Origin of the sequence: Acinetobacter sp. ANC 4910, assembly GCF_004331035.1 — a bacterium.
Lineage (GTDB): Bacteria > Pseudomonadota > Gammaproteobacteria > Pseudomonadales > Moraxellaceae > Acinetobacter.
In genome coordinates this window covers 1-115,343 of sequence record NZ_SJNT01000001.1, presented here as the reverse complement: position 1 = coordinate 115,343, position 115,343 = coordinate 1, and the positions used below count along the sequence as shown (strand labels likewise).

The 115,343-nt window shown below is 40.0% G+C and carries 101 protein-coding genes, 6 tRNA genes, 1 other RNA gene, 3 pseudogenes and 1 riboswitch (1 of these 112 running past the window's edge); of the genes and pseudogenes, 68 read left to right on the top strand and 43 right to left on the bottom strand.

Translation table 11 applies throughout. From position 1 onward, the window contains the following. Positions 1-1,697: the 5' portion of an RNA polymerase sigma factor RpoD gene (gene rpoD / locus E0H82_RS00555; RefSeq protein ID WP_131262515.1), read on the bottom strand. The gene continues 193 nt to the left of window position 1, outside the view; 1,697 of the gene's 1,890 nt are visible here — the first part of the coding sequence; the start codon lies at positions 1,695-1,697; the stop codon falls past the left edge of the window. Positions 1,698-2,125: 428 nt separating this feature from the next. Between rpoD and E0H82_RS00550 the strand changes: the two genes are divergently transcribed. Together E0H82_RS00550 and E0H82_RS00545 are read left to right on the top strand one after the other, a co-directional pair. Continuing rightward, positions 2,126-2,335 carry a PA3496 family putative envelope integrity protein gene (locus E0H82_RS00550; protein WP_016165788.1) on the top strand — a complete coding sequence of 70 codons (210 nt, stop codon included), beginning with the start codon at positions 2,126-2,128 and terminating at the stop codon, positions 2,333-2,335. Positions 2,336-2,403: 68 nt separating this feature from the next. Next, positions 2,404-2,928, top strand: coding sequence for a YecA family protein (locus E0H82_RS00545; protein WP_116759871.1), 525 nt, complete (start codon positions 2,404-2,406; stop codon positions 2,926-2,928). 154 nt (positions 2,929-3,082) lie between these two features. On the opposite strand, the gene E0H82_RS00540 is transcribed toward E0H82_RS00545, so the two are convergent. From E0H82_RS00540 to E0H82_RS00530, 3 genes are all read right to left on the bottom strand, one after another. Beyond that, positions 3,083-3,502, bottom strand: a complete 420-nt coding sequence (locus tag E0H82_RS00540) for an ABZJ_00895 family protein (protein WP_131262514.1) — start codon at positions 3,500-3,502, stop codon at positions 3,083-3,085. 23 nt (positions 3,503-3,525) lie between these two features. Then, on the bottom strand, positions 3,526-4,149 hold the full coding sequence (locus E0H82_RS00535) for a DedA family protein (RefSeq protein WP_131262513.1): 624 nt from the start codon (positions 4,147-4,149) through the stop codon (positions 3,526-3,528). Positions 4,150-4,287: 138 nt separating this feature from the next. Continuing rightward, positions 4,288-5,220, bottom strand: coding sequence for a rhodanese-related sulfurtransferase (locus E0H82_RS00530; RefSeq protein ID WP_131262512.1), 933 nt, complete (start codon positions 5,218-5,220; stop codon positions 4,288-4,290). A 204-nt stretch (positions 5,221-5,424) separates the two neighbouring features. Here E0H82_RS00530 and E0H82_RS00525 point away from each other — a divergent pair, with 204 nt between their 5' ends. Together E0H82_RS00525 and E0H82_RS00520 are read left to right on the top strand one after the other, a co-directional pair. After that, a complete protein-coding gene (locus E0H82_RS00525; RefSeq protein ID WP_131262511.1) occupies positions 5,425-5,910 on the top strand; it encodes a DUF1289 domain-containing protein in 486 nt (161 codons plus the stop codon). Positions 5,911-5,954: 44 nt separating this feature from the next. Next, entirely contained in the window at positions 5,955-6,566 is a 612-nt protein-coding gene (locus E0H82_RS00520) for a LysE family translocator (protein ID WP_131262510.1), read from the top strand. 56 nt (positions 6,567-6,622) lie between these two features. On the opposite strand, the gene ribB is transcribed toward E0H82_RS00520, so the two are convergent. The 12 genes from ribB to E0H82_RS00460 all read right to left on the bottom strand — a co-directional run bounded on the left by ribB (position 6,623) and on the right by E0H82_RS00460 (position 13,835). Then, positions 6,623-7,282, bottom strand: a complete 660-nt coding sequence (ribB, locus tag E0H82_RS00515; protein WP_131262509.1) for a 3,4-dihydroxy-2-butanone-4-phosphate synthase — start codon at positions 7,280-7,282, stop codon at positions 6,623-6,625. Positions 7,283-7,387: 105 nt separating this feature from the next. Further along, positions 7,388-7,539, bottom strand: a riboswitch (FMN riboswitch). A 201-nt stretch (positions 7,540-7,740) separates the two neighbouring features. Continuing rightward, the gene (gene panD / locus E0H82_RS00510) at positions 7,741-8,121 is read right to left on the bottom strand and encodes an aspartate 1-decarboxylase (RefSeq protein WP_016165796.1); all 381 of its coding nucleotides are present in this window, start codon (positions 8,119-8,121) and stop codon (positions 7,741-7,743) included. A 144-nt stretch (positions 8,122-8,265) separates the two neighbouring features. After that, entirely contained in the window at positions 8,266-8,847 is a 582-nt protein-coding gene (gene pth, locus E0H82_RS00505) for an aminoacyl-tRNA hydrolase (protein ID WP_131262508.1), read from the bottom strand. Positions 8,848-8,866: 19 nt separating this feature from the next. After that, positions 8,867-9,163 carry a 50S ribosomal protein L25 gene (gene rplY, locus E0H82_RS00500; protein ID WP_131262507.1) on the bottom strand — a complete coding sequence of 99 codons (297 nt, stop codon included), beginning with the start codon at positions 9,161-9,163 and terminating at the stop codon, positions 8,867-8,869. A 103-nt stretch (positions 9,164-9,266) separates the two neighbouring features. Continuing rightward, the gene (locus tag E0H82_RS00495) at positions 9,267-10,220 is read right to left on the bottom strand and encodes a ribose-phosphate pyrophosphokinase (RefSeq protein ID WP_116759853.1); all 954 of its coding nucleotides are present in this window, start codon (positions 10,218-10,220) and stop codon (positions 9,267-9,269) included. A 36-nt stretch (positions 10,221-10,256) separates the two neighbouring features. After that, a tRNA-Gln gene (locus E0H82_RS00490) sits at positions 10,257-10,331 on the bottom strand. Between the two features lie 92 nt (positions 10,332-10,423). Then, positions 10,424-10,498 (bottom strand) — tRNA-Gln (locus tag E0H82_RS00485). 18 nt (positions 10,499-10,516) lie between these two features. After that, positions 10,517-10,591: transfer RNA gene (locus tag E0H82_RS00480), tRNA-Gln, on the bottom strand. A 24-nt stretch (positions 10,592-10,615) separates the two neighbouring features. Next, a tRNA-Gln gene (locus E0H82_RS00475) sits at positions 10,616-10,690 on the bottom strand. Then, a complete protein-coding gene (ispE, locus tag E0H82_RS00470) occupies positions 10,689-11,519 on the bottom strand; it encodes a 4-(cytidine 5'-diphospho)-2-C-methyl-D-erythritol kinase (protein ID WP_131262506.1) in 831 nt (276 codons plus the stop codon). The genes E0H82_RS00475 and ispE overlap by 2 nt, the downstream gene beginning before the upstream one ends. Before the next feature lie 12 nt (positions 11,520-11,531). Further along, positions 11,532-12,113 (bottom strand): lipoprotein insertase outer membrane protein LolB, encoded by a 582-nt coding sequence (gene lolB, locus E0H82_RS00465; RefSeq protein ID WP_131262505.1) that lies wholly within the window; start codon positions 12,111-12,113, stop codon positions 11,532-11,534. Between the two features lie 9 nt (positions 12,114-12,122). Further along, complete coding sequence (locus tag E0H82_RS00460; protein ID WP_213073946.1) at positions 12,123-13,835, bottom strand: tetratricopeptide repeat protein; 1,713 nt, start codon at positions 13,833-13,835, stop codon at positions 12,123-12,125. A 79-nt stretch (positions 13,836-13,914) separates the two neighbouring features. On the opposite strand from E0H82_RS00460, the gene hemA reads away from it, so the two are divergent. Further along, complete coding sequence (gene hemA / locus E0H82_RS00455; protein ID WP_131262503.1) at positions 13,915-15,198, top strand: glutamyl-tRNA reductase; 1,284 nt, start codon at positions 13,915-13,917, stop codon at positions 15,196-15,198. Between the two features lie 16 nt (positions 15,199-15,214). Here the strand turns inward: hemA and E0H82_RS00450 are convergent, their stop codons facing one another. Continuing rightward, a complete protein-coding gene (locus E0H82_RS00450; protein ID WP_131262502.1) occupies positions 15,215-17,095 on the bottom strand; it encodes a DNA primase in 1,881 nt (626 codons plus the stop codon). A gap of 185 nt (positions 17,096-17,280) precedes the next feature. Beyond that, the gene (locus E0H82_RS00445) at positions 17,281-18,270 is read right to left on the bottom strand and encodes an outer membrane protein assembly factor BamD (RefSeq protein WP_131262501.1); all 990 of its coding nucleotides are present in this window, start codon (positions 18,268-18,270) and stop codon (positions 17,281-17,283) included. A gap of 71 nt (positions 18,271-18,341) precedes the next feature. On the opposite strand from E0H82_RS00445, the gene rluD reads away from it, so the two are divergent. From rluD to E0H82_RS00430, 3 genes are all read left to right on the top strand, one after another. Further along, on the top strand, positions 18,342-19,394 hold the full coding sequence (gene rluD, locus E0H82_RS00440) for a 23S rRNA pseudouridine(1911/1915/1917) synthase RluD (protein WP_116759839.1): 1,053 nt from the start codon (positions 18,342-18,344) through the stop codon (positions 19,392-19,394). Positions 19,395-19,480: 86 nt separating this feature from the next. Continuing rightward, the gene (gene pgeF / locus E0H82_RS00435; protein ID WP_131262500.1) at positions 19,481-20,221 is read left to right on the top strand and encodes a peptidoglycan editing factor PgeF; all 741 of its coding nucleotides are present in this window, start codon (positions 19,481-19,483) and stop codon (positions 20,219-20,221) included. A 107-nt stretch (positions 20,222-20,328) separates the two neighbouring features. Then, positions 20,329-20,895 carry a flavodoxin family protein gene (locus E0H82_RS00430; protein WP_131262499.1) on the top strand — a complete coding sequence of 189 codons (567 nt, stop codon included), beginning with the start codon at positions 20,329-20,331 and terminating at the stop codon, positions 20,893-20,895. Between the two features lie 42 nt (positions 20,896-20,937). Here the strand turns inward: E0H82_RS00430 and smpB are convergent, their stop codons facing one another. After that, positions 20,938-21,414 carry an SsrA-binding protein SmpB gene (smpB, locus tag E0H82_RS00425; protein ID WP_116759833.1) on the bottom strand — a complete coding sequence of 159 codons (477 nt, stop codon included), beginning with the start codon at positions 21,412-21,414 and terminating at the stop codon, positions 20,938-20,940. A 251-nt stretch (positions 21,415-21,665) separates the two neighbouring features. Between smpB and coaD the strand changes: the two genes are divergently transcribed. The 5 genes from coaD to E0H82_RS00400 all read left to right on the top strand — a co-directional run bounded on the left by coaD (position 21,666) and on the right by E0H82_RS00400 (position 23,520). Then, entirely contained in the window at positions 21,666-22,157 is a 492-nt protein-coding gene (gene coaD / locus E0H82_RS00420) for a pantetheine-phosphate adenylyltransferase (protein ID WP_016165810.1), read from the top strand. A 1-nt stretch (position 22,158) separates the two neighbouring features. After that, positions 22,159-22,422: a YfhL family 4Fe-4S dicluster ferredoxin gene (locus E0H82_RS00415; protein WP_131262726.1), complete on the top strand. Its 264-nt coding sequence runs from the start codon at positions 22,159-22,161 to the stop codon at positions 22,420-22,422. A 26-nt stretch (positions 22,423-22,448) separates the two neighbouring features. Next, an RNA gene (rnpB, locus tag E0H82_RS00410) (RNase P RNA component class A) lies at positions 22,449-22,826 on the top strand. Between the two features lie 73 nt (positions 22,827-22,899). After that, positions 22,900-22,976: transfer RNA gene (locus E0H82_RS00405), tRNA-Met, on the top strand. A 467-nt stretch (positions 22,977-23,443) separates the two neighbouring features. Continuing rightward, positions 23,444-23,520, top strand: a tRNA-Met gene (locus E0H82_RS00400). 118 nt (positions 23,521-23,638) lie between these two features. Here E0H82_RS00400 and E0H82_RS00395 read toward each other — a convergent pair. Next, positions 23,639-25,264 carry an NAD+ synthase gene (locus E0H82_RS00395; protein ID WP_131262498.1) on the bottom strand — a complete coding sequence of 542 codons (1,626 nt, stop codon included), beginning with the start codon at positions 25,262-25,264 and terminating at the stop codon, positions 23,639-23,641. Between the two features lie 239 nt (positions 25,265-25,503). On the opposite strand from E0H82_RS00395, the gene E0H82_RS00390 reads away from it, so the two are divergent. The 4 genes from E0H82_RS00390 to E0H82_RS00375 all read left to right on the top strand — a co-directional run bounded on the left by E0H82_RS00390 (position 25,504) and on the right by E0H82_RS00375 (position 29,619). After that, positions 25,504-25,989: a type IV secretion protein Rhs gene (locus E0H82_RS00390; protein WP_131262497.1), complete on the top strand. Its 486-nt coding sequence runs from the start codon at positions 25,504-25,506 to the stop codon at positions 25,987-25,989. 195 nt (positions 25,990-26,184) lie between these two features. Continuing rightward, on the top strand, positions 26,185-27,141 hold the full coding sequence (locus E0H82_RS00385; protein WP_131262496.1) for a metal-dependent hydrolase: 957 nt from the start codon (positions 26,185-26,187) through the stop codon (positions 27,139-27,141). Positions 27,142-27,158: 17 nt separating this feature from the next. Beyond that, positions 27,159-28,004: an SDR family NAD(P)-dependent oxidoreductase gene (locus E0H82_RS00380; RefSeq protein WP_131262495.1), complete on the top strand. Its 846-nt coding sequence runs from the start codon at positions 27,159-27,161 to the stop codon at positions 28,002-28,004. A gap of 16 nt (positions 28,005-28,020) precedes the next feature. Then, a complete protein-coding gene (locus tag E0H82_RS00375; RefSeq protein ID WP_131262494.1) occupies positions 28,021-29,619 on the top strand; it encodes a flavin-containing monooxygenase in 1,599 nt (532 codons plus the stop codon). Positions 29,620-29,691: 72 nt separating this feature from the next. Here the strand turns inward: E0H82_RS00375 and gltA are convergent, their stop codons facing one another. Beyond that, positions 29,692-30,969, bottom strand: a complete 1,278-nt coding sequence (gltA, locus tag E0H82_RS00370; protein ID WP_131262493.1) for a citrate synthase — start codon at positions 30,967-30,969, stop codon at positions 29,692-29,694. Between the two features lie 992 nt (positions 30,970-31,961). On the opposite strand from gltA, the gene sdhC reads away from it, so the two are divergent. From sdhC to E0H82_RS00305, 13 genes are all read left to right on the top strand, one after another. Beyond that, a complete protein-coding gene (gene sdhC, locus E0H82_RS00365) occupies positions 31,962-32,360 on the top strand; it encodes a succinate dehydrogenase, cytochrome b556 subunit (protein WP_131262492.1) in 399 nt (132 codons plus the stop codon). Next, positions 32,360-32,725: a succinate dehydrogenase, hydrophobic membrane anchor protein gene (gene sdhD, locus E0H82_RS00360; protein WP_004695554.1), complete on the top strand. Its 366-nt coding sequence runs from the start codon at positions 32,360-32,362 to the stop codon at positions 32,723-32,725. Before sdhC ends, sdhD begins: the two co-directional genes overlap by 1 nt. 12 nt (positions 32,726-32,737) lie before the next feature. Further along, complete coding sequence (locus tag E0H82_RS00355) at positions 32,738-34,636, top strand: FAD-binding protein (protein WP_131262491.1); 1,899 nt, start codon at positions 32,738-32,740, stop codon at positions 34,634-34,636. 14 nt (positions 34,637-34,650) lie between these two features. Then, the gene (locus E0H82_RS00350) at positions 34,651-35,361 is read left to right on the top strand and encodes a succinate dehydrogenase iron-sulfur subunit (protein ID WP_116759813.1); all 711 of its coding nucleotides are present in this window, start codon (positions 34,651-34,653) and stop codon (positions 35,359-35,361) included. A gap of 749 nt (positions 35,362-36,110) precedes the next feature. After that, the gene (locus E0H82_RS00345; RefSeq protein WP_131262490.1) at positions 36,111-38,951 is read left to right on the top strand and encodes a 2-oxoglutarate dehydrogenase E1 component; all 2,841 of its coding nucleotides are present in this window, start codon (positions 36,111-36,113) and stop codon (positions 38,949-38,951) included. Continuing rightward, positions 38,951-40,165, top strand: a complete 1,215-nt coding sequence (gene odhB / locus E0H82_RS00340; protein WP_131262489.1) for a 2-oxoglutarate dehydrogenase complex dihydrolipoyllysine-residue succinyltransferase — start codon at positions 38,951-38,953, stop codon at positions 40,163-40,165. The genes E0H82_RS00345 and odhB overlap by 1 nt, the downstream gene beginning before the upstream one ends. A gap of 60 nt (positions 40,166-40,225) precedes the next feature. Continuing rightward, on the top strand, positions 40,226-41,659 hold the full coding sequence (lpdA, locus tag E0H82_RS00335) for a dihydrolipoyl dehydrogenase (RefSeq protein ID WP_131262488.1): 1,434 nt from the start codon (positions 40,226-40,228) through the stop codon (positions 41,657-41,659). A 174-nt stretch (positions 41,660-41,833) separates the two neighbouring features. Continuing rightward, positions 41,834-43,000, top strand: coding sequence for an ADP-forming succinate--CoA ligase subunit beta (gene sucC, locus E0H82_RS00330; protein ID WP_131262487.1), 1,167 nt, complete (start codon positions 41,834-41,836; stop codon positions 42,998-43,000). Between the two features lie 11 nt (positions 43,001-43,011). Further along, on the top strand, positions 43,012-43,902 hold the full coding sequence (gene sucD / locus E0H82_RS00325) for a succinate--CoA ligase subunit alpha (RefSeq protein WP_131262486.1): 891 nt from the start codon (positions 43,012-43,014) through the stop codon (positions 43,900-43,902). 132 nt (positions 43,903-44,034) lie between these two features. Then, positions 44,035-44,718 carry a response regulator transcription factor gene (locus E0H82_RS00320; protein WP_131262485.1) on the top strand — a complete coding sequence of 228 codons (684 nt, stop codon included), beginning with the start codon at positions 44,035-44,037 and terminating at the stop codon, positions 44,716-44,718. A gap of 121 nt (positions 44,719-44,839) precedes the next feature. Next, positions 44,840-47,140 (top strand): primary-amine oxidase, encoded by a 2,301-nt coding sequence (tynA, locus tag E0H82_RS00315; RefSeq protein WP_131262484.1) that lies wholly within the window; start codon positions 44,840-44,842, stop codon positions 47,138-47,140. Positions 47,141-47,210: 70 nt separating this feature from the next. Then, complete coding sequence (locus E0H82_RS00310) at positions 47,211-47,966, top strand: TorF family putative porin (protein WP_131262483.1); 756 nt, start codon at positions 47,211-47,213, stop codon at positions 47,964-47,966. A 254-nt stretch (positions 47,967-48,220) separates the two neighbouring features. Then, positions 48,221-48,583 (top strand): hypothetical protein, encoded by a 363-nt coding sequence (locus E0H82_RS00305; RefSeq protein WP_228258604.1) that lies wholly within the window; start codon positions 48,221-48,223, stop codon positions 48,581-48,583. Positions 48,584-48,600: 17 nt separating this feature from the next. Here E0H82_RS00305 and E0H82_RS00300 read toward each other — a convergent pair whose 3' ends face one another. The 4 genes from E0H82_RS00300 to trpS form a co-directional block, all read right to left on the bottom strand. Continuing rightward, positions 48,601-49,434: a VOC family protein gene (locus E0H82_RS00300; RefSeq protein WP_131262482.1), complete on the bottom strand. Its 834-nt coding sequence runs from the start codon at positions 49,432-49,434 to the stop codon at positions 48,601-48,603. A gap of 118 nt (positions 49,435-49,552) precedes the next feature. After that, positions 49,553-51,262, bottom strand: a complete 1,710-nt coding sequence (locus E0H82_RS00295; RefSeq protein ID WP_131262481.1) for a flotillin family protein — start codon at positions 51,260-51,262, stop codon at positions 49,553-49,555. Positions 51,263-51,286: 24 nt separating this feature from the next. Beyond that, positions 51,287-51,928, bottom strand: a complete 642-nt coding sequence (locus tag E0H82_RS00290; RefSeq protein ID WP_131262480.1) for a YqiJ family protein — start codon at positions 51,926-51,928, stop codon at positions 51,287-51,289. A 381-nt stretch (positions 51,929-52,309) separates the two neighbouring features. Further along, on the bottom strand, positions 52,310-53,323 hold the full coding sequence (gene trpS / locus E0H82_RS00285; protein WP_131262479.1) for a tryptophan--tRNA ligase: 1,014 nt from the start codon (positions 53,321-53,323) through the stop codon (positions 52,310-52,312). Between the two features lie 197 nt (positions 53,324-53,520). On the opposite strand from trpS, the gene E0H82_RS00280 reads away from it, so the two are divergent. From E0H82_RS00280 to E0H82_RS00225, 12 genes are all read left to right on the top strand, one after another. Beyond that, positions 53,521-54,447 carry a DUF808 domain-containing protein gene (locus tag E0H82_RS00280; protein WP_131262478.1) on the top strand — a complete coding sequence of 309 codons (927 nt, stop codon included), beginning with the start codon at positions 53,521-53,523 and terminating at the stop codon, positions 54,445-54,447. Between the two features lie 39 nt (positions 54,448-54,486). Then, complete coding sequence (locus tag E0H82_RS00275) at positions 54,487-55,398, top strand: neutral zinc metallopeptidase (RefSeq protein WP_131262477.1); 912 nt, start codon at positions 54,487-54,489, stop codon at positions 55,396-55,398. Between the two features lie 781 nt (positions 55,399-56,179). Then, positions 56,180-57,535 carry a DcaP family trimeric outer membrane transporter gene (locus E0H82_RS00270; RefSeq protein ID WP_131262476.1) on the top strand — a complete coding sequence of 452 codons (1,356 nt, stop codon included), beginning with the start codon at positions 56,180-56,182 and terminating at the stop codon, positions 57,533-57,535. Between the two features lie 304 nt (positions 57,536-57,839). Continuing rightward, positions 57,840-58,688, top strand: a complete 849-nt coding sequence (locus E0H82_RS00265; protein ID WP_131262475.1) for a DcaP family trimeric outer membrane transporter — start codon at positions 57,840-57,842, stop codon at positions 58,686-58,688. Between the two features lie 168 nt (positions 58,689-58,856). Next, positions 58,857-60,098 carry a sodium/glutamate symporter gene (gltS, locus tag E0H82_RS00260; protein ID WP_131262474.1) on the top strand — a complete coding sequence of 414 codons (1,242 nt, stop codon included), beginning with the start codon at positions 58,857-58,859 and terminating at the stop codon, positions 60,096-60,098. Between the two features lie 79 nt (positions 60,099-60,177). Further along, positions 60,178-61,656: an alanine/glycine:cation symporter family protein gene (locus E0H82_RS00255; protein WP_131262473.1), complete on the top strand. Its 1,479-nt coding sequence runs from the start codon at positions 60,178-60,180 to the stop codon at positions 61,654-61,656. A 302-nt stretch (positions 61,657-61,958) separates the two neighbouring features. Next, positions 61,959-62,879 carry a patatin-like phospholipase family protein gene (locus E0H82_RS00250; protein WP_131262724.1) on the top strand — a complete coding sequence of 307 codons (921 nt, stop codon included), beginning with the start codon at positions 61,959-61,961 and terminating at the stop codon, positions 62,877-62,879. Between the two features lie 464 nt (positions 62,880-63,343). Then, entirely contained in the window at positions 63,344-63,868 is a 525-nt protein-coding gene (locus tag E0H82_RS00245; protein ID WP_116759774.1) for an acyl-CoA thioesterase, read from the top strand. A 164-nt stretch (positions 63,869-64,032) separates the two neighbouring features. Next, positions 64,033-64,611 carry a TetR/AcrR family transcriptional regulator gene (locus E0H82_RS00240; RefSeq protein ID WP_131262472.1) on the top strand — a complete coding sequence of 193 codons (579 nt, stop codon included), beginning with the start codon at positions 64,033-64,035 and terminating at the stop codon, positions 64,609-64,611. 1 nt (position 64,612) lies between these two features. After that, positions 64,613-65,818 carry an MFS transporter gene (locus tag E0H82_RS00235; protein WP_131262471.1) on the top strand — a complete coding sequence of 402 codons (1,206 nt, stop codon included), beginning with the start codon at positions 64,613-64,615 and terminating at the stop codon, positions 65,816-65,818. Then, positions 65,818-66,711 carry a LysR substrate-binding domain-containing protein gene (locus E0H82_RS00230; protein ID WP_131262470.1) on the top strand — a complete coding sequence of 298 codons (894 nt, stop codon included), beginning with the start codon at positions 65,818-65,820 and terminating at the stop codon, positions 66,709-66,711. The genes E0H82_RS00235 and E0H82_RS00230 overlap by 1 nt, the downstream gene beginning before the upstream one ends. 115 nt (positions 66,712-66,826) lie before the next feature. Then, positions 66,827-67,441 (top strand): glutathione S-transferase family protein, encoded by a 615-nt coding sequence (locus E0H82_RS00225; RefSeq protein ID WP_131262723.1) that lies wholly within the window; start codon positions 66,827-66,829, stop codon positions 67,439-67,441. A gap of 75 nt (positions 67,442-67,516) precedes the next feature. Here the strand turns inward: E0H82_RS00225 and E0H82_RS00220 are convergent, their stop codons facing one another. Next, a complete protein-coding gene (locus tag E0H82_RS00220; RefSeq protein WP_131262469.1) occupies positions 67,517-69,142 on the bottom strand; it encodes a bifunctional 3-(3-hydroxy-phenyl)propionate/3-hydroxycinnamic acid hydroxylase in 1,626 nt (541 codons plus the stop codon). 328 nt (positions 69,143-69,470) lie between these two features. After that, the gene (locus E0H82_RS00215; protein WP_131262468.1) at positions 69,471-69,680 is read right to left on the bottom strand and encodes a hypothetical protein; all 210 of its coding nucleotides are present in this window, start codon (positions 69,678-69,680) and stop codon (positions 69,471-69,473) included. A 645-nt stretch (positions 69,681-70,325) separates the two neighbouring features. On the opposite strand from E0H82_RS00215, the gene E0H82_RS00210 reads away from it, so the two are divergent. The 3 genes from E0H82_RS00210 to E0H82_RS00200 all read left to right on the top strand — a co-directional run bounded on the left by E0H82_RS00210 (position 70,326) and on the right by E0H82_RS00200 (position 71,481). Next, the gene (locus tag E0H82_RS00210) at positions 70,326-70,619 is read left to right on the top strand and encodes a hypothetical protein (RefSeq protein ID WP_131262467.1); all 294 of its coding nucleotides are present in this window, start codon (positions 70,326-70,328) and stop codon (positions 70,617-70,619) included. 269 nt (positions 70,620-70,888) lie between these two features. Further along, positions 70,889-71,098 (top strand): hypothetical protein, encoded by a 210-nt coding sequence (locus tag E0H82_RS00205; protein ID WP_131262466.1) that lies wholly within the window; start codon positions 70,889-70,891, stop codon positions 71,096-71,098. A 194-nt stretch (positions 71,099-71,292) separates the two neighbouring features. Then, positions 71,293-71,481: a hypothetical protein gene (locus E0H82_RS00200; protein ID WP_131262465.1), complete on the top strand. Its 189-nt coding sequence runs from the start codon at positions 71,293-71,295 to the stop codon at positions 71,479-71,481. A gap of 88 nt (positions 71,482-71,569) precedes the next feature. Here the strand turns inward: E0H82_RS00200 and rsmD are convergent, their stop codons facing one another. Then, positions 71,570-72,124: a 16S rRNA (guanine(966)-N(2))-methyltransferase RsmD gene (gene rsmD / locus E0H82_RS00195; RefSeq protein WP_131262464.1), complete on the bottom strand. Its 555-nt coding sequence runs from the start codon at positions 72,122-72,124 to the stop codon at positions 71,570-71,572. Then, a complete protein-coding gene (gene mrdA / locus E0H82_RS00190; RefSeq protein ID WP_131262463.1) occupies positions 72,124-74,169 on the bottom strand; it encodes a penicillin-binding protein 2 in 2,046 nt (681 codons plus the stop codon). The genes rsmD and mrdA overlap by 1 nt, the downstream gene beginning before the upstream one ends. Before the next feature lie 251 nt (positions 74,170-74,420). On the opposite strand from mrdA, the gene E0H82_RS00185 reads away from it, so the two are divergent. The 4 genes from E0H82_RS00185 (at position 74,421) to E0H82_RS00170 (ending at position 77,334) form a co-directional block, all read left to right on the top strand. Beyond that, positions 74,421-74,945 carry a hypothetical protein gene (locus E0H82_RS00185; protein ID WP_131262462.1) on the top strand — a complete coding sequence of 175 codons (525 nt, stop codon included), beginning with the start codon at positions 74,421-74,423 and terminating at the stop codon, positions 74,943-74,945. Positions 74,946-75,004: 59 nt separating this feature from the next. Then, entirely contained in the window at positions 75,005-76,321 is a 1,317-nt protein-coding gene (locus E0H82_RS00180) for a hypothetical protein (RefSeq protein ID WP_116759752.1), read from the top strand. 85 nt (positions 76,322-76,406) lie between these two features. After that, positions 76,407-77,066, top strand: a complete 660-nt coding sequence (adk, locus tag E0H82_RS00175; RefSeq protein ID WP_131262461.1) for an adenylate kinase — start codon at positions 76,407-76,409, stop codon at positions 77,064-77,066. Positions 77,067-77,151: 85 nt separating this feature from the next. After that, the gene (locus tag E0H82_RS00170; RefSeq protein WP_131262460.1) at positions 77,152-77,334 is read left to right on the top strand and encodes a hypothetical protein; all 183 of its coding nucleotides are present in this window, start codon (positions 77,152-77,154) and stop codon (positions 77,332-77,334) included. 51 nt (positions 77,335-77,385) lie between these two features. Here the strand turns inward: E0H82_RS00170 and nth are convergent, their stop codons facing one another. After that, a complete protein-coding gene (gene nth / locus E0H82_RS00165; protein ID WP_131262459.1) occupies positions 77,386-78,084 on the bottom strand; it encodes an endonuclease III in 699 nt (232 codons plus the stop codon). A gap of 2 nt (positions 78,085-78,086) precedes the next feature. Next, entirely contained in the window at positions 78,087-78,878 is a 792-nt protein-coding gene (locus E0H82_RS00160; protein WP_131262458.1) for an RnfABCDGE type electron transport complex subunit B, read from the bottom strand. Positions 78,879-79,218: 340 nt separating this feature from the next. Between E0H82_RS00160 and gdhA the strand changes: the two genes are divergently transcribed. Continuing rightward, positions 79,219-80,562: an NADP-specific glutamate dehydrogenase gene (gene gdhA / locus E0H82_RS00155; protein ID WP_131262722.1), complete on the top strand. Its 1,344-nt coding sequence runs from the start codon at positions 79,219-79,221 to the stop codon at positions 80,560-80,562. A gap of 66 nt (positions 80,563-80,628) precedes the next feature. On the opposite strand, the gene E0H82_RS00150 is transcribed toward gdhA, so the two are convergent. From E0H82_RS00150 to rlmH, 3 genes are all read right to left on the bottom strand, one after another. Continuing rightward, complete coding sequence (locus E0H82_RS00150) at positions 80,629-81,399, bottom strand: META and DUF4377 domain-containing protein (protein WP_131262457.1); 771 nt, start codon at positions 81,397-81,399, stop codon at positions 80,629-80,631. Positions 81,400-81,515: 116 nt separating this feature from the next. After that, complete coding sequence (locus E0H82_RS00145) at positions 81,516-82,292, bottom strand: DODA-type extradiol aromatic ring-opening family dioxygenase (RefSeq protein ID WP_131262456.1); 777 nt, start codon at positions 82,290-82,292, stop codon at positions 81,516-81,518. 114 nt (positions 82,293-82,406) lie between these two features. Continuing rightward, on the bottom strand, positions 82,407-82,889 hold the full coding sequence (gene rlmH / locus E0H82_RS00140) for a 23S rRNA (pseudouridine(1915)-N(3))-methyltransferase RlmH (protein WP_026441300.1): 483 nt from the start codon (positions 82,887-82,889) through the stop codon (positions 82,407-82,409). Between the two features lie 153 nt (positions 82,890-83,042). Between rlmH and E0H82_RS00135 the strand changes: the two genes are divergently transcribed. Beyond that, on the top strand, positions 83,043-83,981 hold the full coding sequence (locus tag E0H82_RS00135) for a M28 family peptidase (protein ID WP_131262455.1): 939 nt from the start codon (positions 83,043-83,045) through the stop codon (positions 83,979-83,981). A gap of 282 nt (positions 83,982-84,263) precedes the next feature. Here E0H82_RS00135 and E0H82_RS00130 read toward each other — a convergent pair whose 3' ends face one another. The 4 genes from E0H82_RS00130 to E0H82_RS00115 all read right to left on the bottom strand — a co-directional run bounded on the left by E0H82_RS00130 (position 84,264) and on the right by E0H82_RS00115 (position 88,411). Next, complete coding sequence (locus E0H82_RS00130) at positions 84,264-84,644, bottom strand: VOC family protein (RefSeq protein WP_131262454.1); 381 nt, start codon at positions 84,642-84,644, stop codon at positions 84,264-84,266. 131 nt (positions 84,645-84,775) lie between these two features. Further along, a complete protein-coding gene (gene lon / locus E0H82_RS00125) occupies positions 84,776-87,205 on the bottom strand; it encodes an endopeptidase La (protein WP_131262453.1) in 2,430 nt (809 codons plus the stop codon). Positions 87,206-87,353: 148 nt separating this feature from the next. Then, entirely contained in the window at positions 87,354-87,944 is a 591-nt protein-coding gene (locus tag E0H82_RS00120) for a 5-formyltetrahydrofolate cyclo-ligase (protein ID WP_116759734.1), read from the bottom strand. A gap of 71 nt (positions 87,945-88,015) precedes the next feature. Then, positions 88,016-88,411 (bottom strand): MerR family transcriptional regulator, encoded by a 396-nt coding sequence (locus E0H82_RS00115; protein ID WP_131262452.1) that lies wholly within the window; start codon positions 88,409-88,411, stop codon positions 88,016-88,018. Between the two features lie 82 nt (positions 88,412-88,493). Here E0H82_RS00115 and E0H82_RS00110 point away from each other — a divergent pair, with 82 nt between their 5' ends. The 6 genes and pseudogenes from E0H82_RS00110 to E0H82_RS00085 form a co-directional block, all read left to right on the top strand. Then, the gene (locus E0H82_RS00110; protein WP_131262451.1) at positions 88,494-91,454 is read left to right on the top strand and encodes a heavy metal translocating P-type ATPase; all 2,961 of its coding nucleotides are present in this window, start codon (positions 88,494-88,496) and stop codon (positions 91,452-91,454) included. A 419-nt stretch (positions 91,455-91,873) separates the two neighbouring features. After that, positions 91,874-92,557 carry a GntR family transcriptional regulator gene (locus E0H82_RS00105; RefSeq protein WP_131262450.1) on the top strand — a complete coding sequence of 228 codons (684 nt, stop codon included), beginning with the start codon at positions 91,874-91,876 and terminating at the stop codon, positions 92,555-92,557. A 23-nt stretch (positions 92,558-92,580) separates the two neighbouring features. After that, positions 92,581-93,465: a methylisocitrate lyase gene (gene prpB / locus E0H82_RS00100; protein WP_131262449.1), complete on the top strand. Its 885-nt coding sequence runs from the start codon at positions 92,581-92,583 to the stop codon at positions 93,463-93,465. 96 nt (positions 93,466-93,561) lie between these two features. Further along, on the top strand, positions 93,562-94,713 hold the full coding sequence (gene prpC, locus E0H82_RS00095) for a 2-methylcitrate synthase (protein WP_131262448.1): 1,152 nt from the start codon (positions 93,562-93,564) through the stop codon (positions 94,711-94,713). Beyond that, positions 94,713-97,337, top strand: coding sequence for a Fe/S-dependent 2-methylisocitrate dehydratase AcnD (gene acnD / locus E0H82_RS00090; protein WP_131262447.1), 2,625 nt, complete (start codon positions 94,713-94,715; stop codon positions 97,335-97,337). The genes prpC and acnD overlap by 1 nt, the downstream gene beginning before the upstream one ends. A gap of 64 nt (positions 97,338-97,401) precedes the next feature. Further along, positions 97,402-97,512 (top strand): annotated as a pseudogene (locus E0H82_RS00085) (IS5/IS1182 family transposase); the annotation flags it as partial. Positions 97,513-97,526: 14 nt separating this feature from the next. On the opposite strand, the gene E0H82_RS00080 reads toward E0H82_RS00085, so the two are convergent. The 3 genes from E0H82_RS00080 to E0H82_RS00070 are packed head-to-tail and all read right to left on the bottom strand — an operon-like array spanning position 97,527 to position 105,260. Further along, complete coding sequence (locus tag E0H82_RS00080; RefSeq protein WP_131262446.1) at positions 97,527-98,594, bottom strand: hypothetical protein; 1,068 nt, start codon at positions 98,592-98,594, stop codon at positions 97,527-97,529. Between the two features lie 15 nt (positions 98,595-98,609). After that, a complete protein-coding gene (locus E0H82_RS16765) occupies positions 98,610-104,171 on the bottom strand; it encodes a DUF6765 family protein (protein WP_131262445.1) in 5,562 nt (1,853 codons plus the stop codon). Positions 104,172-104,195: 24 nt separating this feature from the next. Then, positions 104,196-105,260, bottom strand: coding sequence for a TadE/TadG family type IV pilus assembly protein (locus tag E0H82_RS00070; protein WP_131262444.1), 1,065 nt, complete (start codon positions 105,258-105,260; stop codon positions 104,196-104,198). Between the two features lie 151 nt (positions 105,261-105,411). Between E0H82_RS00070 and E0H82_RS00065 the strand changes: the two genes are divergently transcribed. The 11 genes from E0H82_RS00065 to E0H82_RS00015 all read left to right on the top strand — a co-directional run bounded on the left by E0H82_RS00065 (position 105,412) and on the right by E0H82_RS00015 (position 114,697). Continuing rightward, a complete protein-coding gene (locus E0H82_RS00065; RefSeq protein ID WP_131262443.1) occupies positions 105,412-105,675 on the top strand; it encodes a hypothetical protein in 264 nt (87 codons plus the stop codon). Positions 105,676-105,860: 185 nt separating this feature from the next. Beyond that, entirely contained in the window at positions 105,861-107,225 is a 1,365-nt protein-coding gene (locus tag E0H82_RS00060) for a Tad domain-containing protein (RefSeq protein WP_131262442.1), read from the top strand. Positions 107,226-107,227: 2 nt separating this feature from the next. Then, positions 107,228-107,959: a TadE/TadG family type IV pilus assembly protein gene (locus E0H82_RS00055; RefSeq protein ID WP_131262441.1), complete on the top strand. Its 732-nt coding sequence runs from the start codon at positions 107,228-107,230 to the stop codon at positions 107,957-107,959. 95 nt (positions 107,960-108,054) lie between these two features. After that, positions 108,055-108,594 (top strand): hypothetical protein, encoded by a 540-nt coding sequence (locus tag E0H82_RS00050; RefSeq protein ID WP_228258602.1) that lies wholly within the window; start codon positions 108,055-108,057, stop codon positions 108,592-108,594. After that, entirely contained in the window at positions 108,584-108,772 is a 189-nt protein-coding gene (locus E0H82_RS00045) for a hypothetical protein (RefSeq protein ID WP_131262439.1), read from the top strand. Before E0H82_RS00050 ends, E0H82_RS00045 begins: the two co-directional genes overlap by 11 nt. After that, entirely contained in the window at positions 108,772-109,608 is an 837-nt protein-coding gene (gene cpaB, locus E0H82_RS00040) for a Flp pilus assembly protein CpaB (RefSeq protein ID WP_131262438.1), read from the top strand. The genes E0H82_RS00045 and cpaB overlap by 1 nt, the downstream gene beginning before the upstream one ends. After that, complete coding sequence (locus tag E0H82_RS00035) at positions 109,601-110,950, top strand: type II and III secretion system protein family protein (RefSeq protein ID WP_131262437.1); 1,350 nt, start codon at positions 109,601-109,603, stop codon at positions 110,948-110,950. Before cpaB ends, E0H82_RS00035 begins: the two co-directional genes overlap by 8 nt. Beyond that, the gene (locus E0H82_RS00030; protein WP_131262436.1) at positions 110,928-112,637 is read left to right on the top strand and encodes an ATPase, T2SS/T4P/T4SS family; all 1,710 of its coding nucleotides are present in this window, start codon (positions 110,928-110,930) and stop codon (positions 112,635-112,637) included. Before E0H82_RS00035 ends, E0H82_RS00030 begins: the two co-directional genes overlap by 23 nt. Continuing rightward, complete coding sequence (locus tag E0H82_RS00025) at positions 112,638-113,474, top strand: type II secretion system F family protein (RefSeq protein WP_131262435.1); 837 nt, start codon at positions 112,638-112,640, stop codon at positions 113,472-113,474. A 1-nt stretch (position 113,475) separates the two neighbouring features. Then, positions 113,476-114,351 (top strand): type II secretion system F family protein, encoded by an 876-nt coding sequence (locus tag E0H82_RS00020; protein ID WP_131262434.1) that lies wholly within the window; start codon positions 113,476-113,478, stop codon positions 114,349-114,351. Beyond that, positions 114,338-114,697, top strand: coding sequence for a DUF192 domain-containing protein (locus tag E0H82_RS00015; protein WP_131262433.1), 360 nt, complete (start codon positions 114,338-114,340; stop codon positions 114,695-114,697). Before E0H82_RS00020 ends, E0H82_RS00015 begins: the two co-directional genes overlap by 14 nt. A gap of 139 nt (positions 114,698-114,836) precedes the next feature. Here the strand turns inward: E0H82_RS00015 and E0H82_RS16615 are convergent. Next, positions 114,837-115,040, bottom strand: a pseudogene (locus tag E0H82_RS16615) (IS982 family transposase); the annotation flags it as partial. Between the two features lie 171 nt (positions 115,041-115,211). Further along, positions 115,212-115,343: pseudogene (locus tag E0H82_RS00005) on the bottom strand (IS5/IS1182 family transposase); the annotation flags it as partial.

Below are 115,343 nucleotides of genomic sequence, written 5' to 3'. Positions count from 1 at the left end.
AAGTTTTCAAGCACTTCACGTGTTGCTTCTTTTAAGCCTTCAGACGTTGCAGCATCAACAGGTGAAGTGATGTTGCTGTCTTCAATGAAGTCACCCAAATGCGAATCTTCATCATCACCAATTGGCGTTTCCATAGAAATCGGCTCTTTGGCAATTTTGAGGACTTTACGTACTTTAACTTCGTCCATTTCCAGACGTTCGCCTAATTCTTCAGGTGTAGGTTCACGACCCATTTCTTGAAGAAGTTGACGGGATACACGGTTGATCTTGTTAATAGTTTCAATCATGTGTACTGGAATACGAATGGTACGTGCTTGGTCCGCAATTGAACGAGTAATCGCCTGACGAATCCACCATGTCGCATAAGTTGAGAACTTGTAACCACGACGGTATTCAAACTTGTCGACTGCTTTCATCAAGCCGATGTTACCTTCTTGAATCAAGTCCAAGAATTGTAAGCCACGGTTGGTATATTTTTTCGCAATCGAAATCACCAAACGAAGGTTGGCTTCAACCATTTCCTTTTTCGCACGACGCGCTTTTGCTTCACCCACAGCCATACGTTTAGAAATGTCTTTAATGTCTTTGACATTCAAGTCCAATTCTTTTTCGATGTCGGCAATTTTTTGTTGGAAAGCAAGCACATCAGGACGCACTTTTTCTAAATGCGCTTTATGCTCAGCTGGCGCTTTGGCAATTTGTTCATCTAACCAAGCAAAGTTTGATTCTTGACCTGGGAAAGAGGTACGGAATTGAGTACGATCCATACGGCCACGACGAACTGCGTAGCGCATTACTTCGCGTTCAGACGTACGAATTTGGTCGTGAGTGCCACGAATCATTTCTGAAATGATATCAAATAGACGCGGAGTAAATTTGAACATCATAAACACAGTTGCAAGGGCTTCAAGCGCAGCTTTAGCCTCATCGCTATTACGACCATGTTTAGCAATTACGGTTTTGGTTTGTTCCCACGCATTTGAAAGTTCTGAAAAACGTACTTTCGCAACTTCAGGGTCTGGGCCAGAATCACCTTCAGAATCATCATCACTTTCAGACTCTTCATCTTCATCTTCATCATCAAGTTTGACATCTTTGGTTGACTTGCTTGAAGAGTCTGCAATTTCTTCAATTTCTTCAGCTTCTTCTTCCAAGACTTCTGGAATCTCTTCATCAGTTTCAGGGTCTAAATAGCCTGATAAAATATCTGCAAGACGACGTTCGCCTTCTAGAAAATCATTATATTCTTGTAAAACGACTTCAACTGCATTTGGCCAGTAGGCAATAGAATGCAGAACATCACGAATACCTTCTTCGATACGTTTCGCAATGCTAATTTCACCCTCACGGGTTAAAAGCTCAACAGTACCCATTTCACGCATGTACATACGTACAGGATCGGTGGTGCGACCAGGTTCGTTTTCTACAGAGGCAAGAACGGCAGCAGCTTCTTCTTCTGCAACCTCATCGGCAGCTTCTGCATTGTCTTCGAACATTGTATCGTCAGATTCGGGTGCACGTTCGTGTACAGGAATACCAACGTCTTGAAGCATCTGAATAATGTCTTCAATCTGTTCGCTTTCAGTAATCGAGTCTGGGAGATGATCGTTAACCTCAGCATAAGTTAAGTAACCTTGCTCTTTGCCTCGGCTAATCAGAGCCGCTACTTGCGAAGTAGGGGAAGTCATATCGCTCATCTTTGCTTACTCTTGGTTGAATCTGTGACTGTAACAAACCGTGCTGGATAGCGCAGTTTACTTCATAAACTTATCTGTAAATTGCAATGTATCTCATCAGGAATAATCAGCAAATAAGCCGCCTGATAAAATATTTAATGTAAATTTAAGGATAAAGATGGGGGTGAATTTGTTATTTTCAAGTTCATCCCTTGCGTTCGTCAGTTCAAAATCCAAAATTTGGAATCAAAAAACATCTTGGATTTGATATTAAAAATATCACAAAACTAAAAGACGCAGGGTGGATTATATCATGCCACAAAAATTAGTTAAAAATAAAGGCCAAAATTCAAATAAAATGCATTAAATTTAAATAAAACTTGACAAGATTTCGGAAGAACGATAAATAGCGCCTAGACCCATTATATTTTTATTCTGAGGTAGTTTGAGTGTCTTCAACAGATTTTGAATTAGATGATAACTACGGTGATGATGACGTCAATTTTGACGAAGCATCAGGCAAGATTAGCGCAAAAGAGTCGCTGGAAAAACGTCGATTAATTGATGACTTACTCGCACAACGCCGTTTAGAGCGCGAGTTAAAAGATTTTGATTACGATATAGACGATGACGACGATTTCGATGATGAGGATGATTAAAACTCACGATGAGAATCGTGTGTTGAAAATGTTATGATACGTCTTACAATTTTAAGCTTGGATATAAAATGAGTGCTTTAGATTTAGACCTATTGAGTGAATATCTAGATGGTGACCAAAATGAGCATGGTCTAGATTTCGCAGCGACTCATGGTTTTTTATGTGCAATTGCGGTTGGTCCGCAATTTGATCGCTGGTTAGATGAGCTTTTTGAAAGTAATCAGAAAAAAGTTCCTGCTGAGATTATTGCACAAGTCAAATCTTGGCTAGACAGTATTCGTCAGAATTTGGCGAATGAAGAAGGAATTGAATTTCCTTTTGAAATTGAAGAAGCTGATGTGGAATCAAGTTTGGGTGACTGGAGTGTTGGCTTTGTCGATGCGATGTTCCTAAATGAAGAAGCATGGTTTGCGCCAGAATACGAAGAACAATTGGTTGATTTAACTTTACCAATCATGGTGTTCAGTGGCATTGATGATGAAGATCCACAAATGGAATCTTTCCGTCGCAATGGTCAATTAATGGATGAATTGGCGGAAGAAATTCCAGACAATTTAAATGAAATTTATTTAATGTACCACACGCCAGCGTGATGTTGCATCTTGCGCTGCTACAATCGCGGCTCATGTATCACACACCAAACTAACCCTATAGTATTAAAAGAAAAGCACCGTCAGGTGCTTTTTTTTGTGTTAACTATGTACTGGAAGTCATCTCATTCATTTTGAGCTTAACGTGACGAGAGTGTTACATTAGGTGCTGTTTTCTTGCGATAAAGCTTGTATACCAACCATAGGCAAAATGAAAAATGACAGCATGAACTGCTATTAAGCACAGCATAATGAGTGCTGAAAGACCGAGGCCAGCCTCATCCGCAGCTTTTAAAATTTGCTCTGCATTGGGGTTCATCAGTACCAAGAAGAACACAAAGAAACTCGCGATGATAATGGCAATGGCACTACAGCCCCAAACCAATTGAATTTTTTCATCACTGCTAGGTAGGCGTTGTTCTTTTTTGACAAAATGACTTGCGCTTAGTAAAGCGGAAGCAATCAAAGCAGGAATGAGAGTAATTCCGCCTAACTGTAAACCAAAAATCAGAATAGCCACAAGAATCACTAAAGCGATACTGTAAATTGCAGCAAAATGTTTTAAATAATGCTTCATGTAAATCCTTAAATTAAATCAATTTAGTCTTTAAAATGTTGTTTTTTTCTCTGATATCGTCGATAGAAAATCCATAAAATAATGAGCAGGGCAATACCAAGCATCACATAGCCTACTTGGCTAAAAATTTGATGCATGAGTGCTTGATTTTCACCGAAATAGAAGCCTACGCAGGCTAAGAAACTGGTCCAAATAATGGTACCTAAGCTGCTGTAGAACATGAATTTCCAAAATGGCATACGGCTCATGCCCGCAGGAATACTAATCAGAGAACGGACAGCAGGAACCATACGACCAAAAAAGACGATACGGTGCCCATAATGTTCAAACCAGTCTAGGGCAGTTTTAACATCGCTTGATTTAACAAAGAAATATTTGCCATATCGGTCAACGAAGCGAAAGATAGTTGCATGATTAAATTTATAACCAATCCAATATAGAACTGCTGCGGCAACTAGAGAGCCGATGCAACCTGCAATAATCACTCCTATGAGCAGTAGGTCACCGCATGAGGCGGAATAACCTGCGGAAGGCATGATAATTTCGGAAGGCACAGGGGGGAAAATATTATCGAGGAACATTAAGAGGGCAATCCCGAGATAGCCCAATTTCTCCATAACGAAGATAATCCATTCTGTCAGGTTCATATACGTTTATGAAAGTGAAGACAATTTATCCTAGTAGGATTTGAAACAGCGGTAAAGCTTTGTTTTGTATTTGTTTGCATTGATCTAAGTGTTAAAAAGCCTCCAAGAGAGGAGGCTTTTTAAAATATCGAGAAATAATTAAAGACGTTTACGTTTTGCCGCCGCAATTTGAGATTGGCGCATACGGAAACCATCTTTTTGCTTATCCGTGGTTTTATCTACGCAATATTTACAAGACACGCCATGTTCATAACTTGGCTCTTCCACTTCAGTTGGAAGTAATGGCCAACCACATGCATGACATTTAATATTTTGACCTTCTTCAACACCGTGAGTTACCGCTGTACGACCGTCAAATACGAAACATTCGCCTTCCCACATGCTTTCTTCAGCTGGGGTTTCTTCTAAATATTTTAAAATACCGCCTTTCAGGTGATACACCTCTTCAAAGCCTTCTTGTAAAAGCAAAGAAGTCGACTTTTCACAACGAATACCACCTGTACAGAACATCGCAATTTTCTTGTCTTTATGCTGTTCAAGATTTTTCTTTACGTATTCTGGGAATTCACGGAAAGTTTCAGTTTGTGGATCGATTGCGCCTTTGAAAGTACCCGCTTTATATTCGTAATCATTACGCGTATCAATCAGAATCACGTCATCACGTGCAATTAGATCATTCCATTCTTTAGGGTCTAAGTAGTGACCGACCAAATCACGTGGTTTAACCTCTACACCCAGAGTGACAATCTCTTTTTTTAATTTGATTTTCATTTTACGGAATGGCTTTTCAGAGCTGGTTGACTCTTTATATTCCATTGCGTTAAAGCCTTCATTTAATAGAAATTGACGTATAGCATCAATGGCTACACGGTCACCCGCAACTGTACCGTTAATTCCTTCATCTGCAACAATTAGAGTACCACATAGGTTGATAGAGTTTACCAAGTCTAAAAGACGCTGTTGTAAATCAGCAGAATCTTGAACTTCTTTGAATTGATAAAGTGCGGCAACAACCCAATCAGCGGTCGCTTGCTGTTCTACAGGTGCAAGCTGTTCTACAGTAGCGTTCATGGAGTACTCCAAATATAAACGATAGGACAAAATTTAAGGCGCATATTTTAGCGCGAATTACTGTAATAAGCGAGAAAACCCGTCAAGAATTATGGTTTTTAAATTAGGTGATAAACTGTATGATGCTTAAGCAACTTTAATTGAAAATTGATTGAATTAAATTTTGTTTTCTAGTAGTTATCTATATGATTGTAGGAGTTTATTTTGAGTAATGGTCGTCGAATCGCTTCACTCACGCCATGTGCAGGGCGTTGTTCTACGGTCTTTGGTGATGCAGTTTGTCGAGGATGTCGTCGTTTTAATCATGAAGTCATTCAGTGGAATACTTATTCAACAGTGCAGCAAAATGCAGTTTGGATTCGTTTAGATGCTCAATTAGATCAGATTCTAGTTCCCATGCTCCCCTTTGCAGATTTACGACATGTCGAAGGTTTTGTCTTGTCCAAGCGAGTACGGTTACGACCAGAAGCCTCTAAAGGACGTAAGTTGTATCACGCCCTGAAAATTTGTGAAAAAAACAAAAATTTTACTCAAGAAAGTGGTTTGGGCATTACTCAACTGCAAGTGAAAGGTTTGTGGCAGGAGTTTGAGCGTCGCGTGTTGGCATTGGCGACTGCAAGTTATGATCTGGCATTTTTACGTGCTGATGGAATTAGTCATAGCTTATTACGTGATGATGAAGAAGATTAAAACGCGCGCTTTATTTTAATTTTTATAAAAGAAAGTAATGACTTGTGAATTATATTGAATACTTTTTATATTGTTTTGCTGTTGTGATTATGATCGCTACACCTGGGCCCGTTATGCTATTGGTGGCAAGTGCGGGTTTAAAAGGGGGCTATCGTCGTGCCTTGCAAACCATTTTTGGTACGAATCTGGCGTCTTTAATGTTAATTGCTGCATCCATTGCAATTCTCAAAGGTTTCTTAACCATTAGCGAGCAATGGTTTAATGTCATTAAGATTTTGGGCTGTCTGTATATTGTTTATTTGGGTATACAAATTTTAAGAGAAGTGTGGCAGGGTGATGTAGGTACTGGAAATACCTCAGGCACAGTTGCTAATGGTGGATTTAAGCAAGGTTTCCTTGTCGCCATTTCAAATCCTAAAGATATTATTTTCTTTGCGTCTTTCTTCCCACAATTTGTACAGATTACGCCAAATTTAAATTTGAGTTTAAGTATCCTGACCGTAAGTTGGATTGCACTCGATTTTGCAACACTATCATTTGTATATTTAATGTTTAATCGTTTTTCACGTTCCAAGATGTATCAGCATCTATTGGCTTGTTGTGGTGTGATTTTAATTGCTGTCGCACTTTATGGTATTTATGCCACATTGTTTTAAATGTGATTCTTGATCAGATTTAAAAAGTCCCAGAATGAAGACTGGGACTGTGTCATTTATACGTGATGAGCTAAGCGATATTGCACCAGTTCTTCAATGGTAATGACCGTAAGCTGATGCATTTCTGCATAAGCCAAAACTTGAATACCAGAAGCCATGCTGCCATCTGGATTAGTCAATTCGCATAAAACCCCAGAAGGTTTCAGTCCCGCCAAGCGCGCAAGGTCAATTGTGCCTTCGGTATGCCCGCGACGAGTGAGGACACCGCCATCACGCGCACGTAATGGGAATACATGACCAGGACGGTTCAAGTCACTGGCTACTGCACCAGTACGTGTTGCTGCTTGAATAGTGGTTACACGGTCTTGCGCTGAAACCCCAGTTGTTACCCCTTGAGCAGCTTCAATAGTCACGGTAAAGGCAGTTTTAAATTGGCTTGAATTGTCACTGACCATAGGGGGTAAGTCTAAATGATCTGCGAGCTCGTTGGTGAGGCATAAACAAACAATGCCAGAACCGTCACGAATCATACGAGCCATGGTTTCGACCGTTAATGTTTCTGCTGAAATGATTAAATCAGCTTCATTTTCACGATCAAAATCATCCATTACCAAAACAGGTTTACCTTGGCGAATGTCAGCTAATGCTTGTTGAATACGCTGTTCTGCTGGGGGAAGTGCTGAAAAAAAGAGTTCTGGTTGAATTAAACTAGACATTGAAACGCTCGCGTAAGTTGAAGATACGGTTGAACATTTCAGGACTTTGAAAAATTGGCGTAGCAATAAATGATCGCAGGCTTGCACCTGAGACTTTATTAGTCACGTCGTCTTCTTTCATCCGGACTATACCGTCGGCTTTGGCTTTGAACCAAATCTGCATGTAGTTTTAAGGCTACACGCTCGTGGGCTTGTTCTTAGTATTAGAGACTAGAACTTACCACCGGTGGGGAATTGCACCCCGCCCTGAAGCGATGTGCTGCTAGTATAAACTTTTTTACAGAAAATGTGATATTTCATCTAACTTTAGCATCATCATTATTTCTGACAATGATTGCAATAAATTTGCTAAGCATATTGAGAAGGGAAGTGGCAAATGCAAAGAACGAGAATTGTACGTAGACTTTTAGATATGTTCGGAATAAAAAAGCTCGCGATTTGCGAGCTTCTTATTTATCTTATGCCACTTGAACTGGAATACAGTTTGCGGTGTGATTGACTGTATTGTCTGGGTTGGCATAGACCAAGCGAGGTTTATGTGCATTGGCTTCTGCTTCGGTAAATGCACCAAAAGTTGCAATGATCACAAGATCACCAACATCTGCTTGGTGGGCAGCACCGCCGTTCACAGAAATAATGCCAGAATTGTCTTCACCGCGAATCGCATAAGTTGCGAAACGTTTACCGTTGGTCACGTTCCAAACATGGATTTCTTCGTATTCGCGAATACCAGCTAAATCCATTAACACACCATCAATTGCACATGAACCTTCATAATGAAGTTCAGCATGGGTAACTACAGCGCGGTGAATTTTGCATTTTAGTAAACGAGATAGCATGGCGAGCGTCTCCTGAGTGGACCTAAGACCTTTATCTTTTGTTTGAATCAATCGCTTCTTACAAGATCAGTAATCGGCAAAAAAGGCATTCTGCTCTGAAATGAACAACATGGCAAGAACGATTGTTTAACAATTCAAATAAATTCAGTTGGGTTTATAAGCATTGATTTGATTCATTGCTTGCTGAATATCACCATTCACGAGTAACTTGAGTCGTGATAGTGCATGATCGATTGCATCATCCATTAAACCTTGTTCACTGCTTGGCGCTTTGCTAAGCACATGTCCAGAGACACGTTCTTTAGAACCAGGATGACCAATACCAATACGTAGACGATGAAAATTTGGACCGAGGTGTGGAACAATGTCACGTAATCCATTATGACCACCATGACCACCGCCAGTTTTGAGGCGAATGATACCTGGGTTCATATCAAGCTCATCATGGGCAATTAACATTGCTTCAGGAGCAACTTGATAAAATTTGCAGAAGGGAACAACACTTTTGCCCGAAAGGTTCATAAAGGTTGTTGGTAAAAGCAGACGAACGTCTTGACCTTCGATATTACCACGACCACTTATTCCATGGAATTTGGGATCGGCTTTTAATGTAATGCCATATTTTTCTGCAATGCGTTCTACAAACCAGAAGCCTGCATTATGGCGGGTTTGGGCATATTCCTTTCCAGGATTACCCAAACCAACAATTAGCGATATATTAGCCACTAATTACACCATTCAACACTTATGCGCGTTTGAAGTCAGCGTGCATAGGTGTGTTTTTAGCTGGGTGACGTTGTAACGCTTGGATTTTAACGTTTTCAACTTTTTCACCAACTTTGATTTCAACAACTTCTTCAAAGAAAGCGTTGTTTTCTAAAGCTTTAACAAGCTCACGAAGTTCTAAAGTAACGGCTACAGGTTCAGCATTACCACCGTAGATGATTGCTGGAACTTGTGCAGCGTGACGAAGGCGGCGGCTCGCACCTTTCCCTTGGTTAGCTGCTTCACGTGCTTGTGCGTTTAATACGAAGTTTGCCATGATAGACATCCTTAATTTAAGTTTATTAAATAAACTAGATCTGCGACCGACCTAGTGAGACAAAGCCCTGCACTGGGCAGGGCTTTGGAATTTTAGCGCTATATTATAGATAACTATCGAACATTGCGCTAATAGATTCTTCGTTGTTAATACGACGAATTGTTTCAGCAACCATACTGGCAACCGAAACTTGGCGAATCTTACCAAGCTGTTGTGCTTCTTCAGAAAGCGGAATTGTATCTGTAACTACGAGTTCATCGATGACAGAGTTTTTCAAATTCTCAATTGCTTTGCCTGAAAGTACAGGGTGAGTTGCATAGGCAACAACACGACGAGCACCAAAAGTTTTCAGTGCATCAGCAGCTTTACATAAAGTACCTGCTGTATCTACCATGTCATCAACAATGACACAATCACGACCTTTCACATCACCAATCAAATGCATCACTTGTGATTCATTCGCTTTTTGACGACGTTTATCGATAATCGCAAGGTCAATATCACCCATTTGTTTAGCAACAGCACGAGCACGAACTACACCACCAACGTCTGGAGAAACAACCATGAGGTTGTCATGAGACTGTTGGCGTAAGTCAGCAAGTAATGCTGGAGTGCCATAAATGTTGTCTACTGGGATATCGAAGAAACCTTGGATTTGGTCTGCATGTAGGTCGATCATCACAACGCGGTCAATACCTACAGTAGTCAGCATGTCTGCGACAACTTTTGCAGTGATTGGAACACGAGATGAACGAGGACGACGGTCTTGACGGGCATAACCGAAGTAAGGAATGACAGCAGTTATACGACCAGCACTTGCACGACGTAAGGCGTCTGCCATCACTAAGATTTCCATAAGGTTATCATTAGTAGGCGCACAAGTAGGTTGTACGACAAATACGTCTTTACCACGAACATTTTCAGTGATTTCTACAGCAATCTCACCATCAGAGAAGGTTGAAACTGAAGCAGCACCTAAAGGAATGTGCAAATGGCTTACGACTTTTTGAGCGAATTGTGGATGAGCAGTTCCACTAAAAACGACAAGATTGGGCATGAAGCACCCTTGGCGGTTGGTGTGTTTGAAATTAGATGGCAGGGGCGGCTGGATTCGAACCAACGGATGGCGAGATCAAAACCCGCTGCCTTACCACTTGGCGACGCCCCTAATGCGGCAGAACTTTAATATTTTTGCGCGTTCATGTCAAGGTAAATTAACAAGAAGATGCAAAGTGTTGTTCTGTCTTTTAAGCTTGAAATTGGCAGGGGCGGCTGGATTCGAACCAACGGATGGCGAGATCAAAACCCGCTGCCTTACCACTTGGCGACGCCCCTAAATTTGATGTGTGTATATGGCAGGGGCGGCTGGATTCGAACCAACGGATGGCGAGATCAAAACCCGCTGCCTTACCACTTGGCGACGCCCCTAATACATACATCTACAGGTGAAATTGGCAGGGGCGGCTGGATTCGAACCAACGGATGGCGAGATCAAAACCCGCTGCCTTACCACTTGGCGACGCCCCTATTGAACTTTAAAATGACGTAATGGAGATTCATTTAAACTGTTTACCAAGTAAGCTTTACATGGTGCATGTTCGAGAATTTCATTTACGTGCATTTCAGCAGTTACTTCAGTAAAAACACAAGCACCTGTACCTGTAAGTTTTGCAACACCGAACTGATCTAAATATTGCATTGCTTCATTGACTTCAGGATATAGACTTTTTGCCAAAGGTTCAAAGTTATTTCCAAAGTCAGATGGCTTTATCTGATAGGCGCAAAATTTAGATGGCTTCGAGTTTCTTGTCAACGTTTTTTGTGAAAAAAGCAGTTGAGTGCTGATAAAACAATCAGGTTTTAGCACTATGTACTGTTTTTGATCTAAGTTGATGAATGTTAAGTGTTCACCTATGCCTTCTGCCCATGCATTTTGCCCATGTACAAAAATAGGCACATCAGCACCAAGTTTTACCCCCAGTTCAGCCAATTGTTCAATTGTTAAGCCACACTGCCAGAGTTGGTTCACAACAATAAGGGTGGTCGCAGCATTAGATGATCCACCACCGAGTCCTGCACCCATCGGAATATTTTTTTCAATTTTGATGTTCAAGCCAGTGAGATGCTTTGCCAACGGTTTTAACATCTGTGTGGCTTTGTAAATTAAATTCTGCTCCAGATCGACGGCATTTAAGCCTTCGATCTGAATGTCATTTTGCTGAGTAGGTTCAAATTCCAACCAATCGCATAAGTCTATCAGTTGAAAAATACTTTGCAGCTCGTGATATCCATTTTCACGACGTCCAGTGATGTGTAAAAACAGATTGAGTTTTGCAGGAGAGGGTACGCGAATCATAGCCAGCCAGAATTAACGGTTTTGAATGAGCATTGTAATACGATTTTCTTTACCAGATTCAAGTTCTTGTTTCAGAACTAATTTATTGGGTAGTTGAGCAGTATCGTTATAACTAAGGTCGACTTGCCAGCCATCTTCAATAATTTTTTGCGGGCGATTCGCTGCATCCTTATTGATTTGTGCTTGTAGCGTTGCTGGTCGAGCCTGTACCCAGTCGATTAAATGGGTAATTGGTGCTTGCCAGCCTGTGGCTTGTTGCAGTAATTCTTCTGGTGTGGCGGCTTGAATTAAACCTGTTTTCGCACTATTTAGGCTTACAGCGCCGGGCTTTCCTGTAATTTGAGTTTTACCTACGCCAAGAATACCGCTGAGTTCAATATCAAATTCTTGCTGTTGTTGCTGCCATGTAAAAAAGGCGCTACCCGATTGTTGTGGGGTACGCACGCCAATTTTGCCTTGCAAATTAAAATGATTCTGTTCAGTAGCATTTGGGCCTTCAGCAGGAATTTGCGGTTTGGTAAATTGCTGACAACCTGTTAAAAATAAAACACTGCTGACAAATACGGTCACACCGACTTTTGAAAATACACGCATCAAAATCAATTAGCTCTTTTTCATTTGTTGAGGTAACAGTAACGAATTCAGTTGTTCCAATTGAGGATCATTTGGGTGTTTTTGTTTTAATTGTTGTAACACGGTGCTGAATTCAGTAATTTTTCCTTGCATATATAATGCCTTGGCATATCGAACACCTATTGAAACACTATTGCTTAATGTGTAGGCCTTGCTAAGTACTTGTGCAGAAGTCGCAAAGTCATTCTGTAAATAAGTGATATATCCTAGCGTATCCAAAATTGATGCTTGATCGGGGGTATATTCTAATGCGAGTTCAACATAATGCCGTGCATCATCTAAACGCCGATTTTGTAAAGCAAGCGTATAGGCATAAGCATTTAAATAGGTTGGGCTATTTGGCTCAATTTCTAATAAGCGATTGAGGAGTTGTTCTAACTTGGCACGATCTTGAAATGGATCAAGTAATAATACTTCAGCATAAATTAAGTCGGGATCATCTGGCAGATTTTTAATGGCTTCATCCAATAAACGGCGCGCAGCTTTGGTGTTGCTCATGCGTTTTAAAATATCTGCCTGTGCCTGATAGAGGAAACTGGCGTGTTGTGGGTAATTGACCCGTTCCTGAGTCAAAAAACGTAAGGCATCTTGTAGCTTATTTTGCTGTGCAAAAATACTAATCATGCTGCGTCTAGAGACAGGATAGAGGTTGCCATCAACCAAACGGTAGTAGGCTTTGGCTGTTTCAAAGTGCTGCTTGCGTTCTGCATTGACGGCCAAATAGTAGTAGGCATCATTTTGATATTGAGCTGAGTATCTTAGTTCAACCAAAAATTTTTCTGCATCTTCGTATTGTTTTAAATCAATACTGGTCAGCCCAGCCAGAAAGAGTGCTTCTTCTTGCTTGGGCCACTTTTTTAAGATGCTCTCGAGTTTTTTAAGTGCGGTATCTGACTGATTTAATTTAATTAAATATTTGGCTTCTGCCAGTCGAACTTCTAAATTATCACGATGTTTACGACTAGATTTATCATACCATTTCAAGGTTTCTTGTTCGTCACCCAAGACAGTCAGCAAGTTGGCTTTCATGAGAATAAAGCCAGTGACTTTCGGGCGCTTGCGTAAGGCACGGTTAATGGTAATTAACGCTTGATCGAATTGACCATTTTGTGCTTCTAAGCCTGCAATTAGCACCAAAATGGATGGGTTGTCTTTTTCTTTACTGGTAGACAAAGTCTTGAGCAGAACTTCACGGTCTGCTTGTGATTCAGGTGAAATACCCGCCAAAATTTGCTCTAAATCCGCATTAGGATCAATCATTAATATTTTATCGAGCGTTTCTGCAGCCAGCTCGTATTCATGCGCTTTTAGGGCGATATGCGATAAATAAAATAGCGCGGGCACATCTTCAGGTTCTTGAACAACCCAATGTGTCGCAATATCAAGCGCCGCTTTTAGATCATCTTGTTCCAGTGCAATATTGAGTGCGCGTTGTTTCACTAGAGTAGAATTGCTGCGAATGGCCAGAACGGTGTAGTTGTGCAAAGCGGTTGGAATATTGTGATAAGCCAAAGCAAATTCGGCAATCATGCTTTGTTTTATGGCATTATTATTTGAATTTGCATGATAAACAACCTCTGATGCTCGTACATGAGTACCAGAAGCCATGCTACCAAGCAGTAAGAATGTGGTAGAATACTGCTTTATCGTCGTGCCGTTTATACGGCTGTTTGTTTGACGCAATTTTTTCTTGATCCAAGTAATGCTTTTTATGACACCGATGTTGCACAATAGCATAAATTTAGTGAATTGATGATTTGATATGTCTTTCTTTGCATTGGGGGTCAACCATCAAACCGCGTCAGTAGCGTTGCGTGAGCAAATTGCATTTAATGCTGAAAAGCTTAGTGTATTGCTTGCTCAGCAAAGTCACAACTCTGAATTAAATGATTTGGTGGTTGTGTCGACGTGTAACCGCACCGAGGTTTATGCCATATCTGAAAATGCGGATATGGTACTCAGTTGGCTCGCCCAAGCAAATCATTTAGATGTTAAGCAATTAGTCAATCATGTCTATCGTTATGAAGATGCACAAGCGGTAACGCATTTAATGCGTGTGGCTAGCGGGCTAGATTCTCTAATGCTCGGCGAACCACAAATTTTAGGACAGGTAAAATCGGCACTGTCTTTAGCCAAAGATGCACATACGGTTTCAGGTAATTTAAACCGAATTTTTGAATATGCCTTTTATGCTGCAAAACGAGTCCGCTCTGAAACAGCGGTAGGTAGCCATGCTGTTTCAATGGGTTATGCCGTAGCTCAGTTAGCCTTACAAGTCTTTAGCCAACCTGAAAAAATGACTGTGCTGATTGTGGCCGCAGGTGAAATGAATAGCTTGGTAGCTAAACATTTGGCGGAAATGGGTGTTGGCAAAGTGCTGATTTGTAACCGTACCCGTGAGCGTGCTGAATTGTTAGCACAAGAAATTGCACATCAGGTTGATGTTGAGATTATTGATTTTGCAGTGCTGGCTGAAAACTTATATCGTGCAGATGTGATTTCAAGCTGTACGGGAAGTTTGCATCAGGTTATTTCCTATCAAGATGTAAAGCGTGCCTTAAAGAAACGCCGTTATCAACAGATGCTCTTGGTTGATCTTGCCGTACCGCGTGATATAGAACCTAAAGTTGAATCTTTAGATGGTGTTTATCTCTACGGTGTGGATGATTTACAGTCAGTTATTGATGAAAATCTTGCACAGCGTCGTCAGGCGGCTGTTGAAGCGGAAGTGATGGTGAATCAATTAGCCATTGAGCTGATTACCCATGAACGGGTCAATGAAGCAGGCGAAACTATTCATCAATATCGTCAACATGGGCATGAATTACAACAAGAAGAATTGCAGTTGGCTTTGTCTCGCTTAGCAAAAGGGGAAAATGCTGCACAAATTATGCAAGATTTTGCTCATCGTCTAACGCAGAAATTGCTACATCCAACCTCTATTGTGTTACGTGATGCAGCCAAGGCAGAAGATCCTGCTTATTTTGAACAGTTACAGCAAAGTCTAGCCAATGTTGCAGCGCATCGACGTAAAGCAAAAAAATAACAATGATTTCTGTGGTTTAAGATAATAGACGCAGCCCAATTTTCTTGGTGAGTTCGTTCAATTGTTGACGTAAATTACGTGACTCAAGTAATGAATTTGGGTCTTTTAATTTCTGCCGTAAATATTTTTCTTGTAATCCCAAAGCATATTCAGTCGCGAGTTTATCTGCCATTTCAGGTGCATGGGTCAGCACTTCAATATTGGTACGTTGCATAATATCAGCAATTTCTAAACTATACGTGCTACAAGCACCCAATACGTAATAGGTTGCTAGCTCTTGATCATCAGGTAAGTTATCAAAAATCCGATTGAGGATGTTGAGTACATGCGAGAGTAATTCCTGACTTGGCACAAATGCGCGTAAAGTTTCAAAATGAATATACAAAAATGGATGATTCATCAGGATGGCGATAGCAAAGTCTTCGTCTTTGGTGCGAATGTTAAAAGATAAAGATGCATCATTACTGAGTTGTGGTGTCCAACGTTTACCAAACCCTAATTTTTCTTTAAATGATTGATTTAAAAGATAACGAAAAGATCCCGTTTTGGGTAACAGTTCAGTCAGTTGGCGCAGTTCCGCCATGACCAGACTTTTACCTTCGGGGCTGCTGATATCTTGATTTTGGGTAAGGTGTGCAAACACAAAGTCCGAGAGTAGCGGCGCTTGTTGTAATAAGCGTTGGAAATTTTCTAAACCTTCACGTCGAATCAGTGAGTCTGGGTCATGATCATTGGGGAGCACAAAAAACTTCAGTTCACGACCATCGTTTAATAAGGGTAAGGCAATGTCTAAAGTACGTCGTGCTGCTTTTTGACCTGCCGTATCACCATCAAAGGCAATGGTGATACGGTTGTTCTGTTTGAACAGAATATTTAAATGTTCTGTATTACTGGCGGTTCCCAGTGTTGCGACTGCACCATAAATGCCATTTTGTTGTAGCGCGATGACATCCATGTAGCCTTCAACCATCAGCCAATCTTGAGCTTTTTGTTTGCGTCCCTCATACAGTCCATACAGTAACTGATTTTTATGAAACACTTCCGAGTCGGGTGAATTGATATATTTGGGTTTAATTTGGTCATTCAGGGCACGACCACCAAAACCAACCACACGACCTTTGGCATCACGAATAGGAAAAATCACCCGATCACGCAGTAAATCAAAATCACGCCCACTGTCACTGGTACGGATTAGACCCAATAATTTTAAGCCCTGAACATCTTGTGGGAAGGCTTTTTCCAAATGTTGCCAATCTTCAGGTGCATAGCCTAAACGCCAGAATTGAAGCGTCTCTGCACCTAAGCCGCGGTGTTTAAAGTACTGTTGTGCACTTTGGCTTTGGGGGAGTTGTCGTTCATAGAACTGCGCGACATTCTCCAGCAAATCATAAAGATTACCCTCTTGAGTAGGGGCTTCATTGAATGCTTGAAATTGTTCAAACTGGGCAAAAGGATCCTCAATATTACCAAATTCTTCAAATGGATCATGATCGATTTGCGGGTTGTGAGGTGTTGGAATCTGAACAGAATTTGTAGGAACAACTGGATCTGCTGCTACAGGTTTAGTTTCTCGTTTGTAGGAGAGACGTTTCGAATCTTGATTGTCTTTAGGTAATTCAATACCCGCTTGGCTAGACAAATCTTTCATGACATCGACAAAATTCCGATTGTCGATGTCCATGAGAAAGCGAATGGCATTACCATTGGCTTGGCAACCAAAGCAATGATAATACTGCTTGTCACGGTAGACGTGAAATGATGGCGACTTTTCCTGATGAAACGGGCAGCAGCCTGAATAGGTACGTCCCGTTTTTTTAAGTTTCACGCGTTGGCCAATTAAATCGACAATATCAGTTCGATCGAGAATTTGATCTATCGTGTGCTGAGGAATGGCCATAGTCGTTATCGTGATACATCTAGCAAAATGAAAATGCAAAGCGAGATTTGCTTGAATCTAACTTTTGCAAAAGAAAACTATTTATTTGTATAGGGTTTAATCAATCAGATCAAGCCAAATGCAAAATATAAAAGGGCAAGTATGATAACTTGCCCTTCATGAAATTGCATCAAAACTTGCGAGTTTTATTCGCCAGATGTACTCGAAGCAGGAGCTTCACTCGAAACATCTGGGCGACCTAGCAAACCAAAAGTCATACGGTTAGTAAGGCTACGTTGTGCAGTTGGTGCTGTTGTTTTTGGCGTTTCAACAGTGCTTTGTTCTTCACGACCAAAGACCCCTAAAGTTGCACGGTTGATCCAACTGCCTTCTTTACGTGCAGCACGTAAATTCACGCTACCATCAGATTTCACTAGATTCGGATAGTTTAGTTTTAGAACATCGATATATTGTTGTGCAGTGGCTTTATCCCCCAGTTGTTCGTAACCATAGGCAACGGTTGCTAATGCTTCTGGAATTTGTGGTGTTTGTGGATAATGTTCAATCACCCATTGCGAACGTTCAACAGCGGCTAACCAAGCTTTACGCTTAATGTTAAAACGCGCGACATTCATTTCACTTTCGGCCAGTTCATTGCCAATATATTTCATACGTTGTGCTGCATCTACTGCATAAGTGCTCGATGGATAGCGGCGAATGAAATCGACAAAGTTTTGGTAAGCATGTTTTAGATAGCTGGTATCACGATGCGATTGCTTTAATGAGGTATAACGCATTAAACCATCATAGTTTTGTTCCATGTTCGCTACACCGCGTACATAGTAAGCATAATCTACATTTGGATGCTGCGGATTTAAGCGAATAAAACGCTCTGCAAGGCTAATTGTGCCTTCATAATCTTTTTGCTGAAATTTAGTGTACAACAACTCAAGCTGGGCTTGCTGTGCATAATCACCCGTTGGGTAGTAAGTATCAATTGCTTCTAGATACTTGGCTGCATCAGTATATTGACCATTATCTAGCGCTTTCTCGGCTTTTTGTATATACACTTGCTCACTTAATTGTGGGCCTGTATCCACCACTTCTTTTTTTGGATTACTGCTACAGCCCACCATTGCAGACGCAATGCCTAAAGAAAGAGCGAGCATTGTAATTTTATAACGTGGTAGCGACATAAAAATTCCTCTGTTAATACGGGCAATGAGCTACAATTGCGCTATTAAACCACTTTTGTTTGAATGATCAAATGACCCAAGCACAATCTACTAATACAAATTCTGCAGAAACTGATTTCAATTTACTTGAAGAAATAGACGAAGCAGATAACCATACTTCTGATGCAACTGCAACACGTTTATCGTTGCAATTTCAATTGGATGAAAGCTATATCGGGCAACGTATTGATCAGGTTGCGGCGAATGTTTGGAGCGATTTCTCACGCGAAAAACTCAAGCAGTGGCTGAAGGATGGGCATTTGTTGGTAAATGGTAACATTGTTAAACCAAAGTACAAATGTGAAGGATATGAGCAGCTTACTCTTGATGTCGAGCTAGAAGCACAAACTACGAGTCAACCTGAAAACATTCCACTCAATATTGTTTATGAAGATGATGACATCATTGTGATTAACAAACCTGTTGGAATGGTGGTGCATCCTGGTGCTGGAAATAGCACAGGCACGTTGGTGAATGCGCTGCTTTATCATTACCCAAAGTCGGCTGAACTCTCACGTGCAGGTCTAGTGCATCGTATTGATAAAGACACAAGCGGCTTGTTGGTGGTTGCAAAAACCTTGGAAGCTCAGTTTGCATTAAGCAAACAACTGGCAGATAAATCGGTTTATCGTGTCTATGATTTGATCGTTTATGGCAGCATGATTGCAGGCGGTACCATTGATGAGCCGATTAAACGCCATCCAGTTGATCGCGTTAAAATGACCGTATTGCCGGGCGGGAAAGATGCTGTAACCCACTACAATGTAAAAGAGCGTTTTCAGCATTTCACCCGTGTACAGGCACGTTTGGAAACTGGACGGACGCACCAAATTCGTGTGCATTTTGCTTACATTGGTTATGGTTTGGTCGGCGATCCGGTCTATATGCCTCGTGTACGTGTTCCTGCTGGGGCATCTGAATTGTTAAATGATACTTTGCGTGGCTTTAGACGTCAGGCATTACATGCTGTGCAATTGGGTTTAGTTCATCCACGTACGGGTAAGGACATGATGTTTGAAGCACCATGGTCAGAAGATTTTGCAGCATTGGTTGATGTATTGCGTAGCGAGAATAAAGCTTATTAAAAGCAATTGAAGAGGTGATCTTTGCGAAGTTTCTGATGGTAAAAGGAATAACGCAAAGATGATTTAAGTTGAATAAGGAATTTAACATGCAATTTGTTCAAGGCTTTCCAGAAGGTGTTTTTGTCGGGCAAACGCGTGTGCAACATGAGCATACTCAGGCATCGGATAAACCTGAACTTGATGGTTTTAATTTGGCATTGCATGTTCAGGATAATGCTCATCGAGTACAACAACACCGAATGCAGTTACTTGAGGAATTCTCTGCTTTTGGCGTAGAAAAAATAACTTGGATGACGCAAACCCATAGCACGATTTGTCACACTGTGAATGAACAGATCTACTTCGAGGCACTCGAAGGTGATGGCTTGGTAACTCAACAGAAGCAGCATGCCTTAATGATGATGACTGCGGATTGTTTACCGATTGTCCTTGGCGATGCTGAAGCGATTGAGGTCGCAAATCTACATGCAGGTTGGCGTGGACTGGCCAATGGAATTGTGGAAAACACCATTGCAACTATGCAGCATCCTCCTACTTGGGCATGGTTAGGGGCAGCTATTAGCCAACCTTGCTTTGAAGTAGGGGCTGAAGTCAAACAAATCTTCTGTAGCAAGTATCCTACCTTAGCCTCGACCTTTGAGCCATCGAAAGAACAGGGAAAATACTTTGCTGATTTATATGCGATTGCGCGCTATATTTTGCAGCAGCATGGTATAACCAAGATCTTAGGTGGAGACCAGTGTACCTATAGACAAACTGAAGAATATTATTCTTATCGCCGTAATGCTAAAACTGGAAGAATGGCGACCTTTGTATTTTTAAAATAAGTATGGTTAGCTTGATTGGCCCACTGATTTTTACATTTAGCTATACACTCCCTCATGCGAATGAAAAGTGTTAAACTTGACTTAATTATTTGGTTTTAAAAGTTTCCATGTCTGTCACTGATCCTGTTTCTTCTGCTTCTGTACATGTATGTGTGGTTTATCATAGTCCTTATGGCCATACGGCCAAGGTAGCCCAGTATATTGCACAAGGTGCGGAGCAGGCGGGCGCGAATGTGCACCTGATTTCTGTGGCAGCAGTACAGTGGGAGCTTCTAGATCAGGCTGATATTATTATTATGGGTTGCCCAACGTATATGGGAAGCCTGACTTCTGCACTGAAACAGTTTATGGAAGATTCGTCTAAGCGCTGGTTAGCTCGTGCTTGGCAAGGAAAACTTGCTGCTGGTTTTACCAATGGTGGTGGCTTAAGTGGTGATAAATTGGCAGTCTTGCAGCAGATTAATTTATTTGCCATGCAGCATGGTATGTTGTGGGCGGGTTTGCCGTTTATGCCAACGGGTCGTAGCCAGCAAGATATTAACCGTATGTCGAGCTTTTTAGGTTTAATGACCCAGTCCGATAATGCCAGTGTTGAAGTTACCCCGCCAGAAGGTGACTTGGAAACAGCACGAAAGTTTGGAAAGTATTTAGTTGAGTTAAAAGCTGACTATTAACACTTCTAGTAATAAAAAAACCTCCAAATTGGAGGTTTTTTATTACTTATGCATGATGCGTGCTTTATCACGTTGCCAGTCACGATCTTTTTCCGTAGCACGTTTGTCATGGAGTTGTTTACCTTTTACTAAAGCAATTTCCAATTTCGCGCGTGGGCCTTTCCAGTAAGCGGCAAGCGGAACGCATGAATAACCTTTTTGATTGACTGCACCGAGTAACTTATCCAGTTCACGACGGTTCAATAGTAGCTTACGTGTACGGGTCGATTCAGCAACAATATGCGTAGACGCACTGAGTAATGGTTGAATTTGTGCACCGAAGAGGAAAGCCTCACCATTTTTAAAGGTGATATAACTCTCTGACAGGGTCATGCGACCTGCGCGTAATGATTTAACTTCCCAACCTTGTAAGGAGAGTCCTGCTTCAAATTTTTCTTCAATAAAATAATCATGACGGGCACGCTTATTTTGAGCAATCGTACCGCCATTATGTTTTTTAACTACAGTTGCTTTCGCCATAATCAATTACTTCCAAAGTTATGACTATTGTGCCCCAACATGAACCGACTGACAATTCTTAAATCGGATTGAAAAGCTTTAAAGTAAATCAAATACACCACCAAATAGCACACGGCTATTTTACGCAAATGAAACAGCCCAATAGTTTTTGCACGAATAGTGAAGATTTTTCAAATTTATGCAGTTTCTTCACCAACAAAACAAGATTTTGTTAAAATACATCCCAATAAAATGAATTAGAGTACAAATGGATGTCTAAAACTCGCGTAATTTATCCAGGGACATTTGATCCAATTACCAATGGGCATGTCGACCTTGTGACGCGTGCATCAAAAATGTTTGATGAAGTTGTGGTGGCAATTGCGATTGGGCATCATAAGAATCCATTGTTTAAGTTGGAAGAACGCGTGGCATTGGCACAGGCTTCTCTGAGTCATTTACCTAATGTAGAATTTGTAGGATTTGATGGTTTATTGGTAAACTTTTTCCGTGAACAGAATGCAACTGCGGTTTTGCGTGGTTTGCGTGCAGTGTCTGATTTTGAATATGAGTTTCAATTGGCGAATATGAACCGTCAACTCGATTCACGCTTTGAGGCGGTGTTTTTAACGCCATCGGAACAATATTCATTTATTTCTTCCACGTTAATTCGTGAAATTGCTCGTCTGAAAGGCGATGTCACCAAATTCGTTCCTGAAGCGGTGGTGAAAGCCTTTGAGCAAAAGCATCAACAAGGTTGGTAGAGTGTCTTTATATATAACTGATGAATGCATCAATTGTGATGTTTGTGAACCTGTTTGCCCCAATGAAGCAATTTTTATGGGTGAATTGATTTACGAAATTAACCCAGATTTATGTACTGAATGTGTGGGGCATCATGACCAACCGCAGTGTCAGCTCTTTTGTCCTGTAGATTGTATCCCACTGGATCCCAATCATGCTGAAACTGAGGATGAGTTGATGGATAAATATAAAAAGCTGATTGCTCAAAAAAGCGCAAGCAATTAAGTCTAAGATTTGATACTATGCGCTTCGAAGTGAGCCAGACGATCGCTGCTGTGGAGATCTCCGTGATTGAAGCAGGGGAGGAAAGTCCGGGCTTCATAGGGCAAGGTGCCAGGTAACGCCTGGGCGGCGTGAGCCGACGGAAAGTGCAGCAGAGAGTAGACCGCCTTCATTATGGTTTCGAGCAATCGAAATCGGAGGTAAGGGTGAAAGGGTGCGGTAAGAGCGCACCGCATGGCTGGTAACAGTTCATGGCATGGTAAACCCCACCGGAAGCAAGACCAAATAGGGATCCTTTAGGCATGGCCCATGCTGGATCCGGGTAGGTCGCTGGAGCGTATGAGTGATTATACGCCTAGAGGAATGATCGTTCACGACAGAACCCGGCTTATCGGCTCACTTCACCAAATTTTGATCAATTAAGCGCATTAAGTACTTGACGTACTAAAGATAAAATCACATAATGCGCGCACAGTTTACGGCTATGTAGCTCAGTTGGTTAGAGCACCGCACTCATAATGCGGGGGTCACAAGTTCAAGTCTCGTCATAGCCACCATTTTATAAATCACGTTCCTATAACGTGATTTTTTTTGTCTAAAATTTATGATTAGACATCATATCGGTAAAATAATAAGTGGGGCTTCGGTCTTTAAGCCATTTAATTTTTCAGTAAAAATGTGATTTCAGGATGAGGATTAGAAGAGCGTTACTGAGATGGTTCATCTACCCACATGTATAAAGTTGATTGTTGTGGCATCATCTATCCATTTAATTTAATGGACCCGATATAGCTCATTCTTGTTCTTTACATCTATGTTCGGGACAGTGGATGTCCGTTGAGCGTATAAAAGATCATTAAAAATGGAACTCTGTGTTTGTCGCTGTGATACTAATTTGATGAAAATTATACAAATATGGATGAACTTACGGACAAAATAGATTAACTGTTTAAACTCTGAACATTCATGAATAAAAAGGCTTGACGCATAGACATGAAATTTAGATAATGTGCACACATTTTATGGCTATGTAGCTCAGTTGGTTAGAGCACCGCACTCATAATGCGGGGGTCACAAGTTCAAGTCTCGTCATAGCCACCATTTTTATAGACCAAGCTCTCAGCTTGGTCTCTTTTTTTTGTGCGTGAAAAAATAGAAAAATATTTTGCATATAAAAAAGCCCAAACTTTAGTTTGGGCTTTCAAGTTTCTATCTACGGTTATAGACCAGCTTTCCAACCATTGATGATTGGGTAACGACGTTCGCGGCTAAAGGCACGTGAGCTAATACGCGGACCAATAGAGCCTTGGCGACGTTTATATTCATTAAAGTCGACGAGGCGAATCACTTTTTTCACAACGTCTGCATCAAAGCCTTTGGCAATAATGTCATCTTGGCTCATGTCTTCTTCGATGTAGGCATACAAGATCGCATCGAGGACATCATAAGCAGGTAATGAGTCTTGGTCGGTTTGGTCTGGGCGGAGTTCTGCTGAAGGTGGACGAGTAATCACGCGTTCTGGAATTACAGGTGTTTCAGAGATACTGTTACGATATTTCGCCAATTCAAACACAATGGTCTTATACACATCTTTCAGAACAGCAAAACCGCCAACCATATCGCCGTACAGTGTGCAATAGCCGACAGAAAGTTCTGATTTATTGCCTGTAGAAAGGACAAGGTTACCAAATTTATTGGATAAGCCCATCAATAACGTACCGCGTGTACGTGCTTGTAAATTTTCTTCAGTGGCATCAGCAGGTGCATTACCAAAGAATGGATAAAGCGTTTGCATAAAGCTGTTCACAATCGGATTAATTTCCGCGATACCAAAGGTAATGCCCATATTCTTCGCTTGTGCCGCTGCATCTTCTACACTGATTTGCGACGTATAAGTGTAAGGCATCATGACCGCTTGTACTTTGTCAGCACCAATTGCATCTACTGCAATCGCAAGGGTCAGTGCAGAGTCAATTCCACCAGAAAGACCCAGAATGACACCAGGGAAGCCTGAGCGTTGAACATAGTCACGCGTTGCCATGACCAAAGCTTGATAAATTTCTGCCATGGTTTCGAGGGTTGGACTGCTTTCAGTAACTTGATAGCTTTGTTGTTCGGCAATATAGTCCGAATAGAGCAATGTTTCTTTAAAACTTGGTGCTTGTAGTGCAACAGCACCGTCTTTGTTAATGACAAAACTGGTGCCGTCAAAAATTAAATCGTCTTGACCACCCACTTGGTTGGCATAAACCAAATTGAGATTCATTTGTTTCGCAAGAGCAGACATGGTTTCAACACGATGCTGTGGTTTACCCACTTCATATGGTGAAGCATTTAGGACTAAAGCAGTTTCTACATTAAGTTGAGCGAGTTGCTGAACGGTATTCAGTGACCAGATATCTTCACAAATCAGTACACCGAATTTATGTCCGAGGTATTCAAATACCAAGTGCTGATGGCCTTCGTTAAAATAACGTTTTTCATCAAACACGCCATAATTTGGCAAGTTTTGCTTGTTGTAAATCCCGAGAATCTTACCGTCTTTCATTACTGCGGCAGAGTTATAGCGTTGACCATCTTCAGTTTGATTGACAAAACCAAAGACCATGACAATGTCTTTCACTTGGCTAAGCTGTTCAAACGCTAGTTGTGTGCGTTTAGACAGGCTTGGACGCAACAGTAAATCTTCGGCAGGGTAACCAATGGTTGCTAATTCAGGGAAGATAATTAAATCTGATTTTTGCGCTTTGGCTTCATTTGCCAATTGTTGCATTTTTTCAGCATTTGCTTCGATATTACCAATATGCGGAGAGAATTGTGCTAGGGCAATTTTAAAACTTTTCATTCCAACTTAATCCTAAAGCTATAGGGATGTGTACACAGATGACTGAGTTTCTTATGGTTATCGGTTCAGTACTGTGTAATCAACGACAAAATAATGAATAAATAATTTGCGTTGATACTATATACGAATTGCGACAAATGTAGTGTATAAATTCAAAAAAAATTCTTATTTGCATTTAGAAAAACAATTCATAATTGTAGATGGGAAGTTACTTATATTTCACTGAAAAGGTTAAAGATATGTCGCGCTATTTATCAACGCTGATTCAGGCTATTCGAAGCGTAGGCGTTTTGTCTCGACGCCCTTTGACCGAAGGTGAAAAATCATTGGTTCGATGGATTTTTGCAGACACAATTCAGTTGGATCGGGTTCAAATTATTGCACATAAAGCAGTACTTAAAAATCATGCGATTAGCCCGAATGGATATATTTATTTTCATGCACAAAATTACTGTCATGACTTTTCAAAGTGTTCACTTGGTTTGCAATCTTGGTTTATTCATGAGATGACGCATGTGTGGCAGTATCAGCAAGGCATAGCTGTGGTACGTAAGGCATTATTTGATCGCCGTTATCACTATGTAATCCAGCAAGGAAAATTGTTTTTAAATTATGGAATAGAGCAGCAGGCGCAAATGGTGCAAGATTATTTTATTAAAAAAACACAAGGACAGGACTGCAATGCCTATGAACAATGCATTCCTTTTTTGGCACCCAAAGCGTGATTTTGTCCCATACAGATAATTTTGTCAGAAAACTGTCGGACAAGCATGCGGAAAGGCAGAAATTGCAAATCAAATGACCTGAATTGCTAGTGGCAAGCCGCATAGGCTCACTTAGTTTTTTACTGTAGGTACATGCTTAAGCAGCATGTGTAGTACCACAAAGTTGCACTTACAGTAGAAAAATAAGGAATGGTCATGCAATTCATTACACCACTTAAAAATACATTGAATCATGTATTTTCTGGGCCTCTTTTTGATGCTTTGAAACAGTCTCCCATGATTCCGATTCGGCACATGCGGTTTGACTTTGATCCCAAAGAAATTGATCCCAAGTTTTATCTCAATACAGAATTGGCTAGTGCATATTTTGCATCACTTTCCATTTTTCTAACCTTTGGAGAGGACTTGGTGATTGATACTGCACGTTATCATCGTGACTTGGTACAAGATCCGCTGCTGAAACAACGTGTGACGGCTTTGATTGGTCAAGAAGCCATCCATTCTAAAATGCACAATGAGTTAAATGATGCATTGCTAGAAGTAGATTATCCGGTGCAGTTGTTTCGCACGTGGGCGGGTTGGGCATTTGATTATGGATTTAATCGTTTACCGCAACCCATGAAATTATCGCTCATGGCAGGTATTGAGCATTTCACTGCTGTATTGGCGGAATATATGATGAAGCATGAGGAAATTTTCTTTCATTCCCGAGATGAAAAGCAGCGCGCCATTTGGATGTGGCATATGCTCGAAGAGTCTGAGCATAAGGATATTGCTTATGATGTATTCCAAGCCTTATCTAATAATTATGTACTGCGTATTGCAGGCTTTTTCCCTGCGCTCTTCACGATTCTTATTTTAATTTCAGCAGCTTCACTTATGGTGCCATTTTACCGAGAACCGAAAAATTTGATTCGTTGGCATTACTGGAAAGAACTGCCTTATAGTTTTGGTCTGATTTTTGGCTTAAAAGATGGTGTTTATGGCAGTACCATACAGCATATTTTTGACTATTTGCGCCCTGATTTTCATCCCAATGATCATGATACGTCTGCTTATTTAAGTTATTACAAAGAAAAGCTATTACATCCCGAACATGGCATTTTAACGCCATATTTTACTCGGGAATTTACCCCTAGTTTACGTTCATAACAAAGCGGGGATTTAAAATGAAAATTTTTAATAAAAAATGTAAACCCAGTGAACACGCTTATGCTGTGGTGACAGGTGCGGGAAGTGGCATTGGGCGGAGCTTTGCACTAGAACTTGCTCGGCGTGGTGGGGTGGTGGTTTGTGCAGATATCCAACTCAGCGCTGCTGAAGAAACCGTGAGCTTGATTCAAAATCAATATCAAACAGATGCTTTTGCTGTGCAATGTGATGTGGGGTGTGCGGAGCAAGTCAAAGCATTAGCTGAGCAAGCCGAACAATTAATGGGACACGCGACCACCTTAATTATTAACAATGCGGGAGTTGGTTTGGGTGGAAAGTTTGATGAAGTCAGCCTAGAAGATTGGCAATGGTGTATGCATGTCAATTTATGGGGAGTAATTCATGGATGCCATTATTTTGTCCCCCAATTTAAACAGCAAGGCTATGGTGCGATTATTAATGTAGCCTCTGCCGCAGGGTTTACTGCTGCGCCTGAAATGACAGCATATAACGTCACCAAGTCGAGCGTTTTGGCGTTGTCTGAAACGCTTTCAGCAGAACTTCGCAGTGCCAATATTCGTGTCAATGTGCTTTGTCCAACGTTAGTGCCAACCAACATTATGAAAAATGGGCGTTTACCACAACATTACTCTGGTTTGGCGGATCATTTGCTGATGAATCATGCTTTTATTAATAGCGATCAAGTCGCAGTTAAAACCTTGGATCGGCTAGATGCGAATAAGCTGTATACCATTCCACAGCCAGACGCCAAGTTGTTTTGGTGGTTAAAACGAGCTGCTCCAAGTCTGTATGCCAAGCTGCTTGGCGTGGGCTATCCGTTGTTCCAAAAATATGTGAAATAAAAATAAGAGATTCAACATGACAGAAAATATTTTAGCGGAAAATTCAGATCAAAAAATTGAATCCGCCTTAGATGAAGGTGCTGAATCTATTGGGGTAGAGGAAAACCAAACTTCCGTGATTCAACAAAAAGCCAGAATACGAATTAAAGCGAAACAACCACAGCCAACGCGTGTATATGATTGTGTTGTGATTGGAGCAGGAATATCTGGTATTGCTGCTGCTTATAAGATGATACAAGCTGGTTATACTGACTTTTTAGTGTTTGAAAAAGCAGATCGCGTCGGTGGAACTTGGCGTGATAACACGTATCCTGGCTGTGGTTGTGACGTACCATCCGCGTTATATTCTTTTTCGTTTGCGCCAAGCCATGCTTGGAGTCATTTATTTGCTAAGCAAACAGAAATTTTGGCCTATCTGGAACAGGTCACGAAGCAATTCAATTTGTATGACAAAATTAAATTTAAGCATGAACTTATATCCGCCAAATGGAATGAAGCGCAGCAACAATGGGTTTTAGAAACCACACAAGGGACGTTTCTCGCTCAAAGAGTGGTTTTCTCTACTGGCCCTATTACAGAGCCGTCTGTACCGCAGATTAAGGGAATTGATACTTTTGCGGGAGAAATGTTTCATTCGGCACGTTGGAAACATCATTACGATTTAACAGGTAAACGAGTTGCGGTGATTGGTACAGGTGCATCTGCAATTCAGTTTATTCCTCAAATTCAACCTCTCGTTAAGGAGTTGATTGTTTTTCAGCGTACTGCACCGTGGGTATTACCTAAAGCCGATCTGGCATTGAATGATGTGGATAAAGGCATCATGGCCAAATATCCTTTGATTCAACAGTTGTGGCGTAACAGTGTTACGCAGATTTTAAATGGGATTAACTTTGGATTACGTCATCCTCAAATATTAGAGCCGATTAATCTGCTGGGCAAACAGCTATTAAAACTGCAAATTCAAGATCAAACATTACGAAAAAATGTGACCCCTAATTTCTCAATTGGTTGTAAACGGCTGTTATTCGCCAATGATTATTATCCTGCCTTACAACAAGAAAATGTACAGCTTGTGCCACAGGGTTTGATTGAAATTCAAGGGAATCAATTGATTGCTGCCAATGGTGAGCAGTGCCAAGTTGATGTGATTATCTGGGGAACAGGCTTTGAAGTTTCACATCCGCCTATAGGTAAGCGCGTCTATGATGCGAATGGGCAACTCTTGGCAGAGCGTTGGAAGGAAAGTTCACCAGAGGCATTTCTAGGTACCAGTTTAGAACATGTCCCAAATGCCTTTTTAGTGCTAGGCCCAAATATTCTGGTCTATGATTCATTTATTGGGATTGCTGAAGCGCAACTGGATTACATTGTTAGCGGTTTACTGCAAATGCGGGATCAGAGCATTAAGCGTATAGAAATTAAGCCAAAAGCATTGCATGAACATAATGTTGCGGTACAAAAACATTTGCAGAAGACGGTTTTTAATCTTGGGGGCTGTAAATCTTATTATCTAGATCAAAATGGGCGAAATTTTGCAGCTTGGCCGTGGTCACTTAAGCAATTGAAGCGAAAGCTGAAAAAATTAGACTTGGCTGATTATGATATTGCTTGATATTTAGTTTTATTCCACGAGAAATAAAAAACCACCCAAAGGGTGGTTTTTTTAATCCTTAATTCTTTCGAATTAACGACCTTGGATGTCACGTTGAACTTCACCAGTGTAAAGCTGACGTGGACGACCAATTTTGTAAGGTCCGCTGTGCATTTCTAACCAGTGGCTGATCCAACCAACAGTACGTGCAAGCGCGAAGATTACAGTAAACATTTCAGTCGGGATACCAATCGCTTTAAGGATGATACCTGAGTAGAAGTCTACGTTAGGGTATAAGTTACGTTTAATGAAGTATTCGTCAGAAAGCGCGATACGTTCAAGTTCCATAGCAAGAGCAAGCTGTGGATCGTTGATGCCTAAAGCAGCAAGAACTTCATCACAAGTTTCTTTCATTACTTTCGCACGTGGATCGAAGTTTTTATAAACTCGGTGACCGAAGCCCATAAGTTTAACTTCTTTAGTTTTTACTTTTTCCATGAAGCCAGCAACGTTTTCTACAGTGCCGATTTCATCAAGCATTTTAAGAACAGCTTCGTTCGCACCACCATGAGCAGGTCCCCAAAGTGCAGAGATACCAGCAGCAATACATGCATATGGGTTAGCACCAGTAGAGCCAGCCAAACGTACAGTAGATGTAGACGCGTTTTGTTCGTGGTCAGCATGAAGCGTGAAAATACGATCCATTGCTTTTGCAAGAATTGGGTTTACTTTGTAATCACGGTCTGCAGGAGTAGCAAACATCATATGCAAGAAGTTTTCTGCATAGTTTAAGTCATTACGTGGGTAAACAAATGGTTGACCTACAGTGTACTTGTAGCTCCAAGCTGCAAGTGTAGGTACTTTTGCAATTAAGCGAATAGCAGTAATTTCACGATGGTTAACATCTTCAATGTCTAAACCGTTGTGATAGAACGCAGAAAGTGCACCAACTACACCCACCATGATTGCCATAGGGTGAGCGTCACGACGGAAACCATTAAAGAAGCGGCTAACTTGGTCGTGAACCATCGTGTGGTTACGTACTTTAGCGTCAAATTCAGCTTTTTGCTCAGCAGTTGGAAGCTCGCCATTTAATAATAAGTAGCAAGTTTCTAAGTAGTCTGCTTTAGTTGCAAGTTGGTCAATTGGGTAACCGCGGTGTAAAAGTACACCTTTGTTACCGTCAATGAAGGTAATTTTTGATTCGCAAGCTGCTGTTGCCATAAAACCAGGATCAAAAGTAAAGTGACCCGCGGCCAACACATCCTTAACGTCGATTACATCTGGGCCCAATGTGCCGCTGTAAATTGGTAATTCAATTTCTTTGCCATCAAGCTGTAATACGGCTTTTTTGCCAGTTGCTTCAGACATTCAAAGATCTCCTGTCCTGGTGAATGTTTAATCTGACTCGTAGTACTAATCTTCTAATGCGCGAATCAGACGGATCAAAAATTTGCTACTTAGATTAGAGTGTACTGAAATTTTGTCAATTATACTTATGGATAAAAACTGACGTCCTCACAGAGGTTTAGTCAAATCCGTCCTTAGAGGAATGAATAAAATCACAGCACCGCCGCGCTATAATATGTCAAAATATTCTTGAGGTGCAGAAAAAAAATAGAACTCCATCTTAATTGTAAATATTTATAAAAATTATAGAGAGGGTATTTTTGAACAAATGGTGCGAGCAAACTGAATCGAAATTCATCTAATTTTCATAACTTACATTCATTTTTGTTCATATTTTATTTCGTTTTTGAGTCAAACCTGACATTAAATTCTAATCCTAAAGACTGGTTTGATTGATCAAAAAATGACTAATTAGATTTTGGATTTCGGTTGGAAATTAATCTTTTTGCGTAATTTTTTGCAATTTTTGAGCAAATGAAACCCTTAATATTTATACGTGATCTGTATATTGTTTTTGCTAAGTCATTATTTAATCACGTTATATCATAAAATTATTGCTCTAAATAAATAGTGAACATTTTGATAGGAAATGCAAGTCTCTCCATATAAAGGAAGAGATTCTCAGATAGAGAAAATATCTTCCTTATCTTTAGTCTAAAAATGCAAAATCACAGAAGACGATTAAAAAGGGGGTATTTTATGGATAAGTGATATAAACCAATAGCATAGCAATAAAATTGAGCTAAATTATTGGTTTTTATAGAATGTTGTTTTTGTTAATGATTCTTATTTAAAGGTTTTTGTTAAAAAACCAGTCTTTGATTGTTTGTATTTTGACTTTTCGCGTTTTATAATTCGATGTCGTTTTAAGTTTAGGCATTTACTTGCCTGACAATGCCAGCTTTCCTTCGAATTAATTCCAACAAACTCCGGATGGAGTTTTTACTTACAGGATGCCCGCTGTGAAAAGCAACAGACCTGTCAATTTGTCCATGGGTCAAGTTTTAGAAGTAAACTTAAAATCCCCTGTGGCTATTGCATCAATTTTACACCGCCTATCTGGCGTTATCGTATTTTTACTCGTACCGGTACTTTTATGGATTTTAGACAAATCATTGTCTTCTCCTGAAGGTTTTGTGCAAGTGCAAGCTATTTTTAATAGCTTCATCGTGCGCTTTATCGTATGGGTATTTGTAGCCGGCTTAATTTTCCACTTTATTGCGGGTGTTAAGCATTTACTTGCGGATCTTGGTATTGCTGAAGAACTGCAAAGTGGTCGTGTCGCAGCTACTATTTCATTGATCTTGTCTGCAATAGGTATCATTGCGGCATTTGTATGGATTGTTATCTAATGAAAAGTGCTACTGGTTTAACGGGTTCAGGTTCTCGTGATTGGTTTATCCAACGCGTAAGTGCTGTCGTATTAGCAGTTTATACTGTTGTTGTTTTAGGTTGGATCCTATGCAATGGCGGTTTTAGCTACGAACAGTGGTACGGCTTTATGATGACAGCTCCAATGAAGATCTTATCTTTATTAGCAGTCTTATCTCTTGTTGCACATGCATGGATTGGTATGTGGCAAGTATTCACGGATTATGTGACTACTCGTCAAATGGGGCCTTCAGCTTCAGGTTTACGCCTTGTACTGACTTCAGCAGTAATTATTGCTGTATTTGCATATGCGATCTGGGCAATCCAGATTTTTTGGGCGAATTGATAGGAAGAGATCATGGGCGCTATAACCCCTAAAGAAGATTACACAAATATTCCACACGAAACTTTCGATGCTGTCATCGTTGGTGGTGGTGGTTCAGGTATGCGCGCATCTTACCAACTTGCTCAAGCTGGTTTAAAAGTTGCGGTTCTGACTAAAGTATTCCCAACACGTTCGCACACAGTTGCTGCACAGGGTGGTATTGGTGCATCTCTTGGTAACATGCAAGAAGATAACTGGCACTATCACTTCTACGACACTGTTAAAGGTTCGGACTGGTTAGGTGACCAAGACGCGATCGAGTTTATGACGCGTGAAGCACCACAAGTGGTTTATGAGTTAGAACATTTGGGTATGCCGTTTGACCGTAACGCAGATGGTACGATTTACCAACGTCCATTCGGTGGTCACTCTGCAAACTACGGTGAAAAAGCAGTTCCACGTGCATGTGCTGCTGCTGACCGTACAGGTCACGCACTTCTTCATACGCTTTATCAAAGCAACGTGAAAATGGGCACACAATTCTTTGTTGAATGGATTGCACTTGATCTTATCCGTAACGAAGCGGGTGATGTACTTGGTGTAACTGCATACGACCAAGAAACGGGTAAAATTGCGGTATTCCAAGCCAAAGCGACATTGTTTGCTACAGGTGGTGCTGGTCGTGTTTACCGTGCATCTACTAACGCATATATCAACACTGGTGACGGTCTTGGTATGGCGGCTCGTGCAGGTATTCCATTGCAAGACATGGAATTCTGGCAATTCCACCCTACGGGTGTTGCGGGCGCAGGCGTATTGTTAACCGAAGGCTGTCGTGGTGAAGGTGCGATCCTTCGTAACGATGCTGGTGAGCCGTTCATGGAACGCTATGCACCAACTTTAAAAGACTTGGCACCACGTGACTTTGTATCACGTTCAATGGACCAAGAAATTAAAGAAGGTCGTGGTTGTGGTCCTAAGAAAGACTACATCTTGCTTGATATGACGCACTTGGGTGCTGAAACAATCATGAAACGTCTTCCGTCTGTATTTGAGATCGGTAAGAAATTCGCGAACGTTGACATCACCAAAGAGCCAATTCCCGTAGTGCCGACAATCCATTACCAAATGGGTGGTATTCCTACGAATATTCATGGTCAAGTTGTTGTGCCTGAAAGTGCTGAAGTTTCACCGCTTGAAGCAAACTACAACAAAGAAACTGATGTTTATTCTACCAATGCGGGTGATCGTAACTTTACGAAACCTGTGAAAGGCTTCTATGCAATTGGTGAGTGTTCTTGTGTATCTGTACATGGTGCAAACCGTTTAGGTACGAACTCGCTTCTTGACTTGGTTGTATTTGGTAAGGCAGCCGGTGAGCACATCATCGATTACGTGACTAAACACCACGGTGATGAATATCAACCACTTCCTACAACTGTACTTGAGCAAACTGTTGCACGTATCCGTAAATTGGATGAGTCAACAACAGGTGAAAATGCACAAGAAGTTGCTGATGCAATTCGAGACATCGTACAAGACCATGCTGGTGTATTCCGTACAGAAGCATTGCTTGACAAGGGTGTGAAAGAAATTCTTGCGATTGAGTCGCGCGTACGTAACATTCATTTAAAAGACAAATCTAAAGTATTTAATACAGCACGTATTGAAGCTTTAGAGGTTGAAAACTTATATGAAGTTGCTAAAGCGACCTTGATTTCAGCTGCTGCACGTAAAGAATGCCGTGGCGCGCATACAGTTGTAGATTTTGAAGAATCTCCTGATCATCCAGAATACCCTTACGGTCGTCGTGATGATGAGTGGATGAAGCATACATTATGGTTCTCTAGCGATAACCATCTTGAATACAAGCCAGTACGTTACAAGCCACTATCTGTAGCTGCAATTCCACCTAAACCACGTACATTCTAATTGGGAGAAGTAAGATGAGTAGAGGTACTCGTACATTTAATATCTACCGCTACGATCCTGATAAGGATGCAGCACCATACATGCAAACTTTTAAGCTTGAGTTGACTGATAAGCACCGTATGTTGCTTGATGCACTTCTTGCATTGAAAGTACAAGATGAAACTTTAACGTTCCGTCGTTCATGTCGTGAAGGTATTTGTGGTTCAGATGGTGTGAATATTAATGGTAAAAATGGTTTAGCGTGTCTTTGGAACCTAAACGACTTACCAGAAGTGATTACTGTTCGTCCTTTACCAGGTTTGCCAGTGGTTAAAGATCTAGTTGTGGATATGAATCAGTTCTACGATCAGTACAACAAAATTCATCCATTCTTGATCAACAACCAACCTGCGCCACCAAAAGAGCGTTTACAGGCTCCTGAAGAGCGTGAACACTTAGATGGTTTATACGAATGTATTCTTTGTGCATGTTGTTCAACTTCATGCCCATCGTTCTGGTGGAACCCTGATAAATTCTTGGGTCCTTCAGCGTTATTGAATGCTTACCGTTTCATCATCGATTCACGTGATACAGCAACTCAAGAGCGTTTGGCTCGTCTTGACGATCCATTCTCGTTGTTCCGTTGTAAAGGCATTATGAACTGTGTATCAGTATGTCCTAAAGGTTTGAACCCAACTAAAGCAATCGGTCATATCCGTAACATGCTTTTAGATATGGCAGGCTAATCTTTAGAAATTAAAGATGATTAAAAAAGCACACTTAAGAGTGTGCTTTTTTTATGAAACCTGAAAATTATCGTGCGTAATACTGTTTTGCTGGAAAGGAGCAAGAACATAAATATAATTTGTGCAATTCATGTAAAAACAGATGGATTATTTATGCTGAAAAAGCGTTTGTCGCGTAGAATAAATGCTATTATATAACGTTAGAAAAGGGCAGTTTGTAAGAAGATGCTCTTTTTTATTATTTGCTAAATTTAAATAGGACTTTGGTCTAGATTTAATGTCGATTGATGATAAATCACCGTAGTTTACAGCATAAAATATTATGTGTATTTCGCTGATTTATGAATGGTATGTGTCAAAAAAATCAATTGGTGAAAGAGGAACATGTTACGATTTGATACATCGTTATATTGAAAAAAACTGTGGTTAATTAATGCACATTTTTAATATAAATTGGGTGCTTACATACTTTCTAAGTGGTTTTAGAAAAGCTAAATCAAGAATTTATCTTTTCTAAAACGATTTTGCAAAAAATTGCTCGGTTTCGGTCGAGTATATATGGATGAGTGATGATGCCATTGAGGGTGTTGTTGTTCATTTTTCACATCAGGTTACTCCTAATGTGGTGATAACGCCCTGAGGCTGATGTCTGCTAGGGACTAATGTCATGTTACCAATTTGACATTATCAATCATGGGGTTGCTTAAAAGGCACCTGAAATATTTTTGCAATAGGAAATGGGTCCACAAATGCAAGAAGTTGCTGACGCTCTGCGTCTTGACACTGAACTTTCCGCTGATAGTGCAGCGTATATTGAAGAACTTTATGAGCAGTATTTAACGTCACCTGAATCAGTTGGTGCTGATTGGCGTGTATACTTCGATAAATTCCCGAAAGGTGATCAACCACACAGCAATGTACGTGAGCAATTCCTCTTATTAGGCCGCAATTCAAGCCGTGTTCAGGCAGTGGTTCAAAGCACAGTTAGTACTGAACATGAGCGTCGTCAAATTGGCGTATTACAACTTATTGCAGCGTATCGTAACCGCGGTCATCAGAAAGCGAAGCTTGATCCACTAGGTTTGGCAAAACGTGAAATCGTGCCAGATCTTGATCTTGCTGCACATGGCTTAACTCAATCAGATTTAGACACTGTATTCAATACAGGTAATCTTTTGATTGGTAAAGACGAAGCAACTTTAGGTGAAATGGTTCAAGCCATGGAAGCAACTTACTGTGCTTCGATTGGTGCTGAATACATGCACATTGTTGATACCAAAGAAAAACGTTGGATTCAACAACGCCTTGAAGGTGCACGTGGGCAATTTAACTTCACAGCAGACCAGAAAAAACACGTATTAGAGCGTTTAACTGCGGCTGAAGGCCTAGAAAAATTCCTAGGTAATAAATACGTAGGTGCAAAACGTTTTGGTGTTGAAGGTGGTGAATCTTTCATTCCAATGGTTGATGCTTTGATTCAACGTGCAGGTTCTGTAGGCTGTAAAGAAGTTGTCATTGGTATGCCACACCGTGGTCGTTTGAACCTTCTTGTGAACATCATGGGTAAAAACCCAGCAGACCTATTTGGTGAGTTCGAAGGTAAGAGCATCCATAAGAAAGGTTCTGGTGATGTTAAATACCACCAAGGTTTCTCTTCAAATGTCATGACTCCAGGTGGTGAAGTTCACTTGGCATTGGCATTTAACCCATCGCACTTAGAAATCGTTGGACCAGTAGTAGAAGGTTCGGTGCGTGCACGTCAAGTACGTCGTAAAGACATTGGCGGTGACGATGTATTGCCAGTGATTGTGCACGGTGATGCTGCATTTGCAGGTCAAGGCGTTAACCAAGAAACCTTCCAAATGTCACAAACTCGTGGCTATACCGTTGGTGGTACAGTTCACATTGTTGTGAATAACCAGGTAGGTTTCACAACTTCTGATCCACGTGATGCGCGTTCTACAGAATACTGTACGGACATTGCGAAAATGATCCAAGCACCGATTTTCCATGTGAACGGTGATGATCCTGAATCAGTATTGTTTGTTGCTCAATTGGCGCATGACTTCCGTCATACATTCCGTAAAGACGTTGTAATTGACATGTTCTGTTACCGTCGTCGTGGTCATAACGAAGCGGATGAGCCAGCTGCAACACAGCCAATGATGTATCAAGTCATCAACAAGAAAACCACGACACGTGCATTGTACGCAGACCAATTGGTTCAGCAAAATGTGTTAGACCGTGCGAAAGCTGATCAGATGGTTGAAGATTACCGTTCTGATTTAGAAGCGGGTAAGCATGTTGCGAATGCGTTGGTACTTGAGCCAAATACAAAAATGTTTGTAGATTGGACGCCGTACTTAGGGCATGAATACACAGATATTTGGGATACAACGTTCTCTGAAGATCGCTTAAAAGAACTTGGTCGCAAAATGCGTGAGCTTCCTGAAGGCTTCGTGATGCAGCGTCAAGTTGCAAAAGTGATTGACGATCGCTTGAAAATGCAAACTGGTGAAATGCCATTAAACTGGGGTGCAGCTGAAACTTTGGCTTATGCATCTATTTTAGATGATGGTTATTTGGTTCGTTTAACAGGTGAAGACGTAGGTCGTGGTACCTTCTCACACCGTCATGCGAAGTTACATAACCAAGTGGATGGTTCAACCTATATTCCACTTTGTCACATTAAAGAAAACCAACCACGTACTGCAATTTACGACTCATTATTGTCGGAAATGGCGGTGTTAGGTTTTGAGTATGGTTATGCGACCACTCTTCCTAAGAGCTTGGTGATTTGGGAAGCACAATTTGGTGACTTCGCAAACTGTGCACAGGTTGTGATTGATCAGTTCATCGCATCAGGTGAAACCAAGTGGGAACGTGTGTGTGGTTTAACTTTACTTCTTCCGCATGGTTTTGAAGGTCAAGGTCCAGAGCATTCATCTGCACGTTTAGAGCGTTTCTTACAGCTATGTGCTGAAGATAATATGCAAGTGATGACACCGACTACGCCTGCACAGATTTTCCATGCTTTACGTCGTCAAGCGATTCGTCCAATTCGTAAGCCAATGATTATCATGTCGCCGAAGTCTTTGCTTCGTCACAAACTTGCAACGTCTACTTTAAGTGAACTTGCAAACGGCACATTCCAAACAGTGATTGATGAGATCGACAACATCAACAAAGCAGACGTAACTCGTTTGGTACTTTGTGGTGGTAAGGTTTACTACGACTTGCTTGAAAAACGTCGTGAGCAAGAGTTGAATAACACAGCGATTATTCGTATCGAACAATTGTATCCATACCCAGAACAACGTATTGCTGAAGTTCTGGCTCAATATCCAAACGTAAAAGAAATTGTTTGGACGCAAGAAGAGCCGAAGAACCAAGGTGCTTGGTTATTCATCGCACCACGTTTATATGATGATGTGATGAAATCAGGTAAACAAGTACGTATCAGTTATGCAGGTCGTGAAGCTTCTGCTGCACCGGCTTGTGGTTCACCATATTTGCATGCAAAACAACAAGCTCAGCTGGTTAATGACGCTTTAGCGATCGTAGCTGAACAATCAGGAGATTCTAAATAATGGCAACCGAAATTAAAGCACCGGTATTCCCAGAGTCAGTTGCAGACGGTACGATTGCAACTTGGCACAAACAACCAGGTGAAGCAGTATCACGTGATGAAGTGATCTGTGACATTGAAACAGACAAAGTTGTTTTAGAAGTAGTTGCTCCTGCTGACGGTACAATCGTTACAATCATTAAAGGTGAAGGTGACACCGTTCTTTCTGCTGAAGTAATTGCTCAGTTTGAAGAAGGTGCAGTTTCTGGTGCTGCTGCAACAGAAGCAGTTCAAGGTGAAGCGAAAGTTGAACAAGCTGCTGCAAACACTCAAGCGGGTGCTGCACCAGTCGTTGAACGTGCTCAACAAGTTCAAGATCAAGCTCCTGCTGTGCGTAAAGCATTAACGGAAACTGGTATTGCTGCAGCTGACGTTGCAGGTACAGGTCGCGGTGGCCGTATCACCAAAGAAGATGTTTCAAATCACCAAGCTAAACCAGCTACCACGGCAGCACCTTTAAGCGTTGCAGTGGGTGAACGTATTGAAAAACGTGTTCCAATGACACGTCTTCGCAAGCGTGTTGCTGAACGTTTGCTTGCGGCAACTCAAGAAACAGCAATGTTGACGACGTTTAACGAAGTGAACATGAAGCCAATCATGGAAATGCGTGCACAATATAAAGACGCATTTGAGAAGCGTCATGGTGCGCGTCTTGGCTTTATGTCTTTCTTTGTTAAAGCTGCAACTGAAGCGCTTAAACGCTACCCAGCAGTTAATGCTTCAATTGATGGTGATGACATTGTTTACCACGGTTACTACGACATCGGTGTAGCGGTATCTTCTGAGCGTGGTCTAGTTGTACCTGTACTTCGTAATACAGATCGTATGAACTATGCTGAAGTTGAAAATGGTATCCGTGACTTTGCTTACAAAGCGCGTGATGGCAAATTAGGCATCGAAGACATGACTGGCGGTACGTTCACAATCACGAACGGTGGTACTTTCGGTTCATTGTTATCGACTCCGATCTTGAATACACCACAAACTGCGATTTTGGGTATGCACAAAATCCAAGAGCGTCCAATGGCTGTAAATGGTCAAGTAGAAATCTTGCCAATGATGTATTTAGCGCTTTCTTATGACCATCGTTTAATTGATGGTAAAGAAGCTGTAGGTTTCTTGGTAACAATCAAAGAATTGTTAGAAGAACCAGCTAAATTGATCCTTGACCTTTAATCGATAGAATAAAAATAACAGGCTTAGAGCGATCCTTTAAGCCTGTATTTGGAGATAAACATGTCTCAACAATTTGATCTTGTTGTAATTGGCGGTGGCCCAGGTGGCTATGAAGCAGCGATTCGTGCAGCACAATTAGGTTTTAAAGTTGCGTGTATCGAAAAACGTATTCACAAAGGCAAACCATCTTTGGGCGGTACTTGCTTAAACGTGGGTTGTATTCCTTCTAAAGCATTACTTGACTCTTCACATCGTTATGAAGATACAGTGCATCACTTAGCTGATCACGGTATTACCACAGGTGATGTGAACTTTGATCTTGCAAAATTACTTGCACGTAAAGACAAAATTGTTGACCAGCTTACTATGGGTATTGATGGTCTTCTAAAAGGTAACGGTATCGAGTGGTTAAAAGGTACAGGTAAATTACTTGCAGGTAAAAAAGTAGAATTTGTATCTCACGAAGGTGAAACTCAAGTTTTAGAGCCTAAGTACGTGATTCTTGCGACCGGTTCTGTGCCAATTAACATTCCATCAGCACCAGTTGATCAAAACATTATTGTTGATTCAACTGGCGCACTAGAATTCCAAGAAGTCCCTAAGCGCTTAGGCGTAATTGGTGCAGGCGTGATTGGTCTAGAGCTTGGTTCTGTTTGGCGTCGTTTGGGTGCTGAAGTTGTTGTATTTGAAGCAATGGATGCATTCTTACCAATGGCTGATAAAGCGTTGGCAAAAGACTACCAAAAACTTTTGACGAAACAAGGTCTTGATATTCGTGTTGGCGCTAAAGTTGCTGGTACAGAAGTCAATGGTTCAGAAGTTACTGTTAAATATACTCAAGGTGGCGAAGATAAAACTCAAACTTTCGATAAGTTGATCGTTTGTGTAGGTCGTCGTGCATACGCTGAAGGTCTATTGGCTGATGATTGCGGTATCAAATTAACTGAACGTGGTTTAGTTGAAGTGAACGATTGGTGTGCAACGTCTGTTGAAGGCGTTTATGCAATTGGTGACTTAGTACGCGGTCCAATGCTTGCACATAAAGCAATGGAAGAAGGTGTAATGGCTGTTGAGCGTATTCACGGTCATGCAGCTCAAGTCAACTATGACACCATCATTTCTGTGATCTATACACATCCAGAAGCGGCGTGGGTAGGTTTAACAGAACAGCAAGCCATCGAGAAAGGCCACGAAGTGAAAACCGGTCAATTCGGTTTCGCTGCAAACGGCCGTGCAATGGCTGCTGGTGAAAATGCTGGTTTTGTGAAGTTTGTTGCTGATGCAAAAACAGATCGTTTACTCGGTATGCACGTGATTGGGCCTGCTGCGTCTGATATCGTACACCAAGGTATGATCGCACTTGAGTTTGTATCTTCTGTTGAAGATCTACAGTTGATGACTTTTGGTCACCCAACATTCTCTGAAGTTGTTCATGAAGCTGCATTGGCCGTTGATGGTCGAGCAATTCACGCAATTCAGCGTAAGCGTAAATAAGACTAGAAAAGAGCGGTTTTAACCGCTCTTTTTTTTGATTAAAGGTTGTTTTTACCGGAACAATCTACTACAAATAAGAAAGAAAAAATGTAATAAGGACTAATACCAAATAAGACGTGAGTCTAGGGATTAGTCAGTCCATAACAAAGCAAAGAAGTAGTAAAAGGTTAGTCAATGAATCTACATGAGTATCAAGCCAAAGCGTTATTAAAAAAATATGGTATGCCTGTTCAAGAAGGTGTATTGGCAACCAATGCAGAAGAAGCAGTGAAAGCTTTCGAGCAGCTGGGCGGAAAATTCGCGGTCATGAAAGTGCAGGTGCATGCTGGTGGTCGAGGTAAAGCTGGAGGTGTTAAAGTTGTAAAATCCAGTATTGAAGCAGCAGATTATGCAAACCATATCATCGGTACTCGTTTAGTGACTTATCAAACTGATGCTAATGGTCAGCCCGTGAATGGTATCTTGGTTTGTGAGGATGTCTATCCAGTAGAACGTGAGTTATATCTGGGTGCAGTCGTTGATCGTTCAAGTCGCCGTGTAACGTTTATGGCATCGACCGAAGGTGGTGTTGAAATTGAAAAAGTTGCAGAAGAAACCCCAGAAAAAATTATCAAAGTAGAAGTAGATCCATTAGTAGGATTACAGCCTTTTCAAGCACGTGAAGTTGCATTTGCATTGAAATTAAAAGATGGCCAGATTGCACAATTTGTCAAAATTATGACGGCTGCATACCAAGCATTTATTGAAAATGATTTTGCTTTATTTGAGATTAACCCATTATCTGTTCGTGAAAATGGTGAAATCTTATGTGTCGATGCCAAAGTTGGTATTGATTCAAATGCTTTATATCGCTTGCCAGAAGTTTCTGCACTTCGAGATAAATCACAAGAAAATGAACGTGAATTAAAAGCATCTGAATTTGATCTGAACTATGTTGCTTTAGAAGGCAATATTGGATGTATGGTCAATGGTGCAGGTTTGGCAATGGCAACCATGGACATCATTAAACTGTATGGTGGGCAACCTGCAAACTTCCTTGATGTTGGTGGTGGTGCAACTAAAGAACGCGTGATCGAAGCATTCAAATTGATTTTGGCAGATACTTCGGTACAGGGCGTTTTAATTAATATTTTTGGCGGTATTGTTCGTTGTGACATGATTGCGGAAGCCATTATTGCTGCGGTTCAGGAAGTACATGTCAGTGTTCCTGTCGTGGTTCGTTTAGAAGGCAACAATGCGGAATTGGGTGCAAAAATTCTAGATGAATCAGGTTTGAAATTAACTTCTGCAAACGGCTTGGCTGATGCTGCAGAAAAGATTGTTGCAGCAGTAAAAGCATAAGGAGTGCCATCATGAGCGTATTAATTAATAAAAACACAAAAGTATTGGTACAAGGCTTCACAGGTAAAAATGGTACTTTCCATTCTGCACAAGCACTAGACTATGGAACCAAAGTTGTGGGTGGTGTGACCCCAGGTAAAGGCGGCACGACCCATTTAGATTTACCCGTCTTTAATACCATGAAAGATGCTGTGCGTGAAACGCAAGCTGATGCGTCGGTGATTTATGTACCCGCGCCTTATGTACTTGATTCGATTGTTGAAGCTGTCGATTCAGGGGTTGGGCTGATTGTTGTGATTACCGAAGGCGTGCCGACGCTAGATATGTTAAAAGCCAAGCGTTATTTAGAAACGAATGGCAATGGAACACGTTTAGTGGGTCCAAACTGTCCGGGTGTGATTACACCGGGTGAATGTAAGATTGGAATTATGCCGGGTCATATTCATCAACCGGGTCGTATCGGAATTATTTCTCGTTCAGGAACATTGACTTATGAGGCGGTTGCTCAGACCACTAAACTGGGTCTAGGACAATCGACTTGTATTGGTATTGGGGGTGACCCAATTCCAGGGATGAACCAAATTGATGCGTTAAAATTGTTCCAAGATGACCCAGATACAGATGCCATTATCATGATTGGTGAAATTGGGGGCTCGGCTGAAGAAGAAGCAGCTGAATATATTCAGTCGAATGTGTCTAAACCTGTAGTTGGTTACATTGCAGGGGTAACCGCACCAAAAGGTAAGCGTATGGGACATGCTGGTGCGATTATTTCAGGTGGTAAAGGAACGGCTGAAGAAAAATTCGCAGCCTTTGAACGCGCTGGAATGGCGTATACACGAAGTCCTGCCGAGCTTGGTTCTACCATGTTGCAAGTATTGAAAGAAAAAGGTTTAGCTTAATTTTTTTCAGACTGATTGCGTATAGAAAGCGTGTGTTACTTAGGTAGCATGCGCTTTTTTACGGTTATCGCGTTACGTTTGGTATATAAATTGCTCTGAGCAAGTATTCATTCAAAATAGTGTCTTGATACGATGCAAGCGGTAAATTGGAATCAGTTCAGCGAAGAGTTCACCCGTAATATCCAGAAAGTGCTGCCATTTGATGGGTTGGTCGCATTTCAGATCGACTCTGAAACAACAGCGAGTCAATACTCGTTCAAGGGCATACCTTATCAAGCGGTGAATGACTATTTGGGACATATGCAGTATTTTGACCCTGTTCATTTTCGTTTTGCATACCATCAGACCGATATGAAGTTTAGTGTATTACAAGCAGTTGAATCGAATGAAGAATATGATGACTTTAGAAAAAAATGGGATGTAAAAGACACGATTGAACTTTTTTTTAGGCAGAATGGGGTTCCAGTACGTGGTATGAGTTTGGTTCGCTCTTCAGCTTATGCCGAATTTTCCGATCAAGAATTAAAAATGATAGAGTCATTTTATGATTTAACAGCATGTTGTTTTAATCAAATTTATAATGTTTCTAGCCATCAGGTTGGCCTATTTAATGAAGGTTTAACCGAGTCACTGACGCGACAAGAATCTAAAGTATTAGGCTTGTTATGCAAAGGATTAAATAATCAAGCGCTTGCAAATGAAATGCATTGTGGAATATCAACCATAAAAACCCATCTACAGCATATTTATCAAAAAACGCAAGTCAGAAGCCGTCAGGAATTAATGAGCCGAGTACTGTCTGGCTTACATCCTTAATCGATAAAAGTGCAATCTATCTTCAATTTTAAAAATCATCCTTTGGGATGATTTTTTTGTATAGGGAACAGCGTAATTTTTCAGCATAGAAAAACAGTTTGTAAGGCTAAGGAAATCCGAGATGAAAACATTACATTCACAAATGCTGAAAAAATATCTTAAACAAATATCAAATGTTGTTGGTGTTATGGCAATTGGTGCATGTGCAACTCAAGCAATGGCACATGGTGAAGCGGCGAAAATGTTACCGCTACAACAAGCCATGCAATCGGTTGGTGCAACGGTACAGCAAGACCAATATGCCAATGTCTATACCATCAGTAAAAACTCGACCTTAGTCCGAGCAAAACCTAATTCAACGACCATTATGGTGAATGGGAAGCCATTAAAAATTTCAGCGCCAATTATTGTAAAAGATGGTCAAGCTATGGCATCGGCAACATTGGCGAATGAAATTTTCCAATCTGGACTTGATCAAACCTTTCAAGTGGAAACGGTAAAGCATCCGTTAAATACCTTAACGACAGAAGAAATTCAGTCAGTGACTAAAATTATTCAGGTAGATCAACGAGCACCAAAAGCCTTACGTTTCAGTCGTATTCGTTTACAAGAACCTGAAAAAAATGCAGTTTGGAACAGTGTGTTGAATCATACGGAATATAAAGGCCCACGCTTAGCCGAATTTAGTTTATTACAAAGCGATAATATTATTGAGGGTGTGGTTGATCTGAACACACAACAAGTGACGGCTTGGAAGGTCTTGCCTGCAACTCACGGGATGGTGTTGTTGGATGACTTTATGATGGTACAAGAGGTTATTCAGAAGAGTCCAGAGTACAAAGTTGCATTAGCAAAACGTGGCATTACAGATGTGACCAAAGTCGTTGCTACACCGCTGACTGTAGGATACTTTGGTGGTGAAGATGGTTTAAACAAAGAACTTAGCTTACTGAAAATTGTCAGCTATCTCGATGTGGGTGATGGTAACTACTGGGCACATCCAATTGAAAACTTGGTTGCAGTCGTTGATTTAAATAAAAAGAAAATCGTCAAAATTGAAGAAGGCAGTTTAGTGCCTGTACCCATGACACCACGTCCTTATGATGGTCGTGATAAAAAGGCAGAAACACGTAAGCCTTTAAATATTGTGGAACCTGAGGGTAAAAACTACAGCATCACGGGGCAGTATATTCATTGGGGTAACTGGTGCTTCCATGTAGGCCTAGATTCACGTGTGGGTTTACAAGTTGGCACAGTCACTTTTAAAGATAAGGGTGTAAAACGTAAGGTCATGTACCAAGGTAACCTTGGCGGCATGGTTGTACCTTATGGCGATCCAGATATGGGGTGGTACTTCAAGTCTTATCTCGATTCTGGTGAATATGGTATGGGAACATTAACCTCATCCATTGAGCGTGGTAAAGATATACCTGAAAATGCGGTGTTATTGGATGCAGTGATTGCCGACTATGAAGGCAATCCGATTACCATTCCAAATGCAATTGCCGTATTCGAACGCTATGCAGGGCCAGAGTTTAAACATCAGGAAATGGGACAGCCAAATGTCAGCGTAGAACGCCGTGAGCTAGTTGTCCGTTGGATCAGTACAGTCGGTAACTATGACTACATGTTTGACTGGGTCTTCTCAGACAATGGCACCATGGGGATTAATGCGGGTGCTACAGGTATCGAAGCGGTTAAAGGGGTAAAAGCATCAACTATGCATGATGCAACAGCCAAAGAAGACACCCGTTACGGTACTTTGATTGATCATAATATTGTGGGAACAACCCATCAGCATATTTATAACTTCCGTCTAGATTTAGATGTCGATGGTGAGAACAATACACTGACCCATATGAATCCTGTGGTGAATGTCAATAAAAAAGGTGTTCGTAAAAGTGCGATGGAAATCGAAAAGCATGTTGTGAATAACGAACAAGAAGCAGCAGAGAAATTTAATCCATCGACCATTCGTTTAATCAGTAATTATTCGAAAGAGAACAAAGTTGGCAATCCAGTTTCTTATCAACTGATTCCATTTGCTGGTGGTACACACCCAATTGCCAAAGGTGCAAACTTTAGTCCAGATGAATGGTTGTTCAAGCGTTTGAACTTCATGGACAAGCAAATTTGGGTCACCAAATATAATCCTACAGAGTTATATCCTGAGGGTGCATATCCAAACCGTTCTGACAAAGATACAGGCTTGGGGCAATTCGTTAAAAATAACGACAACATCGACAACAAAGACTTGGTGGTTTGGTTAACCACAGGTACAACGCATGTCGCTCGTGCAGAAGAATGGCCAATCATGCCAACTGAATGGGTGAATGTGTTGCTTAAACCATGGAACTTCTTCGATGAAACACCAACATTAAATTTAAATACATCAAAAGACAGCTCGACACATCAACATTAATGCTAGGACAGCAACAAAACATGCCATATCAAAACCTTGATGTGGCAAATCTGAAGATTTGGGGAAATCTATGTTTAAATCATGTGCTCAACAGTTGTTGACAGCGTCACTTTTAATGGCTTCGGCAGCGACTTTTGCTGAAGATGCACCAGAAGTAGTTCCTGCGGTCAGTCTTTCTGGCTCGCTGACCATGGCAACAGACTACCGTTTCCGCGGTGTTTCAATGTCAAATCGTGATCCTGCTATTCAAGGTGCTTTGACTTTTTCGCATAAATCAGGGGCATATCTAAGCTTATGGGCTTCGAATGCGGATGTAGGGGCTGGTGGAAATGTCGAGGCAGATTTTTTTGTCGGTTATATTCTACCCCTCACGGAAAAATCATTTCTAGATATTAACTATGCCGATGTGAATTATCCTGGCACGATTAAAGAATTTCACACCGATTTTAGTGAATTTGGTGTGAACTACAACCATAGTGATTTAATGATAGGTGGTGACTATTTCACAGCTGGCGTGTTTTATTCACCAGAATTTGCATTTAAATCAGGCACAGAAATTTATTTAAATACAAGTTATAAATTCCCAGTGTATAAGAACATTAAACTCGTTTCGAGCTTGGGTTATACCAAACTGGAAGATAATGAACAATTTGCTAAAGCATTTGGTGGCGATGGTCAGCAAGATGATTATTTCGATTATAAAATTGGTTTAGGTGCAGAAGTTTTAGGGTTGAATTCAGAGTTGGTATGGATTGATAATAATATCGATAACGATGCCAATATCATGAAAGGAAGTGTCGTATTTTCTTTGACCAAACCATTCTAATCTAAATAAATTCAATTATTTTAAAGTTAGAAAAGGCTTCATGTTTATGAAGCTTTTTCTGTTGAAAAAAGCAATTTTATTCGCTGTAAAATCAGGGTTGTAGTTTAATCAAGCGTTGTATGTGATGCAGTATAACTATGCTATATTTATGCATAAAATTATATTTTCAAGACACAGTATTGCAAATGTTAAGACTGGTTCATTTGTTCTTTTTTCGGCTATTCATTCTGATTTTTCTATTGATGAATGTTGCTATGGCTGAAAATGCAGATGTACAAATGGATAAATTTATTGGTGATGAAATTTTCAATTATTATCAGCATCTTGCAGAGCAGCATAATGAAGAAGAAAATGATTACAGCGTAGTCAAAAATGACTTTTATGAAAATGAATATATTCGGGTGTTTAATTACACCGCTTATAATTCTGATAATTTCACGAACAAACTTGGCACAGGTCAGTTCAGTAGTTCAGATTTAGATGCCTTAAAAATATCATTTGGTTATGGTATTGAAATTAAAATGAATAAGCGAAATAAACTCGGCTATGAATATCTGTCAAATTTTCCCCATGATCGGGGACAGTTAATCCGATTCTTTTGGGTTCGTTTATTCTAAAATGCGCTAATCATTTCTTATTCAATTTCTGAAATAAGTAGATCTTCTATAATAATTTTTTTCATACGTGTAAGTGTTGAATAGGCTTGGGGGTGAGTCGCTAAGATTTGTGCAAGGTTATCGGGGATCACTTGCCAACTAATACCAAATACATCTTTGCACCAACCACACCAACTTTCCGAACCGTGTTCAGTAAAATAATTCCAGTAATAATCGATTTCCTGCTGTGTTTTACAGGGGATTACAAAAGAAACAGATTCATTAAAATCAAAAATATGCAGATCAGGACTATCTTTTGCTATAAATTTGAGATGGTTCAAGCTAAAAATACTGTTTTGGATTTTTCCTTTCAAGTCTCCAGAAGAGTAGCGAAGCAGTTGATGACGTTGAAATTCTGGGAAAATTTTTTGATAGTATTGCAAGGCTTGTGAACACTGGTTTTGATGGATACCGCAAAATAATAAATTGGGGATAATGTGTTGTTGCGTTTTATCACGGTTATTCAATTGCAATTGCCATGTGTAGCCAAACTGATCTTGAACCCAACCATAATAAGCATTCCAAGAATAATGCCCGAGATCAATAAGACTTGCTCCACCAAGAATGAGTTTTTGCCACAATGCGGTAATTTCTTGGCGGCTATCACAAATGACGGTAAAAGAGATGGCTGGATTAGGCAAAAAATAGGGACCACCATTAATCCCAATAAAGCATTGATTGGACAAAGATGCTTTTACGACAGTCGGATTATGTTCAAGGATCATGCTGTTTGGAAAAACAGAGCAATAGAATTCAAACGCTTCTAACGCTTGATTATCAAACCACAAAGCAGGATAGATCGTAAGATGCATGCATGGTCCTTGTGTTTAGGTCCTATAGGGTTGAATTTTAACTGAGTCTGATCTAGCAATATGTAATATTTTGATGAAAAAAGCGCAACAGAAGTTGCGCTTAACTTAAAACTAGAATTTATACTTTGCTTTGTGGTTTAAGTTGTTGAGTCAAACCATTGATATCACCACCATGAAGCCCGAGTTCACTCATTAGGCTATCAATTAATGGGGCTTGAGAGCGATAGCGTAAAGCACTATTCACAACTTGATCGGACAGCGAAGCAGTTGAATGTTCAGACGTCGATTCATGACCATGAGGATGTGCAACACTTCCTAAACCATTGACCTGCAAAATTTTAATATCATCAATGCCTTCCATTGGTTTAACACTTTCGCGAATAATTTCAGGTAGATATTTAAGTAAAGCCAGTCGAATTTGCATTTCAACTTGCTCAGACGACAAGGTGTTATTCGCCTCGTGCACGGCGCGAGTTCCTTCAGCATCTACTTGATATTGTTTTTCCATGGCCTGTGCTAGTAGAACTTTAGCATCGGCTTCACCTTTGGCGTGTAGGCGGGCTTTTTCAGCTTCCGCTTCCGCAGCAATTCGAATTGCTTCTGCTTCGTCCACAGCAGCTTTTTTACCTGCTTCGGCTGCGACCGTAATTGCAATGGCATCTTTTTCAGCTGCTTGTTTTGCTGCAACCAATTCAACGGCTTTTTCACGTTCAGCACGTTGAGTTTCACGGACGGTGAGAACTTCTTCTTCTGCTTTAACTGCCTGAGCACGAGCTTGGTCTGCTTGAGCTTTGGCTTCTGATTCTGCACGGGACTTTTCAGCAATGGCAATTGCGCGATCTTGTTCCGCCAATTCAATGGTTTTCTTTTGCTCGACTTGAGCTTTTTGAATGAGTTGAGCTTTCAAAATATTTTCATTTTCTACATCACGGGCAGAAGCGATACGCTTTAATTCAACTTCACGTTCAGCAGCAATTTGTGCTTCTTCTGCCTCACGTTTTTTAGCTGCTTCTTGTGCTGCAATTTCAGCAAGTTGTTCAGCTCGACGGACTGAAATTTCGCGTTCTTGTTGTAATTTGGCATATTCTTCTTCACGTAGAATTTGTAAACGTGCTTGCTCGGCTTCCAAGTTTTTAGTTTTAATTGCAAGATCTGCATCTTGTTCAATTACATTACGTTTTTTACGACGGTCTTCAATAGTTTCTGTAAGTTTGGTTAGCCCTTCTGCATCGAATGCATTTTGCGGATTAAAGTATTTAAAACTGGTCTGGTCTAAGCCTGTTAAAGATACAGTTTCAAGTTCTAAACCATTTTTGAATAAATCTTCTGATACGACTTGTTGAACTTTTTGCACAAAATCCACACGCTTCTCGTGTAGCTCTTCCATTGCCATTTCAGCAGCGACCGCACGCAAAGAGTCAACAAATTTACCTTCCACCAAATTCTTCAGTTCATTAGGAGACATGGTTTTTCGACCTAAAGTCTGAGCCGCTGTAGCAATCGATTCAGCGGTTGGTTTTACCCGCACATAAAACTCTGCCATTACATCTACACGCATACGATCACGTGTAATGAGCGCTTGTTCTTCTGCACGAACCACTTCAAGTCGAAGGGTATTCATGTTGACTGGAATAATTTCGTGCAATACAGGAAGAACAATGGCACCACCATTCAAGATGACCTTCTCACCACCAAATCCTGTGCGGACAAATGAAATTTCTTTGCTTGAACGTTGATATAAGCGGGCGACTATAAAGCCAATAGCAATAATTGCGACAAAAATGATGCCTGCAATAACTAACAGATTGATAAGGTTTGAATTTAGCATCGTATACTCAAAATTTAAGTGTTGTTAAGTTTCAGAACGTATGGCTTGAAAGCCAATTTTTGTTTTTTGGGTCAGAATCACTTGCTGACCTTGTTTAAAAGCATCTGCTTGTTCTGGTTCAACCAAAACATAATGAATTTGTCCAAATTGATCTTTGACTTTGGCTTGAGCGGGGGAATGGGGTTTAGCAATACCAATGACAATTACCGCAGTACGACCAACCAACTCTTCACTAAATATTGCTGTGGTTTCGTCTTGTGGTAAAACTCTTGAGACAACTTTCGCAGTGAAACGTACCAATGGCATACACAAGAAGAAGCTGGCGGGTGCTAAGAGCCAAGCACTCCAATAGGTTCCTGTAAATAAGTGAGCAACTGTTTGTAATAACAGCCCAAATAGACCAAAAATGGTAAGAAAGATAATAAACCAAATTAATAAAGGCACACGCCCCAAATATAACCAGTCTAAAACCTGTAACAACCAACTGGCTTCAGTGTCTATATCGACTTCGGGTGAAGTGAGATCAGCGGGTAAAAGTTGATCGAGGATACCTTGAGTGCCACCACCCAATAACAATAAAGTCAGCTCAAAAAAGGCAAAGAGAAAGAGTAGGCATATAGAAATGCTAAAAATGAGATTTGACGGGTGCGTCACAAGTTCCCACATGATCGAATTCTCTTTTTTTAATGTTATTTATAACAAATAAAATACAAATTTGTTCTTTATTGTCTAAGATAGCACCGAAATGAGAATAAGTCTAAAAAACTTTGAGACAAAAAAAATACGCAACGATTGGGGTGATCATTGCGTAGAACAACGAATCTGTTTGCACAGTTCGGTTAAGGAGAAATGTTATCAATTTAGGATTTCCTAAATCATGGGGTAATGATAATCGCAATGGATTTCAAGATCATGAGCAATCACGTTACTTCATGTTAAATAACGTTAATAATGAGAGGATCTTGTGATTAAGTTGGTGGTTTTTTATGCTATAAAAAATTAAAGGCCTTATAAAAGACCTTTAATTGTGATGTAGTTCAAATGAGCTTAGAAGTGGAATACACCTAAACCTGATTTAACTTCATCTAATGTTTGTTGGGTAATATCGCGGCATTTATCTGTGCCAGCCTTTAAAATGTCCATAATATAATCAGGATCTTTGGCAAGCTCGATACGACGTTCACGAATGGGTTCGATCAATTCTTTTAATACCGCTTCCAAGCGTTTTTTCACTGTACCGTCGCCTAAACCACCACGACGATAATGTGCTTTTAACTCTTCGACTTCTTCTTTATTTGGATCAAAAGCATCTAAATAAGTAAATACAATATTCCCTTCGACTTGACCTGGATCTTCAATACGCAGATGGTTCGGGTCGGTATACATCGCATTTACGGCTTTTTTAATGTCTTTATCGCTTGCATCAAGCACAATGGTGTTGCCTAATGATTTTGACATTTTTGCTTTACCATCAAAGCCAGGTAAACGACTCATATTAGAAAGCAGTGCTTTACATTCTGGTAATAGGTCTTGACCGATTTGACGGTTAATACGACGAACAATTTCATTGGTTTGTTCAATCATTGGAATTTGGTCTTCACCAACAGGAACAATAGTCGCTTTGAATGCGGTAATGTCGGCAGCTTGAGCTACTGGATAGCATAGGAAGCCCGCTGGAATATCACGTTCAAAACCACGCATCTGAATTTCAGATTTAATCGTTGGGTTACGCTCTAAACGTGAAACGGTCACGAAGTTGAGATACAACATCGTGAGTTCATTTAATGCAGGTAAGCAAGATTGAACACAGATGGTAGTTTTGGTTGGGTCAATACCAACTGCTAAGTAATCGGTAGCAACTTCAATAATGTTACGACGTACTTTTTCAAAATTGTCGGCATTATCAGTCAATGCTTGTGCATCAGCCAATAAAAGATGTTGATGATGCGAATCTTGTAAACCCACACGTGAACGTAACGAACCAACAAAATGACCTAAGTGAAGTTGCCCTGTAGGACGGTCGCCAGTCAAAATGACTGGGCGATTATCTTGATTACTCATTTTCTTTTCCAAAAAGTAGTGTATTTACTACATCTGCAGTCAATTAATGGGTTACATTGTACGGCATAATTTTTTTTAATGTCAGTCAGAAAAAATAGAAGTAGAAAAAAAATTAATTGGGAAAGAAATCATCAAGCAAATACAGTTTTTTTCTTCATATCCCATTAAAATAGAGCAAATTTCTTAGGATAAATATAATGGCAAGTAGCTTATTAATATTATTAGATGATATTGCGACCGTATTAGATGACGTTGCTGTCATGAGCAAAGTGGCTGCCAAGAAAACAGCGGGTGTTTTGGGGGATGACTTGGCGCTCAATGCACAACAGGTCAGCGGTTTACGTGCAGAACGCGAATTGCCTGTAGTCTGGAGTGTCGCCAAAGGTTCTTTTGTTAATAAATTAATTTTAGTGCCTCTGGCTTTGCTAATTAGTGTGGTTGCTCCTTGGCTGATCAATCCATTATTAATGATTGGTGGTTTATTCTTATGTTATGAAGGTGTAGAAAAAGTTTTACACAGTTTGCAACATCGCAAGGCGAGCAATGAGAAGGAAGCAGAAGAAGAGCTTCACACCATTGAAACTGACCTAGTGACCTTTGAGAAAGAGAAAATCAAAGGGGCGGTTCGTACCGACTTTATTCTGTCTGCAGAAATTGTGGTGATTTCTTTGGGTACAGTAGCGACAGCTACCTTTATCAGTAAATTGACTGTACTCAGCATTATTGCGATTGTAATGACCATCGGTGTATACGGATTTGTCGGATTGATTGTCAAAATTGATGATATTGGGCTGTACTTAACTCAACAAGGCTCGAATGCGAAACAGAAAGTGGGACGCTTTTTATTGGCTTTTGCACCTAAGCTCATGAAAACTTTAACTGTAGTTGGCACCATTGCGATGTTCTTGGTAGGCGGTGGGATTATTAACCATGCCGTACCACTGATTCATCATTTTACCGAAAATACGGTAGATCACTTAGAGTTAATTCCTAATTTTGGCAGTATTGTTGGGGCATTAACGCCAACTTTAATTAATTTGATGATTGGTATTGCCGCAGGCTTGGCAGTCATTCTTGTACTAACTGTGTTTAAAAAGATTTGGCCGAACTCAAAACAGGCTTAAGCTTAAAAAGTCTACTTCATAAAAATAAGGAATAAGGCTATGCGTTGGAAAGGTCGTCGTGTCAGTAGCAATATTGAAGACCGCCGTGGTGGTGGTGCAGGTCGCAAAATGGGTGGCTTCAGTATTCTTGGCTTGGTAGTTGCATTTGTCGCCTGGAAGTTTTTTGGAGTAGATCCACAGCAGGCGTATCAAGCCACTCAGCAAGTCACACAGCAAGCTTCGGGTGGTACTGAGACCAAAGGTTTGGATAATCCAACCCCAGAGCAGCAAGAAGCCATGGATTTTATTGGCACAGTATTGGCAGATACTGAAGACACGTGGAATGTGGTGTTTCAGCAACAGTTGAATCAGCAGTATACCGCACCGAAACTGGTGATGTTTACTGGGGTTGTGAATTCAGGTTGTGGTGCGGCGCAAGCGGCTATGGGGCCGTTTTATTGTCCAGTCGATCAGAAAGTTTATATTGATACGACTTTCTTTAAAGATATGCGTCAGCAGATGGGCATTGGTGGTGAACAAAACCAAACAGAACTGACTCGCCAAGATCAAGCGGGCGACTTTGCTCAAGCCTATGTGGTTGCACATGAGGTTGGACACCATGTGCAGAACCTTTTGGGAATTTCTGATCAGGTTCATAAAGCGCGCACACAAACTTCGAGAGTTGAAGCGAATCAACTTTCGGTGCGTCAAGAATTACAAGCCGACTGCCTAGCAGGTATTTGGGCCTATCATAACCAACAGCGCACTCAGTTTTTACAACAGGGTGATATTGAAGAAGCGATGGATGCTGCCCATAAAATTGGGGATGATTACTTACAAAAGCAATCAACAGGACAGGTTGTTCCTGACAGCTTCACGCATGGTTCTAGTCAGCAGCGGATGAAATGGTTTCAAGCAGGTCTTAAATCAGGCAACTTAAAAGACTGCGATACCTTTAATCAAGCGATTTAATTTTTAAGCTGAGTGCAAAAGGGCGTAATTTAAATTACGCCTTTTTTATGTGTGTTTTATGCACAGACTGCTTACATTCAGTATAAGTTTTACTGACAAAGTTTTGCTTGAAATGATGAATCTAAACCTATGGACCTGAATATAATTCAATGAAAATGCTGTCATCAAACAGCTTTGTATATTTGATTTAAAGCTACGGCAATTGACCTAATCGTTATTGATTAAAATGAAAATCTCTTAGCATTGTTTCGTAAGATTAGGTAGCGAAGCCACAGAGAAAATTTGGAAAGATTGAGCGTAAAGATAAAAATTAAAGTCTGTGTTTTGAATAAAGGCTAAGTCTCTATTTTGATTTTTCAGTGTTGTCGGGTTTGAGTGAATAATACGAGTTCAGGATTATACAACAATATAATAATGAGACAGATGAATAAGAAATTTCTGGGTATGGTTTTAAGAAAAAATCACATCTAATAGGTTGATTTCAATACCTTAAAGGTATTATCTCTAGGGGGAATCATCAGCTTAGTCCAATCCAGTTTTTAAAATAATGAATTATAATTCATTATTTATGAATAATAATTCGATACTTATATTGAAAAGACAAAGACTTAGTCGCAATTTCATTGCAAACAGAATGGTAATTTGTATAAAAAACAGAAAAATAGCCTTCGACTAAAGCATATATAGTCGATATAAGACTTATCTGTCACATTTTGGCTCAAGAAATGTTCAGTGGAATGAACAAACAATAATTTAAACTGTGATGGATAGGGAATTTAGGATGACGACTCAAAAGATGTCTGTGCGTTTAAAAACGTTAGTATTAGCGATGGGTGTGGTTGCAGCAGGAACTGTACAGGCAGATACCAATACGGAAGTTGAACAATTACGTAAAGAAGTTCAAGAGTTGCGAGGCATGTTAGAGCAATATGCACAGCAACAAAAGCAAATGAACACGCAGCAGCAGAGTTATCAGGTTCAGGCAACTGCTCAACCTGTACCTGCAAAACCAGTAGCAGAGAAAAAAGGCTTAGGGATTACGGTTGGTGGGGCTGAAGTTAATTTCTACGGCAATGTCCGCGCAGATGCGACTTATCAAATTGATGGTGGTCCAAGCAGAGCGCATCCATATAACCAAATCAATAAAGCTGCCTTAGACGGAGCACCAGGAAATAGTGATCTATTCAAATCTACTTTAGCTGCAACACGCTTAGGTTTTGACTTTAAGACGCCAACTCAGGCGGGTGATGTTGCTGGTAAAGTTGAAGTCGACTTTTTGGGTAGCAATGATACTTTACGTATTCGCCATGCATACTTAACTTATGCCAACTGGCTCATTGGTCAAACATGGTCAAACTTTGCTGTGCCTGATTATATGCCAGAAACCATTGATGCTTTAGGCTATGTCGGTGGTGCAGTTAAACGTACACCACAAGTACGTTATAGCAGTACTTTTACGCCAGAAACTAACTTAATCTTTGCTCTGGAAGATTCTAAATATAGTTCGGATTCAGTCTCTGGAACCGCTTGGACCTTGGGTTCAGATCCAGATAACCAAATGCGAATTCCAGCACTGACAGCACGTTTGAATCATAAATTTGCCAACAATGCAGGTATTATTTCGGCACGTACCATGGTGGCAGATAAGCAAACTTCTGACGATGAAAAAGTAGCGTGGGGTGTAGGCTTGGGAACAAAATATAATGTAACGCCAAGCACAACGTTAAAAGCAGATTACTACCATGTCAAAGGGGATAGTAGTTTTGTATCATGGTCAAACCCTGGCTATGCAATTGATGCCAATAAAAATATTCAACAAAGTGAATTTGACTCAATTACGGTCGGCATTACTCAGCAGTTTAATCCAAAATTGCGTGGTACATTGGGCTATGGTTATATGAAGCATGATACAGATTTGGATTATATCAATGCATCTAAAAACCAAAGTGCTTTGAATAAAGACTTGTGGCAAGCTTGGGCAAATGTGTTTTATAGCCCAATCAAACCAGTGAGTTTGGGTCTTGAATACACCTACGGTGAACGTGAAACCTTCTCTGCGCCCAATGCAACAACGCCTTTAACCAGTAAAACAGGTGAAGAAAATCGTGTAAACGTGGTTGCACTGTATAATTTCTAAATATTCTATTCAAATAAAAAAAGAGGCTTATGCCTCTTTTTTTATTGATTTAAACAAATGGTTAGCTGAAATTAAAAGTTACAAAAAGAGAATAATTGAACAAAAAGTAGATTAAATTAGAAACACTTAAATCAGAGTTTAAAAAAAATAATAAGATTTTTGGCAAAAATTCAGCATAATGTTGCGCTTTCGTTTTCGATAGATATTGATTAAAAAATTGATATTGTCGTATAGCTCTATTTATGTTTACCCAATGTAAATAGATTTATAACTTGAAAATTACCAAACGAACAAGGAGCTTGGAATGAGTTTATCCCTCATGAAGAAGCCTGCGATTCGTCAAAGTTTGGCAATTACCATTGCAACTTCGATGATGACAGTGACTCACGCAGCATCTGCTGAGCAAGAGGAAATTGCACAATTACGAGCGGAAGTCGAAACATTAAAAGCTTTGATTCAGCAAAATTTTCCACAAGTACAACAATCAGCAGTGGTGAGCAATACAACAAAGCCAGAAACGACAACATCTACAGTTGTTGTGAAAATACCTGTTCATTCCGCAAGTACTGAAAAAGCATCACCTTTACAGGTTAAGACTGTGGGTGGTTCTGAAGTTAAACTCTACGGATTTGTCCGTGGCGATGCCTCTTCCCAATTTGATGGTGATGATGCAATTTTTAACCGTATTAATGCGGTAGCCTTGAGTGACGTAATACATAAAAATAAAACAGAAGATCGTTTTTATAGTGCCGCAATCCCAACTCGTTTAAGTTTAGCTTTTAAAGCACCGATTCAAGATCAAGATGTCGGCGGTAAAATCGAAGTCGATTTTCGTGGCAGTAATGATTCACTACGCATTCACCATCCCTATTTAACCCTGAATAACTGGTTATTGGGTCAAACAACCTCGACCTTTCTAGTCACTGACTTACAACCTGAAATGCTTGATTTTAATGCAGCCTTAGGAATTGGTACGTTCCGTACCCCAATAGTGCGTTATAGCGATAAATTCAATGCAGATACATCATTTTTTCTGGGTTTAGAAAAAGGGCGTGATGACGATCGCTCCGCTGCATTAGTCACGCTAGGGATGGAATATATCTATAGCGAGCATGAAACTTCCTTTGCTAAAAATGGAAAGATAATCGCGTAGGTGCTATGGCACGTTACAACTTCTAAAACTCTTGCTCTAAAGTCAGACTGCAAACGCTTGTTAAAAACAGCATATCTCACTGTTTGTACAAGGCTACCTGCAGCTTTCCCTACATAGAGCGTTATTATTTATCTGTATAACAACAGATAAAATTGACGGACAAGAATTATGGCACTTACTTTTAATGCGTTTTATACGTTGATTGCGGCAGTCATTGTATTGTTGTTGGGTCGATTCCTTGTGAATCACATCGACTTTTTACGTCGTTATAATATCCCAGAGCCTGTTGCAGGTGGTTTGGTTGCGGCTGTTCTTTCCCTCGTGGTGTACAACATTTGGGGTTTTAGTATTAGTACCAGCAATGAATTACAAACCAGCTTCATGCTCATTTTCTTTGCTTCGATTGGTTTAAGTGCAAATTTCTCAAAATTAAAAGAAGGTGGAATGAGCTTGGTGATTTTCTTAATCGCCGTTGCTTCATTCATTGTGTTACAGAATTTTGTGGGTATGAGTCTTGCGACTTTACTGGGTATTGATCCACTGATTGGCCTTATTGCAGGTTCAATTACGCTGACAGGCGGTCATGGGACTGCGGGCGCTTGGGGTGAAATTCTGGAAGTTAAACATGGGATTCATGGTGCATTGGCACTGGGCATGGCAAGTGCCACTTTTGGCTTGATCATTGGTGGTTTAATTGGTGGTCCATTGGCGAAAATGTTGATCAACCGTTATCAACTTGCCGAGCCTAAAACCAATGCTCAGATCGAAAAGCGTGATCATACGCCAATGACAGCTCAAGAAGCAGAACAATCCGCACCCTTTGAATATCCACATCAGGTACGTTTGATTACTGCGGATAATGCGATTACCACCTTAGGAATGTTTGCCGCATGTCTTGCATTTGCCGAGTTTATGACGGGTTTTAGTAAGGGTACGTGGTTTGAATTACCTACCTTTGTTTGGACATTAGGTGGTGGCGTAATTTTACGTAACATCCTTGAGAGCGTGTTCAAAGTAAATATCTTTGACCGTGCGATTGATGTCTTTGGTAATGCCTCACTTTCTTTGTATTTGGCCATGGCATTACTTTCGCTGAAATTATGGCAGCTTGCAGACCTTGCTGGTCCTTTGGTTGTCATTTTGGGTGCACAAACCATTACCATGGCGCTTTATGCAGCCTTTGTGACATTCCGAATCATGGGGAAAAATTACGATGCAGCCGTATTGTCTGCGGGGCATTGTGGTTTTGGTATGGGAGCAACACCGACTGCTGTTGCCAATATGCAAGCCATCACCAATATGTACGGCGCTTCACATAAAGCATTTTTGATTGTTCCACTTTGTGGGGCATTCTTCGTTGACTTAATTAACGCCACTGTTATTCAACTTATTCTTAAGTTCTTTGCTTAAGAGGAAGCAAAAGGTCTTGTTCTCAAGGCCTTTTTTTGAATTGCGAAACACTATCTGCTGAGTCTTAAGGAATAAGAGAATGAACGAACAACTCAATGCCACCCTGATGTCGTGGGTAAAATTTTTTAATGACCCTTTATGGGATTTTTTGGTTATTTTCTTGTTGGCTGTAGGTATTTTTTATACGGTCGTAACAGGAGCTGTGCAAATTCGCATGTTCCTGCAAAGTATCCGAGTGATGAAAAGCAGTCGTACAGAAGGGGAAGATGAGCATGGTCTTACACCTTTTCAGGCGTTTGTAACTGGCCTCGCGAGCCGTGTTGGGGTAGGTAATATTGCTGGTGTAGCAATTGCTATTGCAATTGGTGGTCCTGGTGCAGTGTTCTGGATGTGGGTAACAGCTGTTCTTGGTATGAGCTCTGCTTTTATTGAGTCTACGCTTGCTCAACTATTTAAAGTTAGAGATAGTAAGACTAAACAGTTCCGCGGTGGACCAGCCTACTATATTACTCAAGGTTTACGCAGTAAAACCTTTGGTGTGGTCTTCGCACTTGCATTGATCTTTACCTATGGTTTCGTATTCAACTCGGTTCAAATCAATGCGATTGCTAATGCATCTTCACATGCTTGGGGTTGGGACAAAGCCAATCTTATTGCTCATTTAGGTGGCGTTGATCTAGAAATTTCATGGGTTGGCCTTGCTCTTGTCGTTTTAGTGGCATTGGCAATTTTTGGTGGTATTAAGCGTATCGCTAAATTTGCAGAGATGTTTGTACCTTTAAAAGCAGGTCTTTATCTATCTGTTGCTCTCTATATTGCAATCAGTAACTATGCAATTTTGCCTGATATTTTAAAGCTGATTGTAACCGACGCTTTCCATTTTAATGCTGCGGCAGGTGGTTTCTTTGGTGCGGCAGTGTCAATGGCAATGATGCAAGGGATTAAGCGTGGCTTGTTCTCTAACGAAGCTGGTATGGGTTCTGCACCAAACGCAGCGGCTGCATCTGATGTAAAACATCCTGTAAACCAAGGTTTGGTACAAATGCTCGGTGTATTTGTAGATACTTTCATTGTGTGTACAAGTACTGCAATCATCATTTTGGTTTCTGGTGTTTACCAAGATACAGCTTTTGTTGGTGTTGAATTAACACAGCGTGCTTTAGAAACTCAAGTTGGGCATTGGGGGGCGGACTTCCTTGCTGTTCTATTATTCTTATTCTGTTATTCAGCTGTACTAGGTAACTATGCCTATGCAGAAGGTAATGTACAGTTTATTAATAACAATCCGAAAGTCATGTTCATCTTCCGTATTTTTGTATTGGTGATGGTGTACTTCGGGGCAATTGGTAGTGTTCCACTCGTTTGGTCTATGGCTGACTTGTTTATGGGTATCATGGCAACCATTAACTTGATTGCAATTTTACTGTTAACACCGATGGCACGCACATTGTTGAAAGATTACCGTGAACAATTGAAAAAAGGCATTAAAGAGCCTGAGTTTAAAATTGATAAATATCCAGAATTGAAGAAAAAAGTTGATTCTGATATTTGGTCATAAAAAAGATTACCTGATAATAAAAAGCCAGTCTGCATCTGCAAGGCTGGCTTTTTTATTTGGTTTTTGATCTGTATGGATCATTGATTTAAAAAACAAGCCTAGAAGAAAATTTTCGAAAATGTAGTCTAGTCTTCATAATTTCACGGTTTTTGTTCGTTATGCTAATGAGCTCAGCTTTCGTTTTTACGAAATGCAACAGTGAAACCATCTATTTTGCATAGAATAACCATCAGTCACGATCAGAGAGTTTATTCATATTGAAACCACTTCAATCTAGTTTAGTTATTGGAATTATTTTGGGAATGTTCTCGGGTCAGAGTATGGCTCAGTCAACAATACCTTTAGCTGAGGAAGCACAGGTACAGGCGAATCGTATCGATTTCAAAAAACTTAAACAGACTGAGCATCGTCCCATTGTGGCATTGGTTTTAGGCAGTGGCGGTGCGCGTGGCTATGCACATATTGGGGTCATTCAGGTACTGGAGCAATACGGGATTCATCCAGATTTGATTGTGGGCACCAGTGCAGGCAGCGTAGTGGGTTCAATTTATGCCAGTGGGAAAAATGCCCAACAATTACGTGAGATTGCGCTGAATATGAAAGCCAATGATGTCCGTGATGTAAAACTGGCAATGACAGGTTTCTTTGATGGTCAAAAAGTTCAAGACTATGTCAATGAACAAGTGCTCAACACACCATTAGAACTTTTAAAAACGCCAATGTATGTAGTGGCGACCGAGCTACAAGAAGGTAAAAAAGTAGTTTTCAATTATGGTAATACTGGACAAGCAGTGCGTGCTTCAGTCTCTATTCCAAGCATGTTCATTCCAACAAAAATTGCGGGAGATGAATATGTCGATGGTGGGTTGGTCAGCCCTGTACCTGTGAATGTTGCCCGCGAATTAGGTGCAGATATTGTGATTGCTGTAGATATTTTGGCACAACCCGAACACACAGAAACCAAGAATATTTGGGGTCTATTTAACCAAAATATCAACATTATGCAGAATCACTTGGCTCAAGAAGAATTAAAACATGCTGATATTGTCATTCAGCCAGATTTACGTGAAAAAGCACATATCTTTGATGTCAAAGGGCGTGAAGAAACCATGCAGGCCGGTATTCATGCTGCGGATCAACAATTGAGTAATATCCTAAAAGTTTTTGATCAGCAGAATTATTCACGCGGTTATAAAATTCCTCAATATTCTGTTCAAAACTAGTGTTGTAGTAATAAGAAATATTAGAGCTTATAGTCTCCATTGATTCTTTCCAGAGGAAGAGGCGGAGAATAACGTGTGAAGAAATTCCTCAATTTAAGTGGGATGACTCTTCCAATTAATATGCCTAAATTTAGTCAAATAGCATTTTAAAAAACTTCAAACAGCCGCATTTAAAGTGACTGCTCGGTTTTGACAGAGTATCTCTAGGATTAAAATTGAGTTGGATAGTGATGAGGTCGGCTGCAAGCTGTTTTGGATATTGTTGAATAATTTATGATAAATATAATGAAATTATGGGCTTATATTGAAGTTTGGTGTATTAATATATATTTTACTGAATGATATGGTAATCACTATAAATAATAGTGATGATCTAATTGCCGATTTGAACATGTTATTTATGGCAAAAGTTATATAATAATGTGTACATATTCTACTATCTTTACAAGAGTCTAGAGAACGCGATGTCCCCATTAGATCAAATTACTCCAATTTTAGATGATCAGTCGGAGTTGACCATGTCTGTATTGATGACTCCAGATATGGCAAATTTCTCGGGTAATGTTCATGGTGGAACTATTTTAAAGCTGCTGGATCAGGTGGCTTATGCCTGTGCAAGCCGCTATTCAGGTAGTTATGTTGTGACACTATCGGTTGATAAAGTGAACTTTAAAGAACCGATTCATGTCGGTGAGTTGGTCACTTTTCTTGCCAGTGTAAACCATGTGGGCCGTACTTCTATGGAAATCGGTATTCGTGTAGAAGCACAAAATATTCAAAAACGTACTGTACGTCATACCAATAGCTGCTATTTCACAATGGTTGCGGTAGATGAAACAGGTCAACCTAAACAAATTCCACCATTGGACTTAACCAATGAATGGAAGCGTTGTCGTTTTGAGGCCGCAGAACAACGTAAAGTGGCTCGTTTGCAAGAAAACCATCACCCATCTTGCAGCATTTATAAAAAGTCTTCGACACCAAGTTAAAATTTAGCTGTGTTCAAGCGAAACCCGTGAGTGTAACTAACTCACGGGTTTTTTTATGCGGCTAAATTATATGAACTTATAGTCCTTGGTCTTATTCCTCTAGTTTAGCCAGTAAAATTACATTAGTATAAAACGATACGTATCGTTTCGTTTTATGGTGGGCTATGTCTGAGTTAGAAAAATCTTCACGTCGCAAGCAATGTATTTTAGATGCTGTGATCGCAGCTTTAGAAGATTATGAATACAGCAAATTGACGATTGAAGAGATTGCTGCTCGGGCGGGTGTCGGGAAGTCCACCATTTACCGTTGGTGGAAACATAAATCTGACTTGGTGTTTGAAGCCTTCAAGCAAGAAACGGCTTCGGTGTTCGATCTGGACTATGCACAAAGTCTGGAATTTAATTTGAAGCAACAACTACTCAAGTTATCACATGCTTTAAATCGCCCGATTGGACGAGCATTACTGGTGGTGTTATCCGAGCATCGTGAAGCCGCAGGGGAGTTTTTTAGTCAGTATTTATTACCCCGCCGTGAAGCGACCCGAAAGTTGATTCAATTGGCGATTCAAAATGGAGAGATTCGTGCCGATTACCCATTTGAACTGATGCTCGATACTTTATATGCACCTATTCATTATCAGATGATCTTTTTTAATCATCAGCCCGATGAAGCTTATATTCAAGCATTGCTGAACATGGTTCTGCAACCTGCGCGTATAACGACTGAGAAAGTGAGTCCATAAAATGAGATCGGATGGACGTGTAGAGGGGCTGTGGAATCGGGCATTTGTATTTTGTGTTCTGAATAACCTGTTTTTATTTACTTATTATTTTGCCTTACTGGCCATTTTACCTGTCTACATCATGAAAGATCTGGGTGGGTCTATTCAAGAAGCGGGTTTAGCACTGACCTTGTTTTTGATTTCATCCATTATGGTACGTCCTTTCTCTGGACTGATTTCTGAAAAAATAGGTAAGAAGCTTAGTTTTCGTGGCTCAGAAATTTTATTTGTGCTGTTTGCATTCAGTTATTTGTGGATCGACAGCATGTGGAGCCTGTTATTGGTGCGTTTTATTCATGGCATATGGTTCAGTATTTTAACGACAGTCACGGTACCTGTTGCTAATGAGTTTATCCCTGAACATCGCAAAGGTGAGGGGATGGGCTACTTTGTGATGTCGACCAATTTAGGGGTAGTATTTGGTCCCTTATTGGCTTTAACCATTACTCAATATGCCAGTTTTACCGTGTTATTTGCCATTTTATCGGGGCTGATGACGCTAGGATTTATTTTCTGTCTGTGTATTCCGGTTACGGAGGATGACACATCACTATCGGTCGAGCAACGATCCTCCCGTTTGACAGTACAAGATATTATTGAGTTTCGCGTACTTGCTGTGGGTTCGGTAGCACTTTTGACAGCATTTGCTTATTCGAGTGTGATGAGTTTTATTGCGGCGTATACTGAAACCAAGCAACTGATGGCGTATACCAGCACCTTCTTTTTGGTCTTTGCCTGTTCCATGATTTTGGTTCGACCATGGGTTGGACGTTGCTTTGACCAGAAAGGGGCCAGCGTAGTGATTTATCCATCTTTTCTTCTGTTTGCCCTTGGTTTGGCTGTACTCAGTCAGTTGAATCAGCCGTGGGTACTCTGGTTATCAGCAGTTCTCATTGGTATAGGTTACGGCACGCTATTTCCATGTTTGCAGACTGTTGCCATTCAGAGTGTACCGAAGCAACGGATTGGACATGCCATTTCGACTTATTTTACCTTGTTTGATTTAGGCTTGGCGGTTGGTTCAGTGTTCATGGGAATTTTAATTGCCTATTGGGGCTATGCCATGACTTATTTGTTTTGTGCCATGATGACTTTAGTCACGCTTGTCGTGTATCGAGTAAAAGTGGCAGCTAAAGTTGTATCCGTTCAACATGAAGGAGAACGCTGATGGAATTGCGTCATTTACGTTACTTTGTTGCAGTGGCTGAAGAGTTAAATTTTACCAAAGCTGCACAGCGCATGTGTACGGTACAACCTTCTTTAAGCCAGCAAATCAAAGATCTGGAGCAAGAGGTAGGCGTACAGTTACTGGTTCGCTCTAACCGAAAAGTGGAGTTGACCGAAGAAGGAAAAGCCTTTTTAAAGGAAGCATTACTTAGTTTGGAACATGCGGAAAAAGCCATTCACGATGCACGCAAAGTGGCCAATATGAGTAAAGACCAATTACATATTGGTTTTGTACCTGTGGCCGAGATGAAGATATTCCCTTACATCATGCCCAATATTCGAGCACATTTTCCCGATTTAAAAATTCATTTCCATAGTTTGACCGATGCGGATCAATTTAGGGCTTTAAAAAAAGGCGACATTGATATTGCTTTCACTCGCTATATTGATGAGTCGAGTGAATTGGAGTTTGTTCAAATTTTCAATGAACCTTTGGCGCTGATTGTGCCGAAAGATTCGGCTGTGGCAGCGCAACGTCATGTCAGTATTAAAAGTTTTAATCAGCAAGATTTTATTATCAGCGATGAAGGTGCATCACCTCAACTTTATAAAATTATTCAGGATTTTTTCAAACAATCTAAACTTAATGTGAATGTGGTTCAGCACTCTACCAACATTCTACTCAATGTAAATTTGGTTGGGATGGGGGTGGGATGGAGTTTGGTGCCTGCCTATGTCATTCCGTTGTTGGGCGATAAAATCGTGGTAAAAAACACCATTGAACCTTTACCGACCATTGGTCTGTATGCCAGCTATCGCAAAGAGCAACCTAATGAGGCGATTAACCTTATTTTAAAAATCTTAAAAGAGCAATTCTATACTGGAATTTTCTAATTCAGCACTGAAAATATACCCCAATTCTAGGTCATGGATGACAGAATCACCACGCAGTTGTGAGACAAGCTATGCTAAGGTAGCGCAAAATAACAACACTGGAACCATAACAATGATGCAGCTTTATACCAATCCGCAATCTCGAGGTAATATCATTTTACCTTTCCTCAAAGAGCTAAAGATTGAAGATCAGGTTGAACTGATTAATATCAGCTATGAAGAGATGCATCAGGCAACTTATCTCGCCATTAATCCCATGGCAAAAGTACCTTGTTTGAAAAATGGTGATATTGTCGTCACTGAAGTACCCGCAATTATTGCCTATCTGGCAGATAAGTATATTGAGCAGGATTTTGCTCCTGCACTGAATGACCCGAAGCGCGGTGCTTACTTAAAGTGGCTGTTCTACATTCATGGTCCATTAACTGAATATATGGACATCAAAAATTTGAATGTTGCAGCTGATCTGATTGAAAGTAAGAAAATGGGCTTAAGTTTTGGCGATGAGCAACGGTTATTTCAATTTTTAAAACAAGGTCTCAGTCAGGCAAAACCTTATTTACTTGGAGAAAAGTGCACCGCGGCAGACTTATATTTGGCGTATTGGCTGGTGTATGCCATGTCGTTTAAGTTGATTCCATATTTTGAAGAAGCAAAACCATTTTTAAGACAGATGAAAACTCGCGCTTCACTACAAGGGATCGCTTGGTTTGATGCCTTTGAACAATAATTTAGCGTGAAGACAAAGCCCAGAACATCTTCTGGGCTTTGTGATTTAGAGGACGTAAGGCCGTAGCGCAGAGCATTAAGCTTTACTGTGTAATTTCGAAAATAGTGCTTGGCTAATTTGATCTACACTTTGGGGAATCGCGAGTGCTGCGACAAAGCGGTCAGGGCGTAAAATGACCATCGAGTCGTTGGTGCGACCAAACCAGCTACGGATTTCTGTGCCAATATCACCGACACAAATCACACCATCGAATTGTTTGCGCTTTTCGTTTTGCAACTGAACCGCAGGTAAAACTTGAATAAATTTTACCCCCAGCTTTTTCCATTGTTGTAGGGTTGCATCTGACAAGCCCCATTGCGGGTCTACCCCCCAAGCCAAGATTGCGAAGTCATTGCCAATGATTTCATCTAATAAAACTTGTTCACCAGAAACCAATTCAACTTTGGGCTGAATAAACATTTTACCGACAGGTGAGTTTTTCAGCTTATTTTGAATCAACACGCCATCATGATACTGCGGCATGGGTTTAAAGCGCATTTCCAATAAATACTGTTTAATTGGCTTAATATAATTGAGCGCGTAAGCAATTCCATCACGAACAAAGCCTTGCCATTTTTTCGGTGGTGCCAATACATGACCCGCCATCACGGAAAGATCAATCATCGCCTTGGCATGATCTTTACGTTCAATTTGGTATGAATCTAAGAGTTCAGGTCCAGCTTTTCCTTGCACAACCAATGCCATTTTCCAGCCTAAGTTAAAGGCATCACGCATACCGCTGTTATAGCCCTGACCTTGCCAGACAGGCATAATGTGGGCGGCATCACCTGCCAGTAAAATACGATCTACACGGAATTTATCTGCAATGCGGGCATTATGGGTATATACACGTTGACGAATCACTTCAATGTTTTGGGTATTGGGTAAAACTTTTGCCAACAGTTGATTAATGCTTTCTGGTTTGCTGAGCTCTTCTTGGGTTTCACCAGGCATCACCATAAATTCGAAACGACGAATACCATGCGGTAATGCAGCTGATACATATGGGCGTACAGGGTCGCAGCACAAATAGATATGTGGGGTTGCCAATGGATCATTTTCAATATCAATGACAATCCATTGATTCGGGGCAGTTTTACCATCAAAACCAATATTTAAGGTACGACGCACGACAGAGTTACCTCCATCGCAGGCAATCAGATATTTGGCTTTTACAACCTCAGCTTCTCCCTGTTTATTTTGCATATTCAAGGTGACTGATTGCGTATCTTGGCTAAACTCAGTCAGTTGACGTGCAAATAAAACTTGGGTTTGTGGATATTGTTTTAGCCCTTGTAGTAAAACATTGTCGACTTGCGGTTGAATAAAAGCATTACGACGCGAGAAACCAAACTCACGTGTTAACGGTTGAATATCCGCAAAGCAATGCCCTTTAGGGGTCAAAAAGCGCATGGCATGATTGGGGGTCGTATGGGGTAAAACTTGCTCGACTAGCCCAAGAGACTGAATCGTGCGTAATGCTTCATCATCAATACCAATAGCACGAGGGTAATCGATTAGTTGATCCAGTTGTTCTATGACGGTGACTTGAACCCCTTGCTTGCTTAAATAATTTGCAAGCGTAAGCCCTACAGGACCAGCGCCAAGGATTGCCACTTCAGTGGTAAAATCAGTATTGTTTGTGCTCACAGCGAATTCCATTCAATCCATTCACAATGATGCTATTAACGGTGAAGTCATGACTGCAAACAAGCTATGCCATAGTGGATAGCTTGCATAAATAGGTTTCGAGTTGGGTTTGATATTTTTAATATTTATATGATTTTATTAGATTTATTAAAATTTTAATCATAGTTGATGTCATGGGAATCATCATAATTAACTATATTTATGATTCAGGAATTTTAGATAATTATATATTTCTTGGAAAATTCAGGTGAGACAGAATACGCTGACTCACCTGAGAATTTCTAAGACCTTCGAGTGAATGAGGTGGAGTGAAGGTCTTAGAAAACTGGTGCGCTATGCTTTATTGTGCAGGTGTCGCTTCGCTTGCAGAATCTACAGCAGGTTGAGTGCTGGGTTGAGCCGCAGTCCCTTCAATTGCAGACGTTTCAGGTTGTTCTTGTGTTGAAACAATCACTTTTTCTTCGGTTTGAGGTTGTTTTTCAGTTGCAGCAAAAGTTGTAGTTGCGGCAGCAGCAAAGGTTGTTGCAAGTAGGATATGAGTTAATTTCATAATAGGCATCCTGTGTTATTAACGAGATAAAATTAAAGCTGTTCTACTTATCATCACTTAAGTCAGAACAGAACTCATGCTAAGTATTCACAGGCATTCAATCAATTAAAACAACAAAGCGAAACAGAATGAATTACGTGAATAATACAATAATGTGCAAACTGTGTAGCTAGAGTAACGACTGGGTGAAACAGTCGGCAGAATTTGTATTTAAACATTTCAATGCGATGTCATCAGACAATTTTCACTTACTTAAAACACACAAACCTGTGCGACAAACGCTGTTTTACGTCTGGGTGGGCTAAGCGAGACTTGTAAGAAATTATTTCTAGTTGTGATGTATTGCACAAAAAATAAATATATTTAATTAATACAATATATTTTAAAGTATTTTAATTGAGGGTATTCATCAACGTGATTTGAATATTGAATAGCTAGCTCTTATTGCTCTAGCCTAAAGAATAACTGTTCGATAAAAAGCGTTAAGGTGACGGAATAACATCTATTTTTAATGAATGGAAATACAGACATTAAGTCATAAAAGTACATTTATTTTGCCATAACAAAAAAAGAACAAGTTGCTTGTTTTTTATCCATGCTTATCCTGAATAATGAACAAGTACTCCCATTTGCAAGGGGAACATTATGATAAAACTAATTGTGTTATCCACTTTTTTGGTCATTATGTTGTCGGGTTGTGTTTGGTATGATGATGATTGGTATGACCATGATCATCGTTATTCATATGACTATGATCATCGACCATCTTATGGTTATGGGTGGGATGGGCGTCCAGCTTATCGACCTCCGCATGATCGTCCTTCTGAGCATCGTCCTCCAGAAAATAGACCACCAGAGCACCGTCCGCCTGAAGGTAGGCCTCCTGATCATCGACCAGATCGACCAAATCATAAGCAGACTAGACCATTACCACATTAGCTGAATTTTCAAGGATGCTGAAGATCTCGTTAAATAAGAGGATGTTCTTCTTATTTAACTTTATGCTAGGAGTTGCAGGAGATAATTTTTGAAAAATTGAAGACAAGAACATAATTGTTTTAGCGCCGTTTTTATTTATCGCAATTTTCTATTAGTGATAGAGTAGACGTATTTTAAAAAATAGTACAAAAAAAGCACAAATTGAAAACCCCTAAATTGCTTTAAAGGAGAATAATAAAGATTCGACCCTAGTAAAAAGGGGAAGGAAAATGATAAAATCAACCTTATTGCTAGTACTAAGTACAGGCTTGATGATGGGTTGTATGTCACATAGCACAGGCATGGATCATTCAAATACAAGTCCAATGCTTCAACAAACTGATTATCAACCAGAACCATCTCATCAAAAATATATGAATGACAATAATGGTTCATCTCCTAAAGTTGACTTTACTCGATACCCTTTAATTGATTTATGAGTATCAATGCACCAGATGGAGATTGGTTTTTCCATCTGGTTTTTATTTTAAAACCAACTTCTTTAATGTTATTGAACAGCATTATCTTGCAAGGCTGGGTATTGTTGGCTGGGAATAGACAGCAAAAAAATATTGCTATTTAGAATTTCTGAATCAGAAATAATAAAAATTGGATAAAAGCTTAGGAAAAAATAATGATTAAAAATATTGTGTTATTGGTTTTAACCGTGAGTTTACTCACTGGATGCCTGTGGCATGATGATTGGGATCATCGGCACAATAGACCCTCTCCACATCATGATTCAGATCATCGACCTGATTCTAATCAGAATGACTACTCCTATAATCAGCATAATGATCATAACCAACCACCACAACGTTAATGCAAGTGTATGGTGTTGAGCTGTTGCATTTATCATTTTAAGCCAGTCGAAGCAGGGTGTGCATAACTGGCTTAAAATTACATATGCATTAAGAACGTGTCACTTTTTTATATAAGGCTGCTCGGACTGTACCAGCTTTGGTTTGTTTTATAGATTGCCAACTGTGCGGTAAATTCAGCATGTTGAGCTCACGGTCGGCCTCAATATAAATCAACCCATTTTCAGCAATCAGCGGATCAGTGAGTTTTGCCAGTTCTTCCCAAAGATTTAAGCTATAGGGTGGATCTAAAAACACCAGATCAAAACTTGACTTTAGTGCCACGAGTGCTTGTTGAGCAGTGGTCACTTTTAATTGGCAATTTTCTGCTTTTAATAATTGAATATTCTGCTTTAGAAATTGTGCCTGAGTTTGGTTAGGTTCAATCATCGTGACATGTTTTGCACCACGTGATAGGGCTTCAAAACTTAAAGCTCCAGAACCTGTACACAAATCGAGGACTTGTGCATTTTGAATATCCCACATTAACCAGTTAAACAAGGTTTCGCGGACGCGGTCAGGGGTTGGGCGCAGTCCTTCAATACTGGCAAAAGCGAGTTGGCGGCGTTTCCACTCTCCGCCAATAATTCTGAGTTGATTTTTCATTATTCGACATCATCCGCTGCAGCCGCAGGAGCGGCTGGGGTGGTAGGAGTAGCAGCTTGCGGAGCTGTGTGAGTGGTTGAGCTTGCTGGTCGCGCCTGAGAGCCTGTTGTTGCAGACGTTGGAGCTGCGCCAGAACCACTTGGCAATTCACCCGGTTTAATACCAGCAGTCATCAATCCGCCACTAATTTGATGCCCTTCAGGTTTAATCGGGTTCTTTTTACGTTGCATCAACCAATAGTCAAATACAGGTCGTGCCAATTGTGCAGCAGAACCACCATGACGACCATTTTCCCAAACTACAGCAATTGCAATTTCAGGATTTTCTGCAGGCGCGAAACCCACAAAGAGACCGTGATCTAACTGACGTTCGGTCAGTAAAGCTTCATTATACTTTTTCCCTTGAGCAATACTTTTGACCTGTGCTGTACCTGTTTTTCCTGCAATTTTATACATTGGCGTCCGAATACCGCGACCTGTACCAGTTTCAATTACATCTACCATGGCATCTCGCATTTGTACCCAGTCTTCATCTTTACCATTAAACTGAATATGTCCATCGGGTGCATTTAAAACTTTATGTGGTTTAGCCCCTTTACTGGTTTGTAATACATGTGGGATGACATGTGCACCATGATTGGCAGTGATTGCTGTAGCCATAGCCAGTTGTAATGGCGTTGCGGTAAAAGCACCCTGTCCAATACTCACAGAAATTGTTTCACCTTTTAACCATTTACTTTTACGAGTACGCATTTTCCAGTCAGGATTTGGATATAGCCCTTCACTTTCACTCGGTAAATCTACCCCTGTTTTTTGACCGAAGCCAAATTGGCGCATCCAAGCATTCATTTTCTCAATACCCATACGGTAAGAGAGCACATAATAGAAGGTATCGCAGGAGACGACTTGGGCTTTATGCAAATTGACTACACCGTGCCCCGATTTTTTCCAGTCACGGAATTTATGGGAGTCACCCGGCAGAGTAAAGTAGCCATGATCAGAAATTGCGGTACCCCAGTCGATATAGCCGTAGTGAATACCGCCTAAACCAAACATGGGTTTAATGGTTGAACCCGGTGGATATGCCCCTTGTACTGCACGGTTATAAAGTGGTTGATCAAGGTTGTCGCGTAAACCGCTATAGTCGGTATGGCTAATCCCTGTAACAAACAAGTTTGGGTTAAAGCTTGGGCTAGAAACCAGCGCAAGGATTTCTCCTGTACGGGGATCCATCGCAACAATGGCGCCACGACGTCCTGCCAATTGCTCGGTAGCGACAGTCTGTAAGCCATAATCGAGCGAAAGGTATAAATCATTACCACGAACGGGTTCTTTACGACCTAAATGGCGCAGGACATTACCATGTGCATCGGCTTCGACAGATTCATTACCGGGTACGCCATGCAAGAGTTCCTCATAGGATTTTTCCACCCCAATTTTTCCAATGAGGTTGGTGCCTGCATACAAGTCTTTATCAATACTTTTTAGTTCTTTGTCATTAATACGACCCACATAACCAATCACATGGGCAAACAGTTCGCCATGTGGATAATAACGGGTCATTTGGGTCTCTATATTGACCCCAGGAAACTGGAATTTAACTTCACTGAATTTGGCAATATCCGTTTCAGTTAAATTAAGTTTAATCGAAACACGTTCGGTTTTCTTCGAGGTTTTAATCCGAGACAGGAAGCGTTCAATATCTTCATCAGTCAAACTCAAAACTGGCGTAAGGCGCTTTACTGTGTCATCAATATCTTCGACATCTGCACGGCTCATCGTTGCCGTAAAGACAGGATAGTTATCGGCCAATAAAATACCATTACGGTCATAAATATAGCCACGAGCAGGTGCAAGCGGTTGAAGTCGAATACGGTTTTGATCCGATGCCGTCGAAAACTGTTGATATTGCATAATCTGCAAGTAGGCATAACGTGCCACCAACAGCAACATAAAAAAGCTGACAATCCCGACAGAGATAAACACTCGATTGCGATAAATGCGCTTTTCTTGTTGGACATTTTTTAAAGGAAAGTGCTGCTTCATACGCGATTGACTTACACTGTGGGGGAGAATCAGGAAGGCGCTATTCTAACTCAAGTCACAGGCTTTGATAATGCTTATCTGTTGGAACTAGTCGGGGCGAGGTTGTTTTATTGCAACAGGGTGTTTTGACTTTACAGACAGTAAAAAGATCAGGTGTTGTATATAAGAATAGAAACAATTCTGTTAAAGTCAAAAACATGCAAAAAATTTGGAATGCATGCACAATTAAAATAAGGACAAAGGTGACAATAATGACAAGAGTTTATCCCTTGTTAGCATTGATAACATTATTCAATACAGCTTACGCACAAGATCATTATTTACCAGATGCTAAATTGACGCCTGAAAGTGCCAGTATGTGGAATCTGGGTGCAGGGGTAACCCAACAACTGATTCACTTAAATACAGAATGGGTCAATCCTTATGGTATTGCCTATGCCAAAGCAGGTTTTTTTCTTACTGATGATTCGCCTTTTGGAACACAAATTGGTTTTAGATATCCTTACTATTTCACGGGGAAGGATAAAAACGGGTATTATGTGGGGGCTTATGCAGGTCACATTGCCAGTAAGCAAGTGGACAATAAAGATGAAACTCGCTTAGGTGCGGGTGTGGATCTTGCATATGTTTTGTTGAACAAAGATCGTATTAGCACATTCAGTGTCGGGCTTGGGGCAGGAGAAGAATTAAAAAATCGTGAGGGTGTGGTTGTAGAACACATAGAACCGAAAATACAATTCTCTTATACATTAAGTATGGGCTTAGGCAGAAAATAACCTGTTTAAAAAATTAAGAATTAATCTCTGTTATTTAGTCATTATTTTGGAAAATATGCATGCTTGAGTACATCAATCAGTTGTGGCAAACCTTTTTGAATCGTCCCGATTTTTGGGCTGTGCTGAGCATTATTCCTGTAACTGCATTTGTGACCTGGGCACACGTCTGGATGGCGTTAAAAATGGTGTTCTATCCAATTACTTTTTGGGGATTCCATTTGGGACCTTTGCCTGTGGGTTGGCAGGGGATTGTACCGCGAAAGGCAGGACGCATCTCAGGCATCATTACCGATAACACCTTGTCTAAATTGGGTTCTTTGCGCGAATTTCTAGATGCCATGGATCCTGAAGATATGGCGCGTATTATCGGTGAACAGGTTGGCTTTGAACTGGAACATCTAATTGATGAAGTGATGGTCGATCGCAACGCCGTACTTTGGGAAAATCTACCTTATTCCATTAAACGCCGTATCTATGCACAGGCGCACAAGCAGCTTCCAGAAGTGTTAAGAGAACTGGTAACAGAATTAACTGTGAACGTCGAGTCATTGGTTAACATGCGTGAAATGGTGGTCAGCCAAATGGAGGGTGATCGTCGTTTAATGGTGCGTATGTTCTTAAAAGTGGGACAGAAAGAAATCAATTTCATTTGGCACATTAGTGCCCTAATTGGAATGTTTTTTGGCGTGTTCCAAATGATTGTGTGGTTTGTGGTGCCTTGGCACTGGACAGTTCCGTTTTGGGCATCAGTTTGGGGTTTTTTAACCAACTGGATTGCAATCTGGATGGTCTTTAACCCGATAGAGCCACATTATGTGCGTTACCCACAACTGACTGAATTAACTAAAGATCGTAAGTTTCCTTGGGTTAAACCTGTCTGGCCTAGAATTGGAACGTATAATATCCAAGGTGCGTTCATGAAGCGTCAGGAAGAAGTATCGGATGTATTTGCGAGTGTAGTCACAGAAGACCTGATTACGTTAAAATCCATCATGACTGAAATGATGTATGGCAGTAAAAAAGACAAAACGCGTCGTATCGTCAAGCGTCATATTAATCAGATTATGGAAACTCCACTGGTTAGAACATCATTACAGTTATCTTTAGGGCCAAAAGAGTACGCAAAACTCAAGACGGACTTGATTGATCGCTCAATTGAAATTACGATGGTGCCAGTATGCGACCCTGCGTTCAATGCGAGCCGTGCACAGAAAATCTTTCAAATGTTCCGAGAGCGTATTCGAGAGTTAACGCCGAAAGAGTTCCAGAACCTGTTACGTCCTGCATTTCAGGAAGACGAATGGATTCTGATTGTATTAGGTGGGGTCACTGGATTTATAGCTGGTACAATACATTTGTTTGTGGCTTTCTTATAATTAGATACTCATGCTGACTGTTTAGATCTGCAGAATTGTTGGCTCGAAGTATCATACATATTGTTTTAAATGAGGATGTTTTTTTATGCGCATTATCTTACTCGGACCACCTGGAGCAGGTAAAGGTACACAAGCTCAGTTGATCTGTAAGCGCTACAATGTCCCACAAATTTCAACCGGTGATATGCTCCGTGCTGCAATTCGTGAAGGTACTGAATTAGGTCTTAAAGCTAAAAGCGTAATGGAAAGCGGTGGTCTGGTTTCTGATGAACTGATCATTGGTCTGGTAAAAGAACGTATTGCTCAACCTGACTGTGTGAACGGCTGCATTTTTGATGGTTTCCCGCGTACGATTCCGCAGGCTGAAGCTTTGGAAAAAGAAGGCATTAATATCGATCATGTGATCGAGATTGAAGTTCCTGACGAAGAAATCGTTCAGCGTTTGTCTGGTCGTCGTCAGCACCCTGCATCTGGTCGTGTTTACCATGTTGTTTACAACCCACCTAAAGTTGAAGGCAAAGACGACGAAACTGGTGAAGAACTGGTGCAACGTCCAGATGACCAAGAAGAAACTATTCGTAAACGTCTAGGTTCGTATCATACAGAAACTGAACAGTTGGTTGGATTCTACCAAGGTCGTGCTGCTTCTGGTGAAAATGCCCCGACTTATGACAAATTAAATGGTTTACGTGCAATTGAAGACGTACAAAAAGATTTGTTCGCTATTTTAGATCAGTCAAAATAATTCAAACCTGAGTTTTTGACTTTAAAAGAGTCCTAAGTCATATTAGGGCTCTTTTTATTTGTCCTAACTTTTTGAGGATACGATTTTGTTAAAAATTGGTTTATTCATTTTAGTGGTGGCTTGCTTAGCGCTGTTGTTAGGTTTGTTGTATATCAGCTTTAAAATGTTAAGAGAAACCCAACAAAAGCAAAAAGAAGAAAGTAAAACCGCGGAAAAACCTCAATATCAGTTACATCCGAAATTGAAACAAAAACAGCCTAAAAAATAAGAGCGTGATTTTTGGATGACAGTGTATCTAGCACAAGATGCGCTGTGCTCCTTAAATATTGTTAACAGGAATCGCGCGGGTAGCCCCAAATTCAAAGCGCTCAGGCCAATTACATACATCTGACACCACGCATTCAGAACACTTTGGTTTACGTGCGATACAGCAGTAACGACCATGCAGAATCAGCCAATGGTGTGCATCCACCATAAATTCTTTAGGAATGACTTTGACCAGTCGATGTTCGACTTCGAGTACATTTTTTCCTACCGCCAACCCAGTCCGATTGCCTAATCGAAAAATATGCGTATCCACCGCCATGGTCGGATGTCCAAATGCGGTATTCAGCACTACATTTGCAGTTTTACGTCCAACACCGGGTAAGGCTTCTAAGTCAGCACGATTATTGGGCACTTCGCTGTTATGTCGTTCAATTAACATTTGGCAAGTTTTAATGACATTTTCAGCTTTGGAATTATATAAACCAATGGTTTTGATGTATTGCTTGAGTCCTTCGACACCCAGTCCAAAAATGGTTTCAGGGGTATTGGCAATGGGGAATAATTTATCCGTGGCTTTATTGACACTCACGTCAGTGGCTTGAGCCGATAAAGTCACAGCAATTAACAGCTCAAATGGTGTTGAAAAGTTTAATTCAGTGGTTGGGTTGGGGCGTTGATCGCGTAAACGTTCAAAGAAGGTTTGAATTTGCTTCTTGGTCATGTTTTTAACGGTAGACGTTTTGGTTGTCATGTTTAAACCCCTTGCAATGCATTGAGTTGTTCGGTCAATGTTAGCAACTGAGCGCGCTTGGCTACATCTTCACGAACACTCAGTTGTTTTTCTAATTTTTTAATTTGTGTTCGTAACTTTGCCAATTCAATAGTTGATTGAGCATTTTGATTGGCTACAGTAGGTGTTTTATCTACAACCTCAATCACAGGTACTGAATCAAGTTGAGTGGAGAATTGAGCAAATAATGAGGTATCAATCTCGGCACGTACCACAGGTCCTTTGCGGTGCAAGCGCCGAGTTTCTTCACGCTGAATATGAGCATAATAGCGCTGGCGTAAATCGTTTTGTTCAGTTGTACGCTCAATCTCATTCGGTAAGCTATTCAAGTCTTCGACTAAATCAATGCAGTCGACTGGACAGGGTGGAATACAAAGTTCACAGCCCGTGCACAAATCAGCCAAGACACTGTGCATGAGTTTACCTGATCCAATAATCGCATCGACAGGGCATGCACTAATACATTTGGTACAACCAATACATTCATCTTCTCGAATAATGGCTTTCATTCGTTGCGGACGACCATCCGATTGAAGTGGCCATACGCTTTCCTCGGCTTTTAGAGATGGACGTTTTAGCAATTCAGCTAAAGCATCAGCCACAGGCTGTCCACCTGGGACGCATTTATTGGCTGCTTCTCCTTCTGCAATCGCTTTGGCGTAGGGAAGGCAACCATCTCGATGACCACATAAACCACATTGAGTTTGGGGAAGTAGCGCGTCGATGCGTTGAATGAGAGCAATTTGCGAAATCATGCGAAAACCACACCTGTCTTTAAAACAGGATTAGAAAAATAGAGCCAAATTTTCCCGAATTTTAGCATGATTCAGTGGATTAATCTTGTGTTCCAAATTAATGCATTGAGTGTATTTATATGGTGCGAATATTGGTTGAATTGTTAAGTCAGGGTTTAAAAAAGAAAGACAAACTTTATGTAATAGTTAAAATAATTATTTGTTATATATTGAAAATATCACGTTATTTTAAATAAATATTGTGGAAGGTGGATAAAAAGTATTTAATGTTTTGCGCCAAAATTTATCACTTAATTTAATTTTGACCTATTTTGATTCATAAATTGCTGAGGATGAAGTGTTGAAATACAGTAGCCTAAACGACTTTTTGGATTACGTAAAAACACGTGATGCACACCAACCCGAGTTTCTACAAGCGGTAGAAGAGGTGATGACCAGTCTGTGGCCATTCATTGAAAAGAACCCAAAATATGCAGCGCATGGATTACTTGAGCGTTTAATTGAACCAGAACGTGCCATCCAATTCCGCGTGTCGTGGGTAGATGATCAAGGCAACACCCATGTAAATCGAGCATTTCGTGTTCAATACAACTCAGCAATTGGTCCATTTAAGGGGGGGATGCGTTTCCATCCTTCAGTCAATTTATCTATTTTGAAGTTCTTAGGTTTTGAACAGACTTTTAAAAATGCCTTAACAACCTTGCCTATGGGTGGCGGGAAAGGGGGTTCTGACTTTGACCCTAAAGGGAAGTCAGAAGGCGAAATTATGCGTTTCTGCCAAGCATTAATGATTGAGCTATACCGTCACTTAGGTTCTAACACTGATATTCCTGCTGGGGATATTGGTGTTGGTGGCCGTGAAGTTGGCTATATGGCTGGGATGATGAAAAAGCTCAGTAATGATACTTCTTGTGTATTTACTGGAAAAGGCTTGGCATTTGGCGGGTCTTTGGCACGTCCAGAAGCAACGGGCTATGGCACAGTATACTTTGCTGAAGAAATGCTAAAAACGCGTGGTGACAGTTTCCAAGGAAAAACCGTGACCATTTCAGGTTCGGGTAATGTTGCACAATTTGCTGCGGAAAAAGCCATGTTCTTAGGGGCAAAAGTCGTATCACTTTCAGACTCGAATGGTACGGTTTATGTCAAAGATGGTTTTACTGACGAACTTCTTGCAGAAGTGATGCATCTAAAAAATGAAGCCCGTGGTCGTATTTCTGAATTTGCCTCTAAGCATGGATTTGAATATTTAGAAGGCAAACGCCCTTGGGGGATTCCTTGTGATATTGCTTTACCATGTGCAACTCAGAATGAATTGACGGGTGAAGATGCAGAGGTATTATTAGCTAATGGTGTTTTCTGTGTTGCAGAAGGTGCCAATATGCCTTCAACCCTCGATGCTGTTGAAAAATTTGTTGCAGCGAAAATTTTGTATGCACCAGGTAAGGCATCCAATGCAGGGGGCGTTGCAACCTCAGGTCTAGAAATGTCACAAAATGCTTTGCGTTTAGGGTGGGGTTTCGAAGAAGTCGATGAGCGTTTACATGCGATTATGAAAGACATTCACCGCAATTGTGTTAAATATGGCACGAAAGCAGACGGTAGCATTAATTATGTGGATGGTGCGAACATTGCAGGCTTTGTAAAAGTTGCAGATGCTATGCTGTCACAGGGTGTGTTCTAAAGCTGAATAAATAGTAGTTTAGATAAAAAAAAGCCGATGCAATTGCATCGGCTTTTTTATATGTGCTTATTTTACAGTTTCGGTTTCAATGATCATGTCTTTGACATACGCATATTTTGATTGATCTGCAGCAGGGTTTTGACGTTCAAAACGTTTTACACGAACAATTTGACGGGTTTTAGAATCGTGAGTATAGCCTTCGATGTGGTCGTAGAATAAGTTCCAATCTTTATTCACTTGAGTTTTTACGCCCTTGTCATCATATTTGATTTCACGAACTTGTAAGCACTCAATGCGAGCGACACCAGCAGAGCAAGTTTTTGTTTCTGGTGAAATTTCTAAAAAGAGGGTTTCGCCTTGAGATTGGTATTTGGTTTCAGGTGTCATTTGACCCACAAAAACGTGTTTTTCGCCTTTCGCAGAAACCAGTGTTAATGTCGGTGCTTCAATATTTTGGCTATTCAACGTAAATTGAATTGAACGTTGACCGAGTAAATCTGCTGCTAAGCGTTCTTGTTGCATCGCGGGTTCAGCACAAGCCATTTGCGTGCCCATCATTGCACCTGTGACAATTTTGTCACTTTCAATTTTCCAGCTCGTGCCTAAACCGTTACAGCTTGTTTTTACGGACAACTGTCCTTGTGCGTTAAACGACAGCGTTAAAGGTTTAGGCGTGGTCGATGTGGTGCTGATCCATTCATAGGCAGCGAGTGTTTTATTTTGATCAGGAATCGATTGTACATTCACGGCTTGATCCAAATTTGATGGTGTTTGAATTGATTGGCAAGCAGCAAGAGAAAAAGGCAACAAAGCAAGTAAAAGGTATTTCAATTTCATTTTAGAATTAACACTTAAGTTAGATAGATACAAAACTAAAGGTTAAATGATTAATAAGAAAAAGAAATGAATACATGTACAACATTTGTAGTCATTTCTTTAATGTTTATAAAGGATTAGTCAAAACGATAAATGTCCATTCCCAATGAACCCATTGTGAAACTGCTATGCACAATGTTGAATCGCGTGCCCGTACCCATTGCAAAAAATAAAGGAGCAAAATGTTCTAGGGTTGGGTGATTGCGCTGTACATAAGGAATATTGTTCCAATCTAATATAGTGTCATAGTCTTGATGCGTTAGTTTTTGAACCACGTAATTACGGAAGGTGGATGCCCATACAGGCACATCCTGAGATTCCCCATGCCATGACAATTCAGACAAATTGTGGGTAATACTGCCTGAACCAATCAATAAAACTTGTTGCTCACGTAATGCTGAAAGAGTTTGCCCAATTTGATAAATCTGCTCTGCGGACATGTGCATAGGGAGTGAAATTTCAACCACTGGAATATCTGCATTTGGGAACATGTGGAGTAATGGCATCCACACGCCATGATCACGCGGACGGCTATTATTGGCGTGTGCATCAAATCCTGCATCGGACAGGCGCTTTAAAATATCTTCTGCAAGTTGAGGTTCACCCGGAGCAGGATAGCGAATTTCATACAGCGCAGGTGGAAAACCACGAAAATCATGCCATGTTTCTGGTCGAATACCTGTATTCACTTCAAGTGCCTGACTTTCCCAGTGTGCGGACATCACAACAATGGCTTTGGGTGTCGGGAGATTTAAGCTTAAACGGTGTAAAGCTGGGCCAACTTGTTCAGGGTTAAGCGCAAGCATGGGAGATCCATGTGAAATAAATAAACCTGGTAAAGTTTGTAGATTCATCGTCTTGCGCCTAATTTGAATAAGAGAATATGTTCATCATGCCAAATACGAATAATTGAATAAAGAGTTTCTATTCAACGTATTGTTGCAATTATAGAATGATGGGAGATGGGTTTAACCAGCCCGATGATAGGGATGATTGTGATTAATACTCATAGCACGATATAACTGTTCAATCAGCATGACACGCACCAATGGGTGTGGCAAGGTCAGTTTAGACAACGACCAATGCCATGCCGCTGCTTTTCGGACCGCTTCGGAATGACCATCTGGTCCACCAATCGCCAAGGCAACATCATTGCCTTCCAACATCCATGATTTCATGGTGTCTGCCAGTTTTTCAGTGCTGAACTCACGACCACCTACTTCAAGTGCGATAAGGGTTTCATTCTGTTTGAGCGCATTTAAAATGCTATCACCTTCAATTTGTCGATATTTTAAAATATCTGCTTCAGAATCATTTTTTCCACGCTTTGCCATTGGTAGCTCAATAATTTGAGTTTGTACAAAGGGTTGAATTCGTTTGAAATAATCTTCAAAACCCGTCAAGACCCAAGCTGGCATTTTTTGACCGATGGTCAGAATTCGTATTTTCATATCTGGCATCACATGCTAATTCAGCAGAATTATAGCGTTGAAATCCCACAAACCAATGTGGATATACATTTTGCAATTGAAAATAATTACTGGCTGTTGCATTAATGCTCTTTAAGAATGAAAAAAATTGCGATGACGGTGGAATAATAATAAATGAAAAGGAATAAATTTTTTAAAGTAGGTTGGGTTGGTTTACTGATTGTGGCTATTTCGGTGGTTACGCAGAGTCAGGCCAATTCTGCGATCAGTCAGCAAGCTGACGTCCAGAATGTACAAGTCTATCTACAACAGATTATCGGGACTGGTTCATTTCGGAACCATCAAAATACTGCCGAATTAAATCGAGTTTCGGCTTGGATTAAAGAGCAAATGCGTCTGTTTGGTATTCCTTGTCAATTCCAGAATTATATTGTGAATCGGCAGAATTATCGCAATGTAGTCTGTTCATTAAATGTGGGCGGTGCCGAAAAAGTCATTGTTGGCGCGCATTATGATGTATTCGGTCAGTTACAGGGAGCGGATGATAATGCTTCTGGAGTCGCTGGCGTAATTGAAACGGCCCGTATTTTGTCACAGGAAAAAAGCCACCTGAACCATAATGTAGAATTTGCTTTTTATACGCTTGAAGAACCGCCATATACCAATACAGAATATATGGGCAGTTATGTACATGCCAAGTCCGTACAAGCGCAGCGTGATAAGATTCGAGGGGTTTATATTCTGGAAATGATTGGCTACTACGATACAGCACTGGTGCAGGAATATCCTGTTGGATTGAAATGGATTTATCCAAGCCACGGCAACTTTATTGCAGCGGTGAGTGATATCGATTCGCGGGGGCTTGGTGAGAATTTTTGTGCTGCTATGCAGCAATTGGAATGTCAGCGTTTGGTTGCACCATCATTTACTCCTGGGCTGAATTTTTCCAGTCATAGCAATTATTGGAATTATGATATTCCTGCCATTATGGTGACCGATACGGCCTTTTATCGGAATAAGAATTATCATACGACTGCGGACACATTAAAGACCTTAAATTTTGAAAAGATGACTCAAGTAATCGATGGGCTTGTGCAAGCGATATTGAAGTAAGTGGTTTAAGATAAAGTGGTCTGGATAATTGTTTGTGTAGAAAAAGTAAATAATAACAATAAAAAACGCAGTCCTTGAATAGTGTAAGGACTGCGATCAAGAGATTATCTGCCTGGAGAAACAGATAACCTTTAGGAATAAGAAACATACAGCACATATGTATTCTTATTATTTAATATTGGGTTTTCTTTAGTTTTTTCAAGTCGAATTTTTGAAGGGAAATATGCGAAATATTGAAAGTCCGAAAACACAGTTATCTTAGAATACTTGCTAGAGTTGGGTTTACTTCATTGAATGTAAACCAATCATATTTCCTTCTGTATCAAAAGCTAAAACAATAAATCCGTACTCACCAATGGAAGTTTTTGTTTCATGGATTTTGCCACCAGCATCAGCAATTCGAGCAGCTTCATCTGCACAGTCTTCACATGAAAAATAGATTAATGTGCTATTCCCACCAGCGGTGATACCTGACATTTTCACCAAAGCGCCAGAAGCACCATAGGCTTGCATATCCGATGGGAAAGCCCACATTTGAAGTGAGTTACCCTCAGATGGAGGAGTTAGTTCAGAGAGTTGAATATTAAATACTGCTTCATAAAATTGTTTGGCTCTGAGTATGTCATCGACATAAATTTCAAACCATCCGACAGGGTTTTTCATTTTAATTGTCCTGTATCATCCTTTGAATGCAATTTATTGTAGGGGATAAAAGCATAAAGATATGTGGTGTTATCAACAGTAAATTGTAATAAAAAAAGAGAGCCGTAGCTCTCTTCTCATTCTTGCTTAAATTAGTGACGTGCTGCTTTTTTACCATCATCGACTGGTTTTACAATCGGTGCTTTGACCAAAGGTTCAGGCTTAGCGGTCAAGGCAAGAGGCAAAATCTCATCAATTGATTTTACCGCTTTAATTTCAAGACCTTCTTTCACATTTTCAGGAATTTCTGCAAGGTCACGGACATTATCTTGAGGAATGAAGACTAATTTAATGCCACCACGGTGTGCAGCAAGCAATTTTTCTTTCAAACCACCAATACGCATTGCACGACCACCAAGACTGGTTTCACCTGTCATGGCAATGTCAGGGCGAATTGGGATACCTGTAAAGGCAGAAACCAATGCTGTAGTCAGTGCTAAACCAGCAGATGGACCATCTTTTGGTGTTGCACCTTCTGGTAAGTGGACGTGAACATCGGTCTCTTCAAAGCGCGTCGACTCGATGCCCAACTCATCTGCACGGGTACGCACCACGGTCATGGCTGCAGTAATCGATTCTTTCATTACATCGCCAAGTGAACCCGTAGTAATGAATTTACCTTTACCTTTCACAGCCGCAACTTCAATGGTCAATAACTCACCACCGACTGAAGTCCATGCTAAACCGTTGACACGGCCGACTTGTGCTTCATCTTCTGCCATACCAAAGTCAAATTTATGTGGACCTAAGTAATCTGGAAGATTGGCTGAAGTCACATCAACTTGCAAGTTTTTCGCCTTTTTACTGACCGCTTCTTTTACCACTTTACGGGCAATTTTAGAGACTTCACGTTCTAAGCTACGTACACCGGCTTCACGTGTATAACGTTGTACGATGTCACGAATCGCTTCTTCATGAACAGTCAGTTCTTTAGCACGTAGACCATTGTTCTTAATGGCTTTAGGAACAAGGTAGCGTTCAGCAATATTGATTTTTTCATCTTCGGTATAACCCGGTAGACGAATTACTTCCATACGGTCAAGCAATGCTTCTGGAATATTCATGCTGTTGGCAGTACAGATGAACATCACTTCAGACAAGTCCAGATCAAGATCTAAATAGTGATCATTAAACTTATTGTTCTGTGATGGATCGAGTACTTCAAGCAACGCAGAAGCAGGGTCGCCACGGTAGTCTTGCGCCATCTTGTCGATTTCATCGAGCAAGAACAATGGGTTCTTTACGCCGACTTTCGTTAAAGACTGCACAATTTTACCTGGCATCGCACCGATATAAGTACGACGGTGACCACGGATTTCCGCTTCGTCACGTACGCCACCGAGTGCCATACGCACAAACTCACGACCTGTCGCTTTAGCAACGGATTCACCCAGTGAAGTTTTACCTACACCTGGAGGACCAACTAAACATAGAATCGGACCTTTGAGTTTTTTCACGCGAGATTGAACTGCGAGATATTCCACAATACGATCTTTCACGTCATCTAAGCCGTAATGATCTGCATCGAGAATTTCTTGCGCTTTGCTTAAGTTAATGCTGACTTTGCTGGCTTTATTCCAAGGCGTATCTAAAATAGCCTCGATATAATTACGCACCACAGCCGCTTCACTAGACGCAGGTTGCATTGCTTTGAGTTTACGGAATTCACTTTCTGCTTTTTTACGCACGTGTTCAGGCAAATCAGCTTCGGCAAGACGTTTTTCAATTTCAGCAACGTCATCTTCCGCACCGCCGTTCATGTCAGAAAGCTCACGCTGAATGACCTTCATCTTTTCATTGAGGAAGTATTCGCGTTGATTTTTCTCCATTTGACGTTTCACTGAGTCATGTAAAGTTTGCTCAATCTGTTGCTCTTCAGATTGTTGCAATAAATACGTCATCAGTTCTTGTAAATGTGCTTCAAATTCATCGTGCTCGAGAAACTTTTGTTTCACATCAATATTCAGTGGAACACGGGTCGCTACGAAGAATAACAATTGGAGTAAATCTTCAATCTTGTTCGCAGCAGCAATCAGTTCACGCGCATTACGCAGTTTCGCTTCAGCATACTGAGCAAATAGGGCGCGTAACTCTTGAACACGTGTTTCTTGGGTTGTTTCATCAATCTGAACAGACATTGGGCTGAGGGCATGTTCAGCAGTTAGATAATCATTTTCATCAATGATTTTTTCTAGCTTTGAACGATGTAAGCCTTCAATTAATACTTTTATACAGTTTTCGTCATTCTCATGATTCACAACTTGCACAATCTTCGCGACAGTACCGTATTGATATAAGTTGTCGTGATCAATTTCTTCTGAAAGAGAATCTTTCTGAGCAACCACAAATACTAGATTGTCACTGTTACGAGCCACATCAACTGCATTGATCGATTTTTCACGACCTACAAATAGCGCGATTTGCATGTGTGGATACACCACCACATCACGTAACGCTAAAAGTGGTAATACACTTGGAACCTGAGGCTCTAAGGTTTCTTGATTCATAATAATTTCAGACATGGGCACTCCTAATGAGTGACAACGGTGTTGCCATATTTTTTATAGTGATGGGTATTTTAAAAAATACAAGGGTTGGTCAAAGCAAATTGTATAAAAAATGACTAAACATTTGATTTTTGAGTATTCTCAACAGTCAAAAATGTCAATTTTAGCGCTTGAAGCGTAAATATTGTTGAGGGGTGAGTAGCCCATCTAAAGGTTGATCCCATTTTTCGCGAATGAGATGCTGTGGTACTAACTGGAAGTGATGGGCCAAACCGAGGCGAAACGGACGGTGATAGGGTGCAGTAGCCAAGGTTTTGTCGTAAAAACCACCGCCCATGCCAATGCGTGTGCCATAAGGATCACAAGCCAATAAAGGCATCAGTAGCAGGTCTAAATGTGAAACGTGCTGTCCACGTGTTGCCATGGGCTCTTGCATACCCAACGGATGGTGGGAAAAGCGTTTATTTTGAAATTGATTGCGTGAAACTTTAACCCACACCAAGCGTTGATTCATATTGCAAATCATTGGTAAGTACACTGACTTTTTTTGATGAAAACAATATTCAATGATTTTATGGGTTTGAATTTCCCCAAAAGCATGTAAGTAGATACCGACACGGGTGGCATGTTTGAATTCGGGCACACGTCTTAGACGCTGTAAAATTTGCTGTTCGGACTGTTGCTGTTGATAAGCGGAAACTTGTCTGCGTTGTTTGCGAAGCTGTTTTCTGAGTTGGGCAAGTTCAATCGACATGGTGAACGCAGTCCTGAGTATCAAAAAGGTGAGTGTGAAAGTGATTGCCAAGTAAAAAAGACAGCTTCTATTTATGGTGCCGTCGTTGAACCTTTTTTCAGTTCTTGCAAAATTGGGCAGCAACTGTCGGTGGTGGTTTTACATTCATCCACCCAACTTGAAAGGCGCTGTTTAAGTGCATTCAGTTCTTGAATCCGCTGATCAATTTTTTCCAGCCGTTGCTGAATCACGTCACGGACTTTTTCGCGATCATTCAATTGTAAATGCAACAGATCTTGAATTTCACTGAGCTGTAAGCCTGCATCTTTGCCTTTTTGAATAAAGCTTAAGGTTTCAATGTCTTGTTGGCTGTAATAACGATAGTTTTGCGTGGTTTCAGGAATACGCATGAGACCAATTCGTTGATAATAACGAATAGTTTCCACATTCACTTGACAGTGTTTTGCCAGTTTGCCGATAGTGAGCATAAAATAATCTCCAAAAGGCTTGACTCAGTACCTAGGTACAGACTTTATGCTAACACAATCGAAAAATAAAAGGTGAGTCAGAATGAGTGAACAACACAAAACGTCTTGCTGTTCCAAACAGAAATTATCGCCGATGGCGGGGAATATCGATCCTGTTTGCGGTATGACAGTAGCAGAGGATTCTCCTCATGTGTATGAGCATCAATCAGTTCGTTATTTGTTTTGTTGCTCAGGCTGTTTAAAGAAATTTGCGGCCAATCCTGAGGCTTACTTAACATCAGAAAAAGCACCCAGTGCTTGTTGCAGTCAATCCAAAACAGATATGACTAATACATCTTCTCAAGCTAAAGATGAAGGCCGCTTAGTTGCATCCAAGGGGTGTGGTTGTGGATCAAAACCTGTGTCAAATGCAGAGAAGACCACATTTATTGACCCTGTGTGTGGCATGACCGTGACAGATTTAAGTAAACCGCATACTGAATGGCAGAGTCAGAACTACTATTTTTGTAGTGAAAAATGTCAGCAAAAATTTATTGCCAATCCAGAGGCTTATGTAAAGGCTGAACTTTCAGATTCTGTGGTTAAATCCTCAGGTTGTTGTGGTTCGACCTCGAAAGTGGCTGAGGAAAAAAAGTCTTGTTATGAGCCTAAGCCTCAAACAGAGCAAGACAGCAAAGCCAGTTGTTGTGCCCCAAAGCCGAAAGCAGAACCTGCCAAAAGTAGCTGCTGTGGTGGCGGGAAACATCAACATGAACACAGTACTCAATCTGGATCAGCCGATTTTATAGACCCTGTATGTGGTATGTCCGTTGATCCGAATACAGAGTTAAAAACTGATTATCAACAACAGACCTATTATTTCTGCAATCCGTCCTGCTTAGATAAGTTTAAGGGTGATCCTGAGTTTTATCTGATTCCAGCCGATCAGCGTCCTGTGCCTGAAGGGGCTGCGGATATGGACTATACCTGTCCGATGGACCCTGAGATTGTGCAAAAAGGGCCGGGCACGTGTCCGATTTGTGGTATGGCGCTGGAGCCGATGCAACCGACTTTAGATGATGCACCGAACCCTGAATTGGTGGATTTTAGTCATCGCTTTTGGATGACCTTGCCACTGACTTTGATTGTGCTTGTACTGGCAATGGGTTCACATCTTCATAGTTTTATTTCACCGCATATTCAGCCGTGGATCGAGCTGGTCCTCGCGACGCCTGTAGTGCTGTGGGCGGGTAAGCCGTTTATTGAACGGTGTTGGACCTCCTATAAAACCCGTAACTTAAATATGTGGAGTCTCATTGGTATTGGGGTATTGGCGGCCTATATTTATAGCGTAGTGGCGACTATTTTCCCAAGCATGATTCCGATGGCAGCCAAAACTGGGCATGGCGTCGCGGTGTATTATGAAGCGGCCTGTATGATTGTATCTCTGAGTTTACTTGGTCAAGTTATGGAGCTAAAAGCCCGTGCCAAGACCGCAGATTCATTGAAAGCCTTGCTAAGACTTCAAGTCAACAAAGCCAAATTAGTTCAAGCAGATCAAGTGATTGAAGTTGATATTGGCATGGTCAAACAAGGTGATATTTTACAAATTTCGTCGGGTGAGCAGATACCGCTAGATGGTGTGGTGGTTGAAGGTAAAACCTATGTCGATGAAGCCATGATGACAGGTGAACCTGTGCCTGTGAAAAAGCAAATACATGACACGGTGATCGGCGGGACGGTCAATCAACAAGGCAGTATTCGTATTCAAACCACGGCGGTCGGAGCGAATACCACTTTGGCGAAAATGATTCAAACGGTGGCAGAAGCACAGCGTTCAAAAGCACCGTTGCAACGTTTGGCCGACGTGTTTGCCAAGTATTTTGTGATTGTGGTGTTACTGATTAGTGTGCTGACATTTGTCGCTTGGATGATCTTTGGTGGTGCACAATTTGATTTGGCACTGATGTGTGCGGTGGCGGTGCTGATTATTGCTTGTCCATGTGCGCTCGGTTTAGCGACGCCAATGTCCGTGATGGCAACCACAGGGCGTGCAGCACAAAAAGGTGTCTTGTTTAAAGATGCAGAGGCGATTGAAGCTTTAAGTAAAGTGAATACGCTGATTGTTGATAAAACAGGGACTTTGACGGAAGGTAAGCCGAGTCTTAAAGAAATTCGGTTACTCAGCCCAAATGTGGAACAAACTCAAGTTGAACAGTGGATTGCTTCGATTGAGCAGTATTCAAGTCATCCGATTGCACAGACTTTGACGCAGTTGGTGCCAGCGCAGCAGTTGCTAAAAGTGGAAGACTTTGAAGATGTTACAGGCTTTGGTGTCAAAGGTCAGATTGGCGAGCAAACTCTCTATATCGGTAGCCAAAAGCTGCTTGAGCAACTCGGCATGACTTTAGATGAAACTTTGCAAAGCCAGTTGAATCAACAGCGTGCGACAGGCAATGTCATTAGTTTCTTAAGCAATAGCCAAGAAGTGCTGGCTTATATTTCTATTCACGACGCGATTAAGGCCAACGCGCAGCAAGTGATTCAACAATTGATTGATGATGGGATTGATGTGGTCATGGCAACAGGTGACCATGAACAAAATGCCCAGTTGGTCGCTAAAGAGTTGGGCATTCAACAGGTCTATGGCAACTGTACTCCAACTGAAAAATTGGAGATTGTGAAGAAATATCAAGCCGAAGGTAAAATTGTGGCGATGGCGGGAGATGGTATTAACGATGCACCTGCCTTGGCGCAAGCCAATGTTGGAATTGCGATGGGGAACGGAACCGATATTGCTAAACAAACCGCGCAAGTGACTTTGGTTAAAGGTGATATTCGTGGAGCAGCCGATGCGCTACATATGGCGAAACTGGGTGTACGTAATATGAAACAAAACCTTGCCTTTTCTTTTGTGTATAACGGTTTGGGTGTACCTGTCGCCGCAGGGATTTTCTATCCACTGACTGGGTTATTGTTAACTCCGATGTTAGCCGCAGTGGCGATGTCTCTCAGCTCACTGTCAGTTGTACTGAATGCCTTGCGTTTGCAAAAGGCGAAATAAGTCCAACAGCATATAACTAGTAACAAAAGCCTCAAGCATTTCCTTGAGGCTTTTTTCTGTTTACGGCATAACAGATAGAGCAAAACAAAACCTGAAGTGTCGACAATAAAACTCAAGGGTCATCAGGTACAACATCGTGATTTTACTCAAACCAAGGGTTCACAGAGTAGGTCATGACATTCACATAAAAATTGTAGTTTCAGTCAAAAATGAACATGGATATAAGATTTAAAATATTGAATTAAAATAAATTATAGAGAGGTTGTTATGAGGTTTTTTCAGAATGGAAGCCAAACATGATTCTACGCACTCTTTGACAATCACATTTGCAACTCTAATACCAAAGTTGTTGACAATATTGTTGCATTTTAATTTATTTGTGCTTATTTTAGCTAATAATTGAACTGATTGTTGACAATATGCAAACTGAAGAGCTGTCTACACAGACCAAACAAGTTGCTACAGCAACGCTAACAGACCAGATTTTCAGAAAGATTCAAACTGCGATTGTGAGTGGTGAAATTACGCCTGGCAGTAAAATTTCTGAACCTGAATTGGCCCGTGTTTATGGCATCAGCCGTGGTCCTTTACGTGAAGCGATCCACCGCTTAGAAGGACAAAAATTGGTAGAACGCACTGCTCATGTCGGTGCGCGCGTAGTGTCCTTATCGCATCAACAATTATTCGAGCTGTACCAAATTCGTGAAAACTTGGAAGGTCTAGCCTGCTGTTTGGCTGCACAAAGCATTGATAAACAGCAGATTTTAAATTTGCGTGAAGTGCTGCATTTACATGCACAAGACCCCAACTTTAAAGAAGGTAAAGGCTATTACTTACAAGAAGGTCAGGACGATTTTCATTATTGCATCATCAAAAACAGTGGTAATAAAACTTTGGAAAAGATGTTGTGTGATGAGTTGTATCACTTGATTCGGATGTATCGAATTCAGTATTCCAAAACGCCAAATCGTCCGCATCGAGCCTTGTCGGAACATATTCGTATTTTAGATGCTATTGCCGAAGGTGATGCAGAACTGGCGGAATTACTGATGCGACGCCACATTGCTGCGTCTTATCAAAATATTGAACAAAACCTAATTTAATGATGAAGAGAGAGGGAGGACGTATGTCAACGTTATCAGCAGGGCAAAAATTCCGTGATGCGGTTGCAAGTGAGCATCCATTACAAGTGGTCGGAACCATCAATGCCAACCATGCTTTATTGGCAAAGCGCGCGGGTTACAAAGCCATTTATTTATCTGGTGGTGGGGTGGCAGCAGGCTCTTTAGGTTTACCTGACTTAGGTATTAGCAACCTTGATGATGTACTTACAGATGTACGCCGTATTACTGATGTATGTGACTTGCCTTTATTGGTCGATGCCGACACGGGTTTTGGTGCTTCAGCATTTAACATTGCCCGTACGACCAAAGCTTTAATCAAGTTTGGTGCAGCGGCTATGCATATTGAAGACCAAGTCGGCGCGAAACGTTGTGGTCACCGCCCAAACAAAGCCATTGTTTCACAACAAGAAATGGTAGACCGTATTAAAGCTGCCGTTGATGCACGTGGTGATGACAAGTTCGTAATTATGGCACGTACCGATGCTTTGGCTGTAGAGGGTTTGCAAGCTGCAATTGATCGTGCAGGTGCTTATATTGAAGCGGGTGCAGACATGTTGTTCCCAGAAGCAATTACTGAATTGGCGATGTATAAGCAATTTGCAGATCTGACCAAAGTGCCCGTTTTGGCAAACATTACAGAATTTGGTTCTACGCCATTATTTACCACAGAAGAATTGGCTTCTGCGGATGTAAGCATTGCGCTCTATCCACTTTCTGCTTTCCGCGCCATGAATAAAGCAGCGGAAAATGTCTACACCACTTTACGTAAAGAAGGCACACAAAAGAACGTGGTAGATACCATGCAAACTCGTCAAGAATTGTATGACCGCATTAACTACCATGCGTTTGAACAATACCTTGATGCCTCTTTTGTCAAAAATAAATAACAGTTTCACCATAAAATCTTTGCGTCAGTGTAGGAAATAAAACTGACGCAAAGCATAAAAACGAATTGATCCACCCAATGGAAGAAGGAAGATCTCATGAATGCAACAACAAACGGATTCAAGCCTAAAAAATCAGTCGCACTCAGCGGACAAGTGGCGGGCAATACAGCTCTGTGTACTGTTGGGCGTAGCGGTAACGACTTGCACTACCGTGGTTACGACATTTTAGACCTTGCCGGTCAAAGCGAATTTGAAGAAGTGGCTTACCTATTGGTTCATGGCAAATTACCGAATAAAGCGGAACTTAAAGCCTATAAAAATAAACTGAAAGCGCTTCGTGGTTTACCCGCTTCACTCAAAGCCGCTTTAGAACAGCTTCCACCATATGCACACCCTATGGACGTCATGCGTACAGGTGTATCTGTTCTTGGTTGCTTAACGCCAGAACATGAAGACCATAACTATGCGGGTGCACGCGACATTGCAGACAAGTTAATGGCATCTTTCGGTTCTATGTTGCTTTATTGGTACCACTTTAGCCACAACGGCAAACGCATTGAAGTTGAAACCGATGATGACTCAATTGGTGCACACTTCCTTCATTTGTTACACGGCGTAAAACCATGTGAACAATGGATTCAAGCAATGCACACGTCGTTGATTTTGTACGCAGAGCATGAGTTCAATGCATCAACCTTCACGTCACGTGTGATTGCAGGTACAGGTTCAGACATGTACTCAACCATTGCAGGTGCGATTGGTGCATTACGTGGTCCGAAACACGGTGGTGCAAACGAAGTTGCATTCGTGATTCAACAGCGTTATGACAATGCAGATGAAGCAGAAGCAGACATTCGTAAGCGTGTAGAAAACAAAGAAGTGGTGATTGGTTTTGGTCATCCTGTTTATACCATTGCTGACCCACGTAACGAAGTGATTAAGCAAGTGGCGCTTGAATTGGCCAATACGCAAGAAAACAAAAAAATGTATTTGATTGCGGAACGTTTAGAAGCCGTGATGAAAGAAGTGAAAAACATGTTCCCGAACCTCGACTGGTTCAGTGCGGTGAGCTACCACTTAATGGGCGTTCCAACCGCAATGTTCACGCCATTATTCGTGATTGCCCGTACTGCGGGTTGGTCTGCACACGTGATTGAACAACGTCAAGACGGCAAAATCATTCGTCCAAGCGCGAACTACACAGGCCCTGAAAACCTCGAATTTAAACCATTGGCGGAGCGTGGTTAATGTCAAATCAATATCGTAAACTGCTGGCAGGCACTCAGCTTGAATATTACGACGTGCGTCAAGCCGTTGAAGATATTCAGCCAGGTGCATACGAAAAACTGCCTTACACCTCAAAAGTACTCGCAGAGCAATTGGTACGCCGTGCCGATGCCGAGAACTTAACTGCTTATTTAACACAGTTAATTGAACGTCGTCAGGATCTGGATTTTCCTTGGTACCCAGCGCGCGTGGTGTGTCACGATATCTTGGGTCAAACTGCATTGGTTGACCTTGCAGGTTTGCGTGATGCAATTGCCGATAAAGGCGGCGACCCATCTAAAGTCAATCCAGTTGTACCGACTCAGTTGATTGTCGACCACTCTTTAGCAGTGGAATACGGTGGTTTTGACCCAGATGCATTTGAGAAAAACCGTGCAGTGGAAGACCGTCGTAATGAAGACCGTTTCCACTTTATTGAGTGGACCAAAACCGCATTTAAAAATGTTGATGTGATCCCTGCGGGGAACGGCATTATGCACCAGATTAATCTAGAGAAAATGTCTCCAGTGATTCAGGCGCGTGATGGCGTGGCTTTCCCAGACACATGTGTAGGTACAGACTCGCACACACCACATACAGATGCTTTAGGCGTAATTTCTGTGGGCGTAGGTGGCTTAGAAGCTGAAAACGTGATGTTAGGCCGTGCATCTTGGATGCGTCTGCCAGACATTATTGGGGTTGAATTTGTAGGTCAGCGTCAGGCGGGCATTACCGCAACAGATATCGTACTGGCTCTAACTGAATTCTTGCGTAAAGAGCGTGTAGTGGGTGCATACCTTGAGTTCTTTGGTGAAGGTGCTGACAGCATGTCTGTGGGCGACCGTGCAACCATTTCGAACATGACACCAGAGTATGGTGCTACGGCTGCGATGTTCTACATCGACCAAAACACGATTGATTACTTACGGCTAACAGGCCGTGAAGATGCTCAAGTGGCATTGGTTGAACAGTACGCAAAAGAAATTGGCCTTTGGGCAACTGACATGACTAAAGCTGAGTACCCACGTGTACTTCGTTTTGACCTATCAAAAGTAACACGTAACATTGCGGGGCCATCAAACCCACATGCGCGTGTTTCAACTGAGGACCTAAAAGAAAAAGGCATTGCAGGTGTGGTTGAGCACCGTACTGACGGTTTAATGCCAGATGGCGCAATCATCATCGCTGCAATTACTTCATGTACTAACACTTCTAACCCACGTAACACTGTGGCGGCAGGTTTGTTGGCACGTAAAGCAAATGAACTAGGCTTAGTCCGTAAACCTTGGGTGAAATCATCATTTGCACCAGGTTCAAAAGCGGCTGCACTTTACCTTGAAGAAGCGGGTGTTCTAAAAGACCTAGAGCAACTTGGTTTTGGTATTGTAGCTTACGCTTGTACGACGTGTAACGGTATGTCGGGTGCGTTAGATCCAGTTATTCAACAAGAAATTATTGACCGTGACTTGTACGCAACAGCAGTACTGTCTGGTAACCGTAACTTCGATGGCCGTATCCATCCATATGCAAAACAAGCGTTCTTGGCATCTCCACCGCTTGTTGTAGCGTATGCAATCGCGGGTACGATTCGTTTTGACATCGAAAAAGACGCATTGGGTCATGATAAAGAAGGTAACCCGATTTACCTGAAAGACATCTGGCCATCTGACGCTGAAATTGATGCCTTAGTTAAAGAAGCTGTGAAGCCTGAACAGTTCCGTAAAGTCTATATTCCAATGTTTGACTTAGGCGTAACCGTAGAAGCTGAAAGTCCGCTTTACGACTGGCGTCCACAAAGTACTTACATCCGCCGTCCACCATATTGGGAAGGGGCGTTGGCTGCACCACGTACTTTAGCGAACATGCGTCCGCTTGCCATTTTAGGTGACAACATCACCACTGACCATTTGTCGCCTTCAAATGCGATTTTGATGGACTCGGCTGCGGGTGAATACCTTCATAAAATGGGCTTACCAGAAGAAGACTTCAACTCATATGCAACCCACCGTGGTGACCACTTAACTGCACAACGTGCAACATTTGCCAACCCGAAACTCTATAACGAAATGGTGGTTCGTTCAGACGGTACTATTAAGCAAGGTTCAAAAGCGCGTGTAGAGCCAGAAGGCGAAGTCATGCGTATGTGGGAAGCGATTGAAACCTACATGAACCGTAAGCAACCGTTAATCATTATCGCGGGTGCTGACTACGGTCAGGGTTCAAGCCGTGACTGGGCTGCGAAAGGTGTACGCCTTGCGGGTGTTGAAGCGATTGTGGCAGAAGGTTTTGAACGTATTCACCGTACGAACTTGGTGGGTATGGGCGTGTTGCCACTTGAGTTTAAAGCGGGTGTAAACCGCAAGACTTTAAAGCTAGATGGTACAGAGCTTTATAGCGTGATTGGTAATATTGCGCCACGTTCTGATTTAACGTTGGTGATTGAGCGCTCAACTGCCGATGGTAAAAATGAAATTGTGGAAGTGCCAGTGACTTGCCGTTTAGATACAGAAGAAGAAGTGTCTGTGTATGAAGCGGGTGGTGTACTTCAGCGTTTTGCTCAGGACTTTTTGGAAAGCCAAGAAGAGAAAGAGCAATTAAGAGCTTAATTTAAAGTATTTGAGATTGTTTAAAAAAGCCCTACTTTAGAGTGGGGTTTTTTATTGAGAATAATATGCAAGACTCAAGCAATTTAGAGGAATTGCTACACGATATAACAAACTAAAGCAAAACAACGAAAATTCAGTTGCTTTAGTTTGTATATTTATTTGGCTACCATTATGAAATATCAACAGAACCTATTCTTTCACAATCTCACCTTTACGATTCATCGTCACATGACCTGCAAATTTATTTGGATTGATAATATTTCCATAACCAGTGAATTGTTCTGGTTTAATTTCCTTGCCTTTGTCATCGACAATAGAACTCCATTGATCCATTAGAATTGGAACTTTAAAGCCATTGAAAGTGTTATTTGTGATTCGAACATGAGGGGAGTGGTCTAAAACGATGGCATAGGCTTGATCATTTTTTTGAGTGAGGGTAAAAGTATTACCATCAATAACGGTATCAGGGGAGAATTTGATGTAAAGGACGTTGGGAATAGCTGTACGGTCATAACTTCTATCTGGGAAGATTTGTTGAGAACTATCAAGTGAAATAGCTTTGTTAATTTTATTTAGGGAAAATACGGATCTATCCTGAGCAATCTTAGCTTCTGAAATTAATACATTGTTTTTTATATTCGTCTTCGAGCCTTGAATATTGATGTTATTTTTTAATATAAGAACTGAGCTATCTACGCCTCCTCCCCAAGAGTTTAATGTTACTCCTCGACTTTGCGTTTTTAAATTGCTAATAGTGAAATTTTCAATTCTATTATTTGAACCTGTTATTTTTGCATATAAATTAGACTGATTGGTTATTTTTCTTTCATCTGAAAAATTTGGTGGCAAATATTCATTTGAACCTAAAGATAAATAGGCATTCAAAATGACTCCTTTTTTAATGACACTGTCATGACCCTCTAAAACCAAACTTGGATTCTCTTGTTTAGAAAAATCCCAGACATAACCTTGCATGTCCAGTTCTTTATTCTCAAAGTGTAGAATACCGCCCACAGGGTCTCTTGGACCTTTATAGCCGCTGCTCCCTTCAGCAGCTAGAAAGGCTAACCAGTCACGTTTTCTTTTTCTGGGTTCTGGAGCTATAAAATCTCTTGTTGCACAAACTTTGTTGATTGTTTTCCCATTTAGTAGACTAATACCACAATTGGGAAATTGATATTCCAATTCTGGTCTTTCTTTTGCTATAGAATAAGCAGAAATGCTTAAACAACTAATGACGATTAAATATTTTTTCATTGTACTTCTCCTCTTTTATTTAACAGGTGCAGTGCCATTGATCAAGAATGGGCTGGCGCTCAAAGCAATGCCACTGGTTCTTACCGTTAGTTTATAACCTTGAACTGCTTTAACAATATCGGCATTCTCTCCATCTTTGGATTTGTACTTAGAGACAGATGTATCCCAGATCAAATGGTCATATTTATCTTTTTGCTCTTTAGTTAGGTCTTTAAATACTTTAATACGGTTGGTAATGGCTTGGGGGATTGAATAGCCATCAGCTCCAGCTTTTTTATTTCCATTATCAACACCATTAATTAAAAGTTTATCAAGCAATTGAAAACTATCTTTATTTTTAGGTTTATACCCCCAAGAGGTATTAAATGACTTGGTTTCCTTAGTATTTAGATTATCTTTTTTACTAGCATCATAGACATAGATTTTTTGGGAGGTCGATTTCCCATTTAATAAATCTTGTAAATAAGTTATTTTCTCATCGATACTATCTAATGAACCGACTTCAGCTTCATAATCTAATTTTTCTGGTATTGCATTATAAATGGCTAAATAGCTTTTCAGCTCATTCCAAGGTACTGCTTTAACTTCACTCGCAGGCATTTTTAAAACCGTATTCCGGTATTCAACCAATTTTTTATACACTTGTTCTTGTTCAAGGATAGATCGAGTTTCATTAACAGTCCAATTTCCATAGCCAACTAAATTTCCTGGAATCTCAAATTGTCCATAATGATTGAAAGTATAGTCAGGATGTGAACCATGTGTTCCATGACCAGCACCAGCATTTACACCAAATGGATCATTATTCTGATCACGATGTGCAAAAGTATCCTCAAATGCATGTAAATATTCTCCAAAGAACTGCATGCTTAGGTTTAGATTTCCACATCTCGCTGCTCTATTGTAATTTCGAGTTAATGCTTCAAGTTGTGGGATATTATTTAAATTTGATGTCAGGCGCCATTTTAGATAATCGGCATCTGACATACCTTTAGGTTTCTCTAAATCCCAACTGCCGAGTTCCATGCCTTGCAAAGGTTGATTATTTGCAAATCTATTATTGGTAAAATGATAGTATTCTAATCTTTCTGTCGTAAAATTATTGTAAAGGCTTTTTCCTGCTCCTGCCTCATCATCATAAGGGCTTGTATTATCATTTGTGTCTACAAACTGAGTTGCCAACGCAATACGTCTTGCATTATCAGAATCAATCCCAGCAGTAATTGCTAAGAAGTAAGTCATGTAATAATGCATATCGGTTTGATATAGCCCATAAGGATCAACTTTATTTAACGGATTATTTCCCACATACAAATAAGGATTTAAACCGTCAACTGTACCCATCGGATCTGGTGTTAAATATCGCCCTACAGTTGGGTCATACTGACGATAGCCATTGTCATATAATCCAGTAATCGGATCTTCATTCTGCCCTGGTAGACGAATCGATATCGTATAACGTAGATCATCTATAGACTGGGAAATAGGTAAATGATCTGCAACACGGATTAACTTTGCTTCGTTATTATGCGTACTAACCGTATTTAGACGTTCACCAAATGGCGAATAGTCTGTTTGCCAACGGGCAGTGTTAGCTTCATCGTATACTTTTACTGGGGCACCAATGCGATTGAATTGAACTGCATTAAAAGAAGCAGAAGATGTATCTAATTGCTCATTCTGTTTTTGAGTTGAAATTTGACTAAACTGCATCACGGGTAAACCTGCGAGTATTACATAATCACGATCAACGACAACATCTTGTATTTCTGGGGCATGAATATCTGAGATTGTTTCATTGGGCATACGTAAACGCTGCTGTTCCCACATACGAATACCATTCACATAACCATTACGTTGAGAAAACTCACGTTGTTGATTTCGGGTATTAAACGCCACAACTCGTTTAGAAATTAAACCTTGTTGATTGAACTGTTGATCTATTGATACATTATGATTCTGATCATTTGTTCCACGCCAAGAAGTAGATGACGTATCCCATAGTGGGGCACCGTTATTTGCAGAAGGAACATAATCTAAAACAGTATTTACTTCTTGAGGCTCTGCTTGCCACCAAATATGGGGTTGACCGGCAGGAGTGTAAGCAGCTATACGAGTTAATTGACCAGGCTTCATTTCACCTTGATTAACAATATGCTGAGAAACGCCTAATAACTGTACTGATGCATCTCCGTTTTTACCATAACGGTAAAGGTTAATGGTTTCAGGGTTTTGTTTTTCAGCTTTTTGCCATTGTAGATGACGATTGCCTTGAGCATCATACGCATAAACTTGGACTGGATACCATGAGCTTCCGCGCTTAGTCTGGGTGTTCTTATTCCATACAGCAATTAATTGATCTTTATCATCATATTGATAAAATTGATGTCCAGATTCATTGCTATAAATTAAACGATTAGCTTGATCATACACATAATTTGAAGTTTGAATTTCTGATTCAGGTAAATTTTGACCTAACCATTGGTATTTTATTTTTACAATCAAACGTCCCCAATAAGATTGTGGTCTAGGACTATACCAACGTTGTTGAATCAAACGACCACGGCTATCATAAGTACGCCACAACTGTTGATTTGATGACAAACGGTAGTGGGTCAATTGTCCAGTGCTACTCCATTGAATTTGATCAACAGAGGCTGTCTTTCCATTTTTGGTTAACTGTAAAGACGTAATTTTACCTAAAGTATCTCGGTCATAGTGAATGGTTAAATCACGACGTATTTCTTTACTCAGTAAACCATTTTTATCATATTCATAATCTTCAGACCATGAACTTATTGGTAGGTCTTTATTTTCCTTTTTTTCAAATAAAAGATGATCAATTTTATTAAGTTGTTGTGGTTGAGTAATAAAGTTAATCGTTTGAATACGTTTGTTACCTGGAGATGCATCGAGCTGAGCTGTTGTATGGTGGAGTAACTTACCATCTTGTGCATATTGCCAAAGTTGTACTTCATCTTGACTAGTCTGGCGAATTGGTTTTGAACCATCAAATTCAGTTTTTTGAATTATAGTTTCAGCTTGTGTTTGAGGATTTTTAATTGAAGATTCAATTAGACGATGTGCATAATCATACTTATTTTTTTGAATAAGACCTTTCTCATCAATTATTTCTACTGCTAAGTCTACCTCGTTAAAGCGATATAATTTTACTCCTGTTCCAGGAGACTGGGTTGCTATTGTTCTTCCAAAGTCATCCATCCATTTATTCTGTTGTAAACCAGCAGAGTACTGTGATGCATGTCCTTTTTTAAAAGAAGAGTTTGTTGAGCTAATAAGCTGGTTATTTGGGTTTTCAAGTTGTGACGAGACAGCACGACCAAGACCATCAACTTGTTGAATGAAACGGCGCTTTAAGGCATCTTGTTGCTCTATAAACATCCCTGATTGAAAAGTTTTGGAGAGCAAACCTAATGTATCAGTGGCCTCTACAGAAATGGTATCGTTACTAACATTAAATTTATGGCCGAGACTCTGAATTAACTTTCCATATTGGTCTGTTGTTATTTCATTTGTTACAATATTTTCAGAATTGTATTGTCTTGTATGAGTTAAACCATTCGGATTTTGAGTTTTAATCAGGCGACCGATATCGTCATAATCGAAATTAGTTTGTTGTAAACCATTTATTGTTGAAATAAGTTGCCCATATTCATCAAAATAGTTTTCTATACTATGAGTTTGATTATCTGAATGATAAACATATTTTGACACCTCTAAACCTGAATTGTAATAACTTAAATCAATTTGAACAGATCGACTTCCGTCGGTAATCTTGACATCTTTAGGGCGATTGAGAGGGTCGAATGATAGGACTTGAATTTTCTGTTGACCCGGTAATTCAAGACTTTGTAACTGACCAGCATTATTATATTGAAAAATACGAACATCACTATCTTTAGGCGAATTAGTTTTCCCATTAGGCAGAGGACCATCCTCCCAGCTCAAACGACCTTGAGCATCATAGCCAAAACGAGTTTCTCGAACTAAAGTTTCACCTAAAGGCGAGAATCCTGTTTCCTTAACAGAGATCAGTTGATTGTTTTGATTATAAGTATAGTTTTTTCGATATTGCTTTCCAGACACAACACTCGGATGTGACTCAGCTTTTAAATGACGGAAGTCTTGTTGATCGAATTGAGTGAGCAGAGGATTCGGTAACGGTAGGCGATCTCCTTGCGGAATCGAATAAGATTCATACTCATATGTTGTGGTCTGAGATGTTAAACCGACACCCGATACAGTTTTCGCAATGACTTCTCCCAGATCATTATATTTCAGGTCAATCGCCCGAATAATTTTACCTGTTGAATTGAGATCAGCAGCATAATTAACTAGTCCTTGAGCATTAAAACGATATCGTTTATTGACTTCACCACAACTACTACAACCAGCTCCAAAACTTTCTAGTAAATGAAATTGAGTACCATCAATCTGATAAGAATAAGTTGTTGTTTGCCCCAGACTGTTAGTTACAATATTCTTAAATACTGGTTTGTTTCCTGCATAAGTTGCCGGCATATTCTGATGGGTTCTGGCATCATATTGGATTGATACCTTTTCCACATCATTGGCATGTTGGCTTAAAATTGCCCGATCTTGATTGTCGTATTGCCACTGAGAAATTAACTTAAACTTTTTTTGAGACTGATTAAACTGCCATTTTGAGGTCAGGTTATGAATATCACCGCCCTGAAACTTAGGGTCATAAACATATTTAAAACGACGACCATCAGGGTAGACTACTTGAGCCAGATTGTGATTCCGGTCGAGGAAATAATAATACTTACCAATAGGAGTGATCACAGTAATTTGAGGTAAGCCAAAACGTGTTGTTGTATGCTGAATAGAAAGTTGTTGTCCCTGACCATTTTTAACTGCAACTAAACGTTGCTGTTGATCATAAAAAAAAGAAAAATTTAGAGTAGGGTTATTTGTATCATTATTTGTTGAAGCTGAAATTTTGGTAATGTGTGCAAGACTAGGATCTTGCCCCCCTAAATATTGGAAAAAGTATTCCTGTCCAGTTTGTGTTTTATGCCAAACCCATGCTGAACCATCTATTTTTTTTTCAATCCAGCCATCATTTGGATTTAGTGGCAATGCTCGAATGATAAATTGATTATTGCCAAGAGGAATTTTATTCTTCTTAAAGTTGATGCGCTGCCCAGACTCTAAACGTATTTGTATGATATCTGGTTGTTCATAAAGTTTAATATCAAAAGAGCTATACCAACCATAACCTAGTGCTGTATCTGCATGACTTTGACTGTTATAAAATCTAGAGAAAGAAAGACCTTTGAATGCTGGAAGTTCTTTAAAGTCATTAATGGCCTCAAATTTATTACCGTTAAGGACATTGATTGGATTCCCAACCCCAGTGTCAAGACCACCACAAGCATAAGTTGGGCCTTCGCTTTGGGTAACAATTGCGAATGATGAGTTTAAACTACATTTGCTAAAGTCAACAATTCCAGCCTGAGTTAATGTTGAATTTAATCCTAAAACGGTAAGCCCAAGGTTAAATAACCCTACTTTGAGAATTGTATTTTTCATATTTGGGTTCTTTTAAAGTATAAATTAATAAAAATTAGTAATGACTTGACCTGAACTACAACTGACCAAATTATTTGTATCACCAATAATGCTATTGGTAGAAGTTCCTGTATGTCCAGTTGGTGAGTTATTTCCTAAAAGTCCACCAGCAAGTTGGGAGCCAATATCTGAAATACTATTGAAATTGGTAACGTCATTTTCAAAATTAGAAATTAAGGATTGTTCTGCAGAGTCTTGAATTCCATCTAAAAGATCATTTTTCTTTTGGCCAACTTGCCACTGCATTGCTTGGTTTTCTGAAAGGCGGTCGATTAAACCTTCACCCACGATATAGCCATTTCGATTAACCGTATTTGTAGGTAAACCACCTTCAATAGGTGGGCTTAACATTTGCGATGAAATATCTACCACGATAGGTATCCGACCTGCAGCAAGCATACGAATATTTGCCGCATCTCGGTCACTGGAAAAGAAGGCTGTCAAAGAGCTGAAGACACTTTTCATTAAAGGAATACGTGGTTCGTAACCATATACAAAGCGTAATTTTAAAACATTTGCATCTTGGATATTTTGTTTAGATTTAGCTTTAATTGTACGGGGTTTAGTATCTAAATTATCATTTGAAATAATCCGTACATTTTGTCCTGTTTTAATACGATAAGCTTTTGCTAAGGTCAGATCATTCCAATCATCAAATGATGCTTTCGATGGGTTAATCATATGAATATGGATAAAAGCTGATTCAGATTTTTTTATTATTTCTTTTAAGGCTAAACCTTGTAGTGTTAATTGAGGTAAATTGGGGTTTTTGCTGGTGATTGTGCTTTTAATATGTGTGTTACCAGGTAAGTAAATTCCCGGAGTTGCAAAATAAGGGACCAAACCCTTAAAAAAAGCATTCTGAATTCTTGCTGGATCTGCATTATAAATCGCACCAGCTCTAGCGGCTTCATATGCAGCATAAGTTACATTTAAACGTGCTATATAGATCAGACCATATTGGATACCTACAAGACCTATAAATAAGAGTAAAGGCGCAATAATAATAAACTCAGTAAGCGAAACTCCTGCCTCTGTATTATTTTTCATTTTTTATTTACCCTTTTTTCTGGACAAAATAGTTGTTTTTTGAATGCGAGAAAGTATATTATAATCACGTAAACAAGAAAACATATATTGTTACAAAATCTTTAGAAGAAAACTATTTTATTATGAGAGTTGTTTGATGGATATTTTTGAAATGTCGATGCAATTAAAACCAAAGCGTATCCAAGGTCAGGGTATGACCGAATACATTATTATCGTTGCATTAATTGCAATTGCTGCAATTGGTGTGTTTCGTTACTACGGTAATACAGCTCGTTCTCAAGTTGCTGTTGCTGCTGCTGAATTAGGGGGGCAATCTTCCGCTACAGGTCGTACACAAGCTACAGCTAATGCTAATAAGGCTACAACAGAAGGAACTGTAGATAAAAAATTAGGTACTTATGAGCAGCAAAAATAGTTAATTTATCTTTAATAAATAAAAAATTAATATAATCGATCAGCCAACCTTCTTTGAGAGAAGGTTGGCGTGATATCTATTAAGTAAGCAAAAATAAATCTTATGAAAAAGTATTTATAAAAAACTATTTATTACTTATAAAATTTTTAGTTAAAAAGTGACCAATTTCTATTGTGAGAGGCGAAATGAGGTATCGATTTGGGCAATCAACTTTGTTGATGTTGGTTATGACTTTAATATTAATGTTGACAATTTTCTATATCTTCAATAGTTCTCAATTACTATCAGAAAGACAGCAGGCTAAAATGCTTGCCGATCAATCTGCTTATGCAACAGCAACTCGACAAGCACGATTGTTAAACCTTAATGCTTATATAAATAGAACACAAATTGCAAATCAGTTGGCAATTGCTCAAGGTGTTAGCACTGCTTCATGGTCAAAATATGCGGCACAAACATCTACTAATATTAGTCGTGCAACCTCATGGTTTCCCCCTGTAAGTGCAGTCTTCTCAAATATTGGCACAGGTTTAAACTATTTTGCTGATTCTTTAGGTTATTACATCAAAGGTTATGGTATAGAAGTTAAGGCTTTAGAAATAGCTCAGGAGAGTTTGAATCTTGTTAGTAATGCAACAATTTTGAATTCACCAAAAGAGTTTGGTAGTTTAGCTAAAACTAATAGTTCAGATTATAATATTCGGCTTATCGCAAGTGCCTCTAAATTTCCAGCTCAAATTATTAAACAATATACAGCCCAAGAGCGGCAGCGGATGGCTGAAGTTGTTATAAGTTCAGCAGATCCATTTATTACCAATCGCAGTAAAAATGACATTTTCCCTAAACTTGTTTTAGCTCCTGGAGGGTGGAATGAATATCGTATTCATAAAGCTGGTGGGACAGAGTTAGTACAGTTAGACGAGTGGAAAGGTGTCGATACCTTAGCTATTCATCATTACTATAAAACGATTAAAAGATTTAAAGTGCGAAATAAACATGATGAAATTCCAATTGGTTGGGGAAGTGCGTTAGGTAGTCAATTAGGACGAGATAAAGCTTCTAATTCTGGTAGTTATGGTGGCGCTAGCTCTACAAATCCGAGATCTAGGGGATATGCTGAAAGAAACACACCGCAATGGGATGTTAGAAATAATGGTGGTGAAATTACTGGTGTAGGTATTCCTAAATTTTATGAGTTAAGAGATTTAAATAATAAAGAAAATATATTTCCTTTAGTGGTTTCTGTAAAAAAATCTCGCAATAAGTTGATCACTACAAATCGAAATTCAAACCTAAGAATGGGTAAAGATTTTAGTGTATTAGATAATTACGACACCTTAGAACGGGGCGGGCTGAGCAATGGTGATATGCAAGCAATTAGTCAAGCAGAAGTATATTTTCAGCGTCCATGGGAATTAGAAGTTTCGGGGAATCAGATCAATCATGAGCATGGTTCTTTGTTTAGTCCATATTGGAAAACAAGATTATCTGATGATATGAATGCTGCAGAAAGAACCTTAGTCAACACAGAAGCAGCATTGGTGAATTGAATATGATTAAAAATCGAAAAGGACAATCTATTGCTGAATTTGCTATTGCAGCAGTCGTTTTGAGTATGCTGTTAATTGCAATTCCTATGGTTTCTAAACTTGCAACTATTAAGTTAAAAACAGAGCAGGCAGCAGATTATGTTGCATGGCGTATTAATAAAGGCATCAATCTCAATGATCAAGAGACGCTTTCACGAGAAGTTGGGCAGCGTTTCTTTGCACGAACTGGCGCGGATGTTTTGAGTGAGCGTAATGCAGATTGTGATGATGCAGCAGATCAGGATATGTCTGGAAATTCTTTGGTTCATTGGGATTCAGTGCAGGTTACAGCAAGACAAACAAAGGAAAAATATACCAAGACCTTAGGCGCAGATCCTTTGGATGTTGCTGCAAAACCATTCAAGAGCTTAAAGTCCAATGGCCAATATACAGTTGAAGTGTCCGTTCCGGTAAATTTTGTTACAGGTATTCGGGACTTTCCACTTGCACAGTCATTTGATATTAAGAGTTCAGCAGGAACATTAAGAAATAATTGGGCTGCTAATAAATCAGATGAAATAAAAACGACTGTAAAAAAATCTGTATATTTGAAACCTTATGAGCTTGTTCAGGTAAATATTAATAAAGTTTACAATGTAGCTGTTGCTTCTATGGGATTTGAGAAAAAGATTCAGAACGATGGTATTTATAAAATGGAAGTCGTTCCTAATGATCGTAAAGCGACTTTAAAATGATACATAAAAAAAAATTAGCATACGTTTTTATTATTTTTTTATTTCAAACTTCATATGTAAAGGCTTGTCTTGTTAATACGTTAAAAGAGAGAAATATGCAAGTAGTTCAAATTGGTAAAAATACCATTTTGAATGGATCACCTATCCAGATGTACGAGCTGATGTCACCTTTATGTAGTTTAGAATGTTATATGAAGTCTTTGGATAAGAAAAATATCAGGTTTTCTAAACAAGGTTCTCTTTTCTATATTGCTGAAAATGGTGGAACAACGATTCAAGTTTTTTCATCCAATCAACAGTCATTTTCTGGCAGAGTAGTATGTCCTTCAAAAGCTAAGTATAAATTATTACAATTACCTGATTATATAAAGATTAAAAAAGCAACAACAGACTTTCAAAGTGAAGACTATGGTGAAATTAATAGAACGATGGTATTTAAAAACTTTAAGCGAATGGATTACCAGGGTTTAATTAGTCAATTGAAAAAAAAATCTAAAAATAGCGATGTCAATGATGCTTTTTCATATTTTGATTTAGGTAATGGTTATGAGCTCAACTTGATCTTTGATATTCGAAAATCTATAGGTACATTAGTTATTGTTAATGTTAGAAAGAGTAATTTAAATGAGAAATAGGTTAAATGGAAATGCAACAACAGAATATTTGATTTGCTTGATTTTTGTTTTAATTATTCTTATTGCTGGTAAGGGTATATTTGGTGACGGAAGTCTATTTTTGATGTTTAAAAATGCATATGAGTTATTTATGAATAAATTTAATGCGACAATTTTGAATATGGATGCAATTCCATAATGAATCTATCTAATATTAATAAAAAGTTTGTGGCACTTGTTGTTTCAATTTTAGTTGGAGTATTAAGTATTTGGGGTTTTAAAACAGCTTTTGACCACAAAGTAGAGAGCATGACGCAAAAAGGTCCTGAAGTTACATATGTTGTTGCAAGTAAAGAACTTTTAGCTGGTAGTTTGATTTCGGCAGATACCGTTTCGCAAAGGAATATACCATCTGATTATCAACAGTCTAACGCAGTATTGGCTACCGATTTTGATTCAATTGATGGATTGCCATTAAAGGTTGATTTAAAACCAGGCGATATTGTTATGTATTCCATGGTTGATGCAAAGAAGGATATAGCAAAACTTATTTCTCCAGGAAGAAGAGCATTAACGATTCCTGTTGATGATGAAAGCTCAATTTCTACGATGCTTAAACCAGGAGACTTAATCGATTTAATGGTAACACTTCAAAGCGCTGAGAAAACAGCCACAGTGCCATTAATGCAAGGTGTAAAGATTTTAGCAACAGGTAAGCAAACAGACGTAAGTGATGAGGTGAGCGATAGTACTGGATATACCAATATTACTTTAGATGTAAGTGCTGATGATGCAAAAAATATTACATTAGCTGCAAGCATGGGCCGAATTTCGGCGATATTAAGAAATCCTGATGATCAAGTCATGAGTGATACCAGTAGTTTTATACGGCTTATTAATACTCAAAAAGAGCAAGCAAGTAAAAGTGTTCAACTAACTTCAATGCCAACAATTAGACCAGAAATAAGGTCTGAAAATAAAACAAATAGCAGTCATTCAGGTTTTAATATTATTTATGGAAATAAAGATGAATAAATTTGTTGGTTATCGTAATCTAAGAATAGCTTATCTATCTTTACTTATGTGCTTAATTACAGCTAATTCTCATGCGATGTCAGATCAGCTTTACATTGGTGAAACGATTTATTTGAATGACTCTACTGTTACAGATGTGGTGATTGGAAATGACCAAATCGTTAAAGCTAAAAAAGTAGGAAACAAAGGTATTGCTTTAACAGGCGTGGCTGCTGGTGACACAACGTTAAAGGTTTGGAATGGTAATCGTTACTTTACATCAGAAGTTCATGTTTATCCTAGTAATGTAAAGAAGACACTTGAAGATTTACAGGTCGCGTTAAGAGATATATCAAAGTTATCTATACAGTTGGTGGGTGATAATGTCGTATTACAGGGTAAAGATTTAACGCTTGAAGAAAAAGAACGAGTAGATAGCTATGCCTCACTTTTTAAAAATGTAGTTAACTTAGCGAAGACAAAGGAAAATAACCTTCAAGAAAAACAAAAAATGATTTACTTGGATGTTCGAATTGTTGAGATATCTACATCTTCAACCAAAGAAATTGGGATTAAGTGGAACGCTGCATCAGTTGACGGGCCAAAATTTGGGTTGCTAGGTGATTTTAAACGTAGTGATATTTTTACAGGTTCAAATCACTCTTTGGCAGAGCAGATAGCACCTCTAGCAAAGATTAGTCCATTTCAAACATATTTCGGTTTAGCAAGTTTTATTGATAGTAAAATTAATTTGTTGCAGGAGAATGGAACAGCTAAAATTATTGCCCGTCCGTTGTTGTCTTGTAAAAATGGGGGGAATGCGATGTTCCTTTCAGGTGGACAAATCCCTTATCAATCTTCTGGTGCAACTGGTACTCCATCTATAGAGTTTAAAGATTACGGTATTAAGTTAGATATTAATCCAACCATTTCGAATGATGGAATCGTTGCTAAAATTTTAGCAGAAGTGAGTACGATTGATCAGTCGGTGCAAGTTTCTGGAGTACCAGGTTTTTTAACAAGAAGAACAGAAACTGAATTTGTTGTTGGTCAAGGACAAACATTAGTCCTTAGCGGATTAGTTGGGGCGGAGAAAAATGGGGGAGAAAGTGCAGTCCCAGGATTAGGTAAAATTCCATTATTAGGTAATTTATTTAAAAGTAAATCTAATCGAATTAAGCAAAATGAGTTGGTCTTTTTCGTGACACCTTATGTATATGAAAATGAATTTGAAATGAAGATGGGTGGAATTGGTCGTGATGCTGATGGTGTTGTGAAATCTGAATTAGGTTCAGGGTTAATGATACCAAATGACTATAAATTAAAAGATGAGCAGACTGATGAAACTGAAAATAAAAAATAAGAATCAAGAGTCGATACTGGCATTTGAAAAATCAGAAATTCTCATTGGGAAATCCAAGAATTGTGATTTGCAATTAAAAGGATGGTTTATTGCTGACCAGCATTGCTCAATTAAAAAATTGAGTGGTGGTTATGTCGTAGAAGATTTAAATCGTGGTGCGAATGGCACTGTGGTTAACAATCGCAAGGTTGACTTCTATGGGCCAATTAATCTCCAAGAGGATAGTATTGTTGTTGGTGGCTATACCATTCATTTATTAGAAGATGATGTCGAAAAAAGCGATATAAAAGTTGTTAATCTTGAATCCATAGATCACCGAGTATTGGATAATTTAAAGGATGTTCCAGAAGATCAGGCTGTCTATAGCACTCAAATTACCAATATACCATATAACTCCAAAACCTATAAAAATCTTGAAGTGGAATGGATTCAGATTCTTCGAGAAAAATTAGTTAAGCAAATGGATCTTCGGCGCAAGGATATTAATGCTATGACGCCAGAAGAGCTTAAGCAAGAGACTTTGACCAGTTTAGATCAGGTTTTATTTGATATTGATGGTGATTTACCACAGATATTGAATATTGATAGATTGAAACAGAAGATTATCAATGAAGCAATTGGACTAGGCCCACTTGAGGAACTACTGAGTAATCCACAAGTAACGGAAATCATGGTGAATGCCAAGGACGAAATCTTTATAGAACAGTCTGGAAAAATTGTAAAAAGTGATTTGGAGTTTACCAGTAATAAGGCAATTTTAGATGTAATTGAAAGAATTGTAACTCCTTTAGGACGACGAATTGATGAAAGCTCACCGATGGTTGATGCAAGACTTAAGGATGGATCTCGTGTAAATGCGATTATCCCTCCGCTTGCAATTAAAGGGCCTACGATTACGATTCGTAAATTCCCTGAAAAACGTATTTTGATTGAGGACTTGGTTGGTTATTTTAGTCTTGACGATGACATGGCTGCTTTTTTAAAGCTATGTGTGGCTGCGAAAAAGAATATCCTTATTTCTGGAGGAACGGGCTCAGGAAAAACGACATTATTAAATGTCCTTGCTAGTTTCATTCCGCATGGTGAACGTGTAATTACGATTGAGGATGCAGCAGAGCTAAAACTTGACCATGATCATCTTATTTCATTAGAAGCTCGTCCTGGCAATAATGAAGGCAAAGGAGCGATTCATATTCGAGATCTAGTCAAAAACTCATTACGTATGCGACCTGACAGAATTGTGATTGGTGAGTGTCGTGGTCCAGAAGCCTTGGACATGTTACAAGCAATGAATACTGGCCATGAAGGTTCACTCTCGACATTACATGCCAATACACCTCGTGATGCAATTGCTCGTTTAGAAACAATGATTATGATGGCAGGGATGGATTTACCCTTGAATGCGATTCGTGAACAAATTGCATCTGCTGTAGATATTTTGATTCAACAGTCTCGGTTTTCATGTGGTTCTCGAAAAATCACTTATATCACTGAAGTTACTGGAATTGAGAGTGGAAAAATACAACTTCAAGATATTTATAAATTTGAGAAAACTGGGCTAGATGCTGAATCGCAAAAAACCAAAGGGCTGTTTGGAGCAACAGGACTGATCCCAACTTTTTTACAAGAATTAAAAGAGTCTGGATACAAAATCGATATCTCTAAATTTCAAAGCAATGGGTTATAAATGTATATTTATTTAATTTTAATCGCTGCCGTTATTGTTTTTTTGACCTACTATCTGATAGTTTCAGATGGTATCACTTCTGTTTTCCTGAGAAAAACGTCTAAGCTAGAAGAACAACTGAACTTAAGTTATGTATTCTTAAATTTAAAGAAGATTCTTTTTCTTTATTTCATATTGTTAATTATAATTTTTGCTGCAATTTTTTTCCTTTTTAAGTTCAGTGTACTTTATATCTTTGCTGCAATTTTTTTAGCAATTTTACCTTTTATAATTATTAAGAGATTTAAAAAACAACAGCTTGAAAAAATTGAGCAACAGTTACCCGATGCACTTATGTTGATAGCAGGTGGACTTCGCTCAGGCGCAAGCTTGAGTACGGCATTATTCCAGCTTACAAATGAATGTTTACCTCCATTAAAAAATGAAATTGCATTCATTATTAAAGAGCAGAAGGTTGGGCGACCTTTGAGTGATGCGCTGCTAAATTTTCAAAAACGTATGCCAATAAATGCAGTAGTGTTAATGACCACAAGTATTCGAATCGCACTCGAAACAGGTGGAGAGTTAGCTGAGACTCTGACCAAGGCTGCAGAAACCTTACGCCAAATTAACCAATCAGAAGGAAAAATCAAAGCCCTAACTGCACAAGGAAAAATGCAGGCTTGGGTAGTTGGATTAATGCCCATTGCTTTGATTTTTGTGTTGTGTCAAATGGAACCTGAGGCAATGGATAAATTATGGTCCACACCTGCAGGATGGATTGCTTTAACAGGAATCCTAATATTTGAGGTGTTTGGCATGATTTTTATTCGAAAAATTGTAGATATAGATGTATAACATGAATGATCTAATTTTATATGCTTGTTTTCTTGGCTTAGGTGGAGTTATCTCTTTCCTTTGTTGGCAAATTTTTAGTTTTATCTATGCAGTACCCTATGATGATAGGGAATATTTGGATAAGCCTCCATTTCTTTTTTATATTCTATGGGGGTTGATAAAAGCAGTCTCATTCTATATTAAGCCTTTTATATCAAAAAAAATGGAAGACAATTTGAGAAAAAAAATTATTTATGCTGGTTATGATTATGTCTTTAAACCAAGTGAGATTATAGCATCACAGATAGTTTTTAGTTTTGTATTTACACTACTCTCATTAGTTATATTATATTTGTCTGGTGTGGAACTCATATATAGCGCTGCATTTGGGCTTTATGGATTGATTTATCCTGTACTTTGGTTAAAAAACCAAAAGAAAAAAAGAGAAAATATTATTCTCAAAGAAATACCATTTTTTTTAGATATCATTGTTTTATGTGTAGAAGCAGGTCTTACTCTCATTAATGCCTTGGATCAAGCTGTTACTAAGGCAGTTAAAAGTCCAACACGTAATGAGTTTTCGAGGGTACTTGCTGATATACGGAAGGGTATTCCAAAAAATGATGCTCTACGAAATATGACACAGCGTGTAGATCAACCCTCTGTACAGAACTTGGTATCAGCTATTATTCAAGCCGAAAATATGGGGATGAACCTTGGACCAATACTGCGCGGTCAAGCAGAACAGAGGCGAGTTGAACGTTTTCTACGTGCCGAGAAGTTGGCATTGGAAGCTCCTGTAAAAATGCTTTTTCCGTTAGTCGCTTTTATTTTCCCATGTACATTTATTGTTATTGGTTTCCCACTTTATATCATGATGAAGGATGCGTTTGGTTAATATGTATTTAAATCAGAGTGGTGAAAAATTTGAAATTGTATTTGCTAGGAACTTTTTTTCTAGGGCTGCTGGACTATTATTCCGGGAAAAATTAAATAATCGTCAATGTTTGTTAATTACGCAATGTCGGTCAGTTCATACAATTGGCATGCATTATAATATTGATGTTGTATTTATAGATGCCTTTGGACATATAACTGATATTTACTATAATGTTAAACCATTTAATGTTTTAATCGCTTCACCTGAAGCCTGTTCCGTTGTTGAATTCCTTGGTGGAATATTAGAGAGCTTTAATTTAAGTAAGCATGAAACTCTTTTTAATCTCTTAGATTCCTCAAATTAAACACAAGAAAATTAATTTATTGTAAAGATGCAATATGAGTAAAATATACTTTGAACCGACTAAATTCAAATTTTATCATAAAATAAATATATTAATTTATGTAATATTAATAGATTACTTATATTACCCCGAATCCTGCTTAAGCCGATATTTCCATAACCCGAATCATCGGCTTATTTTGATGACATATTTGATAAGCACATAAAGATGCATAAATACCAACTAAATAGCCTGCAACACTTCTAGCTCTAGTTGTCACTAGATTGTAAGTCTCTTTCAGCAAGCTGAATAAAATTTCTATTTTATTGCGTTTTTTCAGATGTTGTTCATCATCGAACAATAACTATATAGATTGATAATCATATAAAATCAGATACTTAGTTGAGAATATATGTGTAATATTTAAGCAATTTAGAGGGGTTTCTACACTCTATGAGAAACCAAAGCAGAATTACAAAAATTTAGTTGTTTTAATTTTATATTTATTTGGCTACCATTAGATCTCTTTCATAACTCATTTTTCATTCAATTCTAAGTTGTAAATTCCAGCAATTAAATTGAATCTTAAACCGAGCCTTTTCCCTCTATTTCGATAGCGCTCTGAAAGTATTTTKAAGGTCTTGAGTACACCAAATACATGTTCAAT

Excerpts from the sequence above, each read along its gene's own strand:
- panD (WP_016165796.1), bottom strand. The coding sequence starts at position 8,121 with ATGCTATCTCGTTTACTAAAATGCAAAATTCACCGCGCTGTAGTTACC.
- E0H82_RS00280 (WP_131262478.1), top strand. The coding sequence starts at position 53,521 with ATGGCAAGTAGCTTATTAATATTATTAGATGATATTGCGACCGTATTA.
- rlmH (WP_026441300.1), bottom strand. The coding sequence starts at position 82,889 with ATGAAAATACGAATTCTGACCATCGGTCAAAAAATGCCAGCTTGGGTC.
- E0H82_RS00020 (WP_131262434.1), top strand. The coding sequence starts at position 113,476 with ATGAATGATCTAATTTTATATGCTTGTTTTCTTGGCTTAGGTGGAGTT.
- E0H82_RS00160 (WP_131262458.1), bottom strand. The coding sequence starts at position 78,878 with ATGATTTCGCAAATTGCTCTCATTCAACGCATCGACGCGCTACTTCCC.
- E0H82_RS00350 (WP_116759813.1), top strand. The coding sequence starts at position 34,651 with ATGAGTAGAGGTACTCGTACATTTAATATCTACCGCTACGATCCTGAT.
- smpB (WP_116759833.1), bottom strand. The coding sequence starts at position 21,414 with ATGGCGAAAGCAACTGTAGTTAAAAAACATAATGGCGGTACGATTGCT.
- E0H82_RS00105 (WP_131262450.1), top strand. The coding sequence starts at position 91,874 with ATGCAAACTGAAGAGCTGTCTACACAGACCAAACAAGTTGCTACAGCA.
- E0H82_RS00445 (WP_131262501.1), bottom strand. The coding sequence starts at position 18,270 with ATGTCGCTACCACGTTATAAAATTACAATGCTCGCTCTTTCTTTAGGC.
- E0H82_RS00225 (WP_131262723.1), top strand. The coding sequence starts at position 66,827 with ATGCAGCTTTATACCAATCCGCAATCTCGAGGTAATATCATTTTACCT.
- E0H82_RS00045 (WP_131262439.1), top strand. The coding sequence starts at position 108,584 with ATGAGAAATAGGTTAAATGGAAATGCAACAACAGAATATTTGATTTGC.
- prpC (WP_131262448.1), top strand. The coding sequence starts at position 93,562 with ATGAATGCAACAACAAACGGATTCAAGCCTAAAAAATCAGTCGCACTC.
- E0H82_RS00215 (WP_131262468.1), bottom strand. The coding sequence starts at position 69,680 with ATGAAATTAACTCATATCCTACTTGCAACAACCTTTGCTGCTGCCGCA.
- E0H82_RS00210 (WP_131262467.1), top strand. The coding sequence starts at position 70,326 with ATGATAAAACTAATTGTGTTATCCACTTTTTTGGTCATTATGTTGTCG.
- E0H82_RS00070 (WP_131262444.1), bottom strand. The coding sequence starts at position 105,260 with ATGAAAAATAATACAGAGGCAGGAGTTTCGCTTACTGAGTTTATTATT.
- E0H82_RS00200 (WP_131262465.1), top strand. The coding sequence starts at position 71,293 with ATGATTAAAAATATTGTGTTATTGGTTTTAACCGTGAGTTTACTCACT.
- E0H82_RS00495 (WP_116759853.1), bottom strand. The coding sequence starts at position 10,220 with ATGCCCAATCTTGTCGTTTTTAGTGGAACTGCTCATCCACAATTCGCT.
- sucD (WP_131262486.1), top strand. The coding sequence starts at position 43,012 with ATGAGCGTATTAATTAATAAAAACACAAAAGTATTGGTACAAGGCTTC.
- E0H82_RS00110 (WP_131262451.1), top strand. The coding sequence starts at position 88,494 with ATGAGTGAACAACACAAAACGTCTTGCTGTTCCAAACAGAAATTATCG.
- E0H82_RS00265 (WP_131262475.1), top strand. The coding sequence starts at position 57,840 with ATGAGTTTATCCCTCATGAAGAAGCCTGCGATTCGTCAAAGTTTGGCA.
- E0H82_RS00310 (WP_131262483.1), top strand. The coding sequence starts at position 47,211 with ATGTTTAAATCATGTGCTCAACAGTTGTTGACAGCGTCACTTTTAATG.
- E0H82_RS00450 (WP_131262502.1), bottom strand. The coding sequence starts at position 17,095 with ATGGCCATTCCTCAGCACACGATAGATCAAATTCTCGATCGAACTGAT.
- E0H82_RS00295 (WP_131262481.1), bottom strand. The coding sequence starts at position 51,262 with ATGCTAAATTCAAACCTTATCAATCTGTTAGTTATTGCAGGCATCATT.
- E0H82_RS00300 (WP_131262482.1), bottom strand. The coding sequence starts at position 49,434 with ATGCATCTTACGATCTATCCTGCTTTGTGGTTTGATAATCAAGCGTTA.
- E0H82_RS00135 (WP_131262455.1), top strand. The coding sequence starts at position 83,043 with ATGAAAAGGAATAAATTTTTTAAAGTAGGTTGGGTTGGTTTACTGATT.
- E0H82_RS00545 (WP_116759871.1), top strand. The coding sequence starts at position 2,404 with ATGAGTGCTTTAGATTTAGACCTATTGAGTGAATATCTAGATGGTGAC.
- trpS (WP_131262479.1), bottom strand. The coding sequence starts at position 53,323 with ATGAGTAATCAAGATAATCGCCCAGTCATTTTGACTGGCGACCGTCCT.
- adk (WP_131262461.1), top strand. The coding sequence starts at position 76,407 with ATGCGCATTATCTTACTCGGACCACCTGGAGCAGGTAAAGGTACACAA.
- acnD (WP_131262447.1), top strand. The coding sequence starts at position 94,713 with ATGTCAAATCAATATCGTAAACTGCTGGCAGGCACTCAGCTTGAATAT.
- hemA (WP_131262503.1), top strand. The coding sequence starts at position 13,915 with ATGTCTTTCTTTGCATTGGGGGTCAACCATCAAACCGCGTCAGTAGCG.
- E0H82_RS00050 (WP_228258602.1), top strand. The coding sequence starts at position 108,055 with ATGCAAGTAGTTCAAATTGGTAAAAATACCATTTTGAATGGATCACCT.
- E0H82_RS00185 (WP_131262462.1), top strand. The coding sequence starts at position 74,421 with ATGACAAGAGTTTATCCCTTGTTAGCATTGATAACATTATTCAATACA.
- E0H82_RS00250 (WP_131262724.1), top strand. The coding sequence starts at position 61,959 with ATGTTCTCGGGTCAGAGTATGGCTCAGTCAACAATACCTTTAGCTGAG.
- rsmD (WP_131262464.1), bottom strand. The coding sequence starts at position 72,124 with ATGAAAAATCAACTCAGAATTATTGGCGGAGAGTGGAAACGCCGCCAA.
- E0H82_RS00240 (WP_131262472.1), top strand. The coding sequence starts at position 64,033 with ATGTCTGAGTTAGAAAAATCTTCACGTCGCAAGCAATGTATTTTAGAT.
- E0H82_RS00205 (WP_131262466.1), top strand. The coding sequence starts at position 70,889 with ATGATAAAATCAACCTTATTGCTAGTACTAAGTACAGGCTTGATGATG.
- E0H82_RS00535 (WP_131262513.1), bottom strand. The coding sequence starts at position 4,149 with ATGAACCTGACAGAATGGATTATCTTCGTTATGGAGAAATTGGGCTAT.
- E0H82_RS00245 (WP_116759774.1), top strand. The coding sequence starts at position 63,344 with ATGTCCCCATTAGATCAAATTACTCCAATTTTAGATGATCAGTCGGAG.
- rplY (WP_131262507.1), bottom strand. The coding sequence starts at position 9,163 with ATGGCAAACTTCGTATTAAACGCACAAGCACGTGAAGCAGCTAACCAA.
- E0H82_RS00030 (WP_131262436.1), top strand. The coding sequence starts at position 110,928 with ATGAAACTGAAAATAAAAAATAAGAATCAAGAGTCGATACTGGCATTT.
- E0H82_RS00380 (WP_131262495.1), top strand. The coding sequence starts at position 27,159 with ATGAAAATTTTTAATAAAAAATGTAAACCCAGTGAACACGCTTATGCT.
- E0H82_RS00025 (WP_131262435.1), top strand. The coding sequence starts at position 112,638 with ATGTATATTTATTTAATTTTAATCGCTGCCGTTATTGTTTTTTTGACC.
- E0H82_RS00015 (WP_131262433.1), top strand. The coding sequence starts at position 114,338 with ATGCGTTTGGTTAATATGTATTTAAATCAGAGTGGTGAAAAATTTGAA.
- E0H82_RS00355 (WP_131262491.1), top strand. The coding sequence starts at position 32,738 with ATGGGCGCTATAACCCCTAAAGAAGATTACACAAATATTCCACACGAA.
- E0H82_RS00345 (WP_131262490.1), top strand. The coding sequence starts at position 36,111 with ATGCAAGAAGTTGCTGACGCTCTGCGTCTTGACACTGAACTTTCCGCT.
- lon (WP_131262453.1), bottom strand. The coding sequence starts at position 87,205 with ATGTCTGAAATTATTATGAATCAAGAAACCTTAGAGCCTCAGGTTCCA.
- E0H82_RS00065 (WP_131262443.1), top strand. The coding sequence starts at position 105,412 with ATGTCGATGCAATTAAAACCAAAGCGTATCCAAGGTCAGGGTATGACC.
- E0H82_RS00115 (WP_131262452.1), bottom strand. The coding sequence starts at position 88,411 with ATGCTCACTATCGGCAAACTGGCAAAACACTGTCAAGTGAATGTGGAA.
- nth (WP_131262459.1), bottom strand. The coding sequence starts at position 78,084 with ATGACAACCAAAACGTCTACCGTTAAAAACATGACCAAGAAGCAAATT.
- E0H82_RS00270 (WP_131262476.1), top strand. The coding sequence starts at position 56,180 with ATGACGACTCAAAAGATGTCTGTGCGTTTAAAAACGTTAGTATTAGCG.
- E0H82_RS00080 (WP_131262446.1), bottom strand. The coding sequence starts at position 98,594 with ATGAAAAAATATTTAATCGTCATTAGTTGTTTAAGCATTTCTGCTTAT.
- E0H82_RS00395 (WP_131262498.1), bottom strand. The coding sequence starts at position 25,264 with ATGAAAAGTTTTAAAATTGCCCTAGCACAATTCTCTCCGCATATTGGT.
- E0H82_RS00290 (WP_131262480.1), bottom strand. The coding sequence starts at position 51,928 with ATGTGGGAACTTGTGACGCACCCGTCAAATCTCATTTTTAGCATTTCT.
- ribB (WP_131262509.1), bottom strand. The coding sequence starts at position 7,282 with ATGTCTAGTTTAATTCAACCAGAACTCTTTTTTTCAGCACTTCCCCCA.
- sdhD (WP_004695554.1), top strand. The coding sequence starts at position 32,360 with ATGAAAAGTGCTACTGGTTTAACGGGTTCAGGTTCTCGTGATTGGTTT.
- E0H82_RS00235 (WP_131262471.1), top strand. The coding sequence starts at position 64,613 with ATGAGATCGGATGGACGTGTAGAGGGGCTGTGGAATCGGGCATTTGTA.
- E0H82_RS00275 (WP_131262477.1), top strand. The coding sequence starts at position 54,487 with ATGCGTTGGAAAGGTCGTCGTGTCAGTAGCAATATTGAAGACCGCCGT.
- E0H82_RS16765 (WP_131262445.1), bottom strand. The coding sequence starts at position 104,171 with ATGAAAAATACAATTCTCAAAGTAGGGTTATTTAACCTTGGGCTTACC.
- coaD (WP_016165810.1), top strand. The coding sequence starts at position 21,666 with ATGTCTAAAACTCGCGTAATTTATCCAGGGACATTTGATCCAATTACC.
- ispE (WP_131262506.1), bottom strand. The coding sequence starts at position 11,519 with ATGATTCGCGTACCCTCTCCTGCAAAACTCAATCTGTTTTTACACATC.
- E0H82_RS00430 (WP_131262499.1), top strand. The coding sequence starts at position 20,329 with ATGTCTGTCACTGATCCTGTTTCTTCTGCTTCTGTACATGTATGTGTG.
- tynA (WP_131262484.1), top strand. The coding sequence starts at position 44,840 with ATGAAAACATTACATTCACAAATGCTGAAAAAATATCTTAAACAAATA.
- cpaB (WP_131262438.1), top strand. The coding sequence starts at position 108,772 with ATGAATCTATCTAATATTAATAAAAAGTTTGTGGCACTTGTTGTTTCA.
- gltS (WP_131262474.1), top strand. The coding sequence starts at position 58,857 with ATGGCACTTACTTTTAATGCGTTTTATACGTTGATTGCGGCAGTCATT.
- lolB (WP_131262505.1), bottom strand. The coding sequence starts at position 12,113 with ATGCGTGTATTTTCAAAAGTCGGTGTGACCGTATTTGTCAGCAGTGTT.
- E0H82_RS00540 (WP_131262514.1), bottom strand. The coding sequence starts at position 3,502 with ATGAAGCATTATTTAAAACATTTTGCTGCAATTTACAGTATCGCTTTA.
- E0H82_RS00530 (WP_131262512.1), bottom strand. The coding sequence starts at position 5,220 with ATGAACGCTACTGTAGAACAGCTTGCACCTGTAGAACAGCAAGCGACC.
- E0H82_RS00390 (WP_131262497.1), top strand. The coding sequence starts at position 25,504 with ATGTCGCGCTATTTATCAACGCTGATTCAGGCTATTCGAAGCGTAGGC.
- prpB (WP_131262449.1), top strand. The coding sequence starts at position 92,581 with ATGTCAACGTTATCAGCAGGGCAAAAATTCCGTGATGCGGTTGCAAGT.
- E0H82_RS00055 (WP_131262441.1), top strand. The coding sequence starts at position 107,228 with ATGATTAAAAATCGAAAAGGACAATCTATTGCTGAATTTGCTATTGCA.
- odhB (WP_131262489.1), top strand. The coding sequence starts at position 38,951 with ATGGCAACCGAAATTAAAGCACCGGTATTCCCAGAGTCAGTTGCAGAC.
- E0H82_RS00060 (WP_131262442.1), top strand. The coding sequence starts at position 105,861 with ATGAGGTATCGATTTGGGCAATCAACTTTGTTGATGTTGGTTATGACT.
- E0H82_RS00120 (WP_116759734.1), bottom strand. The coding sequence starts at position 87,944 with ATGTCGATTGAACTTGCCCAACTCAGAAAACAGCTTCGCAAACAACGC.
- E0H82_RS00145 (WP_131262456.1), bottom strand. The coding sequence starts at position 82,292 with ATGAATCTACAAACTTTACCAGGTTTATTTATTTCACATGGATCTCCC.
- E0H82_RS00320 (WP_131262485.1), top strand. The coding sequence starts at position 44,035 with ATGCAAGCGGTAAATTGGAATCAGTTCAGCGAAGAGTTCACCCGTAAT.
- E0H82_RS00180 (WP_116759752.1), top strand. The coding sequence starts at position 75,005 with ATGCTTGAGTACATCAATCAGTTGTGGCAAACCTTTTTGAATCGTCCC.
- E0H82_RS00385 (WP_131262496.1), top strand. The coding sequence starts at position 26,185 with ATGCAATTCATTACACCACTTAAAAATACATTGAATCATGTATTTTCT.
- mrdA (WP_131262463.1), bottom strand. The coding sequence starts at position 74,169 with ATGAAGCAGCACTTTCCTTTAAAAAATGTCCAACAAGAAAAGCGCATT.
- lpdA (WP_131262488.1), top strand. The coding sequence starts at position 40,226 with ATGTCTCAACAATTTGATCTTGTTGTAATTGGCGGTGGCCCAGGTGGC.
- rluD (WP_116759839.1), top strand. The coding sequence starts at position 18,342 with ATGACCCAAGCACAATCTACTAATACAAATTCTGCAGAAACTGATTTC.
- E0H82_RS00255 (WP_131262473.1), top strand. The coding sequence starts at position 60,178 with ATGAACGAACAACTCAATGCCACCCTGATGTCGTGGGTAAAATTTTTT.
- E0H82_RS00220 (WP_131262469.1), bottom strand. The coding sequence starts at position 69,142 with ATGGAATTCGCTGTGAGCACAAACAATACTGATTTTACCACTGAAGTG.
- pgeF (WP_131262500.1), top strand. The coding sequence starts at position 19,481 with ATGCAATTTGTTCAAGGCTTTCCAGAAGGTGTTTTTGTCGGGCAAACG.
- E0H82_RS00230 (WP_131262470.1), top strand. The coding sequence starts at position 65,818 with ATGGAATTGCGTCATTTACGTTACTTTGTTGCAGTGGCTGAAGAGTTA.
- E0H82_RS00305 (WP_228258604.1), top strand. The coding sequence starts at position 48,221 with ATGGCTGAAAATGCAGATGTACAAATGGATAAATTTATTGGTGATGAA.
- gltA (WP_131262493.1), bottom strand. The coding sequence starts at position 30,969 with ATGTCTGAAGCAACTGGCAAAAAAGCCGTATTACAGCTTGATGGCAAA.
- E0H82_RS00130 (WP_131262454.1), bottom strand. The coding sequence starts at position 84,644 with ATGAAAAACCCTGTCGGATGGTTTGAAATTTATGTCGATGACATACTC.
- E0H82_RS00035 (WP_131262437.1), top strand. The coding sequence starts at position 109,601 with ATGAATAAATTTGTTGGTTATCGTAATCTAAGAATAGCTTATCTATCT.
- E0H82_RS00150 (WP_131262457.1), bottom strand. The coding sequence starts at position 81,399 with ATGAAATTGAAATACCTTTTACTTGCTTTGTTGCCTTTTTCTCTTGCT.
- sdhC (WP_131262492.1), top strand. The coding sequence starts at position 31,962 with ATGCCCGCTGTGAAAAGCAACAGACCTGTCAATTTGTCCATGGGTCAA.
- sucC (WP_131262487.1), top strand. The coding sequence starts at position 41,834 with ATGAATCTACATGAGTATCAAGCCAAAGCGTTATTAAAAAAATATGGT.
- E0H82_RS00375 (WP_131262494.1), top strand. The coding sequence starts at position 28,021 with ATGACAGAAAATATTTTAGCGGAAAATTCAGATCAAAAAATTGAATCC.